The organism is Bradyrhizobium sp. 179 (assembly GCF_023073535.1).
In the GTDB taxonomy this organism is placed as follows: Bacteria; Pseudomonadota; Alphaproteobacteria; order Rhizobiales; family Xanthobacteraceae; genus Bradyrhizobium.
On sequence record NZ_JADPJR010000069.1, the window covers coordinates 1 to 110,387 of the forward strand.

A 110,387-nucleotide genomic window follows, 5' to 3' on the forward strand; every position below is an offset into this window, starting at 1 on the left:
AGGATGATCGAGCAACATCGTCGTCTCCAGGTTGAATGGATGCAACCTCAGTCTGGCCTCAGACTTGGTCGCTATCCACCCCCATGGAATCTTCGTCGCTTCGCTCCTCGCGATGACGGAATGTGGAGTGACGGCATCGCGCTTTCAATTCGCATTTCAATGGCAGGCACACCTTCGCATCCTCGCGGCTTGTTCGCCCGAGCTCTGCTTCGATGCCTTGCCCTCATAATTGAAAGAGGGCGCAGGGAAGACCGGGAGCCGGTTGGCTCCCATGGACCGCCATGCCAAGAGCAGGTTGCGTGTGCTTCATGCATAGCGGACAACAGGGCAACCGGAGACATCCCGACCTTCCCTGCGCGGATGGTTGGAACGGCTTATGTCGCGCTCTCCCCGGGGAGCGATGCACTATTGCCCCCGTCGCCTTGCCGATGGCTGATGCCGCGGTCCGGTTGGGCCGCTCACATCACCGCAAGACTTGGCGCACAGACCCCGGGCGCCAGGACCACACGATTTTGCCGTACGCCGATCACACCGGTCGAGCGCGCGAGGCTCTTCGCTCACGGCTGTCCGCCCTGCGAAGCTCTTCGCGCCGATGTGACCTAGCGTCCACCGCCGCCCGGCCCGCGTGTCGTGACGATCGCGATACGCCCTTCTTGCTTGGGTCGGGTTGTCGGACGCATACGCTATTTCCGAATTTCGGTAAAGCGGAATATTTTGGATGGCGCGGGTTGACCCGCGGCTTGGTGTTTCGCCCCGCCGGAAACGCGATATCATGTAGCCTGGACGGAGTGCAGCGTAATCCCATCCGTGCGGAGACAGCGCTCCCGGATTACGGTTTGCTCCGTCCGGGCTGCGCCCGTTATCGCGCGTGACTGCTTCAACATCGTCCTTGCGCTTGCAATGGCGCAGGCGGCGACAACGGCGATCTTCAGCTCACAATGTATGCCGCAAAAGAACGACCCGCCGCTCGATGAAGCGGCGGGTCCTTGCAACGAAGCCCGGCTCGCTACCAGTTGCGATAGCTGCCGGTCAGCGTGCCGTTGTTGTTGCCGTCAGGACCGACATCGCCCTGCGTTGAGCTCGGGGTCGGATGGCGGGTGCCGTTGTACGCGCCATACGGTCCGGCGACATCCGGATAGTACGCGCGCGGCTGAACCGGTTCGTAGGCGGGTGCCGTGCGGTCCCAACCCACGCGCGGCCCGTTCCAGTCGTAGCCCTGCGCCGATGCGGCTGTTGCGCCTGCGACGAGCGATGCCGTGACCAGGCAGAGGAGTTTTGACTTGTTCTGCATTGAAGATGCTCCTTGCTTGTGTGGGGGCCAACGGTTGCAATGCGGGAGCGTTCCGGACGTATTGGCCGGGGTGCGATCAACTCCGATCAACTGGTTATGAATCGCGTGCCGCGGAACGAAATGGCTGCAAGGGGGACGGAAATTCCGGGCGTTCTGCCGCACCATGTTCCCCGTTAATCCCGTGCCTTAACCAAAAATTAATTATACGTTTGCGGGCGGGCGACAGCCCGGCCTAGCGTGTGGTGGGGGAGCCGCCACCCGCGAAGCCAAACGAGTTGGTGCGTATGATGATATCGAGATCACAAGGGGCGCTATTCGCCTCGCTCAGCGCAGCCGCGCTGCTCCTTAGCCCCAGCGATAGTTTTGCCAGACCTGGTGGCGCCGCGCCCCACGGGCTGGCCGCCGCGCCTCCGAATGCAATGGCGCGTGCGCCGATCGGGCCTGGCGCCCGATTCCACCGGCGCAGCAATCCCTGGGTCTATTGGCCCGGCGGTGGCGGGTTCTTCTACGACGGTGCGACGTATAGCCAGCCTTTCGGCGAGGCGGCTCAGTCGTTCTCCAGCGATGTGCGCTATACCTATACGTATGACGTTCCCTGGGATTGGGCGCACCGATTCCCGCCGAATGTCGTGCCGTCCGACCGGCCCTATGTGCCGAGCTGCCCGACGGAGCAGGTGACGGTGCCCGGCCGCGGCGGCGGCGAGCACACCGTCAACATCATGCGCTGCTACTGAGCGAGACCGTGTACTCATAAAGCAATGTGGGCTCCCGAGGGCCGAGCGGAAGGTCCGCTCGGTGAGACATAGCGGACTAGATTCGCTCACCCCGAGTTCTCCGCTTCTTGACCCCGAGCCGGGGTCGGATTTGCGGCAGCCGCGCGTCCATTGCCAGCGGAGCTTGCCCACGCTCTTGGACCGTTCCTATGCGGCGCGAACGTAGCCGTAGCGCAGGTTCGATGGTTGCTTGGAAGCTTGCGTGTACTCGTTCTTGAGCGCCGCGAGGCGGTCCTCGGAAAAGGCTGGCATCCTGGTATTCTCGGCCGCCTTCAGCTTGATCTTGTAGAATCTGGTTGCGTTGCCCGCGAAGATCAGCTGCTTGGTAGCGCTGTTGGCGTCGCCAAGCGGTGCAAAGCCGTACTTCTTCTGCATATCCTCCGGAATTTCGAGCCGGCGCAGCGCCTCGATCTGCCACTGTGGTGAACCGTACCAGACCGAGTCGGTGCCCCACATGACGTGGTCAACACCCATCCCCTTTATCAGCGTGCCAATGAGCGCGGCGCAGAACTTCGGATGCGCCACCGCCGAGTTGGCAAAGGACGTGCCGAGCTCGGCATAGACGTTGGTGACGCCGAACTTCTGAGGGATTTCCGCGAGATCGGTTGCCCACTGGATACGGCCGGTCTGCTCGAAATCCGCCCACGCACGATCGGGCAGCTCGAGGAACGGCCGCAGCGCCGAATGATAGATCACGAAGTTCATCTGCGGCCAATCTTTCGCGGCTTTTCCGATGTCCCACGCCGTTGCATATTCCCAGACGCCGGCGAACGACTTCTCGTAATCGGGCGGCAGCAACCCCTTGTGGATACACAGCGTGTTGATGCCGGCTTTCACTGCTTTCTCGTAGAACGGATACATCACCTGCTCGTCGTCGAGCCGCCATGGGAACTTCGAGGGCGCCAGCGGATCACCAATCGTATAGGACTTCCAGGAATCCGGTTTGTAGATCTCGATCGCCTTGTCCACCTCGTCCATCCAGCCGGGTTGCTTGGGGGTGATGACGCTATGCGCCAGCAGGCGGCGCGAACCGGCGAAGTCGTTGATCAGTTCTCGCGCCTTGACGATCTGCTCATTGGACAGCAGCCACCAACTCGGGTCGTCGAAGGGCGCGCCGCTCAGGAGCGCCATGTTTGTGTCGCTGTCGTAGTAGATCTCTTTCACATAGTTCTGGAACTTGTAGCGGGCGAGCGAGGAGACGCCTTCCTCCTTCATCTTCGGATTCCAGTGCTGGCTCGCAAAGTCCGCCAGCCCCAACAGCTCCTTGTGGTCGAAGTCGTCCCGCACGAAATGAGTCTGGACATCGAAGATGAATTGGCCTGCAAGGCTCTGCGCGCGGGCCAGCATCAGCTCAGGCTCGCGGGCTTCAGCGGGCGCGACCTGGAAAACATTGCCGTAGATGTCGTTCATGGCGAGGAACGCTGCCGCCATGCCGCAGCTCGTGTGCAAGAACTGCCTGCGGCTCAAGCCGAGGTGCCTGCCGTTGACATCAGCGAGCTCGTTGATCCGTGCCTCGACTTTCTTTTGCGTATCGCTCTGCGGGGGCGGGAGATACTCGCCATTGGAGACAATCTGGGTAGGGATAGGCGTTGCCGCCGATGCCGCCTCCGCGCCCGCGACGAGACGCTGTTCTCGCTCACTAAGCCAGGTGCTCATTGTTGTCCTCCCGTTTGTTGGCCGTCGACCGCGCTAGGTGCGCGCATGAGGCGCGTGTGGCTACTCCCAATCCGTTGGCAGGACCGAGTAGTCGTACCTCTCCGGTTCAGCTACGCATGAAGCCATCACGCGGCCAAAGCCTAGGCGAATCTCTGCATCGCTTCATCCTGCGAGAGCGGCAGGCATACCCGAGAAACCACTTGCGGTTATGGGTATCATCGCTGATTCAATGCTCAAACTTCTACTCGCGCAAGCGATGTGATTCGGCAGTCACGCTGTCCCAACGCCACATCATTCTTTATTCTTTCATCTGATTTTCGGCCCAGCCATCGCAGTTCGTGCAACCATCGAACGTGATAAGCTGTTTCCATCCTCCTCAAGGTGCGATGAGGATCGAATGAAGCGGCGGGAGTTCACAGCGGCTACTAAGGTGCTGCTCGATTCGCAAAAGCGTGCGGTGGCTCAGCTGGCTGGCCGTGCTGTTTGTGCCGCTTTTGAGGGATGAGCGGACATCTGGAGCACCCAAACTAAGCGCGTGATCTATGAGTACACGCCCTAGCCCAGCTCGAAGCTGGTCACGCGGTCGATCCGCAGCGGCCGGATCGGTCCCGTGTACATCCGCGCCGTCTCGAACACTGGTTTGAGCCCGAGCTCGCCCGCGAGCGCGATGGCCTCGCGATTGACGGCGGGGACATCGAGGAAGACCTCGCCGCCGGCCACACCTGCAAGCAGGGCCTGAACGATCGCTTCCGCCGCCGCGCGATCGTCGGCAACGAGCGGAGCGATCTTGTGACCCGTTTGGCACGGCCGGATCACGCCCCATGCGGACAGCTTGCCGTCGCGCAGCAGCGCGCGGCCGACATGGCCTGATGTGTTGATCCAGGCGTGCAGGAACGCGCTACGCGCGGCAGGGAAGACGGTGGCGTCATCGGCTTCAACACGTGCAAACGGGATGTTATCGAGGGCGACGACATCGGCAGGCGGTTTCGGTGGCGCGGCCACGGTGCCGCCATAGCGGATATTGGCGTAGGCGAGCTGGAAGCCCGATTTTCTGTAATTGTCCTGCTGCGCGACCACGCCATCGAGCCCGATCACGCGAGTGCCCGCATGCGCGATCGCCGCGTTCCAGATGCGCAGGCCATGGCCTTTGCCGCGAAAACTCTCGCGCACGATATAGAAGCCGAGGAAGGCGAAGCGGTCATTGTAATTGACGCAGGAGACGGTCGCGACCGGCTCGCCGTTGATCTCGCCGAGAAAGAAGCCTTGCGCATCGGGGATCGCGAAGCAGGCGGCGTCGGCAAGGCCCGGATTCCAGCTCTCGGCCGCGGCCCAGTCGATGGGGACGGCGATCTCCTCCGGACGCAAATTGCGGATCTGCAAATCGCTCATGACGAATGCTCTCGACGATGGACCTGCCGGCGGGTCTGGAGGTAGAAGGCCTCATGATAGGTCGGGCATGCGGCTCGCCTCAACGATATTCACAAGGGATGATCGGTCATGGCGGAGAAGGTTGCACTCGTCACCGCGGGCGGCAGCGGCATGGGGGCTGGGGCGGCACGGCGGCTGGCAACAGATGGGTTTCGCGTCGCGATCCTGTCGTCCTCCGGCAAAGGCGAGGCCCTCGCCGCCGAGCTCGGCGGCTTCGGCGTCACCGGTTCGAACAAGTCCAATGACGATCTGAAGCACCTCGTTGAGGGCGCGATGACCAGATGGGGGCGGATCGACGTGCTCGTCAACAGCGCCGGCCACGGACCGCGCGCGCCAATCACGGAGATCACCGACGAGCAATGGCATGCCGGGCTCGATACGTACCTTCTCAACGTGATCCGTCCCACCCGGCTGGTCACGCCAGTGATGCAGTCGCAGAGGAGCGGCGCCATCATCAACATCTCGACCGCCTGGGCGTTCGAGCCGAGCGCGATGTTTCCGACTTCGGCCGTATTCCGGGCAGGGCTTGCTGCCTTCACGAAAATCTTCACCGACGCGCATGCGGCCGACAACATCCGCATGAACAACGTGCTGCCGGGCTGGATCGACAGCCTGCCGCAGACCGAGGCGCGGCGCGACAGCGTGCCGATGAAGCGCTACGGCAAGGTCGAGGAGATCGCGGCGACGGTCTCGTTTCTGGCCTCCGACGGCGCGGCCTACATCACCGGTCAGAATATCCGCGTCGACGGCGGACTGACGCGCTCGGTTTGAGCGGCGCCTCAATGTGAGGCGAGGAGCCGCGCCAGTTCCGGCAGGATCTTGTAGCGCGCAATCTCGTGCGGATATTCGCCGCGATTGGCGAGCAGGATCAGGCCGAGCCGTCGCGCCGGCACGAGACCGATATAGCCGGAGGCGTTGTTGAGACCGCCCGGCTTGTCCACGACGGTGACGCCGGGCAGATGCACGCTCTCCCAGGCCATGCCCTGTCCGAATTTCTCGTCGATGCGGTGGGCCTCATGCTGGGTCATCCGCAACGCCTCGCGCAGATGAGGATCGAGCGAGCGGCCATCGATGCAGGCGGCAACGAAGCGCGCGAGATCCCGCGCCGAAGAGAACATCTGGCCCGTGCCGGAAAAGTCAAAATAGCTCTGCTGGTTGCCAATCGGGCCGATTGCCATGCCCTGGTCCGAATAGCCCTGGACCACGCGCCGTATCCAGGCCTCGTCCATGACAGCGCGGTTGTCTTCGCCGCGCTCGGGGACACAGGTCGCGGTCATGCCGAGTGGTCCAAGGATGCGCTGTTCGAACAGGGCCGCGATCGGAGCGCCGTAGCGGCGCTCGAGCACGAGCTGAAGCAGGACGTAGCCGGCATGGGTGTAGATGCGCTGCCGTCCGGGTGCGACGCCGGGCGGCGGTGCGAAGGCGTTCAGCATGGCGATGAACTGGTCGCGCGTAAACTGCTCGTCCGGCCAGGGCGGATGATCGGTCGGCAGCAACAGCCCCGAGCTGTGCGTGACCAGCTCGCCGATGGTGACGCGGCGGACGTAGTCGCCGTTCAGCTCGGGAAGGTATTTCGGCAAGCGGTTGTCGAGCCGCAGCTCGCCGCGCAGCGCACCGAGCGCCACGAGAGTCGCCTCGAAGGGTTTTCGCAAGGAGGCGACATTGAACAGCGTGTCCGGCGTCACCGGCCGTTTTGCCGCATCATCGGCAAAGCCGTAGGTGAAGAACTCGACATGGCGGCCGGCATAGAGGGCGGCGGCAAGTCCGCCCGCATGATCCGGCGTCGCGGTCGCCGCAAGCCCGTTTGCGACGATGTCGCGCATCTGCGCAATCATGTCGGAATCCGCCGAGGCGCGGCCGGGCAAGGCCAGTGCGAGTGGAACAAGCGCTGCCCGGGAGAGCGACCGCCGGGTGAGGTGCGATGAGGTGGCAACTGACGGCACGGCTCTGACGCATGATGTGATGCCCCCGCCGGGCCCGTCTTAACGTGACCGCGGGCACGGCCCAATTCACGATTGCGCGTTGCGGGTTCCGCCTGGCGGGGCCTGCACCCCAAATCACTTAGCCTGTGGGCTAACAATGATTGACGCGAGGCGGTGCTGGCGCTATAGTTAGCTTCATGGCTAACCAATTGTCCCGGCTCGACCAGATCTTTGCCGCGCTCGCCGACCCCACGCGGCGGGCGATCGTGATGCGGCTCTGCGCGGGCGAGGCCTCCGTCGGCGAGCTCGCCGATCCCTTCGACATGGCGCTGCCGAGTTTCATGAAACACATCCATGTGCTGGAGACGAGCGGGCTGGTGCTGTCGGAGAAATCCGGCCGCGTCCGTACCTGCCGCCTCAGCCCGGATGCGCTCATCAGCGCGGAAGACTGGTTCCAGCAGCAGCGTGCGGTCTGGGAGATGCGGCTCGACCGGTTCGAAGCCTATGTGATGAAGCTCAAAAAAGAGAAGGAGAGGGCGGCCGCCAAGCGTCCGTCCCGGACAACCAAACGGAAAGGTTCTGAGTGATGACGAGTTCTGCCAATGCCGCCCTTTCGCAATGGTCGCTCGACCGCGAGATCGTGATGTCGCGCGTCATCGACGCGCCGCGCGATCTCGTGTTCGAGGCCTGGTCCGATCCGAAACACCTGCCGCAATGGTTCGGACCGAAGGGGTTTAAGGTCGAGACCTTCGAAATCGACGTGCGCGTCGGCGGCGTTTGGCGCTTCAACATGGTCGGCCCCGACGGCACCGTCTATCCGAACCGCATGCGCTTCCGCCGCATCGAGCGGCCGTCTCTGATGGAGATGGATCACGGCGCCGACCAGGACGACGATCCCGGCCTGTTCCGCTTCACCGTCACCTTTGCCGAGCAAAGCAACGGCAAGACCGTGCTGACGCTGCGCCAATTGGCCTCGAGCACCGCGCAGCGCGACGCCATGATCGGATTCGGCGCCGTCGAATACGGCTACCAGACGCTGGACAAGCTGGCGGTGTATGTGGCCGGGATGAAAGGCTGAGAAGGGCGCAGTCATTCCGAGATCGATGCTTCGCATTGAGGTGGCTGCACGCGTTTTAGGTTCAGCAGCTCGGAAGGTTCTAAGTTCGGCAGCTCGGCACAGTCGGTGCGGCCCCAGCGGAGGGAATTCGCCGGGGTCGCATTAACGCGTGGCTCGGTCGTGCTCGGCTTTCGGAGGACCTGACCGATTGTCCCGCTAACGTCGCGGTGTGGTGCCGTCTGACGGTGGGGTAGTCTCGTTGCGCATGCCTTTGGGACTGGAGGCACCTTGTCCGCCGCGCTCCACATGCGTGATGTCGCCACCGCCGCCGGCTCCGGAACCGCCTGCGCCCGCACCGCCTGCGCCCGCACCGCCTCCATCGCCCGAACCTGCGCCGGCTCCCGCGCCCGCACCGGCGCCGGCACCAGCTCCGCCGCCGGCGCCCCCAGCACCACCACCGGCGCCGCCGCCGCCCGCTTGTGCGAACGCTGCGCCGACTGAAGCGCCGGCCAGCATCGCGGCCGTGAAGATCGTCAGAAGTGTCTTACGCATGATCTTGCTCCTTGAAGTTTTACCACGGACCAATCACGCGCGTCGCCAACCGTTCCTACGTTCATTGATGTTGGAGGACCTTCCGGCGGTGGACCGAAACGCCCGGCTCCGATGCAGGTCGCCTGCGGCAATCAGCCCGGTACCCTTAGGAACAATCGCCCCTTCTTCCCGGTTGCGGCACGAAGCCACTCAAACGGAGGACAGGAAAATGGCTGACGCAGCCCGCGATACGTTCGTGGTCGGACTACGCAATGCGCACGCGATGGAAATTCAAGCGAGAGAACTGATGGAGCGCCAGTCGGAGCGGCTGGACGAATATCCCGAAGTCAAGGCAAAGGTCACCGCGCACCTTCAAGAAACCAATGAGCAACTGAATCGGCTGGAGAAGTGCCTTGAGGCCTGCGGCGAGAGCACGTCCGGCCTGAAGGACACGGCGCAGTCGGTCATGGCCAATATGATGGCGATGGCGCATTCGGTCGCCGGCGACGAGATCCTCAAGAACACCTTCGCCAACAACGCGTTCGAGAATTTCGAGATCGCCGCCTACAAGTCGCTCCTGACGCTCTGCGGCGCCGCCGGTGCGCCCGAAGCCAAGCCGCTGCTCGAAGCCTCGTTGAAGGAAGAGCAGCGTATGGCCGCCTGGATCGATTCAAATGTCGAGAAGGTGACCATGGAGTACCTGACGCATCAGCGCCAGGCCGCGTAGCTCTCCGCGTTCCCAGGATATCGAACCACCGGCGCGCCAGGGCGGCCGGTGGTTTCTCACGCTTGCAATGGGGGCGTGCGTTCGGCGCCGAGGAACGATCGCTGCACTCCGGCTTTGGCAGTGATGACGCACATCATCTTCAGTGACTATCGCAACCCCGCCGCCGAGCAGGCCTTCGAGATCGCCTGGGATTTTCTCGCGCGGACCGGCGCCATTCACGACGAATTCGAGGCCTGCGTGTTCCTGGCGCAACGTATCGCCGTGATGTTGGACGAGGGGCAGACGAACCGGATCCGCATGGCCAATCGCGCGATCTCCGAATACCAGCATCATGTGGACGTAGCCGATAGCCTCATCCGCAGCGGCGGCCGCCGTGCCGAGGGACGTTCCTGACCGTCATTCGCCTTTGAGGCCGGCGTCGCGGATCAGCTTGCTCCATTTCTGCGTCTCGTTGTCGATGAATTGGCCGAACTCGGCCGCGGTGCCGGGGCGCACTTCGAGGCCCTGGGCGGTCAGCTTGTCCTTGATTGCGGGTTCGGCGAGCGCGCGCAGCACCTCAGCCTGGAGCTTGTCGAGGATCGTGCGTGGTGTCGTCGATGGCGCCATGAAGCCGTACCAACCGGCGGCGGCCACGTTGGGAAAGCCCTGTTCGCGCAAGGTCGGCGCCTGCGGGTAGAGCGCGCTGCGCTCGGGCGAAGCAACGCCGAGCACGATGAACTTGCCGCTCTGGATGTAGGGCAGCGCGGTCGGCAGCGCCGTCAGCGTGGCGTCGACACGGCCGGCAAGCAGCTCGGTGTAGGAGGCGGCGTCGCCGCGGAACGGGATGTTGAGGCCCTTGACGCCGGCGTCCCGGAACAGGAGCTCGCCGGCAAGGTGCGGTTGCGAGCCCGCGCCGGGCGAAGCGAAGGTGAGGCCGTCGGGCTTCGATTTGCCGTAGGCGATCATCTCCGGCAGCGTCTTGAACGGCGCGTCCGCGCTGATGATCAAGAATAGCGGCGCGATGACCGCCATTGCCACCGGTTGCAGATCCTTTCGCTCGTAGGTCAGCTTGCCGAACAGCGCTTCGGCGGTGGCATAGGGGGCTGCGCCATAGAGAATGGTGTAACCGTCGCCCGGCGCATGCGCGACCAAATCGTTGGCGATGCGCGTGCCGGCGCCCGGCTTGTTCTCGACGATGAATTGCTGGCGCAGGCTGCGGCCGAGCTCCTCCGCCAGCAGACGCAGCGAGATATCGTTGGAGCCGCCGGGCCCGTAGGGTGAGATCAGCCGCACCAGACGTGACGGCCAGGCGTCCTCAGCGCGAGCGGAAAATGACGGGTTCGCCAGGCAGACGGCGAGGGCGCCCAGCAATGTTCGGCGTGTGATGATCATGATGGCCTCCCGGACGTGGGGCGCCAGCTTTGTTTGTTCATGTCCTGGCGCCCTTCTTATTTTGCTTGCCTGTCTCGGCTGCCGGCTCCGCCGCCTTGACGATCGCGCGGATGCTGTCGGCGAGCGCCGCGATGCGCGGGCCGATCTCGCCCTCCAGCTGCCCCGGCTGGAGTCGGAATGCCGGGATGCCGCAATTGATCGAGAACGACTGCTTCGCTTCGCTCGCGTGAAACAGCGGCGCGGCGACGGCGTGGATCGAAGCCATATACTCGCCCCAGCAGGTGCAGAAGCCGCGGCTGACGCATTGAGCGAGGCCCGCTCGGTATTTGCCCTGGAAGGCGGCCCACAACTCGGAATCTTCGGCAACGATGCGCCGCTCCAGTTGGGCCGCTTCGGCCGGCGGCAAGATCGCTGCCGCGGCGCGGCCCATGGCGGTCATCACAACCGGAATCGGCATGCCGATGTCAGGGACGTGCGGGCCGACGTCGCCGGCGCGCGCAGTCTCGACATAGATCATGGAGGTCGCATCCAGCAGGCCGATCGAGACGGTGCCGCGGACACTCTGCGCCAGCTCCTGCATCATGGGCCGTGCAAGCTGGCGGAATTGCATGTCGGCGAGCAGCGGATGCGCCATGCGCAAGGCCCGTGCGCCAACGCGATATTTGGCGCGCCCGGGGGCGTAGCGGAGATAGCCGAGCTCGGCGAGCGTGTGCGTAAGTCGCGCCACCGTCGGTCGCGGAATCCCGGTCAGCGTCGACAGCTCCATGTTGCCGAGCTCCGTTGCTCCGGCCCTGAAGGCTTCGAGCACCACCAAGCCCTTTGCCAATGTCGTCGCAAACGCAGCGTCGTCTGCGCTGTCGGCGAGCACCGCGGCGGCCGACGAAGAGGCGAGGAGCGGTTTGGATGGGGAGCGGGCCATGCGGGCTTTAATGAACCGCAGGAGGATGGTTGTCCAATAAATTCAGGAATGCGCCGTTTCTGTCCAATATGCGGACAAAGCTAAATTCCCCCGCCTGCTCAGGGAACGCGCGGAAGGCGCCGCTACACACAGATTTTTGTCGTGATTCCACGGCGTCTTGTGACAGGATTATTACGAACACATGTCACGTCGATTACAGCGGAGCGATTCATGTTGCACTGGCAGGCACGGTCAAATCCCCTTGCGTGGTGGTGGGGATCCCTGACGCTGGTCAGCGCTGCCAATATCCTCGTCTGGTTCATGCTGTACCGCGAGTTCTACCCGACCGTTGCGGGCAGCCTCAGTGGCGGCTCGGATATCGGCCTGATGTTCCTGCTGTGCGCGGCCTATGTGTTCGGCTGCGCGTTTCGCTCAGTGCTGCCACGCGCCGATGTGCAGCGTATCTGCCTTTTCGACACCTGGCTGCCGAGCGTGTTCGTCGGCCGTACGGTCGCAACCGTCGCCGAAGTCTGCTTCGCGGCGCAATGGGCGATCATTCTGCATCAGCTCGGGACCATGACCGGCGCGCAGACCGCGGTGAACATCGCGCTCGTGATCGTGCCGATCATCATCATCGCGGAGTGCTTCTCCTGGTACGCGGTGGTGACCACCAACTTCCTCTACAACGCGATCGAGAATTCGCTGTGGGCGGTGACCTTCTTCCTCGCCGGCATCGCACTGTGCCGACTGATGCCGGAATTCCAGGGCGTGGTGCGCTGGGCGCTGATCGCGGGAATCGTCGGCATCGCCTGCTTCCTCGCCTTCCTCGTCACCGTCGACGTGCCGATGTATCTCAGCCGCTGGCGGGCAGGGCACGCCGAGGGCGGCAGGTTCCTGGGCTTCCTCGAAGGCCTGCACGATGTCGCGACGCGCTGGGTCGTGACTCACGACATCGCGCATTGGAAGGGCGAGCTGACCTGGATGTTCCTGTATTTCAGCGCCGCGGTGTGGTCGAGCCTCGCGCTCTGCGCACTCTACGCCATGGAAGGCTATCTCACGCGCTACCTCGCCTGAGCGCTCAGGCCTCGCCGAGATCGACCTCGGTCAAGATTCCCTGGCGCAGCGCCAGCCGGACCAGCTCGATGTCGGAGCCGACGCCGAGCTTGTCCTTGATCAGCGAGTGCAGGTTCGCCACCGTCTTCGGGCTGACATGCAGCGTTGCGGCGATCTGCTCAGTCGTGTTCTCGGCGAGCAGCAGGCGGAGCACCTCGAATTCGCGCGGCGTGAGCACGTCGGCGGCCGAGCTCTCGCCGCCGATGCGGCTGAGCGCAAGCTCATGGTCGATGTCGGGGCTGATGGCGATCTTGCCGGCGAGCACGTCCTTCACCGCGCGCACCAAGGTCTCGGGCGGACTGGTCTTGGTGACGTAACCCCTGGCACCGGCGCGGATCGCCTGCACGGCAAAGCCGGCATTCTCGTGCATGGTGAAGACCAGGATCCTTGCGGCCTTGTCCCATTGCCGGATCCGCCTGACGGCCTCGATGCCGCCGATGCCGGGCATGCTGAGATCCATGATGACGAGGTCGGGTGCCTCGGATTTGTACAGCCGGTAGGCTTCCGCGCCGTCGGCCGCCTCGGCGACGACGCGCAAACCCGGCTGTTTCTGGAGCACGGAGCGATACCCCTCACGGACGACGGAATGGTCGTCGACCAGCAAGATGGTCGCTTCAGTCGCGCTCATGCCGCGTGCTCCAGCGCCTGCCGATCGCCGGCCGCGAGCGGAATGAACACGCGCAGCGCGGAGCCATTGGGGCCGGTCTCGAAGCTCAGCCGGCCGCGAAGCGCGGCGACGCGCTCGCGCATGCCGAGCAGGCCCATGCCGGATTTGACGGCCGCCTCGTTCGGCCGGCCGTCGTCCTCGATCGCGAGCGCGATCTCATTTTCCGCCATGGTCAGATGCAGACTGACCTTCCTGGCCCCGGCGTGCTTGGCCGCGTTGGTGAGCGCTTCCTGCACGATGCGGTAGAGATTGGCGCTGACGGAGGCGGGCACGCTCTCGAAGGCGCCGTCGAACCGGATATCGATGCGGGTCTGGCCGCGGCTGCGGCCGTTCCACCCCGACACCAGGCCTTCGAGGCTCGCGACGAGGCCGAGCTCGTCGACATCGGGTGGCCGCAACCGGAACAGCGCGCCGCGCAGCGTCTCCATCATGCCGGTCGCGGTCCGGGCAATGCAGTCGCACTCTCCCAGCAGCCCGGGGCAGTCCTGCGCTGCCGTCTGGCGGGCGGACGCGGCAAGCGCGCGGATTGCGGCGAGCGACTGGCCGAACTCGTCATGCAGCTCGCGCGCGAGATGGCGGCGCTCCTCGTCCTGCAGCGCGATCAGCTTCCGCGTCAGCTCGTTGCGTTCCGCAAGCGCGATATCGAGGCTCTCGGCGAGGTGGTTGAAGACGTCGCGGATGGCGGAGAGCTCGGCGAGATCGAACGGCGGCAGCCGGGTCGTGAGATCGCCAGCGGCGATCCGCTCGAGGCCGCTGCCGATCATCCGGGTAGGACGCAGGGCGCGAGCGAGTGTGGCATAGACCAGCGCACAAAGCAGCGGCAACGCGATCGCCAGCGCGATCATCAGGCGACCAGCCTCGTGCCAGGCCTCCGCCGTCTGCACGGTGGGATCGACCGAGACCACGGTCTCGCCGAGCGTCGTTCCGCGCACGATCACTGGCCGTGCCGCCTCGCGGCCGGGGTCGAACAGGCTGCGATAGAAGGCGGCGAAGGCTTGCGGCGGCGGGCTCGCCGGGGCAGGCGCGCCACTGCAGAAGCGCTGAAGCATCTCGCCGCTGGCGCTCCGGAATCCAAGACACAGACCGGGAGTCATCACATGGGCCGAAACCGGATCAAGGTTCGGAAAGTCGGAGCGGGGGCTAGCCACCCACTGGACCTTGCCCTGTTGCAACTCCAGTGTCTTCGCCACGATGGCGGCGATACCGTCGATGCGGGCATGCGCTGCGCGTTCGGCCGCAACAAGGAAATAGGCGGAGATCGCGGCGAAGCAGGCGGCCGATATTGCGGCCACGTGGAGCGTCAGACGGACCTTGAGATCGAACCTCGGGCGATTCCACATCGGCGGGCACCTGGTGCGAACGGGTTTTGTCGCTCGTCCATTAAACGGCAGAACGCAACCCGCGGGAAGCGTTCGCGACCTTCCGCAGTGCAACGTCGTGAAATTTTCCCGGCGCTCGTCGGGACAATTACGGCTGCGTGGCCTCAGGCGACCCGTCCAGATTTGCGGGGCCGCTCCATCCCACGAGGCTCCTTCATGCACTGCTTCCGGCTGATTCTCTCTGCTTTCTTCCTCTTTGGGCTCTCTTCGTCGCGGGCCGATGCCGAGGCTGCCATTGGCGTTGCCATGGACGATTTCAGCTATACCGATACCTCGGGCGAGCCAGCCAACCAGACCGCCGCCCACGAGCGGCGGCTATCGGCGTTCATGGCCGCGCTGAGGCGGGATATCGGCACGGACCGGCGCTATCGGCTGCTGCGGTCTGCCGAGGACGGTGCGGCGTTCAAGGTCGTCGGCGGCATCCAGAAGACCAGCACGCTGGTGCAATGGGCCAAGGTCGCCGTGATAGACGTCGGCGCCAAAAGGCTCGTGATGGACAAGCTCTACACCTTCCGCGGCGACAATGATGAATCGTGGGAGCGCGCCGAGATCTTCGTGTCCCGCGAGGTCATGGCTGCGCTCGCCATGCCAGCGCCGGTCGCGCTTGCCGTGTTCGACTTCGAGCTCGAGGACATGACAGCCGCTTCCGCGACCGTCTCGGCCGCTTCGGACGCCTCGCATCTGGCCGAGGTCAGCGCCGCCGTGCGCGAGGCGCTCGGCCAGTCCGGCCGTTACCGGATCATCGATGTCGGCGGAGGGGCGGCGAGGGCGGGCGCCTTGCGGGATTGCGGCGGCTGCGAGGCTGCGATCGCGCAGAAGCTCGGGGCGGACCAGTCGCTGATCGGTGTGGTGCGGCGTGTCAGCCGCACCGAATACACGCTCGGCTTCCAGCTTCGCGATGCCAGGACCGGCGCCGTGGTGGCGCGCGGCGACAGCGGCCTGCGCCTCGGCGCGGACTATTCCTGGAAGCGCGGCGCTGTGCGGCTGGTCAGCGACCGGCTGATCGAGAGTCAGCAGGCCACCGACGCCGCTAGAAAGTAAGCTGCACCTTCATCGATTGTGAGCGGTCGCTGGCGAGCTCGAAGGCGGCGACCGCGCTCTCGAATGGCATGGTGGCCGTGATCAGCGGCTTGACGTCGATCAGGCCTTCGCCCATCAGCCGCACCGCGAGCTCGAACTCGGAATCGAAGCGGAAGGTCCCGCGGAGCTGCAATTCCTTGGCGACGATGGAGTTGATCGGCAGCGTCATCTCGCCGCCGAGGCCGAGCTGAACGAGCGTGGCTCCGGGCCGCAATATGTCCAGCGCGGTACGAAGTGCAGCCTGGTTGCCCGAGGCTTCGAACAGCGTGTCGAACACCCCCTTGCCCGCGCGCCAGGAATCGAGCGCAGTGGCATTGGTGACGACATTGATCGCGTGCGTGGCGCCGAGCTTCTTCGCGACCGCGAGCGGAGCGTCCGCGACATCGGTCACGACGATCTCGGCGGCGCCGCCGAAGCGCGAAACCAAGATCATCAGCGCGCCGATCGGGCCGCAGCCGGTGATCAGCACGCGTTTGCCGAGGAGAGGACCGGCCTGCTTGCCGGCATGCAGACATACGGCCAGCGGTTCGGCGACCGCAGCTTCGGCGAGCGACAGTCTGTCAGCGATCGGTACGGCCTGCGTGGCGTCGACCGTAATGAATTCACGAAAGCCGCCTTGCACATGGGGGACGCGCATCGCGCTGCCGAGGAAGCGCATGTCAAGGCACTGGTTGCGCATGCCTTCCCGGCAATGCAGGCACTGGCCGCACGGGTTGCTCGGATTGACCGCAACGCGCGTGCCCGGCCTCACCTGGGTGACGCCGTCACCGACGGAAGCGACCACGCCGGCGATCTCATGCCCTAGCGCCATCGGCTGCTGGATGCGGACCACGCCGAAGCCGCCGTGATGGTAGTAGTGCAGATCGGAGCCGCAGATGCCGCCATTGGCAATCTTGACGCGGACTTCGCCCGGTCCGGGCTCCACATCCGGATAGAGGTCGATCCGCAGGTCTTTCGGGGCGTGAATGACGACGGCGCGCATGGCTTGTTCCTTCAGCGGTTCGCGGGTCACATCGCGGCAATCATGCCGCCGTCGACATAGATGATCTGGCCGTTGACGTAAGTGGAGGCGTCGGAGGCCAGGAAGATCGCCGCGCCGACCAGCTCGTCCGGCTTGCCCCAACGTTTCGACGGGATGCGGCCCATCAGCCAGGTGTTGAAATCGCTGTTGTTGACCAGCGCCTCATTCATGTCGGTCAGCATGTAGCCGGGGCCGATTGCATTGGCCTGGATACCGTGCTGGGCCCATTCCACCGCCATCGAGCGGGTCAGATTTTTGATACCGCCCTTGGCCGCGGTGTAGGGCGCGATGGTCGGGCGCGCGAGCTCGCTCCCGAGCGAGCCGATGTTGATGATCTTGCCGCGCTTGCGTGGGATCATGCGCTTGGCCGCCTCGCGGCCGATCACGAAGGCGCTGGTGAGATTGGTCTCGATCACCTTGCGCCATTCGTCGGTAGTGAACTCGACCAGCGGCTTGCGGTGCTGGATACCGGCATTGTTGACGACGATGTCGACGGCGAGGCCTTGTCTGTCGAAGTCGTTGAAGGCAGCGACGATCGCGGGCTCGTCGGTGACGTTGAATGCGGCGCCTTCGGCCTGATGTCCGGCGCTGCGAAACTCGGCGACGGCCTGCTCGACGCGCTTGGGATCGACGCCGTTGATGATCAGCTTGGCGCCGGCCCCGGCCATGCCTTCGGCAATGGCGCGGCCGAGGCCGCGAGAGGAGCCGGTCACGAGCGCGGTACGGCCGGAAAGGTCGAAGAGGGCGGTGCTCATCTCAGGAATCCTTAGACGTTGGAGCGGCGCACGGTCAGATCGGAGCGGTCGAAGACGGCGGGCAGGAGGTCGACGCCGAGGCCGGGGCCTTCCATCGGATAGACAAAACCGTCCTTGATCATGGGCATGGTGGTGACGAGCTCATTGTACCAGCCCTTGTAGAAGGCGCGCACCGATTCCTGAATCAGCGTATTGGGCTGGCTGAACGACATGTGGATGGCGGCGATGAAGCCGATCGGGCCAATGCAGTCATGCGGTGCGAAAGGCCGGTGATAGGTTTCGGCCATCGCTGCGATCTTGCGCCCCTCGGTAAGGCCGCCGGTCCAGCACAGATCGGCCATCACCACGTGCATGGCGTCGCGGTCGAGCATGTCCTTGTAGGGGAAGCGCGAGCCCAGCGTCTCGCTGGCGCAGACCCAGACATCGGTCGAGCGCGCATATTCGGCCAGCGCCTGCGGCGAGTTCATCCGGATCGGGTCCTCGTACCACGTCGGCTTGTAGGGCTCGAGCGCGCGCGCGATCTGCTTGGCAGTCGGCAGATTCCATAGCGAGTGCAGTTCGACCATGATCTCCATCTTGTCGCCGACAGCTTTGCGGATCTTCTCGAACGGCTCGATCGCCTGCTTCATCTGAGCGGCGGTGATGTAGAGACCTTTGTTTTCCTGGGCGGCGGGATCGAACGGCCAGATCTTCATCGCGGAGATGCCGCTTTCCAGGAGATTTTCGGCGAGCGCGTCGGCGCGATGCATGAAGCCGTCGAGATCTTCGTAAGGTCCTTTGGAGGCGCCGAGATTCCAGTTCGCGACCGGGCTGATATTGGTCGAGCGGACATATTGGGTGCCGGCGCAGGTGTTGTAGATGCGCTGCTTGTCACGGCAGAGGCCGCCGAGCATCTGGTGCACCGGCTGGCCGCAGACCTTGCCGAACAGGTCCCACAGCGCGATGTCGATCGCCGAGGCCGCGCGGTATTCGACGCCGGTCGATGACTGCGCCATCGGCAGGTTCAGCATGTCGCGGTGGATGGCTTCGATGTGCAGGGGATTGCGGCCGAGCAGCCGGCCGGCAAAGGTGTCGTGAATCTGCGCCTCGACCGCGCCCGCGCCGTAGAAGGTCTCGCCGAGCCCGATCATGCCCGCATCGGTGTGGACGCGCACCCAGATGACGTTGGAGAATTCTTCGGTGCGCAGGGTCTCGATCGACGTGATCTTCACGGCAATAATCCTCCCATCGGGCCATAGCGCCGCTTTGTTTGTCATCTCTGCGCCGCCGTTTGCCGGCGGGCCGATGGGCAGTCCTACGCCTGCTTGTAATATTTCACAATATGTTTTAAGTCACAAACAAGGCGCCAGCTCGCAACGAGAGCGCAGGTTGACGGAGGACGACATGGCACGGCGCAAGCGCGCGCTCGAGGTGGTGAGAAGCGACGATGGCGGCGAGGGCAGGCCCTCCCGGCGCAACCGCCTCAACTTCTTCGAGCTGGCCTATCAGCGGATCGAGGAGCTCCTCGTCCACTGCGAGCTCAAGCCGGGCCAGTTCATGACCATGCTGGAATTGCAGCAGATCACTGGTTTCGGCCGCACGCCGGTGCATCACGCCGTCAATCGTCTCTCAGCCGACACGCTCATCATCATTCGTCCGCGGCACGGGCTGCACATCGCCCCGATCGATCTGGCGCGTGAGCGCATGCTGCTGGGCTTACGCCGCGACATGGAGCGCTTCGTGATCCGTCTTGCGGCCGATCGCGCCAGCCTGTCGCATCGCAATCAGGCGCTGCACATCGAGCGCCTGCTGCGCGAGCGCCGCGCCAGCCTGAGCCTCGACGAATTCAACAGCATCGACCGTCGGATCGACGCACTGGTGCTGGAGGCCGCGGGCGAGCCGTTCCTGGTGCACACGCTGCGGCCGCTGCACACGCTGTACCGGCGCATCGGCTACATCCACCACCGCTTCATGCCGGGGCAGACCGAGCTGTCGGGCACGATCGATTGCCATCTCGCCGTTCTCGCTGCGGTCGCCAATCGCCGCGTCGAGGATGCGGTGAAAGCGAGCGATGCCCTGATCGATTACATGGATGCGATATTCACCGGCATGGAGGCGGGGATCGATCCGCGTCTGCTCGATTGCAGCATCGAGCCGCTGCTCGGCGCGTGAGAAAGTTTGAAGAAAGGACCACACATGTCGACGATGGCGATGCCACAACCGAGCGCGAGCGAGGCCGCGGTCCGCTACCTCATCACGAACTACAGTCCCAAAGGCAACAAGGTCGGCTGGCTGATGATGGCCTCGATCCTGGTCGAAGCCTGGGATCTCTATTCGATCGCCTTCGTGCTGATCTTCATCAAGGAGCAGTACAATCCCGATCCGCTGATGCTGGGCCTCGCCGCGGCCGGCACGCAAGGTGGCGCCCTGATCGGTGCGCTGCTCGGCGGCTGGCTGTCTGACAAGATCGGCCGCCGTGTCATGTTCCTGGTCACGATGGTGATGTTCATCGTGCTGGCGCTGGCGCAGGCCTTCGTGCCCAACGTTGCCTGGCTCGTGGTGATCCGCTTCCTGCTCGGCATCCCGCTCGGCTCAGACATCTCGACCGGCTACACCTACATCATGGAATCCATGGCCAAGGGTGAGCGCGAGGTGATGGGCAACCGCTGGCAGTTCATGTTCGCGGTCGGCGAGGTCCTGACCATCGGCGTCATCGTGATCTTCCTGCTGATCGACATGAACCACGAGATGCTGTGGCGCGTCACGCTCGGCCTCGGCGCGGTGCCGGCGCTGATCATCCTGATCATGCGCCACGACGTGCCGGAGACGGCGGTGTGGCTGGTGCAGAAGGGACGCTACCGCGAGGCCAAGCAGGTCGCGCGCGAAATGTTCAACGACAATCTCGACATGCTGCCCGACCGGGACGTCGAGGTGCCGAAGGTCTCGACCCGCGCGTTCCTAGCCGATCTCAAGAAGGATCCGATCCGCTGGCGTGCCACGCTGTATGGCTGGATCGCCTGTTTCGCGCAGGCGAGCGAGTTCTCGACCTTCGCGTTCTACCTGCCGGTGCTGTTCGTCATGGTCGGCGTGTCGAGCGTGCTCGGCAACAATCTGGTGACGATGGGGCTATTCAGCTTCGCCGCTCTGTCGGGGTGGGTCGGGCCGCTGCTGACGCCGAAGATCGGCCATCGCGGCATCGCGATCGCGGGCTTCTCCATCGTGCTGGTGTCACTGCTGGTCGCTGCGTTTGCGCTCTACACGGACAACAAGATGCTGCTGCCGTTCGCCGCGGCCGGCATGCTCTGGGGCCATTATTGGGACGCGTCGAACTGCATGACCATCCCGACCATGGTCGCCCGGCCGCGATACCGCGGCACCGCCAGCGGCTTCGCCTATATGTTCGTGAAGCTGCCGTCGTTCCTGGCGATCTTCCTATTCCCATCGCTGTTCGCGGCGATCGGGCAAGCCAATGCCACCCTGTTCGTCGCAATCTTCCCGGTGATCGGATTGCTGGCTGCGATCTTCATCCTGCCGGAAGTCTACGGCTACGAGAACGACTGACGAAGCGCGACCCGGTCGCGGCGTCATCGCCGCGATCGGGCCGGACGGTCACGGGCTCAAGAAGACGGGATCGATCCCACCTTGTGGCCGAGCGGGCCGATCGTCTGCCGCAGCGTCGCCGGCGGCATTGATCTACCGCAAATAGCTCGCGCCTTATTTCGAAAGCTGCGTCTGACCTTGCTTACCAGATTGCCGCCGCCAATGCTGCGATCAGTGCGGGCGGTGTCACCAGCAGACCGAGCTTGAGGAATGGCCAGGCGCCGACCTCGATCTTCTCGCGCCGGAGCGCAACCAGCCAGAGGATGGTGGCGAGCGAGCCGGTCACCGACAGATTGGGGCCGAGGTCGACGCCGATCAGGATGGCGCTGACGACGGGCGCGGGCAGATGATCACTGGCCGCGACGGAGCCGGCGACAAGGCCGACCGGAAGATTGTTGGCGATGTTGTCGGCGAGCGCGGTGGCAACACCGACGCTCCAGGCGGCCTGCGGGACGGATTGCGCCACCGCTTGGTGCAGCAGCGCGCTGAGCTGCGCGATCACGCCGGTCTTCACCAGCGCCTCCACCATGACAAAGAGCCCGCCGACCAGCGGCAGCACGCTCCAGGAGACGCCGCGCAGCACCGGCATAGGCGATTGACGGTTGATCAACAGCACGGCGGCCGCCGTCGCCGTCCCGCAGACGAACGTCGGCAAGCCCAATTGCAGATCGAGCGCAGAAGCCCAGATCAGCACGATGCCGATGGCGCCGATGCCATAGGCGGTCAATCGGCCGCCGCGTCCGAGTTTCGGGTGAGGGACCCTGGTTTCGATCGTTTCCTCCTTCAACTCGCGGTGCAGCGCAAGGCGCAATGCGACATAGGTGAAGCCGATCGAGGCGAGTGATGGCAGCGCGAACTGATGCAGCCATGCTCCAAGATGCGGCATGTGCTTGCCGAAGACCACGAGATTGGCCGGATTGGAAATCGGCAGCACGAAGCTCGCGGCATTGGCAATGAAGGCGCAGACGAACAGATAGGGCAGCGGCTTGGCGCCGGCCGCGCGGGTGGCGGCGTAAACGGCCGGCGTCAGCACGATCGCGGTCGCGTCGTTCGAGAGCAGCACCGTCACCAGCGTGCCGACGAGATAGATCAGCAGGAACAGCCGCTGCGGAGAGCCGCGTGCATGCTCGACCGCAAAGGCGGCCAGATAGTCGAACAGGCCTTCGAGCCGTGCCAGCTCGGCGATCAGCATCATGCCGATCAGGAACAGATAGACGTCGACACCCTTCTCGATGCCGGTGAGCGCATCGCGCCACGGCAGGAAGCCGAGCAGCACGAGCGCGGCGGCACCGATCGCTGCCCAGATCGCCTCCGGCAGGCGAAAAGGGCGGATGATGACGCCAGCGATCGCAGCGACGATGATGCTCCAGGCCCAGATGGCGTCAGACGGCACGTTTCAGTCCTCAAGGTGAACCAGATCTATTCGGCAGCGATAGCCGATGCGGACGCAGCTGTCTTCCCCCGCGGGCACAGATCGCCGTCTGCGCCTTGCCGCGTCTGCGGTAGAGCGAAGAAGCAGATCACGGCGCCGATCGCCGCCACAGCGCCAAGAGAGATGAACGCTGCGTGGTACCCCGCGCCGACCACGACCAGGCCTGCCAGTGTCGTCGACAGTGCAGCTCCAATGCTCTGGGCGGTGATGACCGCGCCCTGCGCGACGTTGAAGCGGCCGGTGTTGCGCATGAGGTCGGCGACGATAACTGGAAAGATTGCGCCGAAGATGCCGGCGCCCACGCCGTCCAGAAGCTGCACGCCGAGCAGCCAGAACGGATTATCCGAGAGCGCATAGAGGACGCCGCGGATCGGCAGGATCATTAATGCGGCAAGGAAGAAGCGCTTGTGGCCCCAGCTATCAGCCTTGGCGCCCACCAGCATTGCGAACGGCACCATCACGAGTTGCGCGGCGACGATGCAGGCTGACATCAGGCTGGTGCCCATCTTCTTGTCCTGCAGTGCGAGCTTCTGCCCGACCAGAGGCAGCATGGCCGCGTTCGAGAGGTGAAACAGCGCGACGCAGAGCGCGAAGACGAGCAGGGGGCGGCAAGTCAGGAGCACGCCGAGGCCCGAGGGGTGGTCGGGCTGATCGTTCGCGTGAGCGTCGTGCAGCCCGCGAGCAAGATCGTGGTCGATGGCTCGTTCGGGGATTGCGACAATGCTGGCGAGGCTCGCAATCGCCATGGCGCCGAGCAGGTAGAACACGACGGTCGGGCCGAACCAGTAGGCGAGTACGCCTGCCAGACCCGCAGCGACAGCGTTGCCGGCATGGTTGAAGGTCTCGTTACGGCCGATCCGCCGAGTAAAAGCGGCATGGCCGAAGATGCCGAGCGAGACGGCGGCGATTGCGGGCGGAAAGATGACAGCGGCGGCCTGGGCAATCCCCTGCGAGATCGCGACCGGCCCGAAGTCCGGAAACAACGGCAGCGATAGCGAGGCAAGGGTCACCATAATGGCGGCTATCACCATCGCGAGCCGCTTCTTCCGCGTTGCATCGACCAGCGCACCTGCCGGCGTCTGCGCTACGATGCCGGCCATCGTTGCAATCGACATCACGAGCCCGATGCGCGCCTCGTCCCAGCGCTGCTCGGTGAGGAGATAGATGGCGAGATAGGGCCCGAGCCCGTCGCGGACGTCGGCGAGGAAGAAATTGGCCGCATCGAGCGCGCGGCCAGCTCGCCTCGTTTGATCGGAGTTTGCGCTCGACATCGGATCTCTCGGCCGAAGCTCAAAGTGGCCCCGGCAGCAACCTTCGTGTTGTCGGCCGGGTTCCGCGGATCACGCCGGGCTCCTCAAAACTTGACCGCGAGCAGCACCGCGCCGCCGCCGATCATGGCAATGCCAAGCCAGCCCTGCGCCGTCGGGCGCTCGCCGAGAAAAGCGAAGGCGAACAGCGCGACCAAGACGACGCTGAGCTTGTCGATCGGCGCGACCAGCGTTGCGGGCCCGAGCTTCAACGCACGGAAATAGCACAGCCAGGACGCGCCGGTCGCAAGCCCGGAGAGCACCAGGAATAACCAGGTTCTCGACGAGACCGCTGAGGGCGTGGCGAACTGGCCGGTGCAGAGCAGCAGCACCGATAAAGCGAGCAGGACCACGATGGTGCGGATGAGAGTGGCGAGGTCCGGATTGATGTTCTCGACGCCGACCTTGGCAAAGATCGCGGTCAGCGCGGCAAAGCAGGCGGAGAGGATCGCCCAGGTCTGCCAGGCGGAGAGGAGCGCGGGTTTCATGAGGGTCTTTACGTGTGGCGGCTGATCATCGGTGTGCGGGCAATTGCAGCCTAACACTCAAATGTCGTCTCGGCGAAGGCCGCGACCCATAAGCACGAAAAGGTGTTTGGGCGAAGAGCGAAATTGCGTGCGCCACAAGGGAAATTGCGCGGTATGGATGCCGGCTTTCGTTGGACGACGAGAGAGACTCACCTTGCCATCGACAGCTTCTCCGTGATCGCCTTGCGCAGGATGCGCGAGAGCGATTCCACCGAATACGGCTTCTGGATCAGCTCGAAGCCGCGATGGGCGTTCTCGGCGAGTACGTTGCTGTAGCCAGAAGTGAGCACGACGGGCAGACCCGGATAGTGCTCGCGGATGATGCCGGCAAGCTCGACGCCGTTCATGCCGGGCATGATGACGTCGGAGAAGACGAGGTCCACGGCGAATTCGTTCTCGCCGAGGATGGTCAGCGCCGCATTGGCGTTGGCGACGCGGCGGACGACATAGCCGAGATCCTCCAGCAACTCGGTGGAGAAGCGGCCGACTTCGTCGTCGTCCTCGACCACGAGGACGCGATAGCCGCGCCCGGTGGCCGCCGCCTCATAGGTCAGTGCGGCTGCTTCCTTGTCCGTTACAGGGCTTTGCGCCCGCGGCAGATAGATGGTGAAGGTCGCGCCTTTGCCTTGCGCGCTCGTCACCGCGATGTCGCCCCCGGATTGTTTTGCGAAGCCGAAGGCTTGGCTGAGGCCGAGTCCCGTGCCCTTGCCGACCTCCTTGGTGGTGAAGAAGGGCTCAAAGATCGAGTCGAGATGTTCCGGCGCGATGCCGCGGCCGGTGTCGCTGACCGAGATGGCGATGTAGTCGCCGCCGCGCGGCGATTGTGCGCGCAGGCTTGGAATGCCCTCGACCTTGCGCACCGCGATGATGAGGCGGCCTTCGCCATCCATGGCGTCGCGGGCGTTGACGGCGAGATTGATCAGCGCGGTCTCGAACTGGGCGATGTCGGCCAGGGTGAAGCAGCCGGCATCCTCAATCTCGACCGCGATGTCGATGCGGCCCCCGACCAGCGGCCGGATCAGTTGCGCGATGCTCTCGACCTGGCTGCCGACATCGAAGATCTGCGGCTTGAGCGGCTGCCGCCGCGCGAATGCCAGCAGCTGCGCCGTCAGTTTGGAGGCGCGCTCGACCGTCTCGGAAATGGCGTCGACATAGCGGCGGCGGCGCTCCTCCGGCAGCTCGCGGCGTCGCAGGAAGTCGGTCGCCGAACGGATGATGGTGAGGAGATTGTTGAAGTCGTGCGCGACGCCGCCGGTAAGCTGGCCGATCGCCTCCATCTTCTGCGACTGCCTTAGCGCTTCCTCGCCGCGCCGGCGCTCGGTGATGTCGACGGCCTCTGGCACGGCACCGGTGATGTTGCCATGGCGATCGAGCACCGGACGCATGCCGAAGTCGAAATCGCGCTCGCCGATGGGAAGATGCAGGCGCATCTCTAGCCGCACGGCTTCGCCCTTGAGTACCCTGTCGAAGGCCTCTCGCACCGCAGCACTCATGCCGCTCGTGCCGGTGAACCAGGGCGTCTCCCACAACGGTTTTCCGATCACGTCCGATGAATTCGCCTTGATGCCGGCGAGCGCGGTCTTGTTGGCGTAAAGCAATTCGCCCCTGAGATTGACGAGCCCCTGATATTGGTTGCTGGTCTCCAGGATCGCACGCAGCCGCGCCTCGTTGGCTTCGAGCTCCGCGGTGCGCTGGGCGATGCGCTCTTCCAGCGTCTCGTTGAGCTGCCGGAGCTCGATCTCGGCCTGCTTGGCCGCGGTGATGTCGTGGGCGACGCCGATGAAGCCGATATGCTTGCCGGTCGGATCCCAGCGCGGCTGCGATTCCGAGCGCAGCCAGCGCCATTCGCGCTTGGCGTTCTTGTAGCGCGCTTCCAGCACGAACGGTTTTAGCGAAGCTTCGCCCTGGACGGATTGCTGCAGCACGTGCGGCAGGTCGTCCGGATGCAGCACCTTGCGCCAGTCGAAATCAATGGCCTGATCGTAGGGCAGGCCGACGAAATCGACATAGGCCTGGTTGGCGAAGGACCGCTTGCGGTCGAGCTTGGTCACCCAGATCGGCACTGGCGCGCTGTCGGCAATCAGCCGAAAGCGCTCCTCGCTCTCGCGCAGCGTCTCGCGCGCGAGTATCTGGTCGGTGATGTCGATATGGGCGCCGACGAGCCGAATGGCGCGGCCGTCCCTGTCGCGCTCGATCTTGGCGACGACCCGGATCCAGCGGGTCTCGCCGTCGCTGGGACGGATGATGCGGTATTCGGCGGTGTAGTCTTGGCTCGTTCCGGCGAGAGCCTCGAAGAAATGGCTGACGGTCGCGTCGCGGTCCTCGGGATGGATGCGGTTGACCCAGTCCTCGTGCGTTTCGTCCGTGGCTTCCGGAGGCAGCCCGTGGATCATCAGATATTCGGGCGAACGGCGGTTCTTGAACCCTTCGCGGAAGTCGACCTCGACGCCTCCGACCTTGCCGATGCGCTGGATGCGTGCGAGCTCGGCCTCGCGCTCCTGAAGCGCGCGATAGGCGTTGTCGCGCTCGCGCGCGACGTCCTCGAGGTGCTGGCGCAGCCTCTCGGCAGCGAGGGTCTCGGGCAAAGGATCGGTCAAGGCGTCGGCCGTTGTCATGCGGGTGCGCACGTGCCGGACCGATATTCACACAGACGGAGCGTGATGGCCATCGCCTAGACGGAATATGCAGGTAAGGCGGGCGCAGGATGACGGAGGATATCAACGAACGCCTCCGCCGGCTATTTGTTCCTGAGGTTGGAACGATGGGTCCTCTGCGCGCCTATCTGCGAGGCGCCACAACTCATTCACAAGCCTTCCTTTCCGAAGAGGCTAAATCTTGAAGCTCTTTGTCTGCCAGGCCTGCGGCAACGTCCTGTATTTCGAGAACCGCGCTTGCGAGCGCTGCGGCCACCGCGTCGCCTTCCTGCCGGAGAAGGAGACGATGTCGGCGATGGAGCCCGACGGGGAGGCCTGGAGGACGCTGGCCGATAAGGGCGAAAGCCGCATGCTGTGCCGTAATGCCGAATACGATTCCTGCAACTGGCTGACGGATACGGGTGACGGCACGGGCTATTGCCGCGCCTGCCGTCACAACGGCATCGTGCCGGATCTGGCGGATCCGGCACAGCTCGCCGGCTGGCGCGAGCTGGAGGTGGCGAAGCACCGGCTGTTTTATTCCCTGATCCGCTGGAAGCTGCCACTTCAGACCCGGCAGGACAATCCCGCGCATGGGCTGATCTTCAATTTCCTCGCCGACGATCCGCACAGCGGAGAGAAGATCATGACCGGCCATGACAACGGGCTGATCACGATCGCGCTCACCGAGGCCGACGACCTCGCGCGCGAGCGGCGCAGGCTCGAGATGGGCGAGCCCTACCGGACGCTGCTCGGGCATTTCCGCCACGAGGTCGGGCATTATTTCTGGGACGTGCTGGTGCGCGACGGCGGCAAGCTAGACCAATTCCGCGCCATGTTCGGCGACGATTCGGCCGATTACGGCCAGGCCCTGCAACGTCATTATGCCGAAGGCGCGCCGCCGAATTGGCAGCAGAACTACGTCTCGGCTTATGCGACGATGCATCCGTGGGAGGACTTCGCGGAGACCTGGGCGCACTATCTCCACATCGTCGACACGCTGGAGATGGCCGCCGAGTTCGGCATGGAGGTACGCCCCAAGGTCGACCGCGACGGGGAGCTGACGGCGCGCATCCGTTTCGACCCCTACGAGGCCCGGGATGTGGAAGCGCTGGTCAACGCATGGCTGCCCTTCACCTTCGCCATGAACAGCGTCAACCGCGCCATGGGCCTGCGCGACCTCTATCCCTTCATCCTGTCGCCCGCGGTGGTCGCCAAGCTTGGCTTGGTTCACAGCCTCGTGCGGGACGCGGCCAAGGCCGGGAAGCCGTAGGTGGTGCCAGGGCCAGCCGGCTCGTTGCGCAAGCCCATTGCGGTCTTGCGCTGGTACGCCAGAGGGGAGGGATTTAGACCGTTGCCTCCGGCCCATTTTGATGTACCACGGGAGCCACACGGCCCGTTTCCCATAGGCCAACGGCCAGGAAAGGGGTCCCCGCCCAAGGTCGAGACTCAAGAAAAGCATGTTCAAACGCATTCTGATCGCCAATCGCGGCGAAATCGCCTGCCGGGTCATCAAGACTGCCCGCCGGATGGGAATTCAGACGGTTGCGGTCTATTCGGAGGCCGACCGCGATGCCCTCCATGTTGAGATGGCCGACGAGGCCGTGCTGATCGGCCCACCCGCTGCGGCCGAGAGCTATTTGGTGATCGAGAAGATCGTGGACGCCTGCCGCAAGACCGGCGCGGAGGCGGTGCATCCCGGCTACGGCTTCCTGTCCGAGCGCGAGGCGTTTCCGCGCGCACTGGAGGCGGCCGGCATCGTCTTCATCGGCCCGAACCCCGGCGCGATCGCGGCGATGGGTGACAAGATCGAATCCAAGAAGGCGGCGGCCAAGGCCAAGGTATCGACCGTGCCGGGCTATCTCGGCGTCATCGAGGACGACAAGCACGCGGTCCGCATTGCCGACGAGATCGGCTATCCCGTCATGATCAAGGCCTCCGCCGGCGGCGGCGGCAAGGGCATGCGCATTGCGCACTCCAGGAGCGAGGTCGCCGAGGGCTTCAATCTCGCCAAGGCCGAGGCCAAGGCCTCGTTCGGCGACGACCGCGTCTTCGTCGAAAAATTCATCGTTGATCCCCGCCACATCGAGATCCAGGTGCTGGGCGACAAGCACGGCAACGTGATCTATCTCGGCGAGCGTGAATGCTCGATCCAGCGCCGCAACCAGAAGGTCATCGAGGAAGCACCGTCGCCGCTGCTGGACGAGGAAACCCGCCGCAAGATGGGCGAGCAGGCCGTCGCGCTGGCGAAAGCCGTGAACTACGATTCCGCCGGCACCGTCGAGTTCGTCGCAGGGCAGGACAAGAGCTTCTACTTCCTGGAGATGAACACGCGCCTCCAGGTCGAGCATCCCGTTACCGAACTCGTGACCGGAATCGATCTCGTCGAGCAGATGATCCGCGTTGCCGCCGGCGAGAAGCTCGCCATTGCGCAGAAGGACGTCACGCTGACCGGCTGGGCGGTTGAATCGCGCCTCTATGCCGAAGATCCGTTCCGCAACTTCCTGCCTTCGATCGGGCGCCTGGTGAAATATCGCCCGCCGGCGGAAGCCAGCAAAGATGGTATCACCGTGCGCAACGACACCGGCGTCCAGGAGGGCGGCGAGATATCGATCCATTACGATCCGATGATCGCCAAGCTGGTCACCCATGCGCCCTCGCGCGCGGCCGCGATCGAGGCGCAGGCGACAGCGCTGGATTCCTTCTATGTCGACGGTATCAGGCACAACATCCCGTTCCTGTCCGCGCTGATGCACCATCCGCGCTGGCGCGAAGGACGGCTCTCCACCGGCTTCATCGCCGAGGAGTTTCCCAAGGGCTTTGCGGTGCGCGTGCCCGAAGGCGAGGTCGCGCGGCGGATCGCTGCGGTCGGCGCCGCCATCGATTACGTGTTAGGGGAGCGCAAGCGGCAGATCTCGGGCCAGATGGGCGGCCGCATCGTGCAGCGCGAGCGGCGTCGCGCAGTCTGGCTCGATCGCCAGGAGATCCTGCTGGAGGTCGCGCGCGAGGGCGAAGCAATCGCGGTGCGTTTTGTCGATGCCGACGGCAAGGCCGGCAATGCGCATCTGCTGCAATCGCCGTGGAAGCCCGGCGATCCGGTCTGGCAGGGCACCATCGATGGACAGGTCGTTGCGGTGCAGGCGAGGCCGATTGCGAACGGCATCCGCCTCGCGCATCAAGGCGTCGAGGTGCCGGTCTATGTCTGGACCGAAGCGGAAGCCGCTTCCGCCCGGCTGATGCCGGTGACGACTGCTTCCGACAGCGGCAAGAAGCTGCTCTGTCCGATGCCGGGCCTCGTGGTCTCGATCGCCGTGAACGAAGGACAGGAGGTCAAGGCCGGCGAGACGCTCGCCGTCGTCGAAGCCATGAAGATGCAGAACGTGCTGCGCGCCGAGCAGGACGGCACCGTGAAGAAGATCCACGCCAGCGCCGGCGCGACACTCGCGGTGGACGCGCTGATTTTGGAGTTTGCGTGAAGCGCGCCGGAGCGCAACGCCAGACGCTCTTCAAGATGAGGAATTGAGAGTGAGGCAACCATGGCCTTTCGTTCCCGCCGCGAGAAACTGCGATCGATCCTGTCGGGCTCGGCTTGCGTCCATCCCGGCTCGGTCTACGACGCCATCTCGATCCGCATTGCCGAGGACCTCGGCTTTCCGCTCGGCATGTTCGGCGGTTCGGTGGCCTCGCTCGCCGTGCTCGGCGATCCCGACGTCACGCTGATCACGCTGACCGAGCTTGCCGAACAGACGCGGCGGATTTCGCGCGCCTCCGCGCTCCCCGTTCTCGTCGATGCCGATCACGGCTATGGCAACGCGCTGAACGTGCGCCGCACGGTGCAGGAGTTGGAGACGGCGGGGGCTGCCGGCCTCACCATCGAGGACACGCTGCTGCCGGCGGCGTTCGGCGAGGCGAAGACGCAACTGATCCCGCTCGAGGAAGGCGTCGGCAAGATGAAGGCGGCGCTCGACGGCCGCAGCGATCCCTCGCTCGTCATCATGGGTCGCACGGGAGCTGCCTCGATCACGTCCATCGAAGATGCGATCCGGCGCGCAATGGCCTATGAAGCCGCCGGCGTTGACGCGCTGTTCTTCACCGGCATCAGGTCGCGCGCGGAACTTGCGGCCATCGCATCCGCCACGCACCTGCCGCTCGTGCTCGGCGGCGCGCCGGAGGAATTGAACGCAACCCACTATCTCGAGAGCCAACGCGTGCGCATCGCGCTGCAGGGCCATGCGCCGATCGCGGCTGCAACGCAGGCAGTGTACGAGACTCAGAAGGCGTTGCGTGAGGGCACGGCACCGAAAGCGCTGAAGGGATTGCCCACATCGGAACTGACCAGCCGCGTCATGCGCGAGGCCGATGTGAAGGCACGCAGCGCCGACTTTCTTGGACTGAGAAAATGAACCGGGCGATCCTCCAGGTGGTGGTCCGTGGCCGCGTCCAGGGCGTCGGCTACCGCGCCTGGATCGAATCCCAGGCGGCTGCATGCGGTCTCGAAGGCTGGGTGCGCAACCGCCGTGACGGCAGCGTCGAAGCGCTGTTCGCGGGCACGCCCAAGCACGTCGCCGACATGGTCGCGCTGTGCCGCCACGGCCCGCCGTCCTCGCGCGTCGACAGCGTCACCAGCGAGACCGCCGGTGCCGATGAGCTGAACCTGCGCCGCGCAGGGGAGGCGTTTTCGGTGTTGCCGACGGTGTAGGTGTGCTCCGGCTCCCCGGTTGCGGCAGGCTTTCGCATTGGAGAGCGTTTCCCTGCGGCATCCTTCGAGACGCCCGCTTAGGCGGGCTCCTTCAGGATGAGGACGGAGTGCGCGGCAGCAGTTTCAACGAGTACCGAAGCCGATTAGCCTCATCCTGGGAGGAGACTGCGCAGCGGTCCTCTCGAAGGACGAGGCGCGCGCTCAGAACGCCGCCAAGCGTGAATGCGATTGCCCTGCCGCAAGCGGGAGAGGTGAGCAATCACCGCGGCAGCTTGGCGATCGCCTCGCTGAGCTCGTGGATCTCGTAGGGCTTGCGCAGGATCGGGAAATCGCCGCGCACGCCGGCGGCGACCTCGCTATAGCCGGTGGCGAGCAGGATCGGCAGGCCGGGCCGGATCTGGCGCAGGTGCTGGGCGAGGCCGAGCCCGTCCATCTTGCCGGGCATGACGATGTCCGAGAAGACGAAGTCGACGCCGTTCTTCTCGATCTCGAGCAGCGCAGCTTCGGCATCGGCGACCCTGCGCACGCTGTAGCCGAGCTGTTCCAGCAGGCCAACGCTGACGGAAGCGACGTCCGGATTGTCCTCGACCAGCAGCACCGTGCCGCTGCCGCGGAACGATGATGCTCCCGCCGGCTCGCGCGATGGCGCGTCGTCCGCGCGCGGCAGCAGGATGGTGAAAGTGGTCCCCTTGCCAAGCTCGCTGGCGACCTTGATCGTGCCGCCCGCCTGGTGGGCAAAGCCGTGCACCTGGGATAGGCCGAGCCCGGTGCCTTTTCCGATCGGCTTGGTCGTGAAGAACGGCTCGAAGATCTTGTCGAGGACGTCATCGGGAATGCCGAACCCGGTATCGCTGACGTCGATCGCAACAAAGTTGCCGGCGAGCGGGGGCTCATGGAGTACGACATTGTGCGCACCGATCGTCACCGTGCCCCCGTCCGGCATCGCGTCGCGGGCATTGATGACGAGGTTGAGCAGCGCGGTCTCGAGTTCGGAGACGTCGGTCTTGATCGGCCACACTTCGCCGCTGATGTCGAAGACCAGACGCACGGAGCTGCCGACGCCGGCATCGAGCACCTCGCGGATCGCCGCGATACGCTCGGCGAAGTCGACCGCCTGCGGATTGACGCTCTGTCGCCGTGCGAAGGTGAGAAGCTGGTTGGTCAGCGCCGCGCCGCGCTTGGTGGCGGTCTCGATGGCCGAGATCGCGCGCTGAACCTTGGCCTTGTCGTCAGTGCCCCTCTTCAACATGTGGAGGCTGCCGCTGATGATCATCAGGAGATTGTTGAAATCGTGAGCCACCCCTCCGGTGAGCTGGCCGAGCGCATCGAACTTCTGGGATTCGGCGAGCTGCTTCTGCATCACCTCGAGCTTGAGCTGCGTATTGCGGCGTTCGGTGATGTCGCGCGTGATCTTGGCGAAGCCGACCAGCTCGCCGTCCTCATAGATCGGATCGATCACGACGCTCGCCCAGAAGAACGTGCCGTCTTTGCGGACACGCCAGCCTTCCTCCTCGTAGCGGCCCTTTTTCCGCGCGATGCCCAGTGCCCGCGCCGGTTTGCCGTTGGCGCGGTCGGTCTCGGTGTAGAAGCGCGAAAAATGCTGGCCGAGGATCTCCCCGGGCGAGTAGCCCTTGATGCGCTCGCCGCCGATATTCCAGCTCGTGATGATCCCGCTGGGGTCGAGCATGTAAAGGGCGTAGTCGGCAACGCCTTCAACCAACAGCCGGAAACTGCGTTCGCTCTCGAACAAGTCTCTCTGCTGACTAGACTTTTTAACCATTCCGGACCCCGCCTCGACGGGGGCAAACGCCGCAGCCGCCGGATGGTTCCCCCAATCTGGGACATTTTTAGGCAAACATCGCGGGCCGTATGCAGATCGGCAGCCGCTTACGAGACGCGGCGCAGCGCGTTCGAGGCGATCTTGTGAGCGTTCGGCCTCAAGCCGTTGTGCCGCTCCGGAACGTCGCCGCCACTGCACGCAGCGCCGTAAGCTTGGCGGGATCGCTGACCTTCGAATGCAGCATCACCTTCGAGCTGCCGAGTTTCGGCAATTTGTGTGCCGGCCCGATGTCGACCAGCCCGGGAGGCGCAATCCGCCGCGCCAATGGCGCGACCGCAAGGCCGGCAAGGGCGGCCGCGACGGCCGCCGTGACGCCACCGCCGACGAAGCGCTCGCGCCAAGCGATGCCGGCCTTGTCGAGTGCGCGCACGGCAACGGCGCGGACGCCGCAGGGCGGGGCGAGCGTCGCAAGCGGCAACGGCTCACCCTTCGGCAGCGTGAAGCGTCTTGCGGCGAACCAGCCGAACTCGTCCTCGGTCAATTTTTCGCCGCCGCGACGGCTGCCCTCCTGGCGCACGATCACCGCATCGAGGCGCCCCGCGTCATAGGCATCCTGCATCTCGCGCGAGAAGCCGATGGTGACGGCGAGGGTGAGATTCGCAGACATCGCGTGCAGGCGTTCGAGCAGCGGGACGAGTTCGGGCCCCGCCGCATGGTCGGAGATGCCGAGCGAGAGCGTCTGTGCGACTGAAGCCTCACCTGACAGCGCCCGGTCATGCGCCTCCATCAGCGCGCGGGCACGATCGCGGAACGCGGCGCCGTCGGCGGTGAGCCGGACCGCGCGCGGCGAGCGTTCGACGAGGCGCTTTCCGAGCAGCGTCTCCAGCCGCTGCAGCTTCAGGCTGACGGCCGCCTGTGTCGTGCCGAGCGCCTCCGCGGCGCGGGTGAAGCTCTGGAGCTCGGCGACCAGCAGGAAGGCCCGGACGGTGGCGATGTCGAGGACGGTTGTCATCACAATTCATTATCATTGATATCATCACGGATAAGCTACCAACATGACGAGGGGAGGTCTAGCTTCTCCTTAACGCCGCGCGACCTGCGCGGCTCCGAAGGAGAACATCCATGCCCCTGATCACCGTGTCCTACACCACGTCCCGCCAGTCGCCCTCGCTGAAGGCCGACATTGCGAACGCCGTATCCGAGCTCACCGCAAAGATCCTGCACAAGGATCCCAAGGTGACTGCCATCATCGTGAAATCGGTCGATGCAAGCGACTGGTTCGCCGGCGGCAAGTCGCTGGCCGAGCAGAAGCTTGCGAGTTACTGGATCGACATCCACGTCAGCGAAGGCACCAACACCAAGGACGAGAAGGCGGCCTATCTCGCTGCCATGTTCAAGTGCATGGTCGAGCTTTTGGGCCCGCTGCATCCCGAGACCTATCTGCACGTCGACGAGGTGAAGGGCGATGCCTACGGCTTCGGCGGCCTCACTCAGGAGCGCCGCTACATCGCCGGCAAGCTCGAGGTCCCGCTCAAGGCGGCGTGATGCCGGAGGCCGCGGGTGACGATCTCACCCGCGGCCCGGATCGGACATGGAGGATGATCAGTTCGCGAGCCGGAGCTGAACTTCGGAATTGTTCAGAAAGCACAACTTGTCGAACAGATTCAGGTCCAGCGGATTCGGCAGCCTGACATCGCCAAGATCGGGGCATGGCTTGGCTGAGGGGTCATAGGATCGATTGATCTGCGAAATGAAGATGACGGCCAATCCCCTGTCGCGTGCGAACGATTTCAGTGCGCGCACCTGAACGGAGAGGTCCGGGTTGTCCCGCCTCTGATCGAGCAATTGCAGATAGTCTATCACCACGACCGTGCCGCAGGGAGCTGCGGCCATTTGCTTGACGACGTGGTCGGCGCTGATGGCGTCGGAGCAATCGATCTCGAACAGCCTGTCGAACTGTGCGGGGTCCACGCCGATCGCGCGGAGGCGGTCCAGAACCTCTTGCTCGGTATATTCGAGCGAGAAGAACGCAGCGCGATGGCCGGACCGCATTGCCTCCACCGCAAGCTCGAGGCTCATCAGGGTTTTGCCGTGACCAGGACGGGCGCCGACCAGCACCAGGTCGCCCGGCCGTAGTTGCGCAAATAGCCTGTTGGCTGGCGTCACCGCCGCCGCCTTCGCAGCGAGCATGCTCCAGGCCGAAAACCCCTCCGTCGCAGCGATGCGGTCAAGCGCCTCGTGAAGCGGAATGCCTCGCTCGCGGGACATGCGTTTCGCCTTGCGCTTCAGATGATAGACCGGCGCAGATAGTTTCATCGCGAGACCTCCCATTGCGAGCATGATCGCAACCCCTCCTTATGCCTAGCGCTCGAACAGTCGGTCGATGATCAATTCGCCCAGTATGAAGTCTACTTTCCCGGCGGAGGGGGGAGGCGTGGGCGACACCAAAACCAGCATAGCTGATTCCGCGAAGACCACGGAAGCGTCAGACCGCCGCTTCCGGCACCAGCGCGCGGGTCGGCCCGAACAATTGCTCGAACGCCTGGCGCAGCGCGATGTCGACGTCGGCCATCGTCACGAGCTGGCCGAGATCGACCAGCGAGGTGACGCCATAGCGGGGATCGGCGACGCCGCAGGGGACGATGCCGGCGAAATGCGACAGCTCCGGCTCGACGTTGATCGCAATGCCATGGAATGACACCCAGCGTTTCAGCCGGACGCCGATCGCCGCGATCTTGTCCTCCTGCTCCGGCCCCTTGTCTGGTCGCCTCACCCAGACCCCGACCCGGTCCTCGCGCCGCTCGCCGCGCACGTTGAAGGCGGCCAGCGTGCGCAGAATCAACTCCTCCAGGCTCGCGACATAGGCCCGGACGTCGGGCCGGCGGCGCTTGAGGTCGAGCATGACATAGGCCACCCGCTGGCCGGGGCCGTGGTAGGTGAGCTGGCCGCCGCGTCCGGTCGCAAAAGTCGGGAATCGTGGATCGAGCAGGTCGGATTCTTTGCCTGAAGTGCCGGAGGTGTAGAGCGGGGGATGTTCGAGCAGCCAGACCAACTCGGCAGCCTCGCCCGCGGCGATCGCCGCGACTCGGGCCTCCATGGCGGCTACCGCGTCCGGATAGGGCACCGGAGCGTCCGAGATAAGCCACGTGACGGGCTCGCCGCCGGCGGCGGAAAACGACGTCAAATCGAGCTCGTGACGCGGGCTTTGGCCGGGGTTTTCGGGCGAATTAACCATTGGCTAACCATAACGTGGTGATCATGACGGGAGCAAATGCCAAGTCTTTTGGTTCAAAGTCCTTGGTTCACAGTCCCAAGTTGCGGCGGTCCTGACAGTGCCCACTCTCGATAAAGTCACCGTGGATCTCATGGTCGTCCTCGGGACGACCACCATGCCGATCCATCAGGTATTACGTCTTTCCCGCGGCGCCATCATCGAACTGGACGCAACCGAGGCCGACGAGGTCAAGGTTTTGGCCAATAATTTGCCGGTCGCCTCCGGCGTCGTGCTGGTCGATCGCAACCGGATCGCGGTCGAGGTCAAGCAGATGCTGCCGCGCACGCCGGGGACGCGGTAGCGCCCCGGGGGACGCGGTAAAGGCCTGGGCACGGGCTGAAGCCAGATCCCAGGGGGGCATGAACTTTCCTGCCTTGTGGAATTCGGGGCCTTTGCAGGCTTGTATCCCCCTGATGGATTTGTTAGATCGGCGGCCGCTGATCCGGCCAGCCTAAGACCTCAGGCCGGCATCTCCTAGCGCTCGTGGCGGAACTGGTAGACGCGCTGCCTTGAGGTGGCAGTGGGTAACACCGTGGGGGTTCGAGTCCCTCCGAGCGCACCACACTCGCATATTCGGAGCGTCCGGAGCGATCGCTTCGCCTGCGGATGGCTGCTCGAATATTCCATCCCCTTTGTCCGGCCCCACTGAATTTAGGCCGGATGCCCCCACCAAAAGCGCCATTGACGCGGGTCCGCGATCGAACCCGCTCGCATCAAGTCGCCTTAGCGCAGAATTACCAGTCATTTGGTACGAAGGAACTAGTTCCGGGGGCGGGCGTTATCCAGGCAAATCCAGGCAAATCGAATTCCGCAACCCAGAGGAGCCAGGCCATGGGCCGAATGGCGAGCGATGATGCGCGCGAAAACGAACCTTGGACCGCGATTTTGTCTGCTCTCGAGAACGGCGCCATCGTGGTCGACAGGAATGGAAACGTCGTTTGGGTCGATGAGAAGACCCGGAGTCGGCTGGATGGAAGCCTCAAAAACCTTGAGCTGCCCCTTCGTAGGCCGGCAGGTCAAAGCATCGATTGCTTCGTTTCGATTCGAACCCTGATGCTGTCGGATGCGCCGACCGCCATCTGCATCATTCAGGAAACGGAAGAGGCAAACCAGGACACCATGTCGGCGATCGAGTCAGTCCTGGCAGATACAACGTCCTTTGCCCGAACCATTATCGAGAAGCTGAAAGGTGTCCGTACCGCCCAACCGAATCCTTCTGTGGCGGATATCGAACTGCTCACTGATCGCGAGCGGGAGATTCTTGGACTGATCTGTCAGGGCAAGAGCGACCTGCACATGAGCGAGCAGCTGCGCCTGTCCCAGAACACGATCCGCAACCACGTTGCATCGCTCTATCGCAAGATCGGCGTCAACAGGCGAAGCGCTGCAATCCTTTGGGCGCGCGAGCGCGGGATCACCAACGAGGCATTGGCGGAGACAAGACGGCGGCGACCGCGTGCGGATCGAGCCGAACGTTAGCCGCTACTAGTCGCCTAGTATTTCTCTCTCTCTTGCGCTCCGGGGAACCATGTTGTTCCTTCGGAGCGCAGGCTTGTTGAGCGACCGAAGACCGCCGTAGGGGCGAGCAGTGGCAGCTTTGGTTCGGCATTGGCCCGACGATCAAAAAAGTAAGGCGATGTCCGGTGGCTGCTCCGCTCGTGCTACGACTCTACATCGCGGGTAACTCGGCGAGCTCCCGCCGCGCCCAGCAGAATCTTGAGCGCCTTCGCGCCTCGGTGAGCAGCAAAGGCTGGGACATCGAGATCATCGACGTGCTCACGCGTCCTGATCTCGCCGACCGCGCCGGCATCATTGCCACGCCGACTCTTTCGTACGAGGACGGCCATCGCTCCCGTCGCATCGTCGGAGACCTCAGCGACACCAAACGCATCCTTGAATTCATGGGAATCGAAGGAGATCACGCATGACCGCCCAGGATAGCGGCCAAGACGGCGACCAGGAGACCGAGATCTCCGGCGTACTGGAGCGGGTCAGGACCGGCGTCGATGCGTTCGATGAATTGGTGATGGGTGGGCTCCCGCGCGCCCGAACGACGGTCGTCGGCGGCACGCCTGGAAGCGGCAAGACGGTGTTCGCCACCCAATTTCTCGCTCACGGCATCGAGACGTTCAACGAGAATGGCGTGCTGGTCACGTTCGAGGAGCCGCCCGCCGATATCGAGGCCAATATGAGCGGGTTCGGCTGGGAACTGGCCAAGTGGCGGAAGGCCGGTCGGCTCGCGTTCGTCGACGCAAGCCCGCCGATCACGGACGAACTGGTCATCGGCGACTTCGACCTGGAGGGTCTGCTGTCCCGAATCATGCATGCAGTCAGGAGCGTCAACGCCAAGCGCGTGGTGCTGGACTCGCTGACCCAGCTTTTCGATCATTTCATCAGCGACCCCAAGATACTCAGGCGCGAGCTGTTTCGCATCAGCACGGCCTTGAAGAAGGCAGGCCTGACCGTGCTGATGACGGCGGAGCGAAACAGCGAATATGGAGAGATCACGCGGCATCGGCTCGAGGAATTCGTCGCCGACAATGTCGTCATCCTGCGTAATCTCCTCTACCGAGAGAAGCGCCGGCGGACCATCGAGGTGCTCAAGATGCGAGGCAGCCATCACGCGGAGGGCGAGGCGCCATTCACGCTGTTGGCAGGCCGCGGGGTCGTCGCGATTCCGCTGTCGTCTCTCCGGCTCGAGCAACAGTCCAGCACCGTGCGGGTCACCAGCGGAAATTCGGCAATCGACGAGATGTGCGGCGGAGGCTTCTTCCGAGACAGCGTGACGCTCGTGAGCGGAGCCACAGGCACCGGAAAGACGCTGCTGGTCACGAATTTTCTCGCGGGCGGCGTCGAGGCCGGGGAAAGAGCGATTCTGTTCGGATACGAAGAGAGCAAGGGCCAGCTCTTCCGAAATGCCACGGGCTGGGGCGCCGATTTCGCGCGGATGGAGGCGGAAGGAAAATTGAAGATCGTTTGCCTGTACCCCGAAGCCCAGGGGCTGCCCGATCACCTGTTGACGATCCAGGCGTTGGTTGACGAATTCAAGCCCAACCGAATTGCGGTCGACAGCCTTTCGGCCCTTGAGCGAATTGCCCCCGAGACCGGCTTCCGCGAGTTCCTGATCAGTCTGACATCCTTCATCAAGAAGCGGGAGATCGCCGGTTTGTGCACGGCGACCAGCAAGTCTCTGGTGGGCGGCGAAAGCGCAAGCGAGCAGCACATTTCCACCATGACCGATTCCATCATTCTGCTGCGATACATCCAGGAGCAGGAGATCATGCATCGCGGGCTGATGGTATTGAAGATGCGCGGCAGCGAGCATGCCAAGGAAATCCGGCGTTTCACGATAGACGGCGCCGGCATGCATTTGGGTGAGCCGTTCAGTCGTGCTCCGAACGTTTTCAGGGAATGAGCTCGCCGACGCATTCCACATGGCCGCTTCAGGTGAATCATGAGCATTGCGGGTCCGTCCACAAAGCCGGCGATCGATCAGTCCGAGGTCCGGTTTCTGATCGAGAAGAATGCCGACGGCATCATTGTCGTCGACGAATCTGGCGTCGTGCTGTTTGCCAACCCGGCCTCGGAAACGATCTTCGGCCGCCCGATCGGATCGTTGATCGGATCACCCATCGGCATTCCCTTTGTCGTGGACGATATGACCGAGATCTCGGTTCATCAGCCGGGCGCTCGCGTCATCGATGCGGAAATCCGCACGGTCGAGACGACTTGGGATGGCCGGCCTGCGCGCCTTGCGAGCATTCGCGACATTTCGAGCCGCAGGGCCACCGAGGAGCGTCTGCGCCATGCCGCCAAGATGGAGGCAGTGGGTCGGCTGACCGCCGGCATCGCACATGACTTCAACAATCTGCTAACGGTCGTGCTCGGAAATCTGGAAAGCGCCATGCGCGTGACGGCAGCAACCGACAGCCGGATTGCCAATGCGCTCGAAAATGCCGCGCGGGGTGCCCGGCAGGCTGCGCAGCTGACGGCGAAGCTGCTGAGTTTTGCCCGCCAGAAGCCGCTGGAGGCCCGGATCGTCGATCTCAAGGAGCTGATCTCGAGCTTGTCCGATCTGCTGCAACGGACGCTCGGAGAGACGATCGTCGTCAGAACGACGGTCGCAGAGGATCTTTGGCCGGTCGAGGTGGATCCGACGGAGCTGGAATCGGCGATCCTGAACTTGGCCGTGAACGCGCGAGACGCGATGCCGGAGGGCGGAAGTATCGCAATTGAAGTGGCGAATATCGATCGAAAGCTCGCCGATGAAACCCGCGAGGATGAAGGACGGCCAGGCCCTCACGTCCTCATCGCCGTGACCGATTCAGGCTGTGGAATGACTCCTGACGTGCTCAGTCGCGTGTTCGAGCCTTTCTTCACGACAAAGCCGGATGGAAGAGGAACGGGGCTGGGCCTCAGTCAGGTCTACGGCTTTGTGAGGCAGAGTGGGGGCCACATCACGCTGTCGAGCAAGCCAAATGGTGGAACAAGGATCGAGATCCTGCTTCCGAAGGCGGCGGCGCAATCGGACGCTCTGCCGCCGCCGCAAGCCTCAAAGCAAGACAGTCCGTTTGTCCTCCACTCCCGAGAGGGCGAAACCATCCTTGTCGTTGAAGACAACGAGGATGTGCGGGCTTTCACGAGCAACAGCCTCCGCGAGTTCGGATATGTGGTGATCGAAGCGAGCGACGCGCATTCGGCGCTGAAGATACTCGAGCGCGGCGCAAGGGTCGACCTTCTGTTCACGGATCTTGGCCTTCCCGGCCAGCTCACCGGCAAGGACCTCGCCGAGTGTGCTCGTGCGCATCGCCCCGGGTTGAAGGTTCTCATCACCACCGGCTACGCCGGTGACGTCCTCATTCGCGAAGGCCGCCTCGAGGCCGGCACCAGACTGCTCAGCAAGCCGTTCTCCTCAGCGGAGCTTGGTGGCAGGGTGCGCGACCTCTTGAACCAGGGAAACGCCCCCACGCGGCGCGTCCTCGTCGTCGAAGACGAATTCCTCCTGAGCCTGCTGCTCACGGACATGCTCTCGGAGAGGGGCTTCGTCACCGAGGCCGCGACAAGCTTCGAGGAGGCAGTCCTGAAAGCGAGAAGCACGCACCACGAGCTGGCGGCCGCCGTGGTGGATCTCGGGCTTCCCGACCGACCCGGAGATGGACTGGTTGAGGAGCTTCGGGCCCTGCGGTCAGACCTGCCCATCGTCCTGACAACGGGCTACGCCGATGATGAGATGCGGCAACGCTTCGCGCCTGCCGCGCGACTCGAAATTCTCACCAAGCCCTTCGATGTGGATCAGCTGATCGCCGCGCTTGAGGGAATGGGGGTTCACTCGTAGATGCAGAATGTGCAGCGACTCCGTGAGCAAATCCCTGTATTTCATGCCGGCTTATCGGATTTCGTAATTGGAACCAGGCTTCCCTCGGGCCGTTAACGGGCCGACTTGCCGGACGCTCCTGCACTTCGGCCGGCAATATTCGCAACGAGGAGAGTGGCGATGGCAAGTGCGGCAGATCGTGATCCCCGACACCATACGCAGAAGATGCAGAAGGCTCTCCACGATATCCGGAGCCATCTGCGCGAGGACATCGAGAAAGTCGACGAGCCGCAGTTGAAGGCGATGTTCGAAACGTCCGCCGAGGTTTTGGGCGGCCTCGAGAAGGCTTTCAAGGACTACCAACAAAAGAACGAGAAGGCATGGCGTTGATCGGGACCGCGAGCGCAGCGCCCCGGCCGCGCTTCGTCAGCACCCGCTTGGACGGCGGCATGGTTGCGGAACCAAAGCCTTTGCGTTCGTATTGCCCTCGCTGAACTCGCCGCCGGGATGCCAGCTGACGGCGTGCGGCCGAGCGCCTGACGGTGGAGAACGATGAGGGATAGTAGCTCGGAGATTGCCGAGATCAGGGAAGCCGTTCACCTCTGCATCGACATGCAGAACATCTTTGCGCCGAGCGGGCTCTGGGCGACGCCCTGGATGGAGCGGGTGCTGCCGAGGATCGCCTCAATCGTTTCCCGCCATCCGGCCAGAACGATCTTCACGCGCTTCATCACGCCGCAGGATCCGGAAGACCGTCCCGGCCAATGGCAGAGCTATTTCCATCGCTGGCGCCAGGCGACCCGCAGGTATCTTCCGCCATCCGGTCTCGAACTGGTGCCGGCCCTCAGCGAGTTCGTTCCTCCGGCGGTCGTCATCGATAAGCCGGCCTATTCCGCGTTCAGCAATCCCGGACTCGCGAGGCTGCTGATCGAAAAGAATGTCGGTGCGGTCGTGGTCACCGGCGCAGAGACCGATGTCTGCGTGCTGTCGACGGTCTTGAGCGCCGTCGACCTCGGCTTCAGGGTCGTCATCGTCGAGGACGCGCTGTGCAGTTCGTCCGATGTCGGGCATGATGCGCTCATGACGATGTACCGCACCCGTTTTCATGGCCAGGTCGACCTCGTGACCGCGGAGGAACTGGAGGAGTTCTGGCGGGAGTAGATGCGTCGGGCCGATGAAGCGCGGCGCCCGATTCACATAGCCTAATGCGCGGCGCCCCGAAGGTGGTCACATTGTGCGGGCTGGAAAAGGGGGCTGCGATGGCGATGGACCGCATCGAACAGGCTTTTATCGCCACCGCAATCACGGGGTTTCTCGTGATGATGGCGGCAATCGTTTGGATGATGATGGAGTGACTGCGGGAGGCTTCCTGTCTTGCGCGTCGCGCTGCCCTATGTCGCGGTTCTGCTTTGCCTAGCGGTCACCGTCTGGCTCGCTTTCGCACATCTGTTCTGATCGCCCGCCCGTCATCAACTGCGCGGATCGGTGATGAGTGCGGCCAGCTTCCGCGCCATCGCGGCGAGATCGATTGGCTTTTCCAGAAGCGGCACGTCCTCGAATTCCGGACCGATGGTGATCTTGTCATACCCTGTGGTGAACACGAACGGGATGTTGCGCGCCTTCAGTTCGCGCGCGATCGGAAAAATCATCTGGCTGCGGATGTTCACGTCCAGCACCGCGCCATGCAGGATGCTGCCGTCGTGCAGGATTTTGACGGCATCCTCGAAATGACCGGCCGGACCCGCAATCTCCGCGCCCAGCGCGCGAAACATCTTGCCGATATCGTCAGCAAGAAAATACTCGTCCTCAACAATGAAGATGCGACGCCCGGTGAGAGGCCCGCGCTGATGCGACGGGTTGGGCGATGTTGCCATGGTGCCTCCAGCCTCCGCTTCCAGCCCCTTGGAACATACAGGGGGGACCCGCCTTGGTAAAAACGAAGCAAGCCGAGGCGAGTTCCATGGCTAACCGCGACATCATCGTCATCGGGGGCTCGGCGGGAGCGACCCAGCCCCTGAAGCAGATCCTCGGCCGCTTGCCGCCCGATCTGCCGGCAGCCGTCTTCATCGTCCTGCACATCCCGGCGCAAGGGATCGGAATTCTCTCGACCGTCGCCAGCAGCGTGGCCGACATGCCAGTCCGGCAGGCGGAAAACGGCATGAAGATCGAGCCCGGCCGGATCTATCTGGCTGCACCTGACCACCATCTGCTGCTGGCGGAAGATCACGTGTTCCTCGGGTGCGGCCCGCGGGAGAACATGGTCCGGCCGGCGATCGATGCCTTGTTCCGCTCCGCAGCCCTCTATCACGGGCCGCGCGTGATCGGAGTGCTCTTGAGCGGCCTGTTGTCGGACGGGGCAGCTGGCCTCAATGCCATCAAGCGCTGCGGCGGGATGACCGTGGTCCAGGACCCCTCGGATGCCATTGCCGACGAGATGCCGCTACGCGCGATGGAGGCGACCACTGTCGATCTCTGTGTTCCGAGCGCGGGTATGGGCGACGTTCTCTCTGAACTCGTAAGAGAGCAGGCCGGAGCCATTCTGCCGATCCCGCCCGAGATCAGGCTTGAGGTGGAGATCGCAGCCGGCGACCGGATCGGCAGTGACAATCTCGTCTCGATGGCCGATCCTGTCGCGTTGACCTGTCCGGCCTGCGGCGGCGTGCTGTCCGAGGTCAAGGAATCGCGCCCGATGCGTTTCCGCTGTCAGGTCGGCCATGCTTTCGGTGCCGATATCCTTGCCAAGGAGCAGGAAGGGCGGGTCGACGAAGCCCTGCGGGTTGCCTTGCGCATCATCGAGGAACGCGCGGAACTGGTGCAGCGCATGGCCGCGGACGGGCGTCGGAGCGGCCGGTCCGCCGTTGCCGAGATGTATGAGGCGAGGGCGGCCGAATATCGCGAATATGCCGACATGATCCGCCGCGTGGTGCTAAGGTCGCTGGATCCTCCGTTGCGCAAGCGGGAAGGTTGAGGGCGCCGTCATGGCCATCTCCGTTATCGAACGGTCCGAGCAGCTCGATTCCGAGCGCCGCCATCTAACCAGGGCCAATCAGGACATCGAAGAGGGCTCGAAACGTATCCGTGACCAGGAGGATCGGGTTCGAGAGCTCATGGCTGGTGGCCATGACACGGGTGAGGCCGAGCGGCTCGTCGCCCTTCTCAAACGGACGCTGATCGAGTGGGAGCGCCACCGCGTCCTGATCGAGCAGCGTGTCGCTTATCTCCAGCACGGAGATTGATCCTGCGCTGCGAGATAAGGCTGACGATGTACGCTCAATTCCACACGATCGCGGCCCGGACCGTCGCGCTGCCGGTGCGAGTTGCGGCGCAGCCTCTGTTTTTCGGTGGGTTCAAAATGGGGACAAGGTCGGCATCCGGGCCGACCCGCCGTCGGTGCCAGTATTGGTTCTAACCATTTCTGCCCTTCATCTATTGGGATAACATCCATTTCTGCTATGTGCTTGGCGGGGAGCGGTTCGCCCCGCCAGCCAATGAAAGCTAGCAAGAACATGCACGAAGTCGGCGACCAGCCGGTCGAAAGAGAGCGCCAGATCAAGTCCCCGCTGATCGTCGGTGTGGGTGCCTCGCCGACCGCCCTGGACAGTATCGAGCGCTTCTTTGCCAAGCTCACCGTTGAGCCTGATCAGGCTGTCGTGCTGGCGCTTCAGCATCATGAGGCGTTGGACGAGCCGCGACTGCGCGAAATCCTGCAAAATGCGAGCGCTGCCGTGGTCTCCGGCATTGGCGACGGCCAAACCATCGAGGGCGGCACGATCTATCTTTGTCCACCGGCGATGATCACCACGATCCATGGCGGCCGTTTTGCGATGCGCGAGGCCGAGCAGGCGCCCGGTGAGCGGGCGACGATCGACAGCTTCCTGGTGTCGCTGGCGGAAGAACGCGCCGAACAATCGATCGGTGTGATATTGGCCGGCACCGGCGGCAACGGCACGCTCGGCGCAGCGACGCTGAAGGATCATGGCGGTCTTGCCATCGCCGAAAAGGTCGCGAGCGAGGAGCCGGATCATCTCGAGGACGCCAACACGCCGGCGGCCATCGCGGACTACGTGCTGCCGCCGCAAGACATTCCGGAGCACATCCGGGTTTATGCCCGCCATCTGCGACGGTTGGACGAGAAGCAGGGGTTTGATGAGGTGCTGGCCGCGGCCGCGACCTCGCTGTCGCGCATCGCCGACATTCTGCGCAACAAGACCGGAAACGATTTCCACGGTTACAAGCAGAATACCTTCTTGCGCCGTGTGCAGCGGCGCATGCAGGTGGTCCAGATCGACGAGATCGCCGCCTATGTCGATTTCCTGCGCAACGACAAGGACGAAGTCCAGCACCTCTTCAACGACCTTCTGATCGGCGTCACCGAATTTTTCCGGGACAAGCGCGAATTCGAGCTCCTGGAGACCCAAATCATCCCGAAAATATTCGAAGGCAAGGGCGCGGGCCAGCAGGTGCGCGTCTGGGTGCTGGGTTGCGCAACTGGCGAAGAAGCTTATTCCATCGGCATCCTCCTCCGCGAGCAGATGGCGCGGATGGAGTCCCCGCCGCAGGTGCAGATCTTCGCCACCGACATCGATGGCCGGGCGCTCGCAACGGCGCGCGTCGGCCGCTATCGCACCAATATCGAGGCCGATATGACCAGCGAGCGCCTGGCGCGCTGGTTCGTCCGGGAAGGCGACACTTATTGCGTGGTGAAGGAACTGCGCGAGATGTGCATCTTCTCCCAGCATAACGTCATCAAGGATGCGCCGTTCTCCAAGCTCGACCTCGTCTCCTGCCGCAACCTGCTCATCTATCTCAATGCCGAGTTGCAGAGCCGGGTGATCCCGCTGTTCCACTTCGCGCTGCTCCCCGATCGCTTCCTTTTTCTTGGCAATTCCGAGAACGTGACACGGCATCCAAAATTGTTCGCGCCGGTGGACCGCCGCGCCCGCATCTTCAAGAGGCTCGAGACAGGAACGCGGCTGCCGCCGGAGTTTCCGATCACGACCGCGGCGGGAAGGGTCCCCGTCGAGCTGCCGCCGGTGCGTTCGTTCGGCCCCGACGTCGGCCTCGAGCGCCGCGCACAGCGCATCGCGGAGCGCTATGCGCCCGCTTACGTTATCACCGACGACAATTTTCAGGTCCTGCACTTCTCTGGGCGCACCGGCCGCTACATCGAGCCGACGGCGGGCGCCGCCACGCTCGACCTGCTCCAGCTCGTACACCGCGATCTCCGCCTGGAAGTACGCACAGCGCTGGGCCGCGCGGCAGAGACTAACGAGCCGGCCCATGCCGAGCAAGTGCAACTCGGGGTGCATGGCCATCGTATCCTCGTTGACGTCACGGTCGAGCCGATCCAGGACGGCGCCGGCGGCCATCGCAGCTTCGTCGTCCTGTTCAAGGATGGTCCACTCCGCACGATCGAGGCCGGCCAGGCCAATCCAAATGCGCTGGTCAGGACCGAGCACGTCGAGCGGCTCGAAAACGAGCTGCGTGCCACGCGGGAGCGCCTCCAGGCTACCATCGAGGAGCTCGAAAGTACGAACGAGGAGCTGAAGTCCTCCAATGAGGAGTACCAGTCGCTCAACGAAGAGCTGCAATCGGCCAACGAGGAGCTCGAAACCTCGCGTGAGGAATTGCAGTCGGTCAACGAGGAGCTGACCACCGTCAACGGCGAGCTGGCTCATCGCGTTCAGGAATTGACCCGCGCCACTAGCGACCTCAAGAATTTCCTCGAAAGCACGCAGATCGCAACCGTATTTCTCGACAATGACTTGCGGGTGATGACCTTCACGCCCGCGATTACGCAGGTTCTGCATCTGGTCGAAACCGACACGGGTCGTCCCATCAGTCATATCAAGGCGCGCGTCCCGATCGAGGAGCTCTATGACGACGTCCGCCGCGTGCTGCGCACGCTGGCCAGCGCGGAGCGCGAGCTGAGCGCGCCCGACAACGGTACGCGCTACATTGCGCGCGTCCTGCCCTACCGCAGCATCGACAATTTCATCGCCGGTGTCGTCATCACCTTCATCGACGTCACCGCCATCACCCGCGCGGAGGAGCGGCAGCGGCTGCTGCTGGCCGAGCTCCAGCACCGCGTCCGCAACACGCTGGGCGTCGTGCGCTCGATCGCTCGCCGCACGGCCGACACAAGCCAGAGCGTCGAGGATTTTGCTTCCCATCTCGATGGCCGGCTGAGCGCATTCGCCCGCACCCAGGCAATGGTGACCCGCGATCCCGAAAGCGGCGTCGATCTCGAATACCTCGCCGTCGAGGAGCTGCTGGCCTATAATGCCAGGGAAGGCGAGCAGGTGCGTTTGACCGGTCCGAAGGTGCGTTTTCAGTCGAAGGCCGCGGAAACCTTTGCGCTGGCTCTTCACGAACTCGCGACTAACGCGCTGAAATACGGCGCCCTGAGCCAGCCGACCGGGCGCATCGAGATCTCATGGCGAATCGAGGAGAGCACCGAGCCGGCGGTGCTGATGTTCCAATGGCGGGAACGGGGCGGGCCGCGGGTCGCACCGCCGCCGCGCAAAGGTTTTGGCACCGAGCTCCTGGAGCGCACACTTGCGTTTGACTTCAAGGGGCAGACTACGATGGCATTCGATCCTGCCGGCCTGCAATGCACGATCACGATCCCCCTGAGCAAACGCACTTTCCATACGCCGGCGGTGGCTGACTGATGCCGCTTTCAACATCCGACCGCAGCCTCGCTGAACCGGTCATTCGCCGATTGAACGTGCTGAGGCCGATATCGGCTGAGGCGCGACAATCACTCGAATACGCTCTGCTAGAGGCATTGCAGCGCACCGGATCGGGCGAGGACCTGATCTCCGAGGGCGATGTCGTCGATAGCGTCCGTCTCGTGCTGTCGGGCTGGCTCTGCCGCTACAAGACCCTCGAGGATGGCCGGCGCCAGATCGTCAACTTCATTTTTCCGGGCGAGAGCTGCGACGCGCACGCATTCCTGATGCCGGTCATCGACCATTCCATCGCGACGATGACGCCCGTCGTTTACGCCGAGATCAAGCGCACACGCTTCGAGAGCCTGGTGGCCAACGACCGCTCGCTCGCCGAAGCGTTCCTGTGCGAGACCCTCGTCAACGCCGCGATTCAGCGCGAATGGGCCATCAATCTCGGCCGTCGCGTCGCCCTCGAGCGCGTCGCGCATCTGTTCTGCGAGATCATCGAGCGGCTTCGCCCCGTCGGGATGGTCGACGGCAATTCTTGTGTCATGCCGATCACGCAGACGGACCTTGCGGACGCCACCGGGCTCTCGGTGGTGCATCTCAATCGTACGCTCCAGGAGCTGCGCGCCTCCGGCCTCATCGTGCTGCGCGAGCGCACGCTGACCATCAACGATCTCGGGGCGCTCAAGAACGCAGCGCTATTCTCGCCGAGCTATCTGCAGCTCTATCGGCGCGGCTGAAATTCGGACGAGGCCGGCGAGCCGCTGAGCCAGTTCCAGAGTCGTTTCTCTGCCGAGGGTCAGCTTGGTCCGTGTGGTACCGTTGGATTCGCTGCGATCTATCTCACTATGAAGTGGGAGTAATCTGGAGTATTGTCCCTGCATCACCGGCCGAGGCTCTGCCCGTAGGCGCCGGTGGCTGAGAGATCGCGTGCTCCCGCCTGCATAGATCGGGAGCATGCTATGGACGACGATCCTCTCGGCTTTGAAACGCAAGACCTGCTGGAGCGCGCTGATCGAGTAATTGAGGAGAGTGTCCGACTGCGGGCTCTGAACGCTGAGATCAGGAAGCAGCTACATCTATCCCGTGATCAATTGGAATGGCAGCTCGCCGGGGCGGTCCTCAAGAAGTAGGGCGCCGTCCGCCTCTCTGCGACTGGTGAGCGCGCGGGCTTTCGCAAACTTCCACGAACCAAGCGGCCGATCGTCCCGCTTCCGAGCGGCTCATTTCGACAGGCACGGCAACGCCGTTAAGATCTTAATCCAAGTTAGTGCCTGCATGAATTTTGAGCCGGCGGCTCATTTTGAGTAACTTGCGTAAAAGGCACTTTCACGCTGGCGTCCTATCATGGACCGATGCGGGATGCCCTCCTTTGCCGCGCAGCCGGCACGATAGACATCAGCCGCGCTCTGCGGGAGCAGCATCGACTGCTTGCGACCCAGCACCGCCAGGCCGCGGTTGAATTGCGCCTTGCAGTCATGGAGAGCGCCATGGTCCTCATCGAAGTGAAGGCTCATCGTGACAATCGCGAAGATGAGTTCACATCGAGTGCCGGTTAGGCGATCTGCTGCCAGTTTTTTGCGGAACCCGGCAACCGCTCCGCTCCTGGAGCGTTGATGGTTCGCCCACGCCGTTTGGGTGTGGCCAACGCTTGACCCTGGGGAACGCAACGGCGCGCTCTGCCCGATCATCAGGGAGAACGCTTCATGTTAATGCGGCATCGATCGAAGCAAGCGGATCCGCTGGAGATGCGCCTCGCCGCTGAAGCGCAGCGGCTGCGCGAAGAAGCCAACGCGCTGCCGCCGGGAGCGGCACGGGATGAGATGTTGCGCAAGGCGAGGCAGGCGGAGACCGGCTCTCAGATGAGCGAATGGCTTCGATCACCAGGCTTGCAGCCGCCCGACTAGAACCACGCAGAGGCATGCGCAGACTGGCGCGCAAGGCCGCGGCGCAAATGATGCGACGCGCGTCCGGGCTGCACGCGCCAGGAACGGGTTAGATGTCGGCGCGTACCGATGCGCTGGTGTCGTGGGCAGAAACCGGAAAAATGAGCACCACGTCCATCGTCCCCGTTGTGTCCGGTTGTCACCCGGCGGTGCCTTCCGTCAACGCCGCTTCGCGGCTTTGGTTCGCCTGTTGTACGGCGAGCGATTCGTTGGCCTCAGCGAAATCCCTTCACGTTGCGCCTTGCTGCGGATGGCCGCGACCGGACGCTGAAGCTTAATGCTCATGACGCCGGTCGGCGTGTTGCCTTTCGCGAGCTGCTTCAGCTTGCTCACGTCCGCAGGCGTCCACGGCTCGCGCGCGCGGCGCTTGTAGGCGGGATTCGCCTTGCGTGGTCCTTTGCGGCCGATCGGTGAGCCCGGCCGCTTCCATGCTGCTTTCGCCATGATGATCCTCCTTCAAGTCCCCCCATGAACATGCGAATCAGCATTTCGGTTCCGGCGCAATCAACTCTGCCGGCACGCAGACCTGCCGGCATCCGGCGGCGCGCAAAATCACGCAGTGTTAACTTATTGAAATGCCGGAACCGGCTGATGCGGCGGAAGCTACAAACACTGCCGGGCTGGGCCGCCCCAGCCGGCACGCCTCGGCCCCGGTGCCCGACCTCCCGCCGGGGCCAATTTCCTTCCAACCAAATGATTTGTGAAACGACAATGACCGCCAAACGCAATCGCAGGAAACAGACCCAATCGCTCCAGGAGAGGCTGGCTGCATTCGCCGAAAACGCCCGCGCGCGTGCGCGCAGCCTGCCGCCCGGCAGGGAGCGCGAGATGCTGCTGCAACGCGCCAAGCAGAACGAGGTGACCTCGAACCTGACGGACTGGCTGAGCGCGCCCGCCCATCCCAGGCGAGATCGATGACGGTGCCGGGCATGAAGCACTATCGCGCTTTCCAGATCGATCGCGACGGTCATGTGTTCGGATGTATCAATCTCGTCTGCGGCGATGACGAGCAGGCCAAACGCGAGGCCGCCGCGCTCGTGCTGGTCCACCGCATCGAGCTATGGCGGCTGGACCAGCGGATCGCGCAATTCGATTTGCCTGAGGAAGTCGTTCGGCAATAGGCATTCGGGAACCACCCGCTGCGCCCTGGGTTGGTCGAACGCGTCCGACTTTGCCAGGAGCCAGCATGACGGAAGCCGACATTCGCAAGGGGATGCCGCCCGTCAGGCTGTCGCGCGAAGAATTCGAGAGCCGTTACAGGAGCCGGTTCGTCGATCCTGCCTTTGCCCCCCTGCAACGCGAGCTTGATGCCATCGTCGGCGCCGCCTGGGACGCTTACAGTCATTCGCGCAAGGCGCCGCTGACGCGCAAGGCGGGAGCAGGCTTCGCCGATCCCGATTACGACATCGCCGTCGATTGGCTGGAGGCGCGTGCCGCCGTGCTTGCGGCGCAGCGCCGGCATGACGATGCCAGTGAGACGCCGCGGATCCTGATCATCAACGGCTCGGCCCGCAGCGAGCACACCTGTCCCGGCGAGATGTCCAAGACCTGGCGCCTGGTCAAGTTGGCCGAGCCGGTCTTCATCGAGATGGGATTTGCCGTCGATATCCTCGATCTCTCGCGCCTCGCTTCGGAATTTGGCAAGAATATCCATCCTTGCAAATCCTGCGTCGCAACCGCGATGCCGCTCTGCCACTGGCCATGCAGCTGCTATCCGAATTATTCGCTGGGGCAGGTGGGCGACTGGATGAACGAGATCTATCCGCTCTGGGTCGCCGCCCACGGCATCCTGATCGTGGCGCCGGTGAACTGGTATCACGTGCCCGCCGGACTGAAAGCGATGATGGATCGGATGGTCTGCGCTGACGGCGGCAATCCCGATCCGAGCTCGACCCATGGCAAGAAGGCCGCTGAAGCCAAGGCGATCGAGCTGAAGGGCTGGCCGTATCCGCGTCACCTCGCCGGCCGTCATTTCGGCATCGTCGTTCACGGCGATGCGGTCGGCGCCGAGGGCGTGCGCCGCGCCTTGTCGGACTGGCTGACCGACATGCAGCTGATCTCGGCGGGCCGTTACGCCGAGCTCGATGGTTATGTCGGCTATATGGAGCCATACGCCAATTCGCATCGCGAGCTCGACGAAGACGACGAATTCCAGCAGCAGGTGCGGAATGCGGCGCGCGCGCTTGGCAACGCCGTTCGGCTGGCGCGGAGCGGCCGGCTCCAGGACCCCGGTGCTGGTGTTCAGGACCCAAACCCCAAATGACCAGCGCGCCACTCGATTGCCTGATCGTCGGCGGCGGCCCGGCCGGACTGATGGCCGCGATCTATCTGGCGCGATTTCGCCGCAGCGTCTGCGTCGTGGACGCCGGCGCAAGCCGGGCGGCGCTGATCCCGCGCAGTCACAACGTCCCCGGCTTCGTCCACGGTCTGTCCGGCAGCGAATTGATCGCGCGCATGTCGGCGCAACTGGACGAGCTCGCCGTGACGCGGGTCGACGCCGAGGTCACCGCATTGCAGCGGCACGCGCATGGCTTTGAGGCGAGCTGGAACGGTCGCGCACATCAGGCCGGCACCGTCGTTCTCGCCTGCGGCATCGTCGACACCCATCCGCCGTTCGTGGAATGGCGCGCGGCGGTCGCGGACGGGCTGTTGCGCTATTGTCCCGTCTGCGACGCCTTCGAGGCCGCCGGCCGCCGCACCGGCGTCGTCGGCCCGCTTCACCGCGCTGCCGGCAAGGCGTTGTTCCTGCGCGGCTACTCGCGCGACGTGACGCTGCTCGCAACCGGGCCGAACGACGGCAAGGCAGCAACGTCAGAGCTGTGTGAAGCGGGTGTGAAGTTCGTGTTCGCGCCCGACCTGCACTTGCGGCGACGCGACAATGGCGTCGAAGCCGCCTTCGCGGACGGCCGGACGGCGCAATTCGACATCGTCTATCCCGCGATGGGCGCGGAGGTCCGCTCGCAGCTCGCGATGGTGCTGGGCGCCGAACATACCGCCGAAGGCTATTTGAAGGTCGACGACCATCAGCGCACGTCGATCGATGGGCTCTACGGCATCGGCGACATCGTCACCGACCTGCACCAGATCTCGGTCGCCTTCGGCCACGCCGCAATTGCCGCTTGCACGATCCATAACAGCCTGCCGCGGCTCCTGGCTTGAGGCGGCCGCGCGTGGCTGAGCCACACAATCGAGCGGAACCTGGAACGAAGCGCGTTGCCCCGCTTTGGTCGAGCGGAGTGAGGGGCGCGATGGGAGAGAACGGATGGCCCAATCCGAAGACATGACCCGCTGCATCGGGCTCTGCATGAGCTGCTATCAGACATGCCTCGGCACGGCGATGAACCACTGCCTCGAGACCGGCGGCAAGCACGTGGAGCCAAAGCACTTCCGCCTGATGATGGCTTGTGCCGAGATGTGCCGGACGGCGGCGCATTTCATGCTGATCAACACGCCGCATCACAGGCACACCTGCAGCGAATGCGCTGAAATCTGCGCCGAATGCGCCGAGGATTGCGAGCGGATCGGCGGCATGGACGAATGCGTCGCGATGTGCCGCTCCTGCGCCCAATCCTGCCGCGCGATGGCGGCCTGAAGGACGAAGCCCCATGCTGGAAGAGAAACTCAAGGAAGCCATCATCGGCGAGCTGCAAAGACAGGCCGCCGACCGGCCGCAAGCGCTTAGGGTTCAAGGCCCGGACGATGCCGAACGCTCAGAGGAGCTGAGCGTCAACGGCAAGGTCGACCTTGGCGCGCTGGTCATGGTGATCGCGGGATCGGTTGCCGGCGGCCCTTAGCTCGATCGTCGACCGCCCCCTTAGCCGTATTCCTCCCCGATGCCGTATTCCCGGTAGATCTCCAGCGGATCGAGGTCGGGGAATAGGCGGCACTTGGCTTGGGCGAGGTGCAGGCTCACCGCCGCCGGCTCCTTGCCATTCGAGAGCATCTTGCGGATGTCGTCCATATGTGCGTTCGGCCGGTGCTTGGGCTCGAGCTGCTCCAGTGCGACCAGCGCGGTCGCGAGGGCCTCGGTCAGAACCCAGTCGTCGTGGCCCGTGATTCCCTTCTTCGACATCGGCAGACCCCACATCTGGTGGCGGTCGATAGTCTATCGCGACTTCCGCCAAATCGCCATTGAACCGTTGCGGGCTACCGTCGTGCAATGGGCCGACGGCATGCTCCGGCTTGCATTATAGGCGCGTGTGGCTAAATGGCGGCGAGTTGCGAGGCGATAGTATCTTTGTTGAAACAAATTTGGCGTAGACGGGACTGCACGGCATCCAGGCCGGCTGCTCCATCTGGCCCCTGATTCCGTATGCGCGACGATCCGGTTGCGCATCCCTCAAGGCTTGAGCCAGCATGGTCTTTCTTAGCTTCGTCTACCGCTTCATCACCAATTTCGCTTTCCTGGCGGTGGTCTATTTCAGCCTGAACTTCATGGAGAAGTATCCGAACCGGGCCATCCTGGCGATCCTGGTGCTGGTCTATGCCGCCATGCGCGCGGCCTCGACGCTGCGCGCGTTCTACTTCTTCCAGAAGATCGAGAAGCTGGAAGCCGAGACGCGGCGCCTTCAGGCTCCCATCAATGATGGCTCGGGCGGAAGCTCGGCACGCAAGCAGGTCGTCGCCGACGTTGCGCGGCTGCGACGCGACGGCGAGCTCAAGTCCTATATGGACCTGTTCTTCCTGGCGCTGATCGTGCTGCTCTGCGTCGCCGCGATCATGCGGCAGTAGAACCTTAAGCGCGCTTCTTCAGGCTGGCGACGCGGGTCGGGTGCGGGGCAGCGCTCTTGGTCTGCGCGGCGGGCTTCGGCGCGGCTGGCGCTGCCTGCGCGCTGCGCCGTCCTTGCGATCTCGCTGCCTTGCCCCTGGCTGCCTTGTCCTTGGCCGCATGCGGCGTCTGGGCTGCCATGGCCAGCCGCGTCGCGCGTCGCGACAGGGTCGTCGACAGCAGCACCTCGACCGAGCCCTCGGGGATCGCAAACAGGTCGCGGCCCGGCACGGGCAGGGTGGCCTCGACATTCGCCTGCGCCATGGTCCGGCGCGGCAGCAGCGGCTGATGCTCGGTCTGCGCATTGAGATCGGCAAGGGCGGGCGCCGGCAGCATCCGGGTCTGCGCGAACACGAAATTCGGCACGCGCGGCCAGCGCGCGATCGGCGTCGTCTCGGTCGGCGAATGCAGCAGCCATTCCACCGGCGTGGTCGGCGTCGCCGGCCGATCGGCGGTCGCGGGCACCACATGGACGATGCGATAGCCGCGCGCCTTGAGGTCGCGGATGATCTTCGGCAGCGCCGCCACCGTGCGGGCCTGGATGTCGTGCAGCAGCAGGATGCCCTTGCCCTTGGCCTCGAGGCGCTGGATCGCGAGCTGATAGACGCGATCCGAGGACACATGGCGCCAATCGTCGGCCGGAAAATCGGCGCTCCAGACCTGGATGCCGCGCGAGATCAGATGGTTCTCGACGCCTTCCGCGCGCATCAGGCCGGGAATGCGGAAGAACGGCGCAAGCTTGGTCGGATCGGTCATCGCAGCCGCGGTCCATTCGATGCCGCCGTTGATCTCGGCCTCGGCCTTCTCGATCGGCATGCGATCGAACGTCAGCGGATGGTCCATGCTGTGCGTGCCGACGGTGTGGCCCGCCGCCACCAGCTTGCGCACCCCTTCCGGATTGGCTTTGGCCTGGTTGCCGATGATGAAGAAGGTCGCCTTGATGCACTCGTCGGCTAAGATCTGGAGCACCTGGTTGGAATATTTCGGCAGCGGACCGTCGTCGAAGGTCAGGACCACTTCATGGTCCTTCAGCGGCAGCGTCTCGCGATATTGCATGGTGCCGATCAGCGGATGCTCGCGCGGATCGACCACGAGGGTACGGGACGTCCCGAGCGCGTCGGGATGGCCGGGACAGTCGGCCGCGAGCGCCGCCGGCGAAGCGGTCGTCAGCAATCCCAGCAACAGGCCAAGGGCCGTCCACGATCGCGTCCGCAAACCAACGCTACTTCCGATCATGAACCTCGTCTGCCCCCATGAGATTGCCGCCTTAATAGGTCGGAGATGCCCCAAAACGGTTCAGCCGGAGCCGCGCTGAACTTTGCATGGGGTAGCATGAACAGAATATTAATTGGCCCCAAATCACCCCATTTTGCGCCGGCGTGACATTCCGGCATCAATGCGCATCGGCATTCTTCTGCGCTGGGCCTGCCGGAACGATGTGAACAACCCGATACCCGTTCTCCCTCAGATACCGCAGGAAGGCCGGCATGATCGCGGCCGTGCGCGCCTTGGGGTCGTGGAACAGGATGATGCCCTTGCCGCTCGCGGCGAGGCGCTCGGTGACGAGCTTCAATTCCTGCTCCGGCGTGATCTCGTTCCAGTCGCTGGCCCAGAGGTCAGCCCCGAACACCACGATGCCGCGCGCCTGGAGCAGGTCGAGCTGTGCGGGCGTGGACTCGAAATAGGGGAAGCGGAAGAACGGCGTCGAGGGCGTCGTGGTCGAAACCCCGTGCAGCGCCATCTCGTCGGCCGCGATGCCGCGGTCGATCTCGCTCTTGGCCTTGTCGAACGGGATCCGCGCCATGAACGGGTGCGAGAAAGTGTGGTGGCCGATGGTGTGGCCCTCGCTGGCGATGCGCTTGACCATGTCCGGATGTTCGGAGGCGTGCAGGCCGATCAGGAAAAAGGTCGCACGTACGCATTCCTGCGCCAGCGCCGCCAGCACCTTCGACGTGGTCGGTGGATGTGGGCCGTCATCGAAGGTCAGCACGACCTCGCGATCGGCGAGTGGCAGCGTCTGCGGAAAGCTCTTCAGGCCCACGCGCGGGGTGGCCTTGACGTCGACACTCAGAACGCGCGCAGTGCCGAGCGCGTCCTTGCGCGGGCACTCGGCGGCTTCAAGCGAGGTCGCGCCGACGAGGCCGGCCAGCACCGCGCCCAGCGCCATCGGCGTCCATTCCGGGCATTGCATCTTTGTCATTGCGCTCGCTGTTCGCTTGTGGGTATTGCCTGAACCGTCAGCCCAGACCATCTGATCCAACCTGTCAAACGGCGAGGCGCGCCATGGATGAACATCTGGACGTTGCCGCTCCCGCCGCGGATTCGGTACTCGACCACGTACCGATGCGCAATGAAGACGGCGAAATTCGTCACGAATTCGTCGAGGAGATCGCCCATGCGATCGAGGCCGCAGACTCGGCACAGCTGCGCGCGATCGTCGCCGAGCTGCACGAGGCCGACCTGGGCGACCTGATCGGCGCGTTGGAGCCCGACGACCGCGTCCGCCTGGTCGAGCTGACCGGGCGCGACTTCGACTTCTCCGCGCTGAACGAGGTCGACGAGGCCGTGCGCGAGGAGATCCTCGAGGAACTGCCGCCGGAGACCGTCGCTGAAGGTGTCCGCGAGCTCGAATCCGACGACGCGGTCGAGCTCCTGGAAACGCTCGATGCCGAGGAACAGGAGGAGATCCTCGAGAAGCTGCCGCTGAAGGAGCGCGTGGCGCTCGAGCGCAGCCTGCTCTATCCGGAGAATTCCGCCGGCCGCCGGATGCAGACCGAATTCATCGCGGTGCCCCAGGACTTCACCGTGGGCCAGGCGATCGACTACATGCGCGAGACGCCGGACCTGCCCGACCGCTTTTATGAGATCTACGTCGTCGACAAGGACCAGCACTGGCAGGGTGCGGTGCCGCTCGACGTGCTGCTGCGGGCGCGCCGTCCGGTGCCGCTCACCGAGCTGACCGACGAGGATCGCCGCCGCGTCTCCGTCCTGGAGGACCAGGAGGAGGTGGCGCGCATGTTCGGCAAGTACAATCTCGTCGCAGCGCCCGTGCTCGATACCCAGGACCGCTTGGTTGGCGTCATCACCGTCGACGACGTCGTCGACGTCATCGAGGAGGAGGCGGACGAGGACCTCAAGGCGCTCGGCGGCGTCACCAGCGACGAGGAGCTGTCGGACACTTTTCTCACCATTGCGCGCGGCCGCTTCAACTGGCTGCTGGTCAATCTCGCGACCGCCTTTCTGGCGTCCTCCGTGCTCGGCCTGTTCGAAGGCCAGCTCGAGAAGATGGTGGCGCTCGCCGTGCTGGCGCCGATCGTGGCGAGCCAGGGCGGCAATGCCGCGACCCAGACCATGACGGTCGCGGTGCGGGCGCTGGCGACGCGCGAGCTCGGCTCCTCCAACGCCTGGCGCGTGGTGATGCGCGAGAGCCTGGTCGGCCTCGTCAACGGTCTCGCCTTCGCCGTGATCACCGGCATCGCGGCCGTGGCCTGGTTCAAGATCCCCGGCCTCGGCATCGTCATCGGGCTGGCGATGATCTGCAACCTCATTGCCGGCGCGCTCGGCGGCATCCTGATCCCGATGGCGCTCGACCGTGTCAGGGCCGATCCTGCGGTGGCGTCCGGCACCTTCGTCACCACCGTGACCGACGTCGTCGGCTTCTTCTCCTTCCTCGGCATCGCGACGCTCTGGTTCGGGTTGAAGTAGGACGGACGTGCGGCAATCTCACTCTCGTGTCCCGGGCGCGCAGCAACGGCCTTAGCGTTGCTGCGCAGAACCGGGACCCAAAAAGCGATAGGGACGAGACCCACGAGATGGGCCCCGACTCTGCAGCGCAACGCTGAAGAAGCGCTGCGCTGCGTCCGGGGCACGAGACCGCTCTCTTAATCCGAACTTAAGCGACCTGCCGCATCATCGCCCCGCTTGGGGGAATGAGCATGCGGTTGCGGCTGAAGGCGGACGGACGGATCGTCGAATTGCGGGACGGACAGGAATTTCCGGTCCAGCCGGCGGCCAATGCCGCGTCGGGCGACGCCGGCCCGCTCGCGGTGCGCGATTTGCGCCGCCGCGCCTGCCTCACGCAGATGGAGTTCGCCGCAAAACTCGGCGTCCCAGTCGAGACCATTCGCAACTGGGAGCAGGGCAAGCGCGCCCCGCGCGGACCGGCCCGCGCGCTGCTCGCCGTGATCGCGCATGCGCCGGATACGGTGTTCCAGGCGCTCGCCAAAGTCTGACGCTAAGGACGGAACGCCAAGAGCTCGCGCGAACCCTCCGGTAGTATTGCGCTGAATATCCGGCCGAACTGTCGCGGCGTCCGTTGGCAGCGTCATGGGCCGGGTCCATAATGACGGCCGGATGATTTGGGGCTGCCGCAACAGAGAGGATTCCTCATGCTGTTCGTCGAGGCCAATGGTGCAAGGATCCCGGCGATCGGGCTCGGGACCTGGGAATTGGGCGGCCGGCCATGCGCTCGCATTGTCGAGCAGGCGCTGCGGCTCGGCTATCGCCACATCGATACCGCGCAGGCCTATGACAACGAGCGCGAGGTCGGCGACGGCTTGCGGTCCTCGGGCGTGCGCCGCGACGACATCTTCCTCACGACGAAAGTCTGGACCAACCATTTCGCGCCCCACGATCTCGAACGCTCGGTCAAGGAGAGCCTCGCCCGCCTGCGGCTTCCCTTCGTCGATCTGTTGCTGCTGCACTGGCCGAATTCGCATGTGCCGCTCGCGGAGACGCTTGGAGCGCTATCGCATGCGAAGCGCATGGGCCTGACCCGCCACATCGGCGTCTCCAACTTCACAGTGGCGCTGATCGAGCAGGCGGTGGCGTTATCGCCCGAGCCGCTTGTCTGCAATCAAGTCGAATATCACCCTTATCTGGATCAGGCGAAGGTGAGGGCGGCCTGCGACCAGCATGGTCTTGCTCTCGTCGCCTACAGTCCCATCGCCAAGGGCCGCATCAAGTCCGACCAGACGCTCGCGGAGATCGGCCGCGCCCATCGCAAGAGCCCGGCGCAGGTGTGCCTGCGCTGGCTGATGCAGCAGAATGTCGCCGCGATCCCGCGCACCTCGCGCGTCGAGCGTCTGTCGGAAAACATCGAGATCTTCGATTTCGAGCTGTCGGACGACGAGATGGGCCGGATCGCCGCGCTCGCCAATCCCAGGGGACGCCTGACCGACTTCGGCTTCGCGCCGAAATGGGATTGAGGGGGGCTTCCATTATGCTAGGACCAGCGCGGCAACCCGAAGTCAGTCGATGGAACTGCGGAAGATCATACGGACGGACGTTGCGGCGTCGGCGATCGCGCATCTGACGCTGGTGGCGCTGATCATCCTGATCAGCGAAGTCCATCCGTTCCACGCCGCGCCACCCGAGGCTGTTATGGTCGACATCGTCACGCCGGAGCAGGTGAAGGAGGAGGAGGCCAAAGCCGAGGAGAAGGCCCAGGAAGAGGCGAGGGAGAAGCCGCCGGAGCCGAAACCCGACCTGAAGCTGCCGAAGCTGGAATTGGCCGACAAGTCGGATGCGAGGGCCAAGCAGCAGCCCGCGCCATCGCCGTCACCGCAGGCTTCGCCCGAGCTGCAACGTTCTGCGCAGCAGCAACAATTGCAGAAACAGCCTTCGCCGCCGGACCCGCGCGAGGCCAATGCACAGCCGCAACAGCCTCCGCAGCAAGCCCAGCCGCCGCAGCCGCCGACGCCGCCATCACAGGCGATGCAGCAGCCCCAGGCCGCACCGTCGCCGGCCTATCAGGCTCCGGAGCCCGACGTCACCGTCAAATACGGCGTCATGCTGGGCCTGCCGCCTGAATTGCCGACGAAGCTGCCGAAAGACGCCCCCAAGAACGACGGCGGCGACACCAAGGATTCGATCGCCGCCAAGCTGCCGCCCGAGGTCATCGTCGAACTGCGCCGTCACTTGAAAAAGTGCGCCAAGCTGCCGTCCGGGGTCGCGCCAACCGACAACGTCCATGTCAAGCTGCGCACGGTGTTCGCCACCGACGGCACGCTGGCACGCGAGCCGATCCTGATGGAAGCCCCGCCGTCCGCGAAGGGCGTCGCCATCGTCAAGTCCGCAATGAGCGCGCTCCAGAACTGCCAGCCCTACAAGATGCTGCCGGCCGACAAATACGGGGAATGGAAGGTGTTGGATTTGCCGTTCAGCCCGCGGGATTTTGGCGGGGGCTAGGACGTAGTCGTGTAGCCCGAATGGAGCGCAGCGTAATCCGGGTGATTGCTCGCCATTGACACTTTCCCCGATCGCGCCGCGCTCGATCCGTCGCCGCGCCTGTGTCGCGGCTCTGTCAATCCTCTCTTGCGAAAATATTCCGCTTTACCGAAATTCGGAAATGACGTATGTGTCGCCCATCCCGGCTCATCCGAGAGGGGCGATCATGTGTCGTGATGATCGCGGAGCCGGGCTTGCGGTGGACGCGGCAGCGTCGGGCGCGAAAGGCCAAGGGCAGGGCGGATTGCTCTCCGTGAGCCCTTAAGCTTCGCGCAGACGGACGGCGCTGTCAGGTTCGTCGCGCCAGCATGTCGATGGCAAGGTGCACAACGCCGTCGAACCCTGTGGCGCAGGCGACCCGCGCGTACGGCAAAACCGTGTGGTCCTGGCCGTCGTTGCTACGGTCAAGCTCTTGCGGATGCGGCATTGGCGCCAACCGGCGCGGTGTCCGTGACTTCCACGAGGGCGAGGGAGGCCAGAACGAACTCGGCTCCCGGGAGAGCGCGGCATAAGCCGTCAAACCACTGCGCAGGGAAGGCCGTGTGTTGGGCTTCACCTGTATGCCGCTGTGCAGTTTTTCCTGCGTGTGCCTTTCGCACAGCGGACCGTGGGTGCCAGGTCAGCACCCGGCCTTCCCTGCGCCCTCCCGGCTTTGAGGGTGGAGCGACGAAGCAAAGCTCGGGCGAAACGCGCCGCGAGAATGCGAAGGCGTGTCTGTGCGTTGAATGTGTGTTGGAGAATGACGTTGGTTCACCTTGCTCCGTCATTGCGAGCCAACGGGGCCGCGCTTCGCGCGGACCCGTTGGCTCGCAGTGACGTTGAGAGAGCATGCCTCACTCTCCTCTCGTGCCCCGGCTCTGCAGCGCCCTTCGATGCGCTGCAGAGCCGGGGCCTATATCGCAGCGCCTTCCCGTGTGGGCCGGGTCCCGGCTCTGCGTCGCGTCACTTCGTGCCGCGCCGTGTCCGGCACGGCAGTGCATCAATGACCGCGCTTCTTCTCCTCGTCAGCCGTCACCACCTCCGGCGCCATCGCTGCCCAGGCACTGGACGCGAATTGCCGTCGCCAGGTCACGACCACCACGGCCGCCGTGGTCACGAACAGCAGCCATGGGCTGACGAACCAGCCGAGATAGCCGAGCGCGAAGAAGAAGGCGCGCTGGCCGCGATTGAAATGGCGGCCGGCGGATTCGAACAGGCGCGTGGTGCGGATGACATGGGCTTCCGCCTCCACCGTGTCGCGCTGGGACGCCGGCGGCATGCCGCCGAACAGGATCGCGACATAGTTGAACAGGCGATAGGCCCAGGCGAACTTGAAGAAGGCGTAGACGCAGATCAGCACGAGGCCGACGCATTTCAGCTCCCACAGTGCGGGCGAGGGGCTGAGGTCGATCGGCAGCTTGCTCAGGATCGTGATGGCGTCGTTGGTGGCGTGCAGCAGCGCCAGCGCGCCGCCGAGCGCGAACAGGCTGGTGGAGGCGAAGAAGGCGGTGCCGTTCTGGAGCGAGGCCATGATCTGCATGTCGACCATGCGCGTGTCGCGCTCGAGCAGCTGGCGCACCCAGACCTCGCGGTAGCGATTCATGCGCGCCGACAGGCTGTCGCGGCCATAGGCCGAATGCTCCAGCGTCAGCGCGTAGACCAGCCATTCGATGATGAAGAAGCCGACGGCGGTGATGTCGACCCAGTGCCTGCTCATGTCCGTCTCCTCGCGGGCGGCAACGATTGCCACGCATGGCAAGGCGCGGCAACGATTGATTGGGGGCAGGCTATGGCGTTAAAAGCAGCTCGCTTCAGGACGTCTCGGGAAGGATTGACGACATGGCTGCGCTGAAACTCGCGATCGGCAACAAGAACTACTCGTCATGGTCGATGCGGCCTTGGCTCGCACTGCGCGCCAACGACATCCCGTTCGTGGAGACCGTCATCCCGCTCTACACCGACAATCCCGCCGACAAGGAGCAGATCCTGTCCTTCAGCCGCGCCGGCAAGGTGCCGGTGTTGGTCGATGGCGACATCACGGTGTGGGATTCGCTCAGCATCATCGAATACATCGCCGAGCGCTACCCGGAGAAAAAGCTGTGGCCCGACGATGTCGCCGCGCGCGCTTATGCCCGGTCGGTGTGCGCCGAGATGCATTCCGGCTTCATGGCCTTACGTAACGAATGCGGCATGAACCTGCACCGCCCCGTGCGCCCGGTGACGCTATCGGCGGACGCCAAGGCCAATATCGCGCGCGTGCAGGAGATCTGGCGCGAGTGCCGGACCCGTTATGGCGCCAAGGGACCGTTCCTGTTCGGCCGCTTCGGCGCGGCGGATGCGATGTACGCGCCGGTCGTGCACCGCTTCCGCACCTATGCGATCGAGGTCACGCCCGAGACCAAGGCCTACATGGACACGATGCAGGCGCTGCCGGCGTTCCAAGAATGGACCCGGGACGGGCTCGCCGAAACGCTTCGCATCGAGAAGTTCGAGGACGCCTGACCGCTGGTCCGGCCGGGAAGGCGGCCCGCGCGCCGGCTGGCGGCGCTCCTGCCGCCGCCATGATTCCCTACGCTGCGACATCCAGCTGCGACATGCCGCCGGACGGGGCTGCTCCGGCGGTATCATCGGCCCGCCGGTCCATCTCTATCATTCTGAAAAGACTGCCAAATTGGGGCGGTTGTCATGCCGGCATGGCGCTGGCCAAACGGGCGGGGCTCGTGCTATACGACGGCCCGGGTTTCCGGCCGGCCATCGCAGTGGGACACTGGGCGAGGCAGGCGCTGTTTGAGTGATGGAGAGGGTGTTGAAGCACAAATTCCCCGTGGGAACGCGCGTCTTGTTCACGGCTAGCAATGTCGCGCGTCCGGCTGCCAGCGGCGCGTATGAGATCATCCGTCTGCTGCCGACCGATGGCGACGACTGCCAGTACCGGATCAAGAGCTCGACCGAAGCGTTCGAGCGCGTCGCCAAGGAAAGCCAGCTCGCGCTCTCCTGAAGACGGACGCTACCCTGCGCATTGGCGCCTTCCGGAAATTGTATCCTCTCGCCGTCAAAAGGCCCGCTTCGGCTTCGCAAGGTGGGGCGGGGGCAGTTTGCCGACTCGCGGTGCTCGCTTGACCATTCGCTCTTTGCTCGTGTGAGAGGACGTCGCGCATGACCTGGTCGCTCGACCAAATTTGGCGCTGGCCGGCCTTCCCGATGTGGATGACGCTGCTGGCTGCCGGATTCTTCGGGCTGATCCTCCTGATCACGCTGCTGCGCGCCGACAGGTCGGTCGCGAACGGCGCGCTGACCGTGATCACGCTGCTGTCCATTGCGATCGCCGGGGCGGCCACGGTGCGCGTCTATGGTTCGGAGGGGCAGCCGACCCCGGCCGAAGCGCGCGCGCAGGCGGTGACGGCGAGCCTGCCGGCGCTGTCCTGCCTCGACGATCTCGCCGGCGATGCCGTGGCCGTTGGCTGCGAGAAGGCGCTGTTCGGCGCGCCTGAGGCAGCGGCTGCCGCCGTCTCCTATACCGCCGCCAGGATCGACCGGCTGACCGCGCTCGGCGACGTCGCCACGGCCGACAAGAGCCTGACGCTGGACCTGAAGATGCTGCGCAAATCGCTGGAACGTGATCGCTACGGCCTCGTCGCCCATGTGCTGGTCGCGCGCGACGGCTGCACGCAGTTCGATTGCGCTGCGTTCCGCTCGCTGACCGACCAGCAGCAGGTCGCCGCCAACATGGATTCCCATCGCTACGACACGCTGGTTGCGCGCTATGCGCCGACCTGGAACGCGCCCGCAACGGCGCTGGCGATGCCGGCTACCAGCGCGCTTTCCGGATTGCCGCCGTCGATGCCGACGGGCAAGCCGACCAATGCCGACTTCCCGAGCGCCTCGTCGACGCCGCCCGTCAGCATCATGAATCCGGAGCCGCCCACCGCGGCAACGCGCCAGGCGGCACCGGCCGCAAACGCAGCGCCGGCAGCGCGCGCGCCGGCAGCGGCCTCGGCACAGGCCGCAGCGCCTGCGGCACCAACTGCGTCGGCCGCGAAGAAGCCGCCTGCTCCAAAGGCAGCGCGTTCTCCCGCAGCGCCGGTTCCGCTCGCGCCCCCGCCAGCCTCGGCGGCTGCTCCAGCGGCTGCGGATAACGAGTAGATCGGCATTCCAAATGCGCGGCTGCCCGGTTAATGCTGGGGCATGCCGCTACACCTGATCAAGCTCGCCGTCGGCTGCGACTCCGTCAAGGAATTGAAGGAGTGGATCGCCGAACGGATGCAGACCGCCAAGAAGAAGGGTCTGCCGCAACGTCACATCCACATCACCCGCATGGTGCCCAAGCGCGACGCCGAGATCCTCTCGGGCGGCTCGCTCTATTGGGTCATCAAGGGCGAGATCGCCGCGCGGGAGAAGATCATCGGGATCGAGCCGTTCCGTGACAAGGACGGCATCGGGCGCTGCCGGATCGTGATGCAGCCGAAGGTGGTCTCGGTGTCGCCGCGGCCGATGCGCCCGTTCCAGGGCTGGCGCTATCTGACCGATGATTCGGTGCCCGCCGATCTCGGCAAGTCCGCCGCCGGCTCGATCGCGGCGATGCCGGAGCCGATGCGGCGCGAGCTGCGTGATCTCGGATTGCTTTAAACCGCGATATTGTCGATCAGCCGGGTGGTGCCGAGCTTGGCCGCGACCAGGATCCGCAAGGGTCCGTCCTTGCGCGAGGTGACCGGCGCCAGCGTCGCGGCATGGCGGGCTTCGAAATAGTCGAGGGCGAAACCGGCCGCCTTGATCATCTCGGCGCCGGCCGCCATGGCGGGCGCGATCGCTTCGCCTGCACGGATGCGCCCGGCGCTCTCCTTCATGGCGCGGTAAAGCGTGGTTGCGGTCTGCCGCTCCTGCGGTGACAAATAGACGTTGCGCGAGGACATCGCGAGCCCGTCGCGCTCGCGTACGGTGCGGGAGCCGATGACCTTGACGCCGAGGTCAAGATCCCGCGCCATCTGCGCCACCACCCGCAGCTGCTGAAAATCCTTCTCGCCGAAGATCGCAAAGTCGGGCCGGCATTGCGTGAACAGCTTGCCGACGACGGTGGCGACACCGCCGAAGAAATGCGGGCGGAAGCGGTCCTCGAGCCCGGCCAGCGCCGGCCCCTCCGGCACGATGCGGGTGGCAAAACCCTCCGGATACATGGCCTCGACGCCGGGGTGCCAGACCACATCGACGTCCTCAGCCGCGAGCTTGGCGATGTCGGCCTTCCAGGTGCGCGGATAGGCGCCAAAGTCCTCGGTCGGGGCGAACTGAGTCGGGTTGACAAAGATCGACACCACGACGCGGCTCGCGCGTCGCTTGGCGAGGCGAACCAGCGACACGTGCCCGTCATGGAGCGCCCCCATGGTCGGGACCAGCGCGATCGTGGCCTTTCGCTTGCGGAGAGTGTCGACGGCGCGCCGCAGGGCAGGGACCGTGCGGGCGATCAAGGGACTCGATGACATCAGGACTCGATAGGGTTGGGAATCAGTGCGGGTGCAGCCGGCGCGCGACCGGCTAACCTTAACAAGCGGCGATCATGGACGCCATGCATCCGGATGCGGCACAGCATCCCGGGCAACGGCCGCACAGAATGTCGCGACATCTTGGGCTGGATCACAGACGAAAAGATGACTCCGTAATTCATGACGAAGAACGGCGCATTGCAATTTGCATTACCTGTCACGCATTTCACTTGACCGCTGATGCGGTCAACTCGAAGATATTCGTTAGGGGTATTGAGGATCGCTATGCTTGTGCAGGCTAGCCAAGGCCAATCCGGCTCGGCGCATGTGGTCGTGCTCGGCAATGAAAAGGGCGGCTCCGGAAAATCGACGACCGCCCTGCACATCGCGGTTGCGCTCCTGAAGGCCGGCCAGCGCGTCGCCACCATCGATCTCGACTGCCGCCAGCAGAGCTTTACCCGCTACATCAGCAACCGTTCCGCCTGGGCGCGCCGCACCAAGCTCGACCTCGAGCTGCCGGTGCATCGCTGCATCAAGCTCGGCGAGACCATGCAGATCGCCGAGAACGAGAATGCCGAGTTCCAGCAATTCATGGAGGCGGTCTCGGCGGTCGAAAGCAGCTTCGACTTCATCGTCATCGATACGCCCGGCACCGACAGCTACCTGATGCGGCTGGCGCATTCGATGGCCGACACGCTGGTGACGCCGATCAACGACAGCTTTCTCGACTTCGACGTGCTCGGCACCGTCGATCCCGCCAACTACGTGGTCACGGGAGAGAGCCATTACGCCGAGATGGTGCGCGACGTCAGGCGCAAGCGCCGCCAGCTCGACGGCGCGACCACCGACTGGATCGTGGTGCGCAACCGCCTGTCGATGCTCGGCTCCCGCAACAAGCAGCTTGTCGCCGAGGGGTTGAAGGATTTGTCGCTGCGGCTCGGCTTCCGCTACGTCGACGGCTTCGCCGAACGTGTCGTCTATCGCGAATTTTTCCCGCGCGGCCTGACCGCCCTCGACGAGATCGACGAGGCCACGCTCGGCATGCGGCCCAATCTCGGCCATCTCACCGCGCGGGAGGAGGTGACCAGCCTGCTCCGCCAGCTCAAGCTGCCGCTCGATGAGCGCGGCCGCCGCCGCGCCGCCAACCGTGCCGAATGGTTCAGTCAGGTCGACAAGCCGCTCGAGGTCCACGACATCCTCGGCGCCTGAGGCCGCGGTATATTGCTACTTCCCGTCAAATCCGAGCGCCAGTTGCCGCGGGAACTCAGTCCGCGCTCGGCGCGTTTTCATCTCACGTTGACTACGAATTGAACCCGATCGGGCCCGGTTGCGTCGGATGGTGACCTGCACCTGACGTTAGCCTTATGACAAAGGGTGCCCAACAAACGTGTGCGACGCACAATGAAAGGGCTGCCGGTTCACAATATTTAGCCTTCCTGTCACGCTGCTGTGACATATATTAGGGAATAGGCGACAAGGGGACAAAGAGCCCCGAAGAACACGATTTTCAACAGGGATCAGGCCGCAAGAGCCTGCGGCTGAGGACGAAGATGAAGCGTGGAATTGCCGTTCTGGTTTCGGTCAGTGCTCTCTGCGGCATCGCCTATTTCACGGCGAGCAAGTGGGCCATCAAGCACGAGACCATCACCTTCTACGACGCTTCGCGCGACAACCGCCCGGTGCCCGTCCACATCGCGGTGCGCCGCGACAAGGAAATGCAAGCCAACGCTGGCCTGATCAAGTTGCCTGTCGCCGTGATCAATCATGGCAACACTGTCAAGAACACCGAGTACGGCTTCCTCGCCAACATCTTCGCTGCGCGCGGCTACATGGTCCTGAGCCCGCAGCATGATTTGCCGACCGATCCTCCGATGGTGACCAAGCCGGGCGAGCTCTATGTCGGCCGGCTGCCGCAGATCCTGCGCGGCGTCGCCAACATTCATCTCGCCATGCAGGAGATGAAGAAGGTCCAGCCGAATGCCGACTACGAAAAGGTGACCATGGTCGGTCACTCCATGGGCGGCGACATCACGATGTATTTCGCCAAGCAGTATCCGGATGAGGTCAAGAAGGTCGTCACGCTCGACAATCTGCGCGTTCCCTTCGTCACGGCCGGCAAATTCAAGATCCTGTCGTTCCGTTCCACCGATCCCCAGTTCAAGGCCGATGCGGGCGTCATCCCCACGGACGAGGAGTGCGAGAAGGCGGGCATTCAGGTCGTGAAGACCGAGTTCCAGCATAATGACATGCGCGACACCGGTCCGGACGCGGCCAAGAACTCGATTCAGAGCATGCTCGACAGGTTCCTGAGCGCCACCGACAGCGAGATCAGACCGGTCGACACGCAATCGTCTCCGCCCAAGATTCTCGAGCCGGGTCCGGTTGCATTGATGGCGCCTGCCAAGAGCTGACGCCTCCCTCATCGACACCGATCTCGAAGCCTCCGCCGGCTTACCTCCGCGGAGGCTTTGCACATTGACCGGGCTCTACGCGCCCACCACATTAATTGCCCACGCATGGTTGAGCAGCGATGTCGGGCGACCCCATCAAACCGCGCGGCGATGCCGTCTCGACGAAAGCCGGCGGCGCAGTGCCACAGGCCGGAACGTCCACCTCGGATGACATTGCCGCCTTTGTCGCCAAGGCGCGTGCGTTGTCACCGCATGCGCCCGGCGCGAGGGGGCGGCTGATCTTCGCGCTGGATGCGACAATGAGCCGGCAGCCGACCTGGGACATGGCCTGCGCGCTCCAGGCCGACATGTTTCGCGAGACTGCGGCGCTCGGCAGTCTCGACGTCCGGCTCGTCTACTATCGCGGTTTCAACGAGTGCCGGGCGACGGCGTGGATCTCCGACAGTGCCAGGCTTGCGACATTGATGAGCAAGATCGATTGCCGCGGCGGCGACACCCAGATCGGCAAGGTGCTGAGCGAGGCCCGGCGCGAGGCCGTCGCGTCCGGCGTGCGGGCCGTCGTCTTCGTTGGCGATGCCATGGAGGAGAACGCCGACGAACTCTGCGCCAGGGCCGGCGAGCTTGGCATGCTCAAGGTGCCGGTGTTTGTGTTTCAGGAAGGCCATGACGCCGTGGCCGAGCGGACCTTTCGCGAGATCGCGCGCCTGACCGGCGGTGCCTGGTGCCGGTTCGATCCTGGCGCGGCGGCGCAATTGCGCGAGCTGTTGCGGGCGGCCGCGGCTTACGCCGCCGGCGGCCCCGAAGCGCTGCTGGAATTGGCGAAGAGCGCGAGCGCTGCGGCGAAGCTGATCGGCCAGATGAGGTAGCGATCAGGCTGGCGACCGGCTGCGGAAGCTGAACGCGATGCATTTTGCCGAGAGCGCGACTATATTCCGGGCATGACCCTGCTCGCCGGCGCTGTCGCCGTTATCACGCTTTATCTGCTGCTCCAGATGTTCCGCTCCGCCAATCCGGCGGTGCTGGCCCGCACCATCAAGCTCGGTGGCGGCGTGGTGGCGCTGGCGGTCGCAGCGTTCACGGGTCTGCGGGGCGAACTGGCGGTCGCGATTCCGCTCGGCATCTTCGGCGCGGGGCTGCTCGGCTGGACACCCTTGGCCAACGCCGGCTTCGGCAATGTCGGAGGGCTGTTCGGCGGCGGCGCGGCGCGCGCCTCCGGACAGGCCTCGCGCGTGCGCTCGCAATTCCTCGACATGCGGCTCGACCACGACACCGGTCAGCTGACAGGCCGGATCGTTGCCGGACCTCATGCCGGGCGCGATCTCGGCGAGTTCGATCTTGCCGGCCTGCTGGCGATGGTTCCGGCATTCGATGCCGAGAGTGTGGCCTTACTTGAAAGCTATCTGGACCGCCGGTTTCCCGCTTGGCGTCAGAACGCGCAGGGCGATGCGGCAGGGCGGCAGCGTCGCACGGCGGCGAGCGGCAAAATGACGGCGGAGGAGGCCTATCAGATCCTTGGCTTGCAGCCGGGCGCGGGGCGCGACGACATCAGCAGGGCCCACAAGTCCCTGATGAAGAAACTCCATCCCGACCAGGGGGGCTCGACGTATCTCGCTGCCCGTGTAAACGAGGCCAAGGATACTCTGCTTCGTGCGCATAACAGCTAACTCCGGCACCACGCTACAAACGCCCGTACCGCGTGAACTCCGTTTGCTCTGTCTGCGTCGCCCCGATGCCCGCCATTGTCGGCGTGGTCGATCCCTTGAGGAAAGTTTTAACCGTAAATTGTTGACGAGAGGTTGTCGCGGAACAGCCTCGGCATCACCCCAAATCGAAAATGCCCGCGCAAGGCGGGCATTTGCTTTGAGAGGCTCGAGAGATCAGTTGCGCACGGTGATGCAGGAAATTTCGGCGCGCTTCAGGGTGCGGCAGACCGCTTCGGCCTGGTCGCGCTCGAGCCCGGCGAAGCGGGCACGGTAGAGCTTGCGATTGTCCTTGGCGACGACCGGCTCGGTGAACGGGTCGGCCTTGCTGAGCAGGCCGCGGGCCGAGCTGCGGGCAGCGTCGATGCGCTGCTGGGCTTCGCTCTCGCTCTCGAGCGCGCCGACCTGGACGATCCAGCCGCTGTGGGTGACGACCGGCTTGGTCGTGGCGCTCATCTGAATCGGCCGCGGCGCCGGGTCGGCGGAAGCAAGCTTCGGAGCGATCGAGGCGGGAGCGGCGGCGGGTGCGGCTGGCAGCACGCCGAGGATGCCGTTGCCGGTGCCGAAGCCCGCCGGCTGCCGTGGCAGCTCGGTGCGGGCGATCTCGGACTTCGGCGCTTCCGGCTGGCTCGGGATTTCAGGCCTGTTGATGAGATCGGCCCGGGCGACGACCGCGCCGGACGTTTCCGCGACATCGGACCGGGACGGAATGGTGTTCGTGACCGGTGGCGACACCTGCGCCGGGGCAGCGGAGGCGACCTTCACGGCGCCGGCCTTGACCTGAACGGTCTTGACCCGGACCGGCTTCATCGGTTCGGACGAGCCGGGGATGATGGACAGCGGCTGGCTTGAGATCACGCCATTGGTGAGCGGCGCCGGCTCGATCTTGGCTTCAGCCGGGCGAACTTCAGGCTTGGCCTGAGCTGGCGGCATCGCGGCAGTCGCAGCCGCCAGCGTCGACAGACGCGCGGCAAGGCGGGACGAGGCGGCCTCGGGAGCGGGGGCCGCCGCGGCCTGGACCTGCGGGGCAGAGCGGGGGGCATCCGAGGCGTCGGCGACCTCGGCACTGGCGTCGGCGCCGTTGCGCTCGGTGACGGCGGCGACGGTGTGGGTGGTCGCGCCCTTCTCGAGATTCTCCGCGAGCAGATTGCGCATGATCGCGTCGCGCGAGCCGCCGCTGCGGCCGCCGAGCACAACGCCGATCAGATGGCGATTGCCGCGGCGCATCGAGGTGACGAGGTTGAAACCTGAGGCGCGGGTGTAGCCGGTCTTGATGCCGTCGACGCCCTCGACATTGCCGAGCAGGTGATTGTGGTTGCGGATCGACTGTCCGCGCCAGTTGAACGAGGCGGTCGCGAAGTAGCGATAGTAGCGCGGGAAGCGCTCCTGGATGGCGCGGCCGAGCGTAGCCTGGTCGCGTGCGGTCGTCACCTGCTCGTCGTTCGGCAGGCCCGAAGCGTTGCGATAGACGGTCTTGGACATGCCGAGCGCGCGCGCCTTGCGCGTCATCATCTGCGCGAAATCGCTCTCGTCGCCGCCGATCGTCTCTGCGATCACCACGGCGGCGTCATTGGCGGAACGCGTCACGAGGCCCTTGATCGCGTCCTCGACGCGGATGGTCTGGCCGGGGCGGAGGTTGAGCTTGGTCGGATCCTGGTCGGCGGCATGCTGCGACACCGGCATCTCGCTGTCGAGCTTCAGCTTGCCGGATTCGAGGCGCTCGAACAGCAAGTAGAGCGTCATGATCTTGGTGAGCGAGGCGGGGTGACGCAGTGCGTCGGGGCTGGTCGACTGGAGCACCGCGCCAGAATTGCCGTCGACAATGATGGAGGCAAATTTTGAGCTGGAGCTCTCGGATACATCGCGCTGCACCCGATGGTGCGCGTAGTGGCGCCGGTGGCGCCGTGCCTCGGCAGCGTCGGTGGTGACGATGATTACGGTGGTGACCGTAAGAAGCCCGAAAACGCCAACCCGCGCCAAGCGCGAGGCAGACAAGTTGTTACGAAGCATGGAACCCCGTCCCCGTTTCTGACTTGATCACCGGCTCGTGAGGCGAAATTGTGCCCAATCGACCCGGGATCATTACCTGCTCAGGCTGTCCCTCCGCTGATGTTCACCGCGGGGGACGTTTGGACCTGAGCCGCTGTTCTGGCTAAGGTGATGTTCTCAAACGGCTTTGGCCGCCTGCGGAAGTGAACACGTCCAGGGAATCAGGGTAGGGGGCCGCGGTTTCCAAAAGCTTAAGGAACCCTTGCGGAAAACCCCGGGAATCTCCGCGATTTGAATCTGCTTTTGTGCGGCGCACAATATTCTTGACTTTTTTGTGCGCTGCACTAATTGTAGGCAAAGTCAGGGAGCCGGGGCTTCCCGACGAGAGCCAGGGAAAAGGATTCCGACATGTTCAAGGTTGAAGACTTTCAGAACTACGGGAAAGAGCAGTTCGAGCAGTGCGTCGCCTCCGCGACCTCGGTGCAGCACGGCCTTCAGGCGATCGCGAGCGCTTATGGCGACTACACCAAGAAGTCGTTCGAAGACACCAAGTCCTTCGTCGAAAAGCTCTCCGGCGTGAAGTCGCTGGACAAGGCGATGGAAGCGCAGACCGATTTCGCCCGTTCCGCCTACGAGACCTTCGTTGCGGAATCGCAGAAGATCGCCGGCCTCTACAGCGACCTCGCCAAGCAGGCGCTCAAGCCGGTCGAGACCATCGTGTCGAAGTTCACCCCGGCTGCGAACTGAGCTTTCCAGGACGTCTTGGAATCGAAAAGCCCGGCTGATCAGCCGGGCTTTTTTTGCCGGTGGGAAACGTTGATCATCTCGCGAGGCGCAGCTTGCTCAGCGCGGTTCCGATCGTATTGAAAATAGTCGCGATCTCGGTCGAGCTCTTGATCTCGTAGAACTTGTCCGGGCTGCTCGCGCAATATTTCAGGATCGCCGAGGTCGGATCCCCGCCCGTGTTTACCTGGATCGTGTAGATCGTGTACATCGCCGCGCCGTTGGAATCCTTCGCATTCTTGAGATTATCGCATAACAATTGCTGCCGGGCATCGATCGAGCCAGGGAACGTGCTGTTGCCGTATGTCGTGGTCTGGTTCCTGCCGTTGCCGTAGGCCGGCCAGCGGTCCTCGGTGTTCAGACCATCGGACAGCAGGATGATGACCCTGTTGTAGGTGGAGCCGCTGCTGGTGCTCTCCGCTGGCGCGTTCAGAGGATTGCCCTGTCGCAACGACTGCCAGGCCCAAGCCAATCCGACAGCCTGGTTGGTGCCGCCCGTTGGCTCCATCGCGTTGACCGCGGTCTTCAGAGCGCTCCAGTCGTAGGTCAGGGGGATGACCCGCCCGAGCTTGGTCGAAGCGCTGCTGCTGCAATAGGAGATGCTGTTCTCGTAATATTCGTTGGCGGGAAACAATGTCGTGGCATCGGAGGACGTCGGCGATACGCCGGTCGTGTCATTCGGCTGGGTGCGGTCTGCGACGCAGCCTGTCCAGGTGCTGATGGGATTGCTGGAAGCCTGGCGCCAGTCATTCGCGACGCTGGTAGCGTTGGGAGTCCAGATGTGCTCCTTGTTGGGCGTATGGGTCGCATCCCGGAAACCGACGGCGGCGGAAACTCTCGGTTGGTCCAAATTGTCTGTCGTGTCGTTGGGGCCGGGCTGTGTCCAATTGTGAACATAGGTCCAGCCGGTGCAATATTTGCTGGTGCCGCTGCCAGTGCAAGTGCAGCCGGATACGTCATTACCGGAGGAATTCTTCGGGCAACTGCAGTTCGAGCTTCCGCTGCAGAAGGTTTCCTGAAGGCCGGTCGGCTCACTGCTCCAGCACCCGTTGTAGATCGTCTGCGAGTTGCCATCGAAGGTCGGGCAAATCGGATTCTGGATGCTCGCGCCGTTGACCGTGATCGTGGTCGATTGGATCGTTGACGTGCCCAAAGCGCTGCTTGTCGGTGCGGTCTTGCATGTGAACGCGCCATTGGCGCGGCCATTGGTGTTGCCGAGGGAGTTGGTGAATGGGCACTTCGCGCCAGGTCCCACCGCATGCCAGTTGATAGGCAGGCTTGCCTGGTAGCCGCCAGGTACGTTGGCGGGCTGCGCGGTCGGCGGGTTCAGCCAATCGGTCCAGTCAATCCAGCTCTGGCCATAATTGCTCGTGCCGACGTTGACGTCCTTGGCAAAGGGAATGACCGAAATATAGACATCGCCGTTGGTCTTGCTGAGTGCGCGGAGCTGGTCAATCAGGCCGCCGGTTCCCGCGACCGCATTCTTCAGCGCCGTCATCTTGTTGTTGTCCGACATCGATCCCGTGTTGTCGAGCGCCAGCGCCACGCGCATCTTCACGTTGCCCCAGGTTGCGGTCGACGTGGTATTAAAGCCGAGCGTCGGATAGCCGGCGATCTGCATGAACATGGAATCGATGTAGCTGGAGCCTTCCAGAAGGATCTTCGCTGCCGCGCTTGTGGTCGCCGCAGTGTAGGTTGCCGTTAGCTGAACCCTTGTCTTTGCTGCCGTGTCCGCGGCTTCGCTGCCGGCGAACAGGCCCTTGAAATAGTCTGCCGCCTTCTGGCTGATCTGGGACTGGGAGATGGTACCGGCTGTTAGGTCCCTCGACAGCATCAGCGCGGTCGAATCCAGGGCGGCCTGCATTGACGATCGCGCGCGGGTGGCCCGGCTATAATCGATCGCGGCACCGACGAAGGTCAGCACTGGGACGAGCGCGATGGCGAAGATCACCGCGATATTGCCTTGCTCGGCCTTCTTGAAGCTGGCGAGCTGTCGACCAATGCGGCGGACAACGGGCAGGTGAAGCATGACGACCCCCGAAATCTGTGGTTTGCCCGATCTCGCGCCACGCCCTTGAAGGGTAGGTAAATAGGACCGTAGAAAGCCGGAGATATCCGGTCGAAACCGTCGCAGTCGCGCTAACAGCCGGGTTCCTGGTCAACAGGTCCAAACAGTCACAGTGGAAATTTTTGTCAAATCGATCCGGATTGATTAACCTTGGTTTGGATCGCCGGGCCGGGAATCGGGACCGCCGCGGCCGCATCGGCCGAACCTTTGCACGCTTGCGGCGAGCCGGGGGCAGGGCCATATTGCTAGCGAACGATCCGGTTCGGACCGGACCGCTCGGAAGCGGCGATCCGGAAAGGCGGCGCGCTTGTGCGAGGCTCCGAGGTACTGAGCTGCGCCGCAGACCGTCATTCGCTTCCCTGGGAATTTGAACGCCTGTGCCATGCCGCAATTGACTTCCAGACTCGACCTGCCAGCGGTCACCGCCGCCTCCGCTCCCCGGATGAGCAACGACGAAAACCGTTCGGGCGGCCCTTCCGGGCCGAACACATCGGTCATTACCAAGGTCAAGCCGAAAACCAAACGGCCGAACCTGTATCGTGTGTTGATCCTCAACGACGACTACACGCCGATGGAATTCGTCGTCCATGTACTGGAGAAATTCTTCCAGAAGGACGTCGAGGCTGCGACCAAGATCATGCTGCACGTCCATCATCACGGCATCGGCGAGTGCGGCGTGTTCACCTACGAGATTGCCGAGACCAAGGTGACGCAGGTGATGGATTTCGCCCGCAAGCACCAGCATCCGCTGCAATGCGTGATGGAAAAGAAGTAAGACGCCTCACGGCGAGTTTGAAAGCCGGCTCTTGCGTAGTAGCGGTGTGATCGTCGCGCGAGGTCCGCGCGCGACTTCCGTTGCAGCCGGCAAAACTACGGAATTCTGTGCCGGCGCCGATCCAGCCCAAATCGGAACGGGTCTTGCATCGAAAAAGCCGGTCTTGTGTGCAGCCGCCTGAGTCGCGGAACCGGTCTTTCGCGGCGGTCTTGTATAACTATATGTGAGAAAGGTTGTTGTTGCCTGACCGGGCGATGACGATCATGATGGTGGGGGCCATAGAGGACGCGAATGCCGACTTTTTCCCAAAGCCTTGAACAATCCCTGCATCGTGCGCTGGCGATCGCCAATGAGCGTCATCACCAATACGCGACGCTCGAGCATCTCTTGCTCTCTTTGATCGACGACTCCGATGCAGCCGCGGTCATGCGCGCCTGTAGCGTCGATCTCGACAAGCTCCGCACGAGTCTCGTCAACTATCTTGAGACCGAATTCGAGAACCTGGTGACGGATGGCGCCGACGACGCCAAGCCGACCGCCGGCTTCCAGCGCGTGATCCAGCGCGCGGTGATCCACGTGCAGTCGTCCGGTCGCGAAGAGGTGACCGGCGCCAACGTGCTGATCGCAATCTTCGCCGAGCGCGAGAGCCATGCGGCGTATTTCCTGCAGGAGCAGGACATGACGCGCTATGACGCGGTCAACTACATCAGCCACGGCATCGCCAAGCGACCAGGCGTCTCCGAAGCGCGGCCCGTGCGCGGCGTCGACGAGGAGACCGAGGCCAAGGGCAACGAGGACGCCAAGAAGAAGGGCGAGGCGCTCGAGACCTATTGCGTCAACCTCAACAAGAAGGCCCGCGACGGCAAGATCGACCCGGTGATCGGACGCAATTCCGAGATCAACCGCGCGATCCAGGTGCTGTGCCGCCGGCAGAAGAACAACCCGCTGTTCGTCGGCGAAGCCGGCGTCGGCAAGACCGCGATCGCGGAAGGCCTCGCCAAGCGCATCGTCGACAGCGAGGTGCCGGAGGTGCTGGCGGCCGCGACGGTGTTCTCGCTCGATATGGGCACGCTGCTCGCCGGCACCCGCTATCGCGGCGACTTCGAAGAGCGCCTGAAGCAGGTGCTGAAGGAGCTCGAGGCGCACCCCAACGCGATCCTGTTCATCGACGAGATCCACACCGTGATCGGTGCGGGTGCGACGTCGGGCGGGGCGATGGACGCATCGAACCTGCTCAAGCCGGCGCTGGCCTCGGGCACCATCCGCTGCATGGGCTCGACCACCTACAAGGAATACCGTCAGCACTTCGAGAAGGACCGTGCGCTGGTGCGGCGCTTCCAGAAGATCGACATCAACGAGCCGACGGTCGAGGATGCGATCGCGATCCTCAAGGGCCTCAAGCCGTATTTCGAGGACTACCACCGGCTGAAATACACCAACGAGGCGATCGAGGCCGCCGTCCAGCTCTCCTCGCGCTACATCCACGACCGCAAGCTGCCGGACAAGGCGATCGACGTGATCGACGAATCCGGTGCGGCACAGATGCTGGTCTCCGAGAACAAGCGCAAGAAGACCATCGGCATCAAGGAGATCGAGACCACGATCGCCTCGATGGCGCGGATTCCTCCGAAGAGCGTGTCGAAGGACGATGCCGAGGTGCTCAAGCATCTCGAGCAGACCTTGAAGCGCACCGTGTTCGGCCAGGACAGGGCAATCGAGTCGCTCGCCGCTTCGATCAAGCTGGCGCGCGCCGGCCTGCGCGAGCCGGAGAAGCCGATCGGCTGCTACCTGTTCTCGGGTCCGACCGGCGTCGGCAAGACCGAGGTCGCAAAGCAGCTCGCGGCGACGCTCGGCGTCGAGCTGCTGCGCTTCGACATGTCGGAGTACATGGAGCGGCACACCGTGTCGCGCCTGATCGGCGCGCCTCCCGGCTATGTCGGCTTTGACCAGGGCGGCCTGCTCACCGACGGCGTCGACCAGCATCCGCATTGCGTGGTGCTGCTGGACGAGATCGAGAAGGCGCATCCGGATCTCTACAACGTGCTACTCCAGATCATGGATCACGGCCGGCTCACCGACCACAACGGCAAGCAGGTCAACTTCCGCAACGTGATCCTGATCATGACCACGAATGCGGGCGCGGCGGATCTCGCCAAGCAGGCGTTCGGCTTCACCCGTTCGAAGCGGGAAGGCGACGACCACGAGGCGATCAACCGGCAGTTCGCGCCGGAATTCCGCAACCGCCTCGATGCCATCGTCTCGTTCAGCCATCTCAGCGTCGAGGTGATCGGCACCGTCGTCGAGAAGTTCGTGCTTCAGCTCGAGGCGCAGCTTGGCGATCGCGACGTCACCATCGAGCTGTCCGAGCCGGCCAAGACCTGGCTGGTCCAGCACGGTTACGACGAGCAGATGGGTGCACGTCCCATGGCCCGCGTGATCCAGGAGCACATCAAGAAGCCGCTGGCGGACGAGGTGCTGTTCGGCAAGCTCAAGGGCGGCGGCCATGTTCGTGTCGTTCTCGTCAAGGACGAGGCCGACGAGACCAAGGAGAAGATCGGCTTCGAGTTCGTCGAGGGCCCGGTCACGCCGAAGCAGGAGAAGCTGCCCGGCGCCCGCAAGCGTCCGCCAGGCAAGTCCAAGCCGGGCGGTCCCGGCGGCTCCAAGGGGCCGACCTCGAAAGGGCCACTGGTCAAAGTCTGATTTGCACGCGATGAATTGAAAAGGCCGGCTGAAAAGCCGGCCTTTTTGTTGCTCGCATCACCGTAGCGGCGTCATTCACCCCGCAGGCGCTGGTCGTCCTGCACGCGAACGTGCTCGGCGCCGCGCGCGCCGGCGGGCGACAGCCGCAGCATGCTCAGCACCGCGCCGCAGAGTGCAAAGCCGACACCGGCGAGCAGCGCCAGCCGGGTTCCTTCGACCGGATAGCGGCCGAGCAACAGCGCCACCAGTGCCGCGCCGGTGGTCTGGCCGAGCAGGCGGGCCGTTCCCAGCATGCCGCTGGCGCCGCCGGCGCGCTCGCGCGGGGCGGCCGCGATCATGGTGCGGTTGTTGGGGGTCTGGAACAGGCCGAAGCCGGCGCCGGCCAGCGCCATGCGCCAGATCACGTCGAACGGCGCGGGCGTTGCAGGCAGCAAGGCGAGCGCGCCGAGGCCGCAGGCGAACAGCGTGAGCCCGATACCACCGAGCAGGCCGGCCGGATAATGCTCGACAAGGCGGCCAGCGAGGGGCGCGGCGAAAGCCACCGCGATCGGCCAGGGCGTGATCAAGAGGCCCATGTGCACGGCGGAATAGCCGAAGCGGCTCTGCAGATAAAAGGGGATCGCGACGAAGGCCAGCATCTGTCCGCAGAACGATGCAATCGAGGTCGCAATCGACAGCGCGAACACCGGGATGCGCAACAGATCGATCGGCAAGAGCGGCGAGGCCATGTGGGTTTCGCGATAGATCAGCAGCGCGCCGGCGACGATGGCGATGGCGAACTGCACGAGGCAGGTGACCGCCGCCTCGCCATGACCGACGCTGTCGACGGCGGCGATGCCGACGCCGAACGTGATCGCGGAGAGCCCCGCGCTCTGCCAATCGAAGGAACGACTTGCGGGCTTGGTGTGCGGCAGGCTGCGCAAGCCGATCAGCAATGTCACCGCACCAAGCGGGACGTTGATGGCGAACAGCCAGGGCCAGCTTCCGATCGCGAGAATCCCGGCGGCGAGCGTCGGGCCAACCGCGGCCGAGAAGGCGACCACGAGCGCGTTGAGCCCGATGCCGCGGCCGAGCTGGCTGCGCGGATAGGTGAAGCGCACAAGCGCCGCGTTGACGCTCATGATGCCGGCCGCGCCAAAGCCCTGGATGATGCGCGCGATTGTCAGGAGCGGCAGCGTGTGTGCCAGCGCGCACAACGCGGATGCGAGCGTGAACAGTGCGAGCCCGACCAGATAGACGCGGCGATAGCCGACGATCTCGCCAAGCGAAGCCAGCGGCAGCAGCGAGATCGTGATCGCGAGCTGGTAACCGTTGACGATCCAGATCGAGAAGGCCGGGCTCGCGTCGAGGTCGGCTGCGATCGTCGGCAGCGCCACATTGGCGATGGCGCTGTCGACCACCGCCATGATGATGCCAAGCGCAATGGTCAGCACCGCCTGGTTGCGCTGCGGCTGCGGCAGGCCGTCGGCATGCTCAATCGGGGCGGACGACATGATGGAGGCGCGGTTGATTCGAGCCGTGATTCATCTCCGAATAGGAAATTGCCGGATCGACAGCAACCCGTCAGGACACGGTCAGTTCCCCTGCCGGGAGCCGGGCTTCCACCATGAAAAGAAAGGAGTCGGGAGCGCTTTCACGAGAGCCCGACAGCGCGCAATCCAAGCAGACGCCGTCTCCTACGACATGCTCACATACCGGCATTGCTTGGCAATGCCTAGTCGTGCCGCAGCATGTCAGCGAATGCCGCGTCGGCAACGCGCGGATCGATCGCTTTCGCCTGGGGCTGGATTTCGATCGTCGTTGCGGATGAGGAGAAGCAGGTGGGCTGGTAATCATCCGCCTGCCGCGGCAGGAGCGTCAAGCCCCAGCCTACCAGGACGAGCAGCGCGAGCCGGATGGCGATCACACAAAGCAACAGCTCCGTTGCGCTTATGGTGGCGTCAGTCCTCATGCATGCCAGCTTGAGGCAGGTCAGCAGGCAAGACAATTTGGAATTGGCGAGCGCTGCCTTCGCTCGAAGCGAAGGCTCGAGGTGATCGCTGACTGGACTGTCAGTGTCGCGACTGGCTCTGCCGGAAGTCGCGCGGCGACATGCCGAAATGGTCGCGGAAGACGCGGCCGAAATGCGAGAGGTCGTTGAAGCCCCAGGCGAAGGCGATCTCGCTAATGTGGCGATGGGCGAGCACGGGCGAGGCGAGGTCGCGCCTGCATTGGGCGAGGCGTTCGGCGAGGACATGGCGCTGGAACGAGGTGTCCTCGTCGCCTAGGAGATCGTTGACATAGCGCGGTGAGATGCCGAGCGCGGCCGCGACCTCCGCGAGCGAGAGGTCGGGATCAGCAAGATGCGCGCGGATGTGCGCCTTTAGCCGGTAGAGCAGGGCGGAGCGATGGGTCGAGGACGGCAGCGACGTCTTGCCGAGCCGTTCGCCGAGCGCCATCGCAAGGAGATCGACCGCCTGCTCCGACAGCGCGACCGCGTTGTTCGGAGCCAGTCGGTCCGCGCTCTGGCAGAGCCTGACAATGAAATCATAGGCGAGCCGTTCGAGCGGCACATCGGCGCCGAACGCAATCGCGGTCAGTGCCTCGGTGCCGCCGAGCCGGCGCTGCAGCATCTCACGCGGCACCTTGAAGATAGTCTGCGTGAAGCTGTCGTTGAACTTCAGCTCATAGGGCCGCGTGGTGTCATACAGCGCGAACTCGCCGGGATGGATCACGGTCTCGCGGCCATCCTGCACCACGCCGCCGTCCCCGCGATTGCCGAGCGCGACGAGAACAAAATCCTGATCGGAGCGCGCGATGCGCGAGGGCGTGCGGAAGACGTGCTGGCGGTCCGAGCAGACCTCCGAGCATGCGGCTTTGCCGAGCGAAGCCTGCGTGACCGAGCCGTGAAAGGCGCTACCAAGGTCCGACTTGCAATCGAGCCCGACGAAGACGTCGCAGACAATATCCTGCCAGAGGGCCAGCCGCCGGTAGCCGGGGCTGCCGTCCGTCGTGAACTGGATTGGCATCTGAGGAGCCTCCCTTTCACACCTGCAAAAATCGCCTGTTGGCGGATCCAGCCTGCCCGGAGGCAAATCCCGTACCGGTTGGCGGGCGCGTGCAGTCGAGTTTTTGTTCCGCCCTGGTCGAGCGCCCGGCCGTCCGGCTTGGCCAAATAGACTGCATCGGACGTGGCTTCCGATCAACCGGCGATGGAGGCGGGAATGGGCATCGAACATCCGAAATACAAGGTAGCAGTGGTGCAGGCGGCGCCAGCCTGGCTCGACCTCGAGGCCGCGATCGATAAGTCGATCGCGTTGATCAGGGAGGCCGCGGAAAAGGGCGCCAAGCTGATCGCCTTTCCTGAGGCGTTCATCCCCGGTTACCCCTGGCACATCTGGATGGACTCGCCGGCCTGGGCGATCGGCCGCGGCTTCGTGCAGCGCTATTTCGACAATTCCCTGTCCTATGACAGCCCGCAGGCTGAAAAGTTGCGCGAGGCCGTGCGCAAGGCAAAGCTCACCGCCGTGATCGGCCTGTCCGAGCGCGACGGCGGCAGCCTCTATCTGGCGCAATGGCTGATCGGGCCCGACGGCGAGACCATCGCAAAGCGCCGCAAGCTGCGGCCGACCCATGCCGAGCGAACCGTCTATGGCGAGGGCGACGGCAGCGACCTTGCCGTGCATGCGAGAGCCGACATCGGCCGCCTCGGCGCACTGTGCTGCTGGGAGCATCTCCAGCCGCTGTCGAAATACGCGATGTATGCCCAGAACGAGCAGGTGCATGTCGCGGCCTGGCCGAGCTTCTCGCTCTACGATCCCTTCGCGCCGGCGCTCGGCGCCGAGGTCAACAATGCGGCTTCGCGCGTTTACGCGGTGGAAGGCTCCTGCTTCGTGCTCGCGCCTTGCGCCACGGTGTCGCAAGGAATGATCGACGAGCTTTGCGACCGGCCCGACAAGCATGCTCTACTGCACGCCGGCGGCGGCTTTGCCGCGATCTATGGCCCCGACGGCAGCCAGATCGGCGAGAAGCTGGCGCCGGACCAGGAGGGTCTCCTGATTGCCGAGATCGACCTCGGCGCCATCGGTGTTGCGAAGAACGCCGCCGATCCCGCCGGGCATTATTCACGGCCCGACGTGACGCGGCTCCTGCTCAACAACAAGCCGTACAAGCGGGTCGAGCAGTTTGCGCTGCCGGTCGATATGGTCGAGCCCACGGACATCGCCGCCGCGGCGAGCTGATCGCCGGGACCACGGGAAAGCATGATCATGGAATCCGCAATTCCTCTGCATCTCGAAACCCAGCGCACGCGCCACAAGCGCGTGCCGGACGACTATCAGCCGCCATATCCGTCGTTCGTGGCGCGCTACAAGCCAGCCGTGAACCGCGTCGTGATGGCCTATCTCGGTGTCCAGTATCGCGGTGTGGCACCGGCGGCGACGGACGCATTGAAAGAAATCGCGGGGCTCTTCGCTGCGGAGAACGGTCCGTCACATTGGGACCGCGCGCAATATGTCGACCAGTTCGGCCATGAGAACGTTGTCTCCGTCGCTTATTGGGACGACGTCGCACGCTTCGATGCCTGGTTCGCACCTGCGCGAGAGGCCTGGACCGGAAGTCAGCGAGACAATATCGGCACCTTCATCGAGGTGCTGCGACCCATTGTGGCGCGGCACGAGACGCTGTTCTCCTCGCCTGACCGGCCCGAAGGTGTCGCCGCAATCGCCGGTGGCATGAGCGGCGAGGTGCAGGAGCACGCTTATTGGGGCGGCATGCGTGATCGCATTCCGCTGTCCCAAACGGATGCGATGACGCCAGGCGGCGCACCGGAGCTGATCCGCGCTGGCGCGCGCCTGCGCGTCGTGGCGCACGACAATCTCTGCCTGATCCGCTCTGGGCAGGACTGGAGCGATACCGAGACGTTCGAGCGCAAGCTCTATCTCGACGACGTCGAGCCGGTGCTGCGCCAGGGCATGGATTTCCTGCGTGACGACGGCCTTGGCATCGGCTGTTACGCCAATCGCTACATGCGGATGCTCGCGGCTGATGGCAGCGTCAGCGAAAAGTCCTATGGCCAGAGCTGGTGGAAGAGTCTCGCTGCGCTCGAACGCTGGGCGGAGTCGCATCCGACCCACGTCAAGATTTTCGGTGCGGCGATGAAATATCTGTCGACGCTCGGGCCGTCAGCCAAGCTGCGCCTCTATCACGAGGTCACGGTGGCCGCCGCCGACGAGCAGTTCTTCGAATATCTGAACTGTCATCCGAAGACGGGCATGCTGGCGGCGGTGGAGACCGTCCGCGCCTGATCGGCTAGGTCACGCAGTGGCGGAGCAGCTCGGGATGCGCGGCGCAGATGTGATGCGCGCCGGCGTCGCGCAGCTCAGCCTCGCTGCCGTAGCCGTAGAGCACGCCGATGGCGGTCATGCCGTTGGCGCGGGCGCCGACCACGTCATGGCTGCGATCGCCGATCATGACCGCGTGCTGCGGATCAACCCTGACTTCGTCGAGCGCGTAGCGGAGCAGGTCGCGCTTGTCGACGCGCGTGCCGTCGAGCTCGGAGCCGAACACGCGCTCGAAATAGGGTTTCAGGCCGAAATGATCGACGATGCGCGTGGCGTAGACGGCAGGCTTGCTGGTTGCCACGAACATGCGCTGACGTGTCGCTGCGAGCCTCGACAATGTGTCCGTAATTCCGCTGTAAGCCTCATTCTCGAACAGGCCGATGTCGCTGAAGCGCTCGCGATAGAGCAGGAGCGCGCGGTCAGCGAGTTCGTCGGTCCCGGTGAGCTTCTTGAGGCTGGCATGCAGCGGTGGGCCGATGCACCAGGTCAGTTCGTCCTCGCTCGGTGCCGGAACGCCGAGCCGCTCCAGTGCGTATTGGATCGAGCGGGTGATCCCGGGCTTCGGGTTGGTCAGCGTGCCGTCGAGATCGAAAAAGATTGTCACCATCAGGGTGCGACCTGCATTGATATTGCTGCTGGTTGCTAGAGGGCGGGGGTTCCAAGTCAAGGTCTGAATTGTCCCATAGCGTCAATGCCATGCGAATAGCTCGGATCATCGCTGTCCTGTGTCAGATCCTCGTGCTGTCGCCGGCGCTGGCGGAGGAGGCGCCTGCGCCCGTCGTGTCACCGAATGCGCAGGAACCCGCGAAACCGCCGGAGAAACCGAAAGATGCCCGCGAGAGCGACACGCGGGAGTCGCTCTGCCTGATCATCGAGGCGGCCGCCCGCGAGGCCAATCTGCCGCTGGAGTTCTTCGCCCGCGTGATCTGGCAGGAGAGCCGCTTCCAGTCCGACGCCGTGGGACCGGTGACCCGCAACGGCGAACGCGCGCAGGGCATCGCACAGTTCATGCCAGGCACCGCCGGCGAGCGCGGGCTGCTTGATCCTTTCAATCCGGTGCAGGCGCTGCCCAAGTCGGCCGAATTCCTCAACGAGCTGCGCAACCAGTTCGGCAATCTCGGCCTCGCGGCTGCCGCCTACAACGCCGGCCCGCGGCGGGTGCAGGAATGGCTCGCCGGCACCGGTTCAATGCCGGAGCAGACCCGCAATTACGTTCTCGCCATTACGGGTGCGACGGTGGAGACGTGGGCCAAGGCCGGCGCGACCGGAAACGGCCCGCCGAGCGCGCCGCCGACGAGCTGCCGCGATCTCATGGCGTTGCTCAAGCGCGCTCCTAATCCGTTCGTGGCCGAACTCGAGCAGCATGTCGAGCTTGCCGCCGCAAAGGTCTGGGGCGTACAGCTCGCCGCTGGCTTCGACCGCAATAGGGCGCTGGCGATGTATTCCCGTGCGGTCACGCGACTGAGCACCGTGATCGGTGATCGCGATCCGAGCTTGCTGTCTTCCGTGATGCGCAGCCGCGGCACGCGCGCCTTCTATCAAGTGCGCATCGGCGCCGACACGCGCAGCGAGGCGGATGATCTGTGCAACCGCATCCGTAAGGCGGGCGGGGCCTGCTTCGTGCTGAAGAATCGCGGCGTGAGCGGGTAAGACTCGTGATGCCGGCGCGCGACAAAGCCGCGAGCAGCCCCGCGCGCGTGATTCCTTGCTCGCAATCGTCGCATCGCACGTTATGCAGGTCGCCCCCTCGGGGGCGAAGTCTTCTTGCTGGCCGGCAAGCGGGGCTTGGGCTAAAACCGCGGGCGAACAGCAAGGAACAGGACATATGGTTCGCGAACAGGAGCTCCGCGAGGGCGAGGTCGCCATCGAGCTGCCACCGACGCAAGATGCCGGTCTCGTCTTCATCGGGCGCATCCGCACCCCCTGGACGTCGCGGCTGGAGACGCCGCGGCAAGGGCGGCATGATGGCCCGGTCTGCCGGCTTGAGATCTTCGAGCCGTTCGTGCCGGCGATCAAGGGCGTCGACTTCTACAGCAATCTCGAAGTGCTGTACTGGCTCGACAAGTCCGGCCGCGACATCATCCTGCAAAGCCCGAAGAACAACGAGAAGACCCGCGGCACGTTTTCGCTGCGCTCGCCGGTGAGGCCCAATCCGATCGGCACCTCGGTCGTGAAGCTGGTCGGCATCGAGGGCAATGCGATCCTGGTGCGCGGGCTCGACTGCCTCGACAACACGCCACTGATCGACATCAAGCCGGACCGCTGCGAGTTCACGCCAATGGCCGCGCCGCAGAAGGGCGATTTCGAAACGGAGTGAAGTCTCTCCTCCGTCATTCCGGCGCGCCTCTTGGCGCGAACCCGGAATCCATCAGGCGGCAGAGACGGTGGTGAAATGGATTCCGGGCTCGTGCTGCGCGCGCCCCGGAATGACAGAAAGACCTATCCCGCCTGCAGCGCCGCGATCAGCTTGGCTGCGTGCTCTTCCAGCACCTTGGCATCTTCCTTGCGGCTCGCGGGCGGCAGCATCGCGACGCCGTCGTGGCGCGGCATCACGTGCATGTGCAAGTGAAACACCACCTGTCCGCCGGCGGGCTCGTTGAACTGCTGCACGGTGATGCCGTCGGCCTTGAATGCCTTCATCGCAGCCGCCGCGATCTTGTGCGCGCCGCGGGCGACATGGGCGAAGTCGTCAGGATTGATGTCGAGGATGTTGCGGGCAGGGGCCTTCGGGATCACCAGCGTATGGCCTGGCACGCGCGGCATGATGTCGAGGAAGGCGAAAACGTGCTCGTCCTCGTACACCTTGTAGCTGGGCAGCTCGCCGCGCAGGATCTTTGCGAAGATGTTGTTGGTGTCGTAGGCGGTCATAGGCGGGTCCTCGAGATTTTGCGCTTACTGTCACCAGCCACGGCAAACCGTCAAGACGCCTCGTCGGCCCCTTTGCGGAACGGGCCGAGATCGGCGAGCTCACGTCCGGCTTCCGCAACGTAAGCGCGCTCGCGCTTGAGGTAGTCGTCGATGGCGCGCCGCAGGCCCGGGTCGGCAATGAAGTGCGCGGAATAGGTCGTCGTCGGCAGGTAGCCGCGTGCGATCTTGTGCTCGCCCTGCGCGCCCGCCTCGACGTGCCGGAGGCCGCGCTTGATGGCGAAATCAATCGCCTGATAGTAGCAGACCTCGAAATGCAGGAACGGGTGATGCTCGACCGCGCCCCAGTTGCGGCCGAACAGCGTGTCCGAGCCGATGAAGTTGATCGCGCCCGCGATCCAGCGATTGTTGCGGCGGGCCATCACCAGCAGCACGTCCTCGCTCATGGTCTCGCCGATCAGCGAGAAGAACTCGCGCGTCAGATATGGCCGACCCCATTTGCGCGACCCGGTCTCCATGTAGAATTCGAAAAATGCGTCCCAGGCATCCTCGGTGATGTCCTTGCCCGTCAGCCAGTGGATGGTGATGCCGGCGGCGAGCGCATCGCGTCGCTCGCGCTTGATCGACTTGCGGTGGCGCGAGTTCAGCTTCGCCAGGAAGTCGTCGAAACTCGCAAACCCCTCATTGTGCCAGTGGAACTGCTGATCGGTACGCTGAAGGAAGCCGTGCCTGGCGAGCAGCTTCCACTCGGCCTCGCGCGCGAAGGTGACGTGCACCGAAGAGGCCTTGCTGACCCCGCACAGCGCCACCAGCCCGCTCGCCAAGGCCTCGGTGGTTCGCTCGCGGTCGACACCGTCGCGGACCAGCAGGCGCGGCCCCGTTGCCGGGGTGAAGGGAACCGAAACCTGGAGCTTCGGATAGTACCGCCCGCCGGCACGCTCATAGGCATCCGCCCAGCCGCGGTCGAAGACGTATTCGCCCTGCGAGTGCGATTTCAGATAACAGGGCACGATTCCCGCGACGCGGCCGTCGAGCTTGGCCACGAGATGCCGCGGTCCCCAGCCGGTGCGGATCGTCGCCGAACCCGATTTCTCAACGGCGGAGAGAAATGCGTGTGAGACGAACGGGTTATAAGCCGAGCTTAAGGGGCCGGCGGAATCGCCTGGAAAACCGGACGAGGTTCCCTTGCCATGCCCATTACAAGCTTTGCCGGGATTGGCGCAGGCGTCCCAATCCTCCGGTGTCACTTCGCCAATCGAAGGCAGGGCCTCGAGCGTGATTTCCGATGATGCCATCATGCCCAAGATCGTGCATTGCAGCAGCGACTTCAAGAGGTCGGGAACGCGCTCACGTGCCCGACGCAGCGCAGCGCTCTTCCAGCGGTGCGCTTGCAGAGCAGGCCCACGGGCAGCGCGTTCGCGGCAAGAAGGTCCCGGCTCTGCGCCGCAACGCTAATGGCGTCGCGGCTTGTCCGGGACACGAGAGGTGCCGTGCCCCTACGGCACAAACCCTTCAAAGATCATCTGGTCCGCATACCGCCCGACCCGCGTCCGCTGCTCCGGCGTGCGCACGGTCCAGCCGAGCAGGGCGCAGCCGAACAGGTTGCGAGCAAGCCAAGGGGCGGGGGCGGGGAGATCGTCGACTCTGAACGCGACGAAGTGGGGCTGGGTCTGGAAGCCGTGGCGCAGGTACAGCATGCTGTCGCGCTGCTCCTGCGTGAGCCTGGCCCAGTACTCGTCCTCATAGGTCCGCTGCGCGACGATGCCGCGCGGACGGGAAGGCAGCAGCTCGCGCAGCGCCAGCACCTGGTCAGGATCGAAGGACATACCGACGGCGGGACCGTCATAGGACGCCAGCACTTCGGCCATCCGCTTCACCAGCTTGCGGTCGCCGCCAAAATGGCTCTTCACCTCGATCACCAGCGGTACCCTGCCGGCGACCAAGGCGCAGAGGTCGCCGAGCGACATCATCTGCTCCGGCGTGTCCTTGAACTTGACGGCTTTCAGCTCGGCCGCGGTCTTGCCGATCACCTCTCCGGTCGCTTCGGTGAGGCGGCCGAGCGCATGGTCGTGATGCACCATGGCCTCGCCGTCGGCGGAGAGCTGAATATCGACCTCGATCGAAAAATTGCCTGCGATGGCGGCCTGCACCGCGCCCGGCATGTTTTCCACGATGCCACGTGAAATGTAATGCAGGCCGCGATGGGCGACCGGCCGGGCTATCAGCCAATCCGGAGCGCGCATTCGCGTCAGGCGACCTCGAACACGCCATCGACCTCGACCGCGGCGTCCGCGGGCAGCGAGGCGACCCCGACGGTGGTGCGGGCATGGCGGCCCTTGTCACCGAAGGCCGCGACCATCAGGTCGGAGGCGCCGTTCAGCACCTTGGGCCCGTCCAGGAAGTCAGGGGCCGAGTTGATGAAGCCGCCGAGGCGAACCACGCGCACGACCTTGTCGAGATCGCCGAGGGCCGCCTTGACCTGGGCTAGCAGGTTCACCGCGCAGCCGCGAGCGGCCGCAGCGCCGTCTTCGATCGAGACGCCGGCACCCAGCTTGCCCTTGGCGATCAGCTTGCCGGCCGGGTCGAAGCAGACCTGGCCGGAGACGAACAGCAAATTGCCGGTGCGCACGAACGGCACGTAATTGGCAACGGGGGTCGGGGCCTCGTGCAGCTTGATGCCCTGTTCCGCCAGTTTCTGCTCGACCGTGCCCGCCATGTCTCGACCTCGATGTCCAGGATTCCATTCGTCCCCGGCACGTCTGTGGGAGGCCGGGCGCGCCCTGTTTCGCCCATCGTGCCGCCACATGCAAGCAACCGGAGGGGATGTATTTTGTTGAGGCAGGGGGAGGAGGTTCAACGCGGGCGGGGCAACTTTACGTGAAACGGCCTCAGTTGCGACGCAATGGAACGGTCATTAAAATGTCGAATCTGCGCTTCCCCAAGGACGCGTCCTCAAGGAACAGAGATGGTGCACCTTTTCCGGACTTCGCTCGGTATAATGGCGCTCGCGGCGACCATTGTCGGCTTTGGCGGTGGCGCCCAGGCCGCCAACGGTCCGTTCCTCGCGCACCAGGCGCTTTATGACCTCAGCCTCGTGAAATCGCGCTCCAATTCGGTCAACAGCGCGCGCGGCCGCATCCTCTACAATTTCACGGGCAACGCTTGCGAGGGCTACACCTCCGAATTCCGCCAGGTCTCCGAGCTCGACAGCGGCGAGGGCAAGGTCACGCTGAGCGACCTCCGCTCCAATTCCTGGGAGGACGCCGCCGGAAAAAGCTACCACTTCAAGATCGAGACGCGCATGAACGAGGCGGATGCCGGCCGCGTCGACGGCTCGGCCGAGCGCGACGGCGACCACATCAACGTCAAGCTGAAGCTGCCGGCGCCGAAGACATTCACCCTCGACGGCAAGATCGTATTCCCGACCGAGCAGATCCAGCGCATCATCGCCGCCGCCAAAGAGGGCAAGTCGCTGCTCGAGCTCTCCGTCTATGACGGCTCCGACGACGGCCAGAAGGTCTACAACACGCTGACCGTGATTGGCCAGCCGATCCCCGCCGACCGTGCCACCTCGTCCGATCCGTCGACCACCGACGAGCATATGAAATCGCTGAAGCGCTGGCCCGTCACCGTCAGTTATTTCGACCGCGACGCCCAGCAGAAGGAAGGCGAGCAGACGCCGGTCTACGCGATGGCGTTCGAGCTCTACGAAAACGGCGTCTCGCGCCAGCTCGTGCTCGACTACAACGATTTCGTGATTTCGGGCGCGATGGGCAAGTTCGACGTGAAGGACAGTAAGCCATGCAATTGAGGGCGTGGTCTCCTCCGTGTCATCGCGAGCGGAGCGAAGCAACCAGACTATTTCCACGTTGGCAGTCTGCGTTGCTTCGTCGCAACAGCTCCTCGCAACGACTGGGCTGGTCCTCGGCGTCCTCTCCGGCTAGGCTCCTCCCAACCATAAACTTCGGGAGGCCAGCACCATGCCCAAGCTCGATCATCTCCGCCCCAGCGGCCTGCATCACAATCCCGCCTACTCGCACGTCGTTACCGCTTCCGGTGCACGCACCATCTACATCTCCGGCCAGGTGTCGGTGGACGAGGAGGGGCGGATCGTCGGCGAGGGCGATATTGCCGCGCAGACGACGCAGGTGATGCAGAATCTCGGCCACGCGCTGAAAGCGGCGGGGGCGAGCTACGCCAACATCGTCAAGATCACGACCTTCGTCGTGAACTACAAGCCGGAGCTGCGCCCCATCATCGGCAAGGCCCGCTCCGCTTTTTTCGAAGGCATGGAGCCGCCGGCCTCTACGCTCGTTGGCGTCTCCGCGCTGGCCGCGCCGGAGTGGCTGATCGAGATCGAAGCGGTGGCGGTCGCCGATTGAGGTGACCGGGAGGATGGGTAGAGCGAAGCGAAACCCATCGCGCCCTTGTTGTGCGGATGGAGCTTGATGGTGTCGCTTCGCTCTACCTATCCTACTTGCCTTTGGCCATCTCTTGCAAAACAGCCATCGCCTCGTTGGCTCGGTCCGCCGGCACGAAGAGGTGATCGTGATGCAAGGCGAAACCGCATTCACGCTGATGCGGGCTTCGGCCAGACGCGCCGCGATTGCCGCCAGAATCGGCGAGAGGCTGTTGGAGCCATGGTCAACATACCTTTGTATATCTCCTCTATTCCTTCTCATGCGCTGACCTTACGCTGGTAGAATTGAGCGACGGCGGGAGATTCTTACAATTTGAGTCCACTCGGGTCACTGCGAGGAGAGGCTCAAATGAACGTTGTCATTCGAAAGCTCAACGGCCTGTGGCACCTCATCGTCGGGTCTTGCCAGATCCGAACGCCGTTCGTGGAAACTCAGGATCGGCAATTGGTCGTTCAGTATGCCCGGCGCGCCTATCCGGGTGCACGGATATTTGAACGCGACTGAGTTGAGCAGAACTTAATCACTCCTGCGCCTTCTCCGGCCCCTCATACGCAATGCCGCGGATCACCGCAGCGCTGCCGAACTTCTTGCGCAGACTGTCCACCGCGCGCTCGGCGTGCGCGGCGCGGCGGTCGAGCATGTCGGTGTCGTCCAAGACCGAGCCGTCACGCAGCGCGCTGACGCCGGCGCCCATCAGGCGGAAGGCGGTGCCGTCGATCTCTTTTGCCAGCATCTCGCGGCAGATCGAGAAGATCTTGGCGGCGAGCTGCGTCGGGGCGGCGATCGACCGCGAGCGCGTGCGCTGGCGGAAATCGGCCGTCTTCAGTTTCAACGTGACAGTCGAGCCGGCGAGCTCGCCGCTCTTGAGACGCGACGACGTCTTCTCGCACAGCCGCCACAAGATCTTCTCCAGCGTCGCGAAATCGCGGATGTCGGTCTCGAACGTGGTTTCGCTGGAAATCGTCTTGGCGCCGCGATCGGGCTCCACGCGCCGTTCGTCGATGCCGCGCGCGAGCCGCCATAGCCGGCGGCCGTCGCTCGGAAACTGCCGCATCATCTCGATCTCGTCGGCCTTCTGCAGGTCGGCGATGATGCGGAAGCCACGCTGCGCGAGGCGCTCCTGCGTGGCCGGTCCGACGCCAAAGATGAAGCCGACGGGCTTCTCCGACAGCATCAAGCGGGCTTCGTCCTGATCGAGCGCGGCAAAGCCGCGCGGCTTGTCGAGGTCGGAGGCGATCTTGGCCAAAAACTTGTTGCAGGACAGGCCGACGGAGACGGTGATGCCGATGTCGCGCTCGACGTCGCGGGCGAAGCGCGCCAGCACCTTTGCCGGGATCGTGCCGTGAACCCGCTCGGTGCCGGACAGATCAAGGAAGGCCTCGTCGATCGACAGCGGCTCGACCAGCGGGGTCAGCGCCTGCATGGCCTGGCGCACCTCGCGGCCGACCCGGACATATTTCGCCATGTCCGGCCGGATTACGGTCGCATGCGGGCAGGCCTCCAGGGCCTTGAACATCGGCATGGCCGAGCGGACGCCATAGGTGCGGGCGATGTAGCAGGCGGCCGACACCACGCCGCGCTTGCCCCCGCCGATGATGACGGGCTTGTCGGCGATATCAGGATTGTCGCGCTTCTCGACCGTCGCATAGAAGGCATCGCAGTCGATATGGGCGATGGTCAGGCTCGACAGCGCGCGATGGCGGACCAGGCGAGGGGACCCGCAAGCGGAACAGCGCCGCACGCCGGTGTCCAGATCGGCCAGACAATCCCGACAGAAGCAGCGGGGCCCTGCCGGATCGGGTTCGGTCACGGCACGTCGCGCTCCCAGGAGGGGTCGCCGAGCGCGTCGCCCAGCACCTGCCGCGCTGCGGCAACGTTGGTCGGATGTAGTTCCGCGGCCTTCGCGAAGGCCTTCACGGTCTCGTCATCGCGCAGCACGAAATCGAGCACGCTGAGGAGAAAATTGGGGTCCGAGGCAGCATTGCGCAGGGTCTCCGGACCGACCCCTGTCTCAGCCAGGAACAGGCCCAGCCGCTCGGGCTCGCCGGCGACGAAGGACAGCGCCTGAATCGCAACGATTTCAGCGACTTCGCGGGGGTTGTGAACAGGCTTTTTCACGCGGCCGGTTTGCCTTTCCGTTAACTTTCAGTCTCTACTTTGGAATCATCATGCCCGAGTCTTCGCCTCGAGTCTTGCGACCGCCGACAAGCAACTGGAAACCAAATCGCAGAAAGTCGGCCCTCGGGTTTAACGAAACTAGAGCGAATCTGAGGCTAGTTTGAATCCAGTTTTCGAAGCGCCGGGGAGCGGCGCCTGAGGCGTCACATGTATGGGTCTGCGGACCAAACAGGAGGGCGGGATGGCTAAGACCGTCCTGATCGTGGAAGACAACGAGCTTAACATGAAGCTCTTCCGCGACCTGTTGGAGGCACACGGCTACCAGACCACTGGCACCAGCAACGGCTACGAGGCGCTCGACCTCGTTCGCAAGATGCGGCCGGACCTCGTGCTGATGGATATCCAATTGCCGCAGGTCTCGGGACTCGAGGTGACGCGGTGGATCAAGGACGATCCGGAGTTGCGCGCCATTCCCGTCGTTGCGGTCACCGCGTTCGCGATGAAGGGCGACGAAGAGCGTATCCGCGAGGGCGGCTGCGAGGCCTATTTGTCCAAGCCGATCTCGGTCGGCAAGTTCATTGAGACGGTCCGGCGTTTTATCGGATAGGAAGTGAGTTCAAAGTGTCCGCGCGTATCCTGGTTGTCGATGACGTTCCCGCCAACGTGAAGCTCCTCGAAGCTCGTCTGTCCGCCGAATATTTCGACGTGATGACCGCGGCGAACGGCACCGAGGCGCTTGCGATCAGCCGGCGCGCCGAATGCGATATCATCCTGCTCGACGTGATGATGCCCGATATGGACGGTTTCGAAGTTTGCCGCCGTCTGAAGACCGATCCGGCCACCCACCACATTCCTGTCGTGATGGTCACCGCGCTCGACAGCCCCTCCGACCGTAACCGGGGGCTCGAAGCCGGCGCCGATGATTTCCTCACCAAGCCCGTCTCCGACGTCGTGCTGATCGCGCGGGTGCGCTCGCTGACGCGGCTGAAAATGATGACGGACGAGCTGCGCATGCGCGCCATCACCTCGCTCGAGATCGGCATGCAGGCGCCGGAGCGCAGCGCCGTGGCCGACACCGGCAGGGGCGGCCGCATCCTCCTGGTCGACGACCGCGAATCCTCCTACGAGCGGCTGGCGACGATCCTCGCCGCCGAGCACACCATCGACGTCGAGTCGAACCCGACGGAGGCGCTGTTCCACGCCGCGGAGGGCAATTACGACCTCTTGATCGTCTCGCTCGATCTCAACAATTTCGATGGCCTGCGGCTCTGCAGCCAGGCGCGCTCGCTGGAGCGCACGCGCCACGTTCCGATCCTGGCGATCGCCGACCCCGAGAACTCGACGCGGCTGCTCCGAGGCCTCGAGATCGGCGTCAACGACTATCTGCTGCGTCCGATCGACAAGACCGAACTTTTGGCGCGGGCCCGCACCCAGATCCGCCGCCGCCGCTACACCGATCACTTGCGCGACAACGTGCAGAACTCGATCGAGATGGCGATTACCGACGCGCTCACCGGCCTGCACAACCGCCGCTACATGGAGAGCCATCTCGCCACGCTCGCCGAGCAGGCCGCGACCCGTGGTAAGCCGCTGGCGCTGATGATCCTCGACATCGACTATTTCAAGTCGATCAACGACAATTACGGCCACGACGCCGGCGACGACGTGCTGCGCGAATTCGCAGTGCGGGTGCGCAAGTCGATCCGCGGCATCGACCTTGCCTGCCGCTATGGCGGCGAGGAATTCGTCATCGTGATGCCCGAGACCGATCTCCACGTCGCCGGCATGGTCGCCGAGCGCCTGCGCCGCTCGATCGCGGGCGAGCCCTTCGCGATCCACAAAGGGACGAAGCGCATCGAGGTCACGATTTCGATTGGCCTGACTACGCTGGAGCAGAAGGGCGAGGCGGTCGCCGACGTCCTCAAGCGCGCCGATACCGCGCTCTACCGCGCCAAGCACGACGGCCGCAACCGCGTGGTGTCGCAGGCGGCGTAAAGGCTACTGCGACACAATAATTGCGAAAACAACCCATGCACAGTAGCCGGCGCTAGTCGGATCAATGATTTGCGCGGGTAGCAAAGCGGCTGACGCCGACAGCAAGTCCGTTTGACACGTCGGGCAAAACAGGAACATCCTACAAACTCCGCTGTCATTCCCTGCCAACGGGTCTTGCGTCGGCGAGCCCGATGACAGGCTCCAGCGGGCAATCCAGTACGCCCGCGGCTTTTCGGTCCTAGCCTCACTGTCTCTGGAATACGGATCACCCGCTTTCGCGGGGTGATGACGGCGAGCGATAGGCGACAGCAGCTAGTCTGGCGCGCGCTTGCTCCCCTTCAATGGTTTCTCCGCATCGCCACCGACATGCACCCCTGCATTCCGCAGCAGCACTTTTGCCGCTTCCTTCGCCGCCCTCGCCATCGCGGGATCGTCGCGCACGAGGTCCTGTGCGATGGAGCCGTCGACCAGCAGCACGAGCTGGGTTGCCAGCGCCTCCGCGTCCGCAACGCCGAGCTCGTTCAGGCGATCGCGAAACCAGACGCGGCGGCTCTCCTTAAAGGCGACCGCGATCTTCTTCACGGCGCGGTCCTGTGGCCCGAGCTCGGCCACCGCATTCACGAACGGGCAGCCGCGAAAATCCTTGGCCGCGAAGCGTCGCTCCAGCGAATCGAAGGTGGCAAGGATCTGCTCGGCCGGCGGCTTGTCGGAGGGGCGGGCGCTTACGAAGCGGCGCTCGAGGTAAGCCGCGATCAGCGCGTCCTTGGAGGGGAAGTGGTTGTAGAGCGTGCGCTTGGAGATGCCGATCTCGGCTGCAATGGTGTCGACGCCGATGGCGCGAATGCCTTGCAGGTAGAACAGCTTGTCGGCGGTCTCGAGGATCCGCTCTTTCATCGTCTGTGGGGCGGGCGGGGGAGCCATGCGGTAGCGCGCGTCCTGTTCGCTTGACAGCACCGGCCTTTCATAGCCTAAGTACACAGGTCTGTGTAATCAAAATCAACGGCAAAGGCAGGCGAGGGCGTTTGCGCCGTGCCCAAAAGGGAGAAGAAAATGCCCCTGTTGCAGATCCTGCGTCCGACCTTGCCCATCCTGATCGGCGCCTCGATCATGCTGACCCTGAGCATGGGGCTGCGCCAGTCGCTCGGCATCTTCCTGCAACCGCTGACGCATGACATCCACATCTCGGTGTCGGATTTCACGTTGGCGCTGGCTGTGCAAAACCTCGCCTGGGGCTTTCTTCAGCCGCTGGCCGGCGCGATGACGGTGCGGCACGGCTTCCGTCCCATCATGATCGTGGGCGCGCTGATGTACATCGTGGGCCTCGCTCTGATGGCGACGGCCAATGGGCTCGTCAGCGTGATGATCGGCGGCGGCGTCCTGATCGGGACTTCGCTGGCCTGCACCGCAGCGGCGATCGCGATGTCGGTCGCGGCGCGTGCTGTGCCCGAAACCGTGCGCTCGACTGTGCTCGGCATCGTCTCCGGTGCGGGCTCGCTCGGCGCGCTGTTGTCGGCGCCGATCGGGCAGATGCTCAACGAGGGCTTTGGCTGGCGCATTGGCCTTGCCGGCTTCGTCATCATGTCGGTGCTGATGATACCGGCGGCGTGGTATGCCGGGCGCGTCGACCAGATCCCGCTGCCGAAGCCGACGGCGGACGAAATCGATGATGCCACCGCCGCGATCGCGGCGAGGACCGCGTTCGGCAACGCGTCCTTCGTGGTGATGACCTGCGCCTATCTCGTCTGCGGCATGCAGCTGGTGTTTCTCACCACGCATCTGCCGTCGTATCTGGCGATCTGCGGTCTCGACCCGATGCTGAGCGCACAGACGCTCGGCATGATCGGCGGCTTCAACGTGCTGGGCTCGCTGTTCTTCGGCTGGGCCGGCCAACGCTGGAACAAGCTGGCGCTGCTGGGCGCGATCTACATCCTGCGCTCGCTGGCGCTCGCCTGGTATTTCATGCTGCCGGCAACGCCGTTCTCGACGCTGCTGTTCGGCGCGATCATGGGCTTTCTCTGGATGGGCGTCGGTCCGCTGGTTGCGGGCGCCGTCGCCGAGATGTTCGGCCTGCGCTGGCAGGCCATGATCCAGGGCCTCGCCTTCATGAGCCACCAGATCGGCAGCTTCCTCGGCGCCTACGGAGGAGGGGTGCTCTACGACGCGCTCGGCTCATACACGATGGCCTGGCGCATCGGCGTCGCGCTCGGCCTCGCCGGCGGCATCGTGCAGGTCGCATTCGCGCTGATCCGGCCGTCGCAGCCGCCGGTGTTGAAGGCGGCGTAGGTGGGGTGTGTAGCCGTCAGCGTCAGCTTCGCAGGATGAACCGGATGTCACGTTGCTTGGTCGTGATCGGCCGGTTGCGACCCCTGTACGGTCCGACCGTGCGGTGCAAGACCATTTCGACCATCCGGTAGTTGCGGTCTTGCATCAATGGATCCGGCCTCTGCTTGGACTCCAGTGCTCCGGGCCATCATGGCCTTGGTCACCAGGGGTTCGCATGCGCCCGGAAAGACTGATTTCCATCGTCGTCTCATCCTCTCGCAGACCTCGGCGGGTAAGGGTGTTGTCCGTTCTTGGGGCCTCAAGCGCCGGACTGGCGTTGGACGCGCACACATGGGCGCGCTTCCTTGCGGTTCCATACCTACAGGAACGAGCATATTGCGTGTCGCGTTACCTCGATACGTTCAACAAGCGCGAGACTGACCATGGCTCAAACCGATTTCACTGGGATCGCGACGACCGCCAAGCTCGGTAGTCATCCGATCCATCCAATGCTGATTCCATTTCCAATCGCTTTGCTGGTGGCTACCTTTGCATGCGACCTCGTCTTCTGGGCAACCAGCAACGCCTTTTGGGCGGAGGCAGGGTTCTGGACGCTTACAGCCGCAATCGTCACCGCACTCTTAGCGGCCATCGCCGGCTTGGCCGACTTTCTTGGAAACGCACAGATTCGAGCGCTCAGTGACGCATGGCAGCATATGATCGGCAACCTCATCGCTGTCCTACTGGCAGTTGTTAGTCTGTGGATGCGGTCTCGTTACGGCATAGCGGACGCAGTGCTGCCGTGGGGCATTTTGCTATCCGCTGTCGTGGTCGGAATGCTGCTGTTTACGGGCTGGAAGGGCGGTGATCTGGTCTACCACCACCGGATCGGGATGCATCCCGAAGCGCCAGCACAAGCATCGGCAGCTTCACGGCCAATTATCCGCGCGTAGCGGGCCATGATCGGTTGGCCCAATGCACCCGCGGTGGTTATCACAGGGGCATCCAGCGGCATCGGCCGCGCGACAGCGCTTGCCTTCGCCGCACGAAAGGCGCGCGTCGTGCTTGTGGGTCGAGAGGCCACGGCATTAGAGGTGGTGGTTCGCGCGTGCCAGGAGCGCGGTGCGGAAGCGGTTGCATGCCCTGCGGATCTGACAGATCACGCCGCCGTTGAGCGCATCCGCGACACGGCGATTGCGGCTTACGGCAGGATCGATATCTGGGTGAGCTGCGCGGCCGTTCTTCTGGTCGGCCGATTCGAAGATCTGCCGCCCGACGCCTTTAGACGCGTGGTTGAGACGAATTTCCTGGGATGTGTCAACGGCTCCCGCGTGGCACTGTCACAGTTCCGGACGCAAGGTGATCGCGGTATTCTCATCAACACCAGTTCGCTCTTGGGCATGATGGGCGAACCTCTAGCCAGTCCTTACGTCGCCACCAAGTTCGCCGTTCGGGGCTTCACCGCCTGCCTACGGCAGGAGTTCGAGCACGTGCCCGGCATCCACATCTGCTTGGTCATGCCCTGGGCGGTGGACACGCCCATCTACAACAAACTCGGGAACGTTTTCGGACGGCGGGCGCGTTCGATCTTGCCGGTGATAGCGGCCGAGCGCGTGGCGCAGACTATCGTGAGCCTCTCTGAGCGGCCACGCCGCGAGGTCATCGTTGGAGCGTCAGCTTATATGGTGAGCGTCGCGCTTAAGCTCGCACCCATGCTGGTCGAACGCATCGTTGCGCGCGCCGCACCCGCGCTCCAATTCGAGGGTGATCATGAGTCACCGACGACGGGAAATCTCTTTGCTCCGACCGGGCCATATAGCGTGGCGGGTGGGTGGAAAAGGTATTGGACCGACCGCGCATCGCGCTTCTTCCGTCCTGACCTTCGCGAGATCATCAAGAAGTATCGCCGTCACTTGAATTGAGCTCGCCTCAGTTGGTGGCCTCTTTATAATTCCCGCGGCGCAATGGCGAGGCAAGCAAGGAACCGATCGGCGAGGACCTACGTTTTAGAACCACAATCAGAGGAGTCTTGACTATGGCAGCAGGCACCCTCTCTCCACCCAAGGTCGTCTCGCGTGAGGAATGGCTTTCCGCACGTAGGGCATTGTTCGTCGAAGAGAAGGAGATGACGCACAAGCTCGACGAACTTAGAGAAAAGCGACGCCATTTGCCGTGGGTAAAAATCGAGAAGCCCTACGTCTTCCAGGGACCGGATGGCAAGTACACGCTTGCCGATCTGTTCAATGGTCGCGGCCAACTCGCCGTCTATCACTTCATGCTGACCCCGGGCTCCGATCACGTTTGCAAAGGATGCTCGTTCGTCGCCGATCATTTCGACGCCGCGCGCAAGCACTTCCATGATGCCGACCTGTCATTTGCTGTGATTTCACGCGCGCCAATCGAGCGAATCGAGCAAGTGAAACGCGCTTTGGGCTGGACCTTTCCGTGGGTGTCATCCTATGGCAGCGGCTTCAACTTTGATTTCGGGGTGTCATTCAAAAAGGAGGACCTGGCCGCTGGCACAGCCAAGTTCAATTACGACACGATCCCGCTCAAGAGCAGCGAAGACATGATGGGCGCCAGCATATTTGCCAAAAACGAGGCTGGCGAGATCTTCCACACGTACTCGGCATATTCCCGTGGCATTGAAAATTTGATGGGTGCCTTCATGTGGCTCGATCTCACGCCCAAAGGCCGCCATCAATTCGATGACGGCCACAGCCGGCTTAGTGACGACGGCCGGGACGTCCGAACGATCGGGTGACCCTGCGGCGCGAGGACTGGCTGTCATTGACGGTCACTGGCGACATCACTGGATTAGGAGCGCTTCAAGTCCGCAGTCGGGGAAACCGAAAGTCCCGCAATCAGGAGCAGAGCGGCGCGCTGGTGCTCGCGCGCGTCCACCACCGCTTTTGACCCGAACCGGACTTACGGCGTTAATGTTTGCCGATAAACGTAAGGACAGCCTGGTCGTATGCGTCAGGCGCTTCTGCAGGCACGGTGTGCGAACTTCCGGCAATGATGATCCTCTCGCGGTTTGGTAGGCAGGTCTCTAGCTGGTCGACAATTCGATAGAAGAATTTGGGACTTCGCTCGCCATTGGACAGAAGCGTTGGCGCACTGATCGACTTGGCCATTTCGCACGTGAACGCCGGCCTCGGGTGTTTTGTTGTGGCGTCGGCTTGAAAGGACGCCACGTTATCGAAGTTCATCTTCTGGTCGGCAATGGATCGACGTTCATAGGCGCCCGGTCCGCCGACGGCATTCACGAACAGCGGTATGCCGGTTTTCACGTCGCCTGCCTTGACTGCCTCCCTCCGGTGCCTGGGCATTGCCCCACTCTTTCAACATGTCGCCGACCCCGGGAACGCCGGCCAGGATGCCCGTCGCGGGCGGTTCGTTGAGCGTCAGGCTGACCACCTTTTCCGGATGCACGGCGGCAAAGAAAAGCGCCGCATGCGCGCCAGACGAATGCGCAACGACCCTGACCTTCGACAAGCCTAGAGCCCGCACAAACGCGGCAAGATCCTCGCCGTGCGCATCCGCAGCGCCATCCGGCATGCCCTCAGGACTTGCCTCATTTGGGAAGTGGTTACGGCGGCTGTAGGCAATGGCGCGATAGCGATCGGCGAACTTTGGAAGATGCTGCAGCCACATTCGGTAATCTTGAAGGCCGCCGTGAACAAATATAACCGGTTCGCCTTGACCAACTTCCACGTAGGCAAGTTCAGTCCCATTGGCAGTGACGCGCTTTACGTCTTCTGCGTGGGCGCTGGAAACCTCGAGCAAAAGACACGACGCTGCGGCGAACTTAGCGACGAGGCGGAGCATTGCAGTCTCCCTTATGGCTTATAGCCCCACGGCAGTGAGGCTTCTAATTTGATTGGACATATCAGCAGGGTAATTCGAGTCAATCTCAGGGTGCATTGTCTGCGGCTGGTATCGCCCGCCTTTACCTGTTGCCTGCCGGGCCAGGCGCTGTGCCGGAGCTGTTGGCGCATGTGGCAACTCGGAAGTGCGTTCGCTCATTGCGGTTCCTCAATTGGCGTCACGAAACGATCGGGGCGTTCGCGGCGAAATACGCGTGTGCCGAAGGAAGGCGATGCTCGTCTTTATACTTTGCAACGGATCGGCCGAAACGTCTTGCTCGACGAAAAAATGCTGCACGCCGCACCGAAACGACACGTCGAGTATTTTTGCGAATTCGATCGTGCCGTTGCCTAATTCGGTGGTCGATCCGTCCCTCGCTATATCCTTGAGATGCACCAAGCGAAATCGAGATGGATGTGTCTTCAAGACTCTCACGGAATCGAGGTTTCCTTTTGTTGCCCAGTAAACATCGAGCTCGAACTTGACAAAGCGCTCATCCGTACGGCTGAGCAGAAGGTCGTAAGGCTGGATGTCACCTGCGAGGTTCGCGAACTCAAAATCGTGATTATGATAGGCAAGTGTCAGCCCGGAACGCGCCGCCAATTCACCGATCCTATTCAATCTGTCACAAATCCGCTTCCAATCATCGATTGTCTGCCGTTCCAACTGGTCCAGCCATGGACACACGACAAACCGGCTGCCAAGCAAATGAGCGATGTCGAACGATGATCCGGTATTGTCTCGCAGGCTGCCGTAGTCGATATGCAGCGACGGCGCAGTGAGACCCAGGCCCAGCAAAAGTTTCCGGGTGCGCCGCACATTGGGGCCGAGAATGCCGGCAAACTCCACCTCGCGATAGCCGAGACGGGCAACCTTCCGCAGGGTGCCCTCAAAGTCGGCTTTCAGCAGGTCGCGGACCGTATAGAGCTGGAGACCAATTTTCGACAACTCTCGACCGGATACCGGCGCGATCCCTATCGCGGCACCTCCCGCGATACCGGCGAGAATATCGCGTCTGCTGAGGACCGCGCGCGGGGAACCCACGGAGAAAGTTGTCGACGGGCGGACCACAATCCCACTGCCTCTCGATGCCCCACCATTGATTGCCAGGTTGCCGAGACTGTCGCGCAGCTACTTCGGCATTTGCAGTACGACCCCGTAACGACCGTATATCCGACCAATCGTGCCGTCGTTTCGCAGCCGTTCAAGCGCTCCGTTGATGGCTTCGCGCAGTGCATCATCCGGCCGAACCATGCCAACGGCGACATTCCAGTTGAGATCGGCCACGGTCTCGTCGCGATCCAGGATGCGAAATGCTTTGTCCGGGTGCGTCAGATTGAAATAGCTCGCCGAGGTGGGCGTGACCGCAGCGGCGTCAATCTCATGGTTTGACAGGGCGTCGAGGCTGTCGCTCTCGAAGCCAAAGGTCGACGTGGGTACGTGCCGTTGACCGATGATCATGGCTGCGACGGATCCGACCTGCACCCCCACCTTGGTATGCTCGTTGAGGCTCTTGAACGAGGTGAGTGGGCTGGATGACGGCACGACCAGCGCGACGCCAGTGCGATAGTAAGGCTTTGAAATCCTCAAGCGGGTTTCGCCTTGCGCGTCGCGGTCAGCGATGACATCCAGGAGAATGTCGCAGCCGGCGCTACGCATCTGGTACTGGGTGATGATCCAATCTAGCCTCAGCGAGACGCCGAGTTCGCGCGCGAGCGCCTGACCCAATTCGATCTGAAAACCGGGAGGATCACCGGTTTTGCTCGCGAAGGGAAGCGAGTTGGGATGGGCGCAGAGCCCGAGCACGCCGGACGAACGGATCGCATCCAGGGTCCGCGCTTGTGCCGGCCCCGATATTCCGATGACGGCGCCGATGATGAGCAGAAGAATCGTCTTCATTCGCGTCCCCGCGTAGATGGGGCCCCAGCGGCTCAGCCCTCGCGCGGCTTCAGGGCGCGGATATATTTGACGATCTGGTCGATCTGCGCGTCGGTGAGGGCGCCGTCAAATGCCGGCATCGCGCCCGGCTTGCCGTGCTTGATGCGGTTGTGCAGAAATTCGTCGTCGCGCGGCGAATTCATCAGTTGCGGGCCCTTGCCAGCAGCCCGTCCGCCATCGGAGTGGCAAAAGCCGCAGGTCCCCGCGAACAATTGCTCGACATCGAACGTTCCGTTCTCTGGCGCGGGGGTAGCGGGCTGCGCTTGAACCAACCCGGCGACACACAACAACGAAGCGCCCAACGCCGCCGATCGCAGCGCGGTGATCTTGTTCGATTGCGATTTCAAGGCATCCAGCTCCATGTCCTGAAACACGTCCGGCGAGTTCAACGTCCGGGGAGCAAGCTTGCGCCCGCTCCCCGGCAGATCAATTTGCGATAGCCTATTTCAGGCTGTAGACGATGAGCGCACCGTCGTCGCGCGGCATGCTCTTGTAAACGCCGCCGAAATTTGGCGCATATTCGTCGGACAACATGCCGCCAAAGCCGGCGACCACGGCGATATATTGCTTGCCTCCGGCGGAGTAGCTGATGATGCCGCCTTGATGGCCGGTGCCGTCGGAGTGAGTCCACAGTTCACCCCCGGTTTCGGCATCGTAAGCATGAAGTGTGCCGCGGGAGTCAGGCACGAACACGAGATTGCCCGCGGTCGAGAGCACACTCCCAAGCGGCGGCTCGGGATAGCGAACCTCCCATTTCTTCGCCCCGGTGACGGGATCGCGCGCATCGAGGTGACCATAGATCTCACCGCCCGGAGGAGGCGCCATCTTGAAATCGGCGCCGATGTTGAGCTGGACCTGTGGCGTGGTGACAGGCGTCGTCTTCTGGATATCGAGCGTCATGCACCATTCCTGGCCGATTTTATAATAGAGCCCGGTCTTGGGACTGTACGAGCCGGAATTCCAGCTGATGCCACCTCCGATAAATGGACACAGCGGCGGTTCGGTCACTTTCCCGGCGGAGAAGTCGCGCCGGCCGATCAGCGCGCCGGTCTTGGGGTCGATATCCTTGACGAAATTGATGTTCTCTACGAGCCGCCAAACGTTCTTCACGGCGAGATTGCGGTCATAGACGAAGATGAAACCGCTCTTGTTCGGATGGACGACGAGCTTCTGACCGTCACGATCGAGCATCAAGAACTCGCCGACGGCGCTGTCGAAATCCCAGGCATCATGCGGCAGCTCCTGATGGTAGAACTTCAGCTTGCCGGTATCGAGATCGAGACCGATCACCGACGTCGTGTAGAGATTGTCGCCGGGCCGCGCGCCTTGCGTCTTGTAGTCGGCGCCCGACCAATCGTAGAGCGGCGCCGGGTTGGCGGTGCCCCACAGAATCGTGTTGGTCTCGGAATCGTAGGTGCCCGGCATCCAGCCGCCACCTCCACCCGTGCGCCAGGAATCGTTTCCCCAGGACTTCATCGCTTCATCGGTGCCGGCGACCGTCAGGAACTCCCACTTCTTTTTGCCGGTGGCGGCATCGACAGCAAATATCGGACCGCGGCCCGGCCACTCTCCGCCTTGCGAGCCGATGATCACGGTACCCTTGGCGTAAAGCGGCGCACCGGTGAAACCGACTGTAAGTTTTTGCGAATCGATCAGCTTGGTATCCCAGAGAACCTTCCCTGACTTCATATCGAGTGCGATCAGACGGCCGTCCATCGTGCCGACAAAGGCCTTGCCTTCGCCGAGCGCCAAGCCGCGATTGTAGGGGGAATGGGTCTGGCGCGCGATCAGCGCCTCGTCGAGCTCAGGGAAATAGGACCAGATCACCTCGCCGGTCGCGCCGTTAAGCGCAAAAACCCGGCTGTAGGAGCCCGTGTAATAAAGCACGCCGTCGGCCGCGAGCGGCATTGATTGCAGGCCGCGCGTCGAGCGTCCGGGAATATGGATCCAGGCAACACCCAGATTGCCGACGTTGCTTGCGTTGATCTGCGCCAGCGGGCTGTAGTGATAGGATTTGTACGAGCCGTGATAGGTCAGCCAATCATTCTGACCAGCGGCCTCGATCCGAGCTGTATCCACGGATTGAGCCAATGCTGACGACACAATCAGTGTCGCGCCAATGGCAACAAGAGGTAAACCAGATTTGCGCCACCGCCTCTTCATGTATACGTCCTCCCGCTTTTGTTTATTGACCTGCATTTTTCAAGAGCTGACCGTGAGGTTGCATTTGCAGCTCAGTGCCTTATCGATTTCGTCCCTAATCGCGCGTTCCCAGCAAGCTTCGGTCTCTCCGGCGGAAATCGCCAAAGAAGCTACAAGTCTACGTCGTTGGGTTGTCGTTGCACTTCTGCTTGCGATCATAGAGTACGCCGGATCACGCGGAGTGCAATGTCGGAAATGCGCCTGCCGCAAAATGACAGACCGGCTTACCTTTTGATAAACGTTTTCGTTCGAATAGCTGCGTCGTCTGGATGTCGCCTAGAGCTACGCAGAAAGCGGCATCCCGCGAAGAGCGATCCGCCGCTCTGCAGGAGCCAAGATTCCGGATCCAAGCCGGCCGCCACCTGTTCATGAGCGGCGCGGCTCGGTGGCGTCAATTTTCGATATGGGCAAGACCCCCGTAAAGCGGGCGGCGGGCTCGCCACAACCCGAGCGACGGTCTACTCGCCGTGAGCGGAAGGCTAGCAGTCCGGTATTCCAGGTGGGCGCGCTGAGGCATTGGCGTTGGCGCTGGTCGCGGAAGAAGGTGTGGAAGGAGAGCCAGTGCTTGCGCCGGGCGAGGTTGTTGAACCGACCGTGGTGTTTCCAGATGGTCCAGTTGCAGTGGTGCCACTCATGTCGCGAACGACCTTATTGGCTACGTCCCAGCATTGCTTGGTATCATGACCGCTCGACCCAGCCGTCGAAGTTCCTTGTGCGTTTGCGAATGTACCGACAGCTAACAATGCGGCGCTGATCGCCGTTGACATAAGAATCTTCCTCATGGACGAATCTCCTCCTTGAGAGTCGGCTGGAATGCCGACGCCTCTCAATGCTGACGCGCCGTCCAACGTTCCTCACAGGGCGGCCGAACACATGGCTGCTCCGACCACCGCTGCAAAGTGCAGCTTCTTCTTGCCGACCCGGAGCCGTCCACACCTGGCCCTTCGCATCGTATTGCACCGCCACAGAACCCCGGTCGCTTGCGACGCGCTCGGCTCCTACACCATGGCTTGACGCATCGGCGTCGCGCTCGGCCTCGCCGGCGGCATGGTGCAGGTCGCGTTCGCGCTGATCCGGCCGTCGCAGCCGCCGGTGTTGAGGGCGGCGTAGTCCAGAGCAACAAGTCCTTATGTAAGATCCCCTTCAGCCCCGCATAGATGGATCCAATGGCAGTAATCGCGACACCGGCCAGCGGGCCTGCCGTGTGCATCAGGTCCTGGATGAGGCGCGCCCGAAGCCGTAGCTGCTCCTCGCCGACGTGTTGACCGAGAAGCCGTGCAACATGAAACGCAAACGCGTTGGGCTTGCCTCCTTGCGCCAGCACCCGCGGCAATACCTGGAAGATCAGGACCGCGAGAATGTTGCCCGACACGAAGGCGAGCAGGATACTTGCGCCATACTCGATCACCTCGCGCCACTCGATCCAAGGCCCTCGAAGGATCGGAACTTTGTCGTGAATACCTGTCACGGTGAGCATCGCTTGCACGCTCAAAGCGGTCGTGCAGAACGCCAATACAAAGGCGCCATTCGCTGACACCTTGTGGACGCGATAGGCGGCAAAGCCAAACAGCAGCGGGATCGCAACGGAAGCGAGCCGCAGTGGGAGTGGCGAGATGTTGAAGACGATCGTGACGAGACTGTGCGCCGATGTCGCGCGCACAGGCTGCGCAAAGAAGCGCTCCCTCAGCATTTTCAGATCGGCAATAGAAACAGCTCATTGGCATACTACGGCTCCACCTTTAGGGTGAAGATCGTGCTGGCCGACCGACCGTCGGTGTCCTTCACGTCCACTCTCAGTATGTATTCGCCCGCCGGCAGTTCGGCATCTAGGATATTGATGCCGTCACGTCGGATGAAGGGCTTGGCCCGCGGAGTGAGATCGACATTCGGGGTACGATGAGTTGCATCGCGTGGGTCACCGGGATCAGAAGGCCGACCGCGAAAGCGCCTACCCACATCTTGCTCATGACCTGCCTTGTGTTGCCTGGCCGCTCAGTCCTTCCCTTCAGTACCCGATTGCCGCACGCCACCGTCGCCAATGATCGTGTACGGGGCCCAAAACAGCGGATGCGCATAGGCGAATTCCGCTTTGCCTTCGCTGCCGAGATAACCGGGCCCATCCACCAGAGCCATCATGGCCTGGCGCAGAGCTTCGCTACGCCCGAGCGTTGGATCGTCAGCCTGGCGCTTGAACAGGTCGGTGATCAGCTGCCGTGCGGATTGCGAATGTACCGACCAGTTCGTGACGAGCAGAGCACGGGTCCCAGCATAGAAGAAGGCGCGACCGAGCCCCGAGGCGGCTTCTGCGCCGGCTCCTGCGCCGGCACCGGTATTGCAGGCGGACAAGATAACCCAATCTGCATCGAGCTTGAGACCCAGGATCTCTTCCATAGTCAGCAGCCCATCACCGGCCTCGCCGGTAACCGCCGGGGACGAGAGCGCGAGTGCGGGCTGAGTCAGACCATTGAGCTCCCCCGGAACAAGTCCGTGTGTCGCGAAGGCCAGGATCTTGAATCCGGACAGATTCAACTTCTTGACCACGCTTTCGGCCGCATCCTTGCCCAGAAACAGCGCCTTCGATGGATCAGCCTGCAGCGCCAGCGCGATCGACTTCAGCTCCTCAGCGGTATCTGGCAGGCGAGGGAGCAGAGCCAACTCCGCACTGTCGACGCCATCGAGGTCCGGGCTGTTGCGTCGCTTCAGCGGCACGCCGCGGGTGAGACCCGCTGTAGCAGCATCAGCCACCTGAACTTTGTCCTGCCCGGCTGCTGCCTCCGCAAGCTGATCCCTGTTGAAATACGGGTCGCCGAACGCCACCAACTCGCTCCGACCTGCCTTGCCGGGTGGCAATTGGCGCAGCGTGCGCAAGGCTGCTGCAGACGGAACAGCCGAGACGGCGTGAGTGCGGGCCAGCCACGCCACGTGTCGGTATCCCACAAACAAAGGATCGTCATCAGGTGCAATTTCGGCTGGCGCGGTCGGCAACAGTGACAACGGCAGCAGGCCGAGCGCACCGTTGGTGATGACAATCAGATTCTTGGCGGGCTTCCAGCCGCTCTCCACAGGCTTGAGCAGAAGCTCGTAGAGTTCATAAGCAAGCTTCAGGTCGAACGGCGGGATGTCGGAAATCATCGCTGCCTGCGGCTCAAGCGCCTCGCGCAGCTTGCGGATCTTCCTTTCAATATCGCCAATGCCGGCTTTCACCGCGGCAAAGGCGAGGGGCCCGATTTCGGAACGGCCCAGACAAAACTGCCATTTTGACCGAAGTAGAAGGACAGTACGGCTTCACCTTCAGCAAGCGTCGACCGAATCTCCGCCACGGTCGGTGGCCTGGGTGAGACGAGATCAGCATAGGCCGGGAACTTCTGCTTGATCTCCAGCCGGGCCTTGTCGCGCTCGACGCGCAACGTCGCAATCGCCGCCTGGATCTGCTGCATGCCTTTTTCATCGCGCTCCGACGTCGGGATTGCGAGCACATTGTTCAGGAGCCCGAGCTGGGCATTGACCTGCTTGGTGAGGTCCTGCTCCCTGCGCACAAGCTCAGCGAGGACTGAGTCTTTTGCGGCCGCGCGGGCGCTGGACGCCGCCAGGGCCTGCTGGACCGAGCGAGCCCTGATCGCATCGGCAAGGCTGAATGTCTCCTCGCCAACTTCGTCCGCCGTTCGCGGCGCGCGAGCGAG

113 protein-coding genes, 1 tRNA gene and 1 pseudogene (1 of these 115 running past the window's edge) are annotated in these 110,387 nt (G+C 63.9%); 65 read left to right on the top strand and 50 right to left on the bottom strand.

Annotated features, from left to right (window positions below; genetic code table 11):
* Positions 1–1,006: 1,006 nt before the first annotated feature.
* Complete coding sequence (locus tag IVB12_RS16650; protein WP_247275622.1) at positions 1,007–1,291, bottom strand: hypothetical protein; 285 nt, start codon at positions 1,289–1,291, stop codon at positions 1,007–1,009.
* Between the two features lie 287 nt (positions 1,292–1,578).
* Here IVB12_RS16650 and IVB12_RS16655 point away from each other — a divergent pair, with 287 nt between their 5' ends.
* Positions 1,579–2,025, top strand: coding sequence for a hypothetical protein (locus tag IVB12_RS16655; RefSeq protein WP_247300796.1), 447 nt, complete (start codon positions 1,579–1,581; stop codon positions 2,023–2,025).
* Between the two features lie 186 nt (positions 2,026–2,211).
* On the opposite strand, the gene IVB12_RS16660 is transcribed toward IVB12_RS16655, so the two are convergent.
* Positions 2,212–3,720, bottom strand: a complete 1,509-nt coding sequence (locus IVB12_RS16660; protein WP_247300671.1) for an amidohydrolase family protein — start codon at positions 3,718–3,720, stop codon at positions 2,212–2,214.
* Positions 3,721–4,275: 555 nt separating this feature from the next.
* Positions 4,276–5,109, bottom strand: coding sequence for a GNAT family N-acetyltransferase (locus tag IVB12_RS16665; protein WP_247300672.1), 834 nt, complete (start codon positions 5,107–5,109; stop codon positions 4,276–4,278).
* Between the two features lie 108 nt (positions 5,110–5,217).
* Here IVB12_RS16665 and IVB12_RS16670 point away from each other — a divergent pair, with 108 nt between their 5' ends.
* Positions 5,218–5,919, top strand: coding sequence for an SDR family oxidoreductase (locus IVB12_RS16670; RefSeq protein WP_247300675.1), 702 nt, complete (start codon positions 5,218–5,220; stop codon positions 5,917–5,919).
* 8 nt (positions 5,920–5,927) lie between these two features.
* Here IVB12_RS16670 and IVB12_RS16675 read toward each other — a convergent pair whose 3' ends face one another.
* Positions 5,928–6,983, bottom strand: coding sequence for a serine hydrolase (locus IVB12_RS16675; RefSeq protein WP_247300677.1), 1,056 nt, complete (start codon positions 6,981–6,983; stop codon positions 5,928–5,930).
* A 284-nt stretch (positions 6,984–7,267) separates the two neighbouring features.
* Between IVB12_RS16675 and IVB12_RS16680 the strand changes: the two genes are divergently transcribed.
* A complete protein-coding gene (locus IVB12_RS16680) occupies positions 7,268–7,657 on the top strand; it encodes a metalloregulator ArsR/SmtB family transcription factor (RefSeq protein WP_247300678.1) in 390 nt (129 codons plus the stop codon).
* The gene (locus IVB12_RS16685; protein WP_247300679.1) at positions 7,657–8,148 is read left to right on the top strand and encodes an SRPBCC family protein; all 492 of its coding nucleotides are present in this window, start codon (positions 7,657–7,659) and stop codon (positions 8,146–8,148) included. The genes IVB12_RS16680 and IVB12_RS16685 overlap by 1 nt, the downstream gene beginning before the upstream one ends.
* Positions 8,149–8,343: 195 nt before the next feature.
* Here IVB12_RS16685 and IVB12_RS16690 read toward each other — a convergent pair whose 3' ends face one another.
* Positions 8,344–8,679, bottom strand: a complete 336-nt coding sequence (locus IVB12_RS16690; RefSeq protein WP_247300680.1) for a hypothetical protein — start codon at positions 8,677–8,679, stop codon at positions 8,344–8,346.
* A 208-nt stretch (positions 8,680–8,887) separates the two neighbouring features.
* Between IVB12_RS16690 and IVB12_RS16695 the strand changes: the two genes are divergently transcribed.
* Positions 8,888–9,385 carry a ferritin-like domain-containing protein gene (locus IVB12_RS16695; RefSeq protein ID WP_247300681.1) on the top strand — a complete coding sequence of 166 codons (498 nt, stop codon included), beginning with the start codon at positions 8,888–8,890 and terminating at the stop codon, positions 9,383–9,385.
* A gap of 123 nt (positions 9,386–9,508) precedes the next feature.
* A complete protein-coding gene (locus tag IVB12_RS16700; protein ID WP_247300682.1) occupies positions 9,509–9,778 on the top strand; it encodes a hypothetical protein in 270 nt (89 codons plus the stop codon).
* Between the two features lie 3 nt (positions 9,779–9,781).
* Here the strand turns inward: IVB12_RS16700 and IVB12_RS16705 are convergent, their stop codons facing one another.
* Complete coding sequence (locus tag IVB12_RS16705; protein WP_247300683.1) at positions 9,782–10,756, bottom strand: tripartite tricarboxylate transporter substrate binding protein; 975 nt, start codon at positions 10,754–10,756, stop codon at positions 9,782–9,784.
* A gap of 37 nt (positions 10,757–10,793) precedes the next feature.
* The gene (locus IVB12_RS16710; RefSeq protein WP_247300684.1) at positions 10,794–11,675 is read right to left on the bottom strand and encodes an IclR family transcriptional regulator; all 882 of its coding nucleotides are present in this window, start codon (positions 11,673–11,675) and stop codon (positions 10,794–10,796) included.
* Between the two features lie 210 nt (positions 11,676–11,885).
* Between IVB12_RS16710 and IVB12_RS16715 the strand changes: the two genes are divergently transcribed.
* On the top strand, positions 11,886–12,728 hold the full coding sequence (locus tag IVB12_RS16715) for a hypothetical protein (RefSeq protein WP_247300685.1): 843 nt from the start codon (positions 11,886–11,888) through the stop codon (positions 12,726–12,728).
* A 4-nt stretch (positions 12,729–12,732) separates the two neighbouring features.
* On the opposite strand, the gene IVB12_RS16720 is transcribed toward IVB12_RS16715, so the two are convergent.
* Positions 12,733–13,395, bottom strand: coding sequence for a response regulator transcription factor (locus IVB12_RS16720; protein WP_247300686.1), 663 nt, complete (start codon positions 13,393–13,395; stop codon positions 12,733–12,735).
* Positions 13,392–14,774, bottom strand: coding sequence for a histidine kinase (locus tag IVB12_RS16725; protein ID WP_247300687.1), 1,383 nt, complete (start codon positions 14,772–14,774; stop codon positions 13,392–13,394). Before IVB12_RS16725 ends, IVB12_RS16720 begins: the two co-directional genes overlap by 4 nt.
* A 195-nt stretch (positions 14,775–14,969) precedes the next feature.
* On the opposite strand from IVB12_RS16725, the gene IVB12_RS16730 reads away from it, so the two are divergent.
* Positions 14,970–15,854: a DUF3280 domain-containing protein gene (locus tag IVB12_RS16730; protein ID WP_247300688.1), complete on the top strand. Its 885-nt coding sequence runs from the start codon at positions 14,970–14,972 to the stop codon at positions 15,852–15,854.
* Here the strand turns inward: IVB12_RS16730 and IVB12_RS16735 are convergent.
* The 3 genes from IVB12_RS16735 to IVB12_RS16745 are packed head-to-tail and all read right to left on the bottom strand — an operon-like array spanning position 15,844 to position 18,880.
* Entirely contained in the window at positions 15,844–16,875 is a 1,032-nt protein-coding gene (locus IVB12_RS16735; protein ID WP_247300689.1) for an L-idonate 5-dehydrogenase, read from the bottom strand. The two genes, IVB12_RS16730 and IVB12_RS16735, sit on opposite strands and share 11 nt — an antisense overlap.
* Before the next feature lie 26 nt (positions 16,876–16,901).
* Entirely contained in the window at positions 16,902–17,669 is a 768-nt protein-coding gene (locus IVB12_RS16740; protein ID WP_247300690.1) for an SDR family oxidoreductase, read from the bottom strand.
* Positions 17,670–17,680: 11 nt separating this feature from the next.
* On the bottom strand, positions 17,681–18,880 hold the full coding sequence (locus tag IVB12_RS16745) for a mandelate racemase/muconate lactonizing enzyme family protein (RefSeq protein WP_247300691.1): 1,200 nt from the start codon (positions 18,878–18,880) through the stop codon (positions 17,681–17,683).
* Between the two features lie 172 nt (positions 18,881–19,052).
* Here IVB12_RS16745 and IVB12_RS16750 point away from each other — a divergent pair, with 172 nt between their 5' ends.
* Together IVB12_RS16750 and IVB12_RS16755 are read left to right on the top strand one after the other, a co-directional pair.
* Positions 19,053–19,820 carry a GntR family transcriptional regulator gene (locus tag IVB12_RS16750; RefSeq protein WP_247300797.1) on the top strand — a complete coding sequence of 256 codons (768 nt, stop codon included), beginning with the start codon at positions 19,053–19,055 and terminating at the stop codon, positions 19,818–19,820.
* Between the two features lie 24 nt (positions 19,821–19,844).
* On the top strand, positions 19,845–21,209 hold the full coding sequence (locus IVB12_RS16755) for an MFS transporter (RefSeq protein WP_247300692.1): 1,365 nt from the start codon (positions 19,845–19,847) through the stop codon (positions 21,207–21,209).
* Between the two features lie 181 nt (positions 21,210–21,390).
* On the opposite strand, the gene IVB12_RS16760 is transcribed toward IVB12_RS16755, so the two are convergent.
* The 4 genes from IVB12_RS16760 to IVB12_RS16775 form a co-directional block, all read right to left on the bottom strand.
* Positions 21,391–22,641 carry an arsenic transporter gene (locus IVB12_RS16760; protein ID WP_247300693.1) on the bottom strand — a complete coding sequence of 417 codons (1,251 nt, stop codon included), beginning with the start codon at positions 22,639–22,641 and terminating at the stop codon, positions 21,391–21,393.
* 26 nt (positions 22,642–22,667) lie between these two features.
* Complete coding sequence (locus IVB12_RS16765) at positions 22,668–23,951, bottom strand: MFS transporter (protein WP_247300694.1); 1,284 nt, start codon at positions 23,949–23,951, stop codon at positions 22,668–22,670.
* 83 nt (positions 23,952–24,034) lie between these two features.
* On the bottom strand, positions 24,035–24,475 hold the full coding sequence (locus IVB12_RS16770) for an EamA family transporter (protein ID WP_247300695.1): 441 nt from the start codon (positions 24,473–24,475) through the stop codon (positions 24,035–24,037).
* Between the two features lie 188 nt (positions 24,476–24,663).
* Positions 24,664–27,141 carry a PAS domain S-box protein gene (locus IVB12_RS16775; RefSeq protein ID WP_247300696.1) on the bottom strand — a complete coding sequence of 826 codons (2,478 nt, stop codon included), beginning with the start codon at positions 27,139–27,141 and terminating at the stop codon, positions 24,664–24,666.
* Positions 27,142–27,349: 208 nt separating this feature from the next.
* On the opposite strand from IVB12_RS16775, the gene IVB12_RS16780 reads away from it, so the two are divergent.
* From IVB12_RS16780 to IVB12_RS16795, 4 genes are all read left to right on the top strand, one after another.
* Entirely contained in the window at positions 27,350–28,420 is a 1,071-nt protein-coding gene (locus tag IVB12_RS16780; RefSeq protein WP_247300697.1) for a putative zinc-binding peptidase, read from the top strand.
* Positions 28,421–28,607: 187 nt separating this feature from the next.
* Positions 28,608–30,623, top strand: a complete 2,016-nt coding sequence (locus IVB12_RS16785; protein ID WP_247300698.1) for an acetyl/propionyl/methylcrotonyl-CoA carboxylase subunit alpha — start codon at positions 28,608–28,610, stop codon at positions 30,621–30,623.
* Between the two features lie 60 nt (positions 30,624–30,683).
* Positions 30,684–31,550 (top strand): isocitrate lyase/PEP mutase family protein, encoded by an 867-nt coding sequence (locus IVB12_RS16790; protein WP_247300699.1) that lies wholly within the window; start codon positions 30,684–30,686, stop codon positions 31,548–31,550.
* On the top strand, positions 31,547–31,846 hold the full coding sequence (locus IVB12_RS16795; RefSeq protein ID WP_247300700.1) for an acylphosphatase: 300 nt from the start codon (positions 31,547–31,549) through the stop codon (positions 31,844–31,846). Before IVB12_RS16790 ends, IVB12_RS16795 begins: the two co-directional genes overlap by 4 nt.
* Positions 31,847–32,105: 259 nt before the next feature.
* On the opposite strand, the gene IVB12_RS16800 is transcribed toward IVB12_RS16795, so the two are convergent.
* Together IVB12_RS16800 and IVB12_RS16805 are read right to left on the bottom strand one after the other, a co-directional pair.
* A complete protein-coding gene (locus tag IVB12_RS16800) occupies positions 32,106–33,626 on the bottom strand; it encodes a PAS domain-containing sensor histidine kinase (RefSeq protein ID WP_247300701.1) in 1,521 nt (506 codons plus the stop codon).
* A 157-nt stretch (positions 33,627–33,783) separates the two neighbouring features.
* Positions 33,784–34,638, bottom strand: a complete 855-nt coding sequence (locus tag IVB12_RS16805) for a LysR substrate-binding domain-containing protein (RefSeq protein WP_247300702.1) — start codon at positions 34,636–34,638, stop codon at positions 33,784–33,786.
* Between the two features lie 110 nt (positions 34,639–34,748).
* On the opposite strand from IVB12_RS16805, the gene IVB12_RS16810 reads away from it, so the two are divergent.
* Complete coding sequence (locus IVB12_RS16810; RefSeq protein WP_247300703.1) at positions 34,749–35,171, top strand: 4-oxalocrotonate tautomerase family protein; 423 nt, start codon at positions 34,749–34,751, stop codon at positions 35,169–35,171.
* 57 nt (positions 35,172–35,228) lie between these two features.
* On the opposite strand, the gene IVB12_RS16815 is transcribed toward IVB12_RS16810, so the two are convergent.
* Together IVB12_RS16815 and lipB are read right to left on the bottom strand one after the other, a co-directional pair.
* Positions 35,229–35,942: a DNA helicase gene (locus IVB12_RS16815; protein ID WP_247300704.1), complete on the bottom strand. Its 714-nt coding sequence runs from the start codon at positions 35,940–35,942 to the stop codon at positions 35,229–35,231.
* Between the two features lie 169 nt (positions 35,943–36,111).
* On the bottom strand, positions 36,112–36,861 hold the full coding sequence (gene lipB, locus IVB12_RS16820) for a lipoyl(octanoyl) transferase LipB (protein WP_247300705.1): 750 nt from the start codon (positions 36,859–36,861) through the stop codon (positions 36,112–36,114).
* Between the two features lie 97 nt (positions 36,862–36,958).
* On the opposite strand from lipB, the gene IVB12_RS16825 reads away from it, so the two are divergent.
* The 8 genes from IVB12_RS16825 to IVB12_RS16860 all read left to right on the top strand — a co-directional run bounded on the left by IVB12_RS16825 (position 36,959) and on the right by IVB12_RS16860 (position 43,375).
* A complete protein-coding gene (locus tag IVB12_RS16825) occupies positions 36,959–37,201 on the top strand; it encodes a FliM/FliN family flagellar motor switch protein (protein ID WP_011088012.1) in 243 nt (80 codons plus the stop codon).
* 176 nt (positions 37,202–37,377) lie between these two features.
* A tRNA-Leu gene (locus IVB12_RS16830) sits at positions 37,378–37,462 on the top strand.
* A 269-nt stretch (positions 37,463–37,731) separates the two neighbouring features.
* The gene (locus IVB12_RS16835; protein WP_247300706.1) at positions 37,732–38,379 is read left to right on the top strand and encodes a LuxR C-terminal-related transcriptional regulator; all 648 of its coding nucleotides are present in this window, start codon (positions 37,732–37,734) and stop codon (positions 38,377–38,379) included.
* 164 nt (positions 38,380–38,543) lie between these two features.
* Positions 38,544–38,828 carry a circadian clock KaiB family protein gene (locus IVB12_RS16840; protein ID WP_247300707.1) on the top strand — a complete coding sequence of 95 codons (285 nt, stop codon included), beginning with the start codon at positions 38,544–38,546 and terminating at the stop codon, positions 38,826–38,828.
* Positions 38,825–40,315, top strand: coding sequence for a circadian clock protein KaiC (kaiC, locus tag IVB12_RS16845; protein ID WP_247300708.1), 1,491 nt, complete (start codon positions 38,825–38,827; stop codon positions 40,313–40,315). The genes IVB12_RS16840 and kaiC overlap by 4 nt, the downstream gene beginning before the upstream one ends.
* Before the next feature lie 39 nt (positions 40,316–40,354).
* Complete coding sequence (locus IVB12_RS16850; protein ID WP_247300709.1) at positions 40,355–42,235, top strand: response regulator; 1,881 nt, start codon at positions 40,355–40,357, stop codon at positions 42,233–42,235.
* A 159-nt stretch (positions 42,236–42,394) separates the two neighbouring features.
* A complete protein-coding gene (locus tag IVB12_RS16855; protein WP_247300710.1) occupies positions 42,395–42,604 on the top strand; it encodes a hypothetical protein in 210 nt (69 codons plus the stop codon).
* 162 nt (positions 42,605–42,766) lie between these two features.
* Entirely contained in the window at positions 42,767–43,375 is a 609-nt protein-coding gene (locus tag IVB12_RS16860; RefSeq protein WP_247300711.1) for an isochorismatase family cysteine hydrolase, read from the top strand.
* 308 nt (positions 43,376–43,683) lie between these two features.
* Here the strand turns inward: IVB12_RS16860 and IVB12_RS16865 are convergent, their stop codons facing one another.
* Entirely contained in the window at positions 43,684–44,088 is a 405-nt protein-coding gene (locus tag IVB12_RS16865) for a response regulator (RefSeq protein WP_247300712.1), read from the bottom strand.
* 86 nt (positions 44,089–44,174) lie between these two features.
* Here IVB12_RS16865 and IVB12_RS16870 point away from each other — a divergent pair, with 86 nt between their 5' ends.
* The 5 genes from IVB12_RS16870 to IVB12_RS16890 all read left to right on the top strand — a co-directional run bounded on the left by IVB12_RS16870 (position 44,175) and on the right by IVB12_RS16890 (position 50,027).
* A complete protein-coding gene (locus IVB12_RS16870; RefSeq protein ID WP_247300713.1) occupies positions 44,175–45,182 on the top strand; it encodes a chemotaxis protein CheB in 1,008 nt (335 codons plus the stop codon).
* 10 nt (positions 45,183–45,192) lie between these two features.
* Positions 45,193–45,450: a hypothetical protein gene (locus IVB12_RS16875; protein ID WP_247300714.1), complete on the top strand. Its 258-nt coding sequence runs from the start codon at positions 45,193–45,195 to the stop codon at positions 45,448–45,450.
* A gap of 270 nt (positions 45,451–45,720) precedes the next feature.
* A complete protein-coding gene (locus IVB12_RS16880; protein ID WP_247300715.1) occupies positions 45,721–48,888 on the top strand; it encodes a CheR family methyltransferase in 3,168 nt (1,055 codons plus the stop codon).
* Positions 48,888–49,634, top strand: a complete 747-nt coding sequence (locus IVB12_RS16885) for a Crp/Fnr family transcriptional regulator (protein WP_247300716.1) — start codon at positions 48,888–48,890, stop codon at positions 49,632–49,634. The genes IVB12_RS16880 and IVB12_RS16885 overlap by 1 nt, the downstream gene beginning before the upstream one ends.
* 222 nt (positions 49,635–49,856) lie before the next feature.
* Positions 49,857–50,027 (top strand): hypothetical protein, encoded by a 171-nt coding sequence (locus tag IVB12_RS16890; protein WP_247300717.1) that lies wholly within the window; start codon positions 49,857–49,859, stop codon positions 50,025–50,027.
* A gap of 165 nt (positions 50,028–50,192) precedes the next feature.
* Here the strand turns inward: IVB12_RS16890 and IVB12_RS16895 are convergent, their stop codons facing one another.
* Positions 50,193–50,585, bottom strand: coding sequence for a hypothetical protein (locus IVB12_RS16895; RefSeq protein WP_247300718.1), 393 nt, complete (start codon positions 50,583–50,585; stop codon positions 50,193–50,195).
* A 15-nt stretch (positions 50,586–50,600) separates the two neighbouring features.
* Between IVB12_RS16895 and IVB12_RS16900 the strand changes: the two genes are divergently transcribed.
* Positions 50,601–50,801 (top strand): hypothetical protein, encoded by a 201-nt coding sequence (locus IVB12_RS16900; RefSeq protein WP_247300719.1) that lies wholly within the window; start codon positions 50,601–50,603, stop codon positions 50,799–50,801.
* A 198-nt stretch (positions 50,802–50,999) separates the two neighbouring features.
* Here IVB12_RS16900 and IVB12_RS16905 read toward each other — a convergent pair whose 3' ends face one another.
* A complete protein-coding gene (locus IVB12_RS16905; RefSeq protein ID WP_247300720.1) occupies positions 51,000–51,284 on the bottom strand; it encodes a hypothetical protein in 285 nt (94 codons plus the stop codon).
* A 267-nt stretch (positions 51,285–51,551) separates the two neighbouring features.
* Here IVB12_RS16905 and IVB12_RS16910 point away from each other — a divergent pair, with 267 nt between their 5' ends.
* From IVB12_RS16910 to IVB12_RS16935, 6 genes are all read left to right on the top strand, one after another.
* Entirely contained in the window at positions 51,552–51,758 is a 207-nt protein-coding gene (locus IVB12_RS16910) for a hypothetical protein (RefSeq protein WP_247275735.1), read from the top strand.
* Complete coding sequence (locus IVB12_RS16915) at positions 51,755–51,961, top strand: hypothetical protein (protein ID WP_247300721.1); 207 nt, start codon at positions 51,755–51,757, stop codon at positions 51,959–51,961. The genes IVB12_RS16910 and IVB12_RS16915 overlap by 4 nt, the downstream gene beginning before the upstream one ends.
* Before the next feature lie 65 nt (positions 51,962–52,026).
* Entirely contained in the window at positions 52,027–53,103 is a 1,077-nt protein-coding gene (locus tag IVB12_RS16920) for a flavodoxin family protein (protein ID WP_247300722.1), read from the top strand.
* Positions 53,100–53,999 (top strand): NAD(P)/FAD-dependent oxidoreductase, encoded by a 900-nt coding sequence (locus IVB12_RS16925; protein WP_247300723.1) that lies wholly within the window; start codon positions 53,100–53,102, stop codon positions 53,997–53,999. The genes IVB12_RS16920 and IVB12_RS16925 overlap by 4 nt, the downstream gene beginning before the upstream one ends.
* A 103-nt stretch (positions 54,000–54,102) precedes the next feature.
* Positions 54,103–54,432, top strand: a complete 330-nt coding sequence (locus IVB12_RS16930; RefSeq protein ID WP_247300724.1) for a four-helix bundle copper-binding protein — start codon at positions 54,103–54,105, stop codon at positions 54,430–54,432.
* Positions 54,433–54,445: 13 nt separating this feature from the next.
* On the top strand, positions 54,446–54,634 hold the full coding sequence (locus IVB12_RS16935) for a hypothetical protein (protein WP_247300725.1): 189 nt from the start codon (positions 54,446–54,448) through the stop codon (positions 54,632–54,634).
* A gap of 20 nt (positions 54,635–54,654) precedes the next feature.
* Here IVB12_RS16935 and IVB12_RS16940 read toward each other — a convergent pair whose 3' ends face one another.
* Complete coding sequence (locus IVB12_RS16940) at positions 54,655–54,912, bottom strand: hypothetical protein (protein WP_164940018.1); 258 nt, start codon at positions 54,910–54,912, stop codon at positions 54,655–54,657.
* 284 nt (positions 54,913–55,196) lie between these two features.
* Here IVB12_RS16940 and IVB12_RS16945 point away from each other — a divergent pair, with 284 nt between their 5' ends.
* Complete coding sequence (locus IVB12_RS16945; protein WP_247275741.1) at positions 55,197–55,571, top strand: hypothetical protein; 375 nt, start codon at positions 55,197–55,199, stop codon at positions 55,569–55,571.
* 4 nt (positions 55,572–55,575) lie between these two features.
* On the opposite strand, the gene IVB12_RS16950 is transcribed toward IVB12_RS16945, so the two are convergent.
* Positions 55,576–56,844, bottom strand: coding sequence for a polysaccharide deacetylase family protein (locus tag IVB12_RS16950; RefSeq protein WP_247300726.1), 1,269 nt, complete (start codon positions 56,842–56,844; stop codon positions 55,576–55,578).
* 157 nt (positions 56,845–57,001) lie between these two features.
* Positions 57,002–57,775, bottom strand: a complete 774-nt coding sequence (locus IVB12_RS16955; RefSeq protein ID WP_247300798.1) for a polysaccharide deacetylase family protein — start codon at positions 57,773–57,775, stop codon at positions 57,002–57,004.
* Between the two features lie 116 nt (positions 57,776–57,891).
* Here IVB12_RS16955 and mgtE point away from each other — a divergent pair, with 116 nt between their 5' ends.
* The 4 genes from mgtE (at position 57,892) to IVB12_RS16975 (ending at position 61,797) form a co-directional block, all read left to right on the top strand.
* Complete coding sequence (gene mgtE / locus IVB12_RS16960) at positions 57,892–59,313, top strand: magnesium transporter (RefSeq protein WP_247300727.1); 1,422 nt, start codon at positions 57,892–57,894, stop codon at positions 59,311–59,313.
* A 224-nt stretch (positions 59,314–59,537) separates the two neighbouring features.
* Positions 59,538–59,840: a helix-turn-helix domain-containing protein gene (locus IVB12_RS16965; RefSeq protein WP_247300728.1), complete on the top strand. Its 303-nt coding sequence runs from the start codon at positions 59,538–59,540 to the stop codon at positions 59,838–59,840.
* 156 nt (positions 59,841–59,996) lie between these two features.
* Positions 59,997–60,815 (top strand): aldo/keto reductase, encoded by an 819-nt coding sequence (locus tag IVB12_RS16970; protein WP_247300729.1) that lies wholly within the window; start codon positions 59,997–59,999, stop codon positions 60,813–60,815.
* A 49-nt stretch (positions 60,816–60,864) separates the two neighbouring features.
* Positions 60,865–61,797: a hypothetical protein gene (locus IVB12_RS16975; protein WP_247300730.1), complete on the top strand. Its 933-nt coding sequence runs from the start codon at positions 60,865–60,867 to the stop codon at positions 61,795–61,797.
* Positions 61,798–62,815: 1,018 nt separating this feature from the next.
* On the opposite strand, the gene IVB12_RS16980 is transcribed toward IVB12_RS16975, so the two are convergent.
* Entirely contained in the window at positions 62,816–63,532 is a 717-nt protein-coding gene (locus tag IVB12_RS16980) for a DUF599 domain-containing protein (RefSeq protein ID WP_247300731.1), read from the bottom strand.
* Positions 63,533–63,654: 122 nt separating this feature from the next.
* Between IVB12_RS16980 and IVB12_RS16985 the strand changes: the two genes are divergently transcribed.
* The 4 genes from IVB12_RS16985 (at position 63,655) to IVB12_RS17000 (ending at position 66,441) form a co-directional block, all read left to right on the top strand.
* A complete protein-coding gene (locus IVB12_RS16985) occupies positions 63,655–64,317 on the top strand; it encodes a glutathione S-transferase family protein (protein ID WP_247300732.1) in 663 nt (220 codons plus the stop codon).
* A 292-nt stretch (positions 64,318–64,609) separates the two neighbouring features.
* Positions 64,610–64,813 carry a hypothetical protein gene (locus IVB12_RS16990; RefSeq protein WP_247275749.1) on the top strand — a complete coding sequence of 68 codons (204 nt, stop codon included), beginning with the start codon at positions 64,610–64,612 and terminating at the stop codon, positions 64,811–64,813.
* Between the two features lie 158 nt (positions 64,814–64,971).
* The gene (locus tag IVB12_RS16995) at positions 64,972–65,958 is read left to right on the top strand and encodes a hypothetical protein (protein ID WP_247300733.1); all 987 of its coding nucleotides are present in this window, start codon (positions 64,972–64,974) and stop codon (positions 65,956–65,958) included.
* A gap of 42 nt (positions 65,959–66,000) precedes the next feature.
* Entirely contained in the window at positions 66,001–66,441 is a 441-nt protein-coding gene (locus IVB12_RS17000) for a DUF1489 domain-containing protein (protein ID WP_183259114.1), read from the top strand.
* Here the strand turns inward: IVB12_RS17000 and panC are convergent.
* Positions 66,438–67,289, bottom strand: coding sequence for a pantoate--beta-alanine ligase (panC, locus tag IVB12_RS17005; protein WP_247300734.1), 852 nt, complete (start codon positions 67,287–67,289; stop codon positions 66,438–66,440). The two genes, IVB12_RS17000 and panC, sit on opposite strands and share 4 nt — an antisense overlap.
* 285 nt (positions 67,290–67,574) lie before the next feature.
* On the opposite strand from panC, the gene IVB12_RS17010 reads away from it, so the two are divergent.
* The 4 genes from IVB12_RS17010 (at position 67,575) to IVB12_RS17025 (ending at position 71,364) form a co-directional block, all read left to right on the top strand.
* Positions 67,575–68,498 carry a division plane positioning ATPase MipZ gene (locus IVB12_RS17010; protein ID WP_247300735.1) on the top strand — a complete coding sequence of 308 codons (924 nt, stop codon included), beginning with the start codon at positions 67,575–67,577 and terminating at the stop codon, positions 68,496–68,498.
* Positions 68,499–68,839: 341 nt separating this feature from the next.
* Positions 68,840–69,700 (top strand): alpha/beta fold hydrolase, encoded by an 861-nt coding sequence (locus IVB12_RS17015; protein WP_247300736.1) that lies wholly within the window; start codon positions 68,840–68,842, stop codon positions 69,698–69,700.
* 119 nt (positions 69,701–69,819) lie between these two features.
* Complete coding sequence (locus tag IVB12_RS17020; protein WP_247300737.1) at positions 69,820–70,566, top strand: VWA domain-containing protein; 747 nt, start codon at positions 69,820–69,822, stop codon at positions 70,564–70,566.
* A 72-nt stretch (positions 70,567–70,638) separates the two neighbouring features.
* A complete protein-coding gene (locus tag IVB12_RS17025; protein ID WP_247300738.1) occupies positions 70,639–71,364 on the top strand; it encodes a DnaJ domain-containing protein in 726 nt (241 codons plus the stop codon).
* Positions 71,365–71,577: 213 nt separating this feature from the next.
* Here IVB12_RS17025 and IVB12_RS17030 read toward each other — a convergent pair whose 3' ends face one another.
* A complete protein-coding gene (locus IVB12_RS17030; RefSeq protein ID WP_247300739.1) occupies positions 71,578–73,410 on the bottom strand; it encodes a D-alanyl-D-alanine carboxypeptidase in 1,833 nt (610 codons plus the stop codon).
* A 387-nt stretch (positions 73,411–73,797) separates the two neighbouring features.
* Between IVB12_RS17030 and IVB12_RS17035 the strand changes: the two genes are divergently transcribed.
* A complete protein-coding gene (locus IVB12_RS17035; RefSeq protein WP_247275759.1) occupies positions 73,798–74,136 on the top strand; it encodes a phasin family protein in 339 nt (112 codons plus the stop codon).
* 73 nt (positions 74,137–74,209) lie between these two features.
* Here IVB12_RS17035 and IVB12_RS17040 read toward each other — a convergent pair whose 3' ends face one another.
* Complete coding sequence (locus tag IVB12_RS17040) at positions 74,210–76,201, bottom strand: pilus assembly protein (protein WP_247300740.1); 1,992 nt, start codon at positions 76,199–76,201, stop codon at positions 74,210–74,212.
* A 481-nt stretch (positions 76,202–76,682) separates the two neighbouring features.
* Between IVB12_RS17040 and clpS the strand changes: the two genes are divergently transcribed.
* Positions 76,683–77,015: an ATP-dependent Clp protease adapter ClpS gene (clpS, locus tag IVB12_RS17045; protein ID WP_164934959.1), complete on the top strand. Its 333-nt coding sequence runs from the start codon at positions 76,683–76,685 to the stop codon at positions 77,013–77,015.
* Positions 77,016–77,306: 291 nt separating this feature from the next.
* A complete protein-coding gene (gene clpA / locus IVB12_RS17050; protein WP_247275761.1) occupies positions 77,307–79,715 on the top strand; it encodes an ATP-dependent Clp protease ATP-binding subunit ClpA in 2,409 nt (802 codons plus the stop codon).
* 71 nt (positions 79,716–79,786) lie between these two features.
* Here the strand turns inward: clpA and IVB12_RS17055 are convergent, their stop codons facing one another.
* The 3 genes from IVB12_RS17055 to IVB12_RS17065 all read right to left on the bottom strand — a co-directional run bounded on the left by IVB12_RS17055 (position 79,787) and on the right by IVB12_RS17065 (position 82,723).
* Positions 79,787–81,208 (bottom strand): MFS transporter, encoded by a 1,422-nt coding sequence (locus tag IVB12_RS17055; RefSeq protein WP_247300741.1) that lies wholly within the window; start codon positions 81,206–81,208, stop codon positions 79,787–79,789.
* A 221-nt stretch (positions 81,209–81,429) separates the two neighbouring features.
* A complete protein-coding gene (locus tag IVB12_RS17060; RefSeq protein WP_247300742.1) occupies positions 81,430–81,621 on the bottom strand; it encodes a hypothetical protein in 192 nt (63 codons plus the stop codon).
* A gap of 145 nt (positions 81,622–81,766) precedes the next feature.
* Positions 81,767–82,723, bottom strand: a complete 957-nt coding sequence (locus IVB12_RS17065; RefSeq protein ID WP_247300743.1) for a helix-turn-helix domain-containing protein — start codon at positions 82,721–82,723, stop codon at positions 81,767–81,769.
* A 195-nt stretch (positions 82,724–82,918) separates the two neighbouring features.
* Here IVB12_RS17065 and IVB12_RS17070 point away from each other — a divergent pair, with 195 nt between their 5' ends.
* Together IVB12_RS17070 and IVB12_RS17075 are read left to right on the top strand one after the other, a co-directional pair.
* Positions 82,919–83,935, top strand: coding sequence for a carbon-nitrogen hydrolase family protein (locus IVB12_RS17070; RefSeq protein ID WP_247300744.1), 1,017 nt, complete (start codon positions 82,919–82,921; stop codon positions 83,933–83,935).
* 27 nt (positions 83,936–83,962) lie between these two features.
* The gene (locus IVB12_RS17075) at positions 83,963–85,000 is read left to right on the top strand and encodes a phenylacetaldoxime dehydratase family protein (protein ID WP_247300745.1); all 1,038 of its coding nucleotides are present in this window, start codon (positions 83,963–83,965) and stop codon (positions 84,998–85,000) included.
* Positions 85,001–85,004: 4 nt separating this feature from the next.
* Here the strand turns inward: IVB12_RS17075 and IVB12_RS17080 are convergent, their stop codons facing one another.
* Entirely contained in the window at positions 85,005–85,643 is a 639-nt protein-coding gene (locus IVB12_RS17080) for an HAD family hydrolase (protein WP_247300746.1), read from the bottom strand.
* Between the two features lie 89 nt (positions 85,644–85,732).
* On the opposite strand from IVB12_RS17080, the gene IVB12_RS17085 reads away from it, so the two are divergent.
* Positions 85,733–86,686 carry a lytic transglycosylase domain-containing protein gene (locus tag IVB12_RS17085; protein ID WP_247300747.1) on the top strand — a complete coding sequence of 318 codons (954 nt, stop codon included), beginning with the start codon at positions 85,733–85,735 and terminating at the stop codon, positions 86,684–86,686.
* 175 nt (positions 86,687–86,861) lie between these two features.
* On the top strand, positions 86,862–87,353 hold the full coding sequence (gene tsaA, locus IVB12_RS17090; protein WP_247300748.1) for a tRNA (N6-threonylcarbamoyladenosine(37)-N6)-methyltransferase TrmO: 492 nt from the start codon (positions 86,862–86,864) through the stop codon (positions 87,351–87,353).
* Between the two features lie 122 nt (positions 87,354–87,475).
* Here the strand turns inward: tsaA and IVB12_RS17095 are convergent, their stop codons facing one another.
* From IVB12_RS17095 to IVB12_RS17110, 4 genes are all read right to left on the bottom strand, one after another.
* Positions 87,476–87,904, bottom strand: coding sequence for an HIT domain-containing protein (locus tag IVB12_RS17095; RefSeq protein WP_247300749.1), 429 nt, complete (start codon positions 87,902–87,904; stop codon positions 87,476–87,478).
* Between the two features lie 50 nt (positions 87,905–87,954).
* Positions 87,955–89,196, bottom strand: a complete 1,242-nt coding sequence (locus IVB12_RS17100) for a GNAT family N-acetyltransferase (RefSeq protein WP_247300799.1) — start codon at positions 89,194–89,196, stop codon at positions 87,955–87,957.
* 201 nt (positions 89,197–89,397) lie between these two features.
* Positions 89,398–90,144 (bottom strand): glycerophosphodiester phosphodiesterase, encoded by a 747-nt coding sequence (locus IVB12_RS17105; RefSeq protein WP_247300750.1) that lies wholly within the window; start codon positions 90,142–90,144, stop codon positions 89,398–89,400.
* Positions 90,145–90,149: 5 nt separating this feature from the next.
* Entirely contained in the window at positions 90,150–90,617 is a 468-nt protein-coding gene (locus IVB12_RS17110; RefSeq protein WP_018321130.1) for a RidA family protein, read from the bottom strand.
* 249 nt (positions 90,618–90,866) lie between these two features.
* On the opposite strand from IVB12_RS17110, the gene IVB12_RS17115 reads away from it, so the two are divergent.
* On the top strand, positions 90,867–91,712 hold the full coding sequence (locus tag IVB12_RS17115; protein ID WP_247300751.1) for a cell envelope integrity EipB family protein: 846 nt from the start codon (positions 90,867–90,869) through the stop codon (positions 91,710–91,712).
* 169 nt (positions 91,713–91,881) lie between these two features.
* The gene (locus tag IVB12_RS17120; protein ID WP_247300752.1) at positions 91,882–92,283 is read left to right on the top strand and encodes a RidA family protein; all 402 of its coding nucleotides are present in this window, start codon (positions 91,882–91,884) and stop codon (positions 92,281–92,283) included.
* A gap of 91 nt (positions 92,284–92,374) precedes the next feature.
* On the opposite strand, the pseudogene IVB12_RS17125 reads toward IVB12_RS17120, so the two are convergent.
* Positions 92,375–92,517, bottom strand: a pseudogene (locus tag IVB12_RS17125) (ACT domain-containing protein); the annotation flags it as partial.
* Between the two features lie 153 nt (positions 92,518–92,670).
* On the opposite strand from IVB12_RS17125, the gene IVB12_RS17130 reads away from it, so the two are divergent.
* On the top strand, positions 92,671–92,826 hold the full coding sequence (locus IVB12_RS17130) for a hypothetical protein (RefSeq protein ID WP_247275775.1): 156 nt from the start codon (positions 92,671–92,673) through the stop codon (positions 92,824–92,826).
* Positions 92,827–92,842: 16 nt separating this feature from the next.
* Here IVB12_RS17130 and IVB12_RS17135 read toward each other — a convergent pair whose 3' ends face one another.
* Both IVB12_RS17135 and IVB12_RS17140 read right to left on the bottom strand, forming a co-directional pair.
* A complete protein-coding gene (locus IVB12_RS17135) occupies positions 92,843–94,132 on the bottom strand; it encodes a DNA polymerase IV (RefSeq protein ID WP_247300753.1) in 1,290 nt (429 codons plus the stop codon).
* On the bottom strand, positions 94,129–94,440 hold the full coding sequence (locus IVB12_RS17140) for a DUF3572 domain-containing protein (RefSeq protein WP_247300754.1): 312 nt from the start codon (positions 94,438–94,440) through the stop codon (positions 94,129–94,131). The genes IVB12_RS17135 and IVB12_RS17140 overlap by 4 nt, the downstream gene beginning before the upstream one ends.
* A 241-nt stretch (positions 94,441–94,681) precedes the next feature.
* Between IVB12_RS17140 and IVB12_RS17145 the strand changes: the two genes are divergently transcribed.
* On the top strand, positions 94,682–95,047 hold the full coding sequence (locus IVB12_RS17145; protein WP_027547216.1) for a response regulator: 366 nt from the start codon (positions 94,682–94,684) through the stop codon (positions 95,045–95,047).
* 14 nt (positions 95,048–95,061) lie between these two features.
* On the top strand, positions 95,062–96,435 hold the full coding sequence (locus tag IVB12_RS17150; protein WP_247300755.1) for a PleD family two-component system response regulator: 1,374 nt from the start codon (positions 95,062–95,064) through the stop codon (positions 96,433–96,435).
* A gap of 312 nt (positions 96,436–96,747) precedes the next feature.
* Here IVB12_RS17150 and IVB12_RS17155 read toward each other — a convergent pair whose 3' ends face one another.
* Positions 96,748–97,356, bottom strand: a complete 609-nt coding sequence (locus tag IVB12_RS17155; RefSeq protein ID WP_249817336.1) for a TetR/AcrR family transcriptional regulator — start codon at positions 97,354–97,356, stop codon at positions 96,748–96,750.
* Positions 97,357–97,485: 129 nt separating this feature from the next.
* On the opposite strand from IVB12_RS17155, the gene IVB12_RS17160 reads away from it, so the two are divergent.
* The 4 genes from IVB12_RS17160 (at position 97,486) to IVB12_RS17175 (ending at position 101,461) form a co-directional block, all read left to right on the top strand.
* Complete coding sequence (locus tag IVB12_RS17160) at positions 97,486–98,718, top strand: MFS transporter (protein ID WP_247300757.1); 1,233 nt, start codon at positions 97,486–97,488, stop codon at positions 98,716–98,718.
* 422 nt (positions 98,719–99,140) lie between these two features.
* A complete protein-coding gene (locus IVB12_RS17165) occupies positions 99,141–99,650 on the top strand; it encodes a DUF2231 domain-containing protein (RefSeq protein WP_247300758.1) in 510 nt (169 codons plus the stop codon).
* A 6-nt stretch (positions 99,651–99,656) separates the two neighbouring features.
* Complete coding sequence (locus tag IVB12_RS17170; protein WP_247300759.1) at positions 99,657–100,619, top strand: SDR family oxidoreductase; 963 nt, start codon at positions 99,657–99,659, stop codon at positions 100,617–100,619.
* A 113-nt stretch (positions 100,620–100,732) separates the two neighbouring features.
* A complete protein-coding gene (locus IVB12_RS17175; RefSeq protein ID WP_247300760.1) occupies positions 100,733–101,461 on the top strand; it encodes a thioredoxin family protein in 729 nt (242 codons plus the stop codon).
* A gap of 172 nt (positions 101,462–101,633) precedes the next feature.
* On the opposite strand, the gene IVB12_RS17180 is transcribed toward IVB12_RS17175, so the two are convergent.
* The 6 genes from IVB12_RS17180 to IVB12_RS17205 all read right to left on the bottom strand — a co-directional run bounded on the left by IVB12_RS17180 (position 101,634) and on the right by IVB12_RS17205 (position 106,668).
* Positions 101,634–101,990: an alpha/beta hydrolase gene (locus IVB12_RS17180; RefSeq protein ID WP_247300761.1), complete on the bottom strand. Its 357-nt coding sequence runs from the start codon at positions 101,988–101,990 to the stop codon at positions 101,634–101,636.
* Complete coding sequence (locus tag IVB12_RS17185; protein WP_247300762.1) at positions 101,935–102,528, bottom strand: alpha/beta hydrolase; 594 nt, start codon at positions 102,526–102,528, stop codon at positions 101,935–101,937. The genes IVB12_RS17180 and IVB12_RS17185 overlap by 56 nt, the downstream gene beginning before the upstream one ends.
* A 207-nt stretch (positions 102,529–102,735) precedes the next feature.
* Entirely contained in the window at positions 102,736–103,611 is an 876-nt protein-coding gene (locus IVB12_RS17190) for a sugar phosphate isomerase/epimerase (protein ID WP_247300763.1), read from the bottom strand.
* Between the two features lie 87 nt (positions 103,612–103,698).
* On the bottom strand, positions 103,699–104,466 hold the full coding sequence (locus tag IVB12_RS17195; protein WP_247300764.1) for a transporter substrate-binding domain-containing protein: 768 nt from the start codon (positions 104,464–104,466) through the stop codon (positions 103,699–103,701).
* A 32-nt stretch (positions 104,467–104,498) separates the two neighbouring features.
* Positions 104,499–104,867: a cytochrome c gene (locus IVB12_RS17200; RefSeq protein ID WP_247300765.1), complete on the bottom strand. Its 369-nt coding sequence runs from the start codon at positions 104,865–104,867 to the stop codon at positions 104,499–104,501.
* Between the two features lie 79 nt (positions 104,868–104,946).
* Positions 104,947–106,668 carry a PQQ-binding-like beta-propeller repeat protein gene (locus IVB12_RS17205; RefSeq protein ID WP_247300766.1) on the bottom strand — a complete coding sequence of 574 codons (1,722 nt, stop codon included), beginning with the start codon at positions 106,666–106,668 and terminating at the stop codon, positions 104,947–104,949.
* A 1,321-nt stretch (positions 106,669–107,989) separates the two neighbouring features.
* Between IVB12_RS17205 and IVB12_RS17210 the strand changes: the two genes are divergently transcribed.
* Positions 107,990–108,241 carry a hypothetical protein gene (locus IVB12_RS17210; protein WP_247300767.1) on the top strand — a complete coding sequence of 84 codons (252 nt, stop codon included), beginning with the start codon at positions 107,990–107,992 and terminating at the stop codon, positions 108,239–108,241.
* A gap of 458 nt (positions 108,242–108,699) precedes the next feature.
* On the opposite strand, the gene IVB12_RS17215 is transcribed toward IVB12_RS17210, so the two are convergent.
* A complete protein-coding gene (locus IVB12_RS17215) occupies positions 108,700–109,911 on the bottom strand; it encodes a CHAT domain-containing protein (RefSeq protein WP_247300768.1) in 1,212 nt (403 codons plus the stop codon).
* Positions 109,908–110,387, bottom strand: partial view of a tetratricopeptide repeat protein gene (locus tag IVB12_RS17220; protein ID WP_247300769.1) — the 3' end only. 1,500 nt of this gene lie beyond the right edge of the window; only the last 480 of its 1,980 coding nucleotides appear in the window; its start codon lies beyond the right edge, outside the window; its stop codon occupies positions 109,908–109,910. The genes IVB12_RS17215 and IVB12_RS17220 overlap by 4 nt, the downstream gene beginning before the upstream one ends.

What these genes read in the sequence shown, in the direction of transcription:
- IVB12_RS16650 (WP_247275622.1), bottom strand. Translation starts at nt 1,291, where the DNA reads ATGCAGAACAAGTCAAAACTCCTCTGCCTGGTCACGGCATCGCTCGTC.
- IVB12_RS16655 (WP_247300796.1), top strand. Translation starts at nt 1,579, where the DNA reads ATGATATCGAGATCACAAGGGGCGCTATTCGCCTCGCTCAGCGCAGCC.
- IVB12_RS16660 (WP_247300671.1), bottom strand. Translation starts at nt 3,720, where the DNA reads ATGAGCACCTGGCTTAGTGAGCGAGAACAGCGTCTCGTCGCGGGCGCG.
- IVB12_RS16665 (WP_247300672.1), bottom strand. Translation starts at nt 5,109, where the DNA reads ATGAGCGATTTGCAGATCCGCAATTTGCGTCCGGAGGAGATCGCCGTC.
- IVB12_RS16670 (WP_247300675.1), top strand. Translation starts at nt 5,218, where the DNA reads ATGGCGGAGAAGGTTGCACTCGTCACCGCGGGCGGCAGCGGCATGGGG.
- IVB12_RS16675 (WP_247300677.1), bottom strand. Translation starts at nt 6,983, where the DNA reads ATGATTGCGCAGATGCGCGACATCGTCGCAAACGGGCTTGCGGCGACC.
- IVB12_RS16680 (WP_247300678.1), top strand. Translation starts at nt 7,268, where the DNA reads ATGGCTAACCAATTGTCCCGGCTCGACCAGATCTTTGCCGCGCTCGCC.
- IVB12_RS16685 (WP_247300679.1), top strand. Translation starts at nt 7,657, where the DNA reads ATGACGAGTTCTGCCAATGCCGCCCTTTCGCAATGGTCGCTCGACCGC.
- IVB12_RS16690 (WP_247300680.1), bottom strand. Translation starts at nt 8,679, where the DNA reads ATGCGTAAGACACTTCTGACGATCTTCACGGCCGCGATGCTGGCCGGC.
- IVB12_RS16695 (WP_247300681.1), top strand. Translation starts at nt 8,888, where the DNA reads ATGGCTGACGCAGCCCGCGATACGTTCGTGGTCGGACTACGCAATGCG.
- IVB12_RS16700 (WP_247300682.1), top strand. Translation starts at nt 9,509, where the DNA reads ATGACGCACATCATCTTCAGTGACTATCGCAACCCCGCCGCCGAGCAG.
- IVB12_RS16705 (WP_247300683.1), bottom strand. Translation starts at nt 10,756, where the DNA reads ATGATCATCACACGCCGAACATTGCTGGGCGCCCTCGCCGTCTGCCTG.
- IVB12_RS16710 (WP_247300684.1), bottom strand. Translation starts at nt 11,675, where the DNA reads ATGGCCCGCTCCCCATCCAAACCGCTCCTCGCCTCTTCGTCGGCCGCC.
- IVB12_RS16715 (WP_247300685.1), top strand. Translation starts at nt 11,886, where the DNA reads ATGTTGCACTGGCAGGCACGGTCAAATCCCCTTGCGTGGTGGTGGGGA.
- IVB12_RS16720 (WP_247300686.1), bottom strand. Translation starts at nt 13,395, where the DNA reads ATGAGCGCGACTGAAGCGACCATCTTGCTGGTCGACGACCATTCCGTC.
- IVB12_RS16725 (WP_247300687.1), bottom strand. Translation starts at nt 14,774, where the DNA reads ATGTGGAATCGCCCGAGGTTCGATCTCAAGGTCCGTCTGACGCTCCAC.
- IVB12_RS16730 (WP_247300688.1), top strand. Translation starts at nt 14,970, where the DNA reads ATGCACTGCTTCCGGCTGATTCTCTCTGCTTTCTTCCTCTTTGGGCTC.
- IVB12_RS16735 (WP_247300689.1), bottom strand. Translation starts at nt 16,875, where the DNA reads ATGCGCGCCGTCGTCATTCACGCCCCGAAAGACCTGCGGATCGACCTC.
- IVB12_RS16740 (WP_247300690.1), bottom strand. Translation starts at nt 17,669, where the DNA reads ATGAGCACCGCCCTCTTCGACCTTTCCGGCCGTACCGCGCTCGTGACC.
- IVB12_RS16750 (WP_247300797.1), top strand. Translation starts at nt 19,053, where the DNA reads ATGGCACGGCGCAAGCGCGCGCTCGAGGTGGTGAGAAGCGACGATGGC.
- IVB12_RS16755 (WP_247300692.1), top strand. Translation starts at nt 19,845, where the DNA reads ATGTCGACGATGGCGATGCCACAACCGAGCGCGAGCGAGGCCGCGGTC.
- IVB12_RS16765 (WP_247300694.1), bottom strand. Translation starts at nt 23,951, where the DNA reads ATGTCGAGCGCAAACTCCGATCAAACGAGGCGAGCTGGCCGCGCGCTC.
- IVB12_RS16770 (WP_247300695.1), bottom strand. Translation starts at nt 24,475, where the DNA reads ATGAAACCCGCGCTCCTCTCCGCCTGGCAGACCTGGGCGATCCTCTCC.
- IVB12_RS16785 (WP_247300698.1), top strand. Translation starts at nt 28,608, where the DNA reads ATGTTCAAACGCATTCTGATCGCCAATCGCGGCGAAATCGCCTGCCGG.
- IVB12_RS16790 (WP_247300699.1), top strand. Translation starts at nt 30,684, where the DNA reads ATGGCCTTTCGTTCCCGCCGCGAGAAACTGCGATCGATCCTGTCGGGC.
- IVB12_RS16795 (WP_247300700.1), top strand. Translation starts at nt 31,547, where the DNA reads ATGAACCGGGCGATCCTCCAGGTGGTGGTCCGTGGCCGCGTCCAGGGC.
- IVB12_RS16800 (WP_247300701.1), bottom strand. Translation starts at nt 33,626, where the DNA reads ATGGTTAAAAAGTCTAGTCAGCAGAGAGACTTGTTCGAGAGCGAACGC.
- IVB12_RS16805 (WP_247300702.1), bottom strand. Translation starts at nt 34,638, where the DNA reads ATGACAACCGTCCTCGACATCGCCACCGTCCGGGCCTTCCTGCTGGTC.
- IVB12_RS16810 (WP_247300703.1), top strand. Translation starts at nt 34,749, where the DNA reads ATGCCCCTGATCACCGTGTCCTACACCACGTCCCGCCAGTCGCCCTCG.
- IVB12_RS16815 (WP_247300704.1), bottom strand. Translation starts at nt 35,942, where the DNA reads ATGAAACTATCTGCGCCGGTCTATCATCTGAAGCGCAAGGCGAAACGC.
- lipB (WP_247300705.1), bottom strand. Translation starts at nt 36,861, where the DNA reads ATGGTTAATTCGCCCGAAAACCCCGGCCAAAGCCCGCGTCACGAGCTC.
- IVB12_RS16835 (WP_247300706.1), top strand. Translation starts at nt 37,732, where the DNA reads ATGGGCCGAATGGCGAGCGATGATGCGCGCGAAAACGAACCTTGGACC.
- kaiC (WP_247300708.1), top strand. Translation starts at nt 38,825, where the DNA reads ATGACCGCCCAGGATAGCGGCCAAGACGGCGACCAGGAGACCGAGATC.
- IVB12_RS16850 (WP_247300709.1), top strand. Translation starts at nt 40,355, where the DNA reads ATGAGCATTGCGGGTCCGTCCACAAAGCCGGCGATCGATCAGTCCGAG.
- IVB12_RS16855 (WP_247300710.1), top strand. Translation starts at nt 42,395, where the DNA reads ATGGCAAGTGCGGCAGATCGTGATCCCCGACACCATACGCAGAAGATG.
- IVB12_RS16860 (WP_247300711.1), top strand. Translation starts at nt 42,767, where the DNA reads ATGAGGGATAGTAGCTCGGAGATTGCCGAGATCAGGGAAGCCGTTCAC.
- IVB12_RS16865 (WP_247300712.1), bottom strand. Translation starts at nt 44,088, where the DNA reads ATGGCAACATCGCCCAACCCGTCGCATCAGCGCGGGCCTCTCACCGGG.
- IVB12_RS16870 (WP_247300713.1), top strand. Translation starts at nt 44,175, where the DNA reads ATGGCTAACCGCGACATCATCGTCATCGGGGGCTCGGCGGGAGCGACC.
- IVB12_RS16875 (WP_247300714.1), top strand. Translation starts at nt 45,193, where the DNA reads ATGGCCATCTCCGTTATCGAACGGTCCGAGCAGCTCGATTCCGAGCGC.
- IVB12_RS16880 (WP_247300715.1), top strand. Translation starts at nt 45,721, where the DNA reads ATGCACGAAGTCGGCGACCAGCCGGTCGAAAGAGAGCGCCAGATCAAG.
- IVB12_RS16885 (WP_247300716.1), top strand. Translation starts at nt 48,888, where the DNA reads ATGCCGCTTTCAACATCCGACCGCAGCCTCGCTGAACCGGTCATTCGC.
- IVB12_RS16890 (WP_247300717.1), top strand. Translation starts at nt 49,857, where the DNA reads ATGGACGACGATCCTCTCGGCTTTGAAACGCAAGACCTGCTGGAGCGC.
- IVB12_RS16895 (WP_247300718.1), bottom strand. Translation starts at nt 50,585, where the DNA reads ATGATCGGGCAGAGCGCGCCGTTGCGTTCCCCAGGGTCAAGCGTTGGC.
- IVB12_RS16900 (WP_247300719.1), top strand. Translation starts at nt 50,601, where the DNA reads ATGTTAATGCGGCATCGATCGAAGCAAGCGGATCCGCTGGAGATGCGC.
- IVB12_RS16905 (WP_247300720.1), bottom strand. Translation starts at nt 51,284, where the DNA reads ATGGCGAAAGCAGCATGGAAGCGGCCGGGCTCACCGATCGGCCGCAAA.
- IVB12_RS16910 (WP_247275735.1), top strand. Translation starts at nt 51,552, where the DNA reads ATGACCGCCAAACGCAATCGCAGGAAACAGACCCAATCGCTCCAGGAG.
- IVB12_RS16915 (WP_247300721.1), top strand. Translation starts at nt 51,755, where the DNA reads ATGACGGTGCCGGGCATGAAGCACTATCGCGCTTTCCAGATCGATCGC.
- IVB12_RS16920 (WP_247300722.1), top strand. Translation starts at nt 52,027, where the DNA reads ATGACGGAAGCCGACATTCGCAAGGGGATGCCGCCCGTCAGGCTGTCG.
- IVB12_RS16925 (WP_247300723.1), top strand. Translation starts at nt 53,100, where the DNA reads ATGACCAGCGCGCCACTCGATTGCCTGATCGTCGGCGGCGGCCCGGCC.
- IVB12_RS16930 (WP_247300724.1), top strand. Translation starts at nt 54,103, where the DNA reads ATGGCCCAATCCGAAGACATGACCCGCTGCATCGGGCTCTGCATGAGC.
- IVB12_RS16935 (WP_247300725.1), top strand. Translation starts at nt 54,446, where the DNA reads ATGCTGGAAGAGAAACTCAAGGAAGCCATCATCGGCGAGCTGCAAAGA.
- IVB12_RS16940 (WP_164940018.1), bottom strand. Translation starts at nt 54,912, where the DNA reads ATGTCGAAGAAGGGAATCACGGGCCACGACGACTGGGTTCTGACCGAG.
- IVB12_RS16945 (WP_247275741.1), top strand. Translation starts at nt 55,197, where the DNA reads ATGGTCTTTCTTAGCTTCGTCTACCGCTTCATCACCAATTTCGCTTTC.
- IVB12_RS16950 (WP_247300726.1), bottom strand. Translation starts at nt 56,844, where the DNA reads ATGATCGGAAGTAGCGTTGGTTTGCGGACGCGATCGTGGACGGCCCTT.
- IVB12_RS16955 (WP_247300798.1), bottom strand. Translation starts at nt 57,775, where the DNA reads ATGGCGCTGGGCGCGGTGCTGGCCGGCCTCGTCGGCGCGACCTCGCTT.
- mgtE (WP_247300727.1), top strand. Translation starts at nt 57,892, where the DNA reads ATGGATGAACATCTGGACGTTGCCGCTCCCGCCGCGGATTCGGTACTC.
- IVB12_RS16965 (WP_247300728.1), top strand. Translation starts at nt 59,538, where the DNA reads ATGAGCATGCGGTTGCGGCTGAAGGCGGACGGACGGATCGTCGAATTG.
- IVB12_RS16970 (WP_247300729.1), top strand. Translation starts at nt 59,997, where the DNA reads ATGCTGTTCGTCGAGGCCAATGGTGCAAGGATCCCGGCGATCGGGCTC.
- IVB12_RS16975 (WP_247300730.1), top strand. Translation starts at nt 60,865, where the DNA reads ATGGAACTGCGGAAGATCATACGGACGGACGTTGCGGCGTCGGCGATC.
- IVB12_RS16980 (WP_247300731.1), bottom strand. Translation starts at nt 63,532, where the DNA reads ATGAGCAGGCACTGGGTCGACATCACCGCCGTCGGCTTCTTCATCATC.
- IVB12_RS16985 (WP_247300732.1), top strand. Translation starts at nt 63,655, where the DNA reads ATGGCTGCGCTGAAACTCGCGATCGGCAACAAGAACTACTCGTCATGG.
- IVB12_RS16990 (WP_247275749.1), top strand. Translation starts at nt 64,610, where the DNA reads ATGGAGAGGGTGTTGAAGCACAAATTCCCCGTGGGAACGCGCGTCTTG.
- IVB12_RS16995 (WP_247300733.1), top strand. Translation starts at nt 64,972, where the DNA reads ATGACCTGGTCGCTCGACCAAATTTGGCGCTGGCCGGCCTTCCCGATG.
- IVB12_RS17000 (WP_183259114.1), top strand. Translation starts at nt 66,001, where the DNA reads ATGCCGCTACACCTGATCAAGCTCGCCGTCGGCTGCGACTCCGTCAAG.
- panC (WP_247300734.1), bottom strand. Translation starts at nt 67,289, where the DNA reads ATGTCATCGAGTCCCTTGATCGCCCGCACGGTCCCTGCCCTGCGGCGC.
- IVB12_RS17010 (WP_247300735.1), top strand. Translation starts at nt 67,575, where the DNA reads ATGCTTGTGCAGGCTAGCCAAGGCCAATCCGGCTCGGCGCATGTGGTC.
- IVB12_RS17015 (WP_247300736.1), top strand. Translation starts at nt 68,840, where the DNA reads ATGAAGCGTGGAATTGCCGTTCTGGTTTCGGTCAGTGCTCTCTGCGGC.
- IVB12_RS17020 (WP_247300737.1), top strand. Translation starts at nt 69,820, where the DNA reads ATGTCGGGCGACCCCATCAAACCGCGCGGCGATGCCGTCTCGACGAAA.
- IVB12_RS17025 (WP_247300738.1), top strand. Translation starts at nt 70,639, where the DNA reads ATGACCCTGCTCGCCGGCGCTGTCGCCGTTATCACGCTTTATCTGCTG.
- IVB12_RS17030 (WP_247300739.1), bottom strand. Translation starts at nt 73,410, where the DNA reads ATGCTTCGTAACAACTTGTCTGCCTCGCGCTTGGCGCGGGTTGGCGTT.
- IVB12_RS17035 (WP_247275759.1), top strand. Translation starts at nt 73,798, where the DNA reads ATGTTCAAGGTTGAAGACTTTCAGAACTACGGGAAAGAGCAGTTCGAG.
- IVB12_RS17040 (WP_247300740.1), bottom strand. Translation starts at nt 76,201, where the DNA reads ATGCTTCACCTGCCCGTTGTCCGCCGCATTGGTCGACAGCTCGCCAGC.
- clpS (WP_164934959.1), top strand. Translation starts at nt 76,683, where the DNA reads ATGAGCAACGACGAAAACCGTTCGGGCGGCCCTTCCGGGCCGAACACA.
- clpA (WP_247275761.1), top strand. Translation starts at nt 77,307, where the DNA reads ATGCCGACTTTTTCCCAAAGCCTTGAACAATCCCTGCATCGTGCGCTG.
- IVB12_RS17055 (WP_247300741.1), bottom strand. Translation starts at nt 81,208, where the DNA reads ATGTCGTCCGCCCCGATTGAGCATGCCGACGGCCTGCCGCAGCCGCAG.
- IVB12_RS17065 (WP_247300743.1), bottom strand. Translation starts at nt 82,723, where the DNA reads ATGCCAATCCAGTTCACGACGGACGGCAGCCCCGGCTACCGGCGGCTG.
- IVB12_RS17070 (WP_247300744.1), top strand. Translation starts at nt 82,919, where the DNA reads ATGGGCATCGAACATCCGAAATACAAGGTAGCAGTGGTGCAGGCGGCG.
- IVB12_RS17075 (WP_247300745.1), top strand. Translation starts at nt 83,963, where the DNA reads ATGGAATCCGCAATTCCTCTGCATCTCGAAACCCAGCGCACGCGCCAC.
- IVB12_RS17080 (WP_247300746.1), bottom strand. Translation starts at nt 85,643, where the DNA reads ATGGTGACAATCTTTTTCGATCTCGACGGCACGCTGACCAACCCGAAG.
- IVB12_RS17085 (WP_247300747.1), top strand. Translation starts at nt 85,733, where the DNA reads ATGCGAATAGCTCGGATCATCGCTGTCCTGTGTCAGATCCTCGTGCTG.
- tsaA (WP_247300748.1), top strand. Translation starts at nt 86,862, where the DNA reads ATGGTTCGCGAACAGGAGCTCCGCGAGGGCGAGGTCGCCATCGAGCTG.
- IVB12_RS17095 (WP_247300749.1), bottom strand. Translation starts at nt 87,904, where the DNA reads ATGACCGCCTACGACACCAACAACATCTTCGCAAAGATCCTGCGCGGC.
- IVB12_RS17100 (WP_247300799.1), bottom strand. Translation starts at nt 89,196, where the DNA reads ATGGCATCATCGGAAATCACGCTCGAGGCCCTGCCTTCGATTGGCGAA.
- IVB12_RS17105 (WP_247300750.1), bottom strand. Translation starts at nt 90,144, where the DNA reads ATGCGCGCTCCGGATTGGCTGATAGCCCGGCCGGTCGCCCATCGCGGC.
- IVB12_RS17110 (WP_018321130.1), bottom strand. Translation starts at nt 90,617, where the DNA reads ATGGCGGGCACGGTCGAGCAGAAACTGGCGGAACAGGGCATCAAGCTG.
- IVB12_RS17115 (WP_247300751.1), top strand. Translation starts at nt 90,867, where the DNA reads ATGGTGCACCTTTTCCGGACTTCGCTCGGTATAATGGCGCTCGCGGCG.
- IVB12_RS17120 (WP_247300752.1), top strand. Translation starts at nt 91,882, where the DNA reads ATGCCCAAGCTCGATCATCTCCGCCCCAGCGGCCTGCATCACAATCCC.
- IVB12_RS17130 (WP_247275775.1), top strand. Translation starts at nt 92,671, where the DNA reads ATGAACGTTGTCATTCGAAAGCTCAACGGCCTGTGGCACCTCATCGTC.
- IVB12_RS17145 (WP_027547216.1), top strand. Translation starts at nt 94,682, where the DNA reads ATGGCTAAGACCGTCCTGATCGTGGAAGACAACGAGCTTAACATGAAG.
- IVB12_RS17155 (WP_249817336.1), bottom strand. Translation starts at nt 97,356, where the DNA reads ATGGCTCCCCCGCCCGCCCCACAGACGATGAAAGAGCGGATCCTCGAG.
- IVB12_RS17160 (WP_247300757.1), top strand. Translation starts at nt 97,486, where the DNA reads ATGCCCCTGTTGCAGATCCTGCGTCCGACCTTGCCCATCCTGATCGGC.
- IVB12_RS17165 (WP_247300758.1), top strand. Translation starts at nt 99,141, where the DNA reads ATGGCTCAAACCGATTTCACTGGGATCGCGACGACCGCCAAGCTCGGT.
- IVB12_RS17170 (WP_247300759.1), top strand. Translation starts at nt 99,657, where the DNA reads ATGATCGGTTGGCCCAATGCACCCGCGGTGGTTATCACAGGGGCATCC.
- IVB12_RS17175 (WP_247300760.1), top strand. Translation starts at nt 100,733, where the DNA reads ATGGCAGCAGGCACCCTCTCTCCACCCAAGGTCGTCTCGCGTGAGGAA.
- IVB12_RS17185 (WP_247300762.1), bottom strand. Translation starts at nt 102,528, where the DNA reads ATGCTCCGCCTCGTCGCTAAGTTCGCCGCAGCGTCGTGTCTTTTGCTC.
- IVB12_RS17195 (WP_247300764.1), bottom strand. Translation starts at nt 104,466, where the DNA reads ATGAAGACGATTCTTCTGCTCATCATCGGCGCCGTCATCGGAATATCG.
- IVB12_RS17200 (WP_247300765.1), bottom strand. Translation starts at nt 104,867, where the DNA reads ATGGAGCTGGATGCCTTGAAATCGCAATCGAACAAGATCACCGCGCTG.
- IVB12_RS17205 (WP_247300766.1), bottom strand. Translation starts at nt 106,668, where the DNA reads ATGAAGAGGCGGTGGCGCAAATCTGGTTTACCTCTTGTTGCCATTGGC.
- IVB12_RS17210 (WP_247300767.1), top strand. Translation starts at nt 107,990, where the DNA reads ATGAAACGCAAACGCGTTGGGCTTGCCTCCTTGCGCCAGCACCCGCGG.